Origin of the sequence: Achromobacter sp. K91 (genome assembly GCF_003576205.1) — a bacterium.
In the GTDB taxonomy this organism is placed as follows: Bacteria; Pseudomonadota; Gammaproteobacteria; order Burkholderiales; family Burkholderiaceae_B; genus Achromobacter; species Achromobacter aegrifaciens.
The window spans coordinates 54,586-144,647 of record NZ_QWFB01000034.1; the positions used below are offsets into that span (position 1 = coordinate 54,586).

77 protein-coding genes and 1 tRNA gene (1 of these 78 running past the window's edge) are annotated in these 90,062 nt (G+C 65.6%); 37 read left to right on the top strand and 41 right to left on the bottom strand.

Annotated features, from left to right (window positions below):
- Positions 1-663: the 5' portion of a LysR substrate-binding domain-containing protein gene (locus DXK93_RS17300; RefSeq protein WP_119450696.1), read on the bottom strand. The gene continues 243 nt to the left of window position 1, outside the view; only the first 663 of its 906 coding nucleotides appear in the window; it begins with the start codon at positions 661-663; the stop codon falls past the left edge of the window.
- 140 nt (positions 664-803) lie between these two features.
- On the opposite strand from DXK93_RS17300, the gene DXK93_RS17305 reads away from it, so the two are divergent.
- The 3 genes from DXK93_RS17305 to DXK93_RS17315 all read left to right on the top strand — a co-directional run bounded on the left by DXK93_RS17305 (position 804) and on the right by DXK93_RS17315 (position 5,191).
- Entirely contained in the window at positions 804-1,793 is a 990-nt protein-coding gene (locus DXK93_RS17305; protein WP_119450697.1) for a tripartite tricarboxylate transporter substrate binding protein, read from the top strand.
- Between the two features lie 63 nt (positions 1,794-1,856).
- Positions 1,857-3,137 (top strand): hypothetical protein, encoded by a 1,281-nt coding sequence (locus DXK93_RS17310; protein WP_119450698.1) that lies wholly within the window; start codon positions 1,857-1,859, stop codon positions 3,135-3,137.
- A 182-nt stretch (positions 3,138-3,319) separates the two neighbouring features.
- On the top strand, positions 3,320-5,191 hold the full coding sequence (locus DXK93_RS17315; RefSeq protein ID WP_119450699.1) for a PhoX family phosphatase: 1,872 nt from the start codon (positions 3,320-3,322) through the stop codon (positions 5,189-5,191).
- Positions 5,192-5,320: 129 nt separating this feature from the next.
- Here DXK93_RS17315 and DXK93_RS17320 read toward each other — a convergent pair.
- From DXK93_RS17320 to DXK93_RS31850, 5 genes are all read right to left on the bottom strand, one after another.
- Positions 5,321-5,411, bottom strand: a tRNA-Ser gene (locus DXK93_RS17320).
- 131 nt (positions 5,412-5,542) lie between these two features.
- Positions 5,543-7,099, bottom strand: a complete 1,557-nt coding sequence (locus tag DXK93_RS17325; RefSeq protein WP_082401331.1) for a SpoVR family protein — start codon at positions 7,097-7,099, stop codon at positions 5,543-5,545.
- A complete protein-coding gene (locus DXK93_RS17330) occupies positions 7,096-8,355 on the bottom strand; it encodes a YeaH/YhbH family protein (protein WP_054458415.1) in 1,260 nt (419 codons plus the stop codon). The genes DXK93_RS17325 and DXK93_RS17330 overlap by 4 nt, the downstream gene beginning before the upstream one ends.
- A gap of 12 nt (positions 8,356-8,367) precedes the next feature.
- A complete protein-coding gene (locus DXK93_RS17335; protein WP_370127010.1) occupies positions 8,368-10,284 on the bottom strand; it encodes a PrkA family serine protein kinase in 1,917 nt (638 codons plus the stop codon).
- 533 nt (positions 10,285-10,817) lie between these two features.
- Complete coding sequence (locus DXK93_RS31850) at positions 10,818-11,126, bottom strand: hypothetical protein (RefSeq protein WP_147400248.1); 309 nt, start codon at positions 11,124-11,126, stop codon at positions 10,818-10,820.
- 75 nt (positions 11,127-11,201) lie between these two features.
- On the opposite strand from DXK93_RS31850, the gene DXK93_RS17340 reads away from it, so the two are divergent.
- Positions 11,202-12,362: a DUF3142 domain-containing protein gene (locus DXK93_RS17340; RefSeq protein WP_233564560.1), complete on the top strand. Its 1,161-nt coding sequence runs from the start codon at positions 11,202-11,204 to the stop codon at positions 12,360-12,362.
- Positions 12,349-14,829, top strand: a complete 2,481-nt coding sequence (locus DXK93_RS17345; protein ID WP_119450701.1) for a hypothetical protein — start codon at positions 12,349-12,351, stop codon at positions 14,827-14,829. The genes DXK93_RS17340 and DXK93_RS17345 overlap by 14 nt, the downstream gene beginning before the upstream one ends.
- Here DXK93_RS17345 and ribD read toward each other — a convergent pair.
- On the bottom strand, positions 14,826-15,977 hold the full coding sequence (ribD, locus tag DXK93_RS17350) for a bifunctional diaminohydroxyphosphoribosylaminopyrimidine deaminase/5-amino-6-(5-phosphoribosylamino)uracil reductase RibD (RefSeq protein WP_370126984.1): 1,152 nt from the start codon (positions 15,975-15,977) through the stop codon (positions 14,826-14,828). The genes DXK93_RS17345 and ribD overlap by 4 nt on opposite strands.
- A 179-nt stretch (positions 15,978-16,156) precedes the next feature.
- Here ribD and DXK93_RS17355 point away from each other — a divergent pair, with 179 nt between their 5' ends.
- Positions 16,157-16,720 carry a cysteine hydrolase family protein gene (locus DXK93_RS17355; RefSeq protein ID WP_054458405.1) on the top strand — a complete coding sequence of 188 codons (564 nt, stop codon included), beginning with the start codon at positions 16,157-16,159 and terminating at the stop codon, positions 16,718-16,720.
- A gap of 17 nt (positions 16,721-16,737) precedes the next feature.
- Positions 16,738-17,703, top strand: coding sequence for a GlxA family transcriptional regulator (locus tag DXK93_RS17360; protein ID WP_119450702.1), 966 nt, complete (start codon positions 16,738-16,740; stop codon positions 17,701-17,703).
- A 73-nt stretch (positions 17,704-17,776) separates the two neighbouring features.
- On the opposite strand, the gene nrdR is transcribed toward DXK93_RS17360, so the two are convergent.
- Positions 17,777-18,256: a transcriptional regulator NrdR gene (gene nrdR, locus DXK93_RS17365; protein ID WP_013391422.1), complete on the bottom strand. Its 480-nt coding sequence runs from the start codon at positions 18,254-18,256 to the stop codon at positions 17,777-17,779.
- A gap of 205 nt (positions 18,257-18,461) precedes the next feature.
- Positions 18,462-19,712, bottom strand: coding sequence for a serine hydroxymethyltransferase (gene glyA / locus DXK93_RS17370; RefSeq protein ID WP_054458401.1), 1,251 nt, complete (start codon positions 19,710-19,712; stop codon positions 18,462-18,464).
- Between the two features lie 205 nt (positions 19,713-19,917).
- Between glyA and DXK93_RS17375 the strand changes: the two genes are divergently transcribed.
- Complete coding sequence (locus tag DXK93_RS17375) at positions 19,918-20,553, top strand: LysE family translocator (RefSeq protein ID WP_054458399.1); 636 nt, start codon at positions 19,918-19,920, stop codon at positions 20,551-20,553.
- Between the two features lie 63 nt (positions 20,554-20,616).
- On the opposite strand, the gene DXK93_RS17380 is transcribed toward DXK93_RS17375, so the two are convergent.
- Both DXK93_RS17380 and tyrS read right to left on the bottom strand, forming a co-directional pair.
- A complete protein-coding gene (locus DXK93_RS17380; protein WP_054458397.1) occupies positions 20,617-21,270 on the bottom strand; it encodes a YbhB/YbcL family Raf kinase inhibitor-like protein in 654 nt (217 codons plus the stop codon).
- Between the two features lie 72 nt (positions 21,271-21,342).
- Positions 21,343-22,572: a tyrosine--tRNA ligase gene (tyrS, locus tag DXK93_RS17385; RefSeq protein WP_119450703.1), complete on the bottom strand. Its 1,230-nt coding sequence runs from the start codon at positions 22,570-22,572 to the stop codon at positions 21,343-21,345.
- Between the two features lie 255 nt (positions 22,573-22,827).
- On the opposite strand from tyrS, the gene DXK93_RS17390 reads away from it, so the two are divergent.
- Positions 22,828-24,237: a M23 family metallopeptidase gene (locus tag DXK93_RS17390; protein ID WP_054458392.1), complete on the top strand. Its 1,410-nt coding sequence runs from the start codon at positions 22,828-22,830 to the stop codon at positions 24,235-24,237.
- Positions 24,238-24,313: 76 nt separating this feature from the next.
- The gene (locus DXK93_RS17395) at positions 24,314-25,435 is read left to right on the top strand and encodes an anhydro-N-acetylmuramic acid kinase (RefSeq protein WP_255423470.1); all 1,122 of its coding nucleotides are present in this window, start codon (positions 24,314-24,316) and stop codon (positions 25,433-25,435) included.
- 67 nt (positions 25,436-25,502) lie between these two features.
- Here DXK93_RS17395 and erpA read toward each other — a convergent pair whose 3' ends face one another.
- The 12 genes from erpA to pmbA all read right to left on the bottom strand — a co-directional run bounded on the left by erpA (position 25,503) and on the right by pmbA (position 36,671).
- Complete coding sequence (erpA, locus tag DXK93_RS17400; RefSeq protein WP_013391415.1) at positions 25,503-25,874, bottom strand: iron-sulfur cluster insertion protein ErpA; 372 nt, start codon at positions 25,872-25,874, stop codon at positions 25,503-25,505.
- An 86-nt stretch (positions 25,875-25,960) separates the two neighbouring features.
- Positions 25,961-26,707, bottom strand: a complete 747-nt coding sequence (locus DXK93_RS17405; RefSeq protein WP_119450705.1) for a DUF6776 family protein — start codon at positions 26,705-26,707, stop codon at positions 25,961-25,963.
- A 44-nt stretch (positions 26,708-26,751) separates the two neighbouring features.
- Complete coding sequence (gene argC, locus DXK93_RS17410; RefSeq protein ID WP_054458385.1) at positions 26,752-27,816, bottom strand: N-acetyl-gamma-glutamyl-phosphate reductase; 1,065 nt, start codon at positions 27,814-27,816, stop codon at positions 26,752-26,754.
- Between the two features lie 214 nt (positions 27,817-28,030).
- Entirely contained in the window at positions 28,031-28,423 is a 393-nt protein-coding gene (rpsI, locus tag DXK93_RS17415) for a 30S ribosomal protein S9 (protein WP_006217310.1), read from the bottom strand.
- A 9-nt stretch (positions 28,424-28,432) separates the two neighbouring features.
- A complete protein-coding gene (rplM, locus tag DXK93_RS17420; RefSeq protein ID WP_013391412.1) occupies positions 28,433-28,861 on the bottom strand; it encodes a 50S ribosomal protein L13 in 429 nt (142 codons plus the stop codon).
- Between the two features lie 298 nt (positions 28,862-29,159).
- Positions 29,160-29,870, bottom strand: a complete 711-nt coding sequence (locus tag DXK93_RS17425) for an ABC transporter ATP-binding protein (protein WP_054458384.1) — start codon at positions 29,868-29,870, stop codon at positions 29,160-29,162.
- Complete coding sequence (locus DXK93_RS17430) at positions 29,867-30,655, bottom strand: ABC transporter ATP-binding protein (RefSeq protein ID WP_054458382.1); 789 nt, start codon at positions 30,653-30,655, stop codon at positions 29,867-29,869. Before DXK93_RS17430 ends, DXK93_RS17425 begins: the two co-directional genes overlap by 4 nt.
- Complete coding sequence (locus DXK93_RS17435) at positions 30,648-31,523, bottom strand: branched-chain amino acid ABC transporter permease (RefSeq protein WP_054458380.1); 876 nt, start codon at positions 31,521-31,523, stop codon at positions 30,648-30,650. Before DXK93_RS17435 ends, DXK93_RS17430 begins: the two co-directional genes overlap by 8 nt.
- A gap of 3 nt (positions 31,524-31,526) precedes the next feature.
- On the bottom strand, positions 31,527-32,408 hold the full coding sequence (locus DXK93_RS17440) for a branched-chain amino acid ABC transporter permease (RefSeq protein ID WP_054458379.1): 882 nt from the start codon (positions 32,406-32,408) through the stop codon (positions 31,527-31,529).
- Positions 32,409-32,577: 169 nt separating this feature from the next.
- The gene (locus DXK93_RS17445; RefSeq protein ID WP_054458376.1) at positions 32,578-33,732 is read right to left on the bottom strand and encodes an ABC transporter substrate-binding protein; all 1,155 of its coding nucleotides are present in this window, start codon (positions 33,730-33,732) and stop codon (positions 32,578-32,580) included.
- Between the two features lie 256 nt (positions 33,733-33,988).
- Entirely contained in the window at positions 33,989-35,086 is a 1,098-nt protein-coding gene (locus DXK93_RS17450) for a TRAP transporter substrate-binding protein (protein WP_119450706.1), read from the bottom strand.
- A 220-nt stretch (positions 35,087-35,306) separates the two neighbouring features.
- Complete coding sequence (gene pmbA / locus DXK93_RS17455) at positions 35,307-36,671, bottom strand: metalloprotease PmbA (RefSeq protein ID WP_054458372.1); 1,365 nt, start codon at positions 36,669-36,671, stop codon at positions 35,307-35,309.
- A gap of 58 nt (positions 36,672-36,729) precedes the next feature.
- On the opposite strand from pmbA, the gene yjgA reads away from it, so the two are divergent.
- From yjgA to DXK93_RS17485, 6 genes are all read left to right on the top strand, one after another.
- Positions 36,730-37,281 (top strand): ribosome biogenesis factor YjgA, encoded by a 552-nt coding sequence (gene yjgA, locus DXK93_RS17460; RefSeq protein ID WP_054458370.1) that lies wholly within the window; start codon positions 36,730-36,732, stop codon positions 37,279-37,281.
- A 19-nt stretch (positions 37,282-37,300) separates the two neighbouring features.
- Positions 37,301-37,978, top strand: a complete 678-nt coding sequence (locus DXK93_RS17465; RefSeq protein ID WP_054458369.1) for an alpha/beta hydrolase — start codon at positions 37,301-37,303, stop codon at positions 37,976-37,978.
- 337 nt (positions 37,979-38,315) lie between these two features.
- Entirely contained in the window at positions 38,316-39,320 is a 1,005-nt protein-coding gene (locus tag DXK93_RS17470) for an ABC transporter substrate-binding protein (RefSeq protein ID WP_054458367.1), read from the top strand.
- Positions 39,320-40,135: an ABC transporter ATP-binding protein gene (locus DXK93_RS17475; RefSeq protein ID WP_042797538.1), complete on the top strand. Its 816-nt coding sequence runs from the start codon at positions 39,320-39,322 to the stop codon at positions 40,133-40,135. The genes DXK93_RS17470 and DXK93_RS17475 overlap by 1 nt, the downstream gene beginning before the upstream one ends.
- A gap of 3 nt (positions 40,136-40,138) precedes the next feature.
- Positions 40,139-40,975, top strand: a complete 837-nt coding sequence (locus DXK93_RS17480) for an ABC transporter permease (protein WP_054458365.1) — start codon at positions 40,139-40,141, stop codon at positions 40,973-40,975.
- A gap of 9 nt (positions 40,976-40,984) precedes the next feature.
- Positions 40,985-41,677: an isochorismatase family cysteine hydrolase gene (locus tag DXK93_RS17485; RefSeq protein WP_119450708.1), complete on the top strand. Its 693-nt coding sequence runs from the start codon at positions 40,985-40,987 to the stop codon at positions 41,675-41,677.
- Positions 41,678-41,689: 12 nt separating this feature from the next.
- On the opposite strand, the gene DXK93_RS17490 is transcribed toward DXK93_RS17485, so the two are convergent.
- Entirely contained in the window at positions 41,690-44,131 is a 2,442-nt protein-coding gene (locus DXK93_RS17490; RefSeq protein WP_119450709.1) for a GNAT family N-acetyltransferase, read from the bottom strand.
- 120 nt (positions 44,132-44,251) lie between these two features.
- Between DXK93_RS17490 and gltX the strand changes: the two genes are divergently transcribed.
- On the top strand, positions 44,252-45,658 hold the full coding sequence (gltX, locus tag DXK93_RS17495) for a glutamate--tRNA ligase (RefSeq protein WP_054458359.1): 1,407 nt from the start codon (positions 44,252-44,254) through the stop codon (positions 45,656-45,658).
- A 75-nt stretch (positions 45,659-45,733) separates the two neighbouring features.
- On the opposite strand, the gene DXK93_RS17500 is transcribed toward gltX, so the two are convergent.
- From DXK93_RS17500 to DXK93_RS17510, 3 genes are all read right to left on the bottom strand, one after another.
- Entirely contained in the window at positions 45,734-46,933 is a 1,200-nt protein-coding gene (locus DXK93_RS17500; protein ID WP_119450710.1) for an MFS transporter, read from the bottom strand.
- A gap of 97 nt (positions 46,934-47,030) precedes the next feature.
- Positions 47,031-47,537, bottom strand: coding sequence for a hypothetical protein (locus tag DXK93_RS17505; protein WP_054458355.1), 507 nt, complete (start codon positions 47,535-47,537; stop codon positions 47,031-47,033).
- 189 nt (positions 47,538-47,726) lie between these two features.
- Positions 47,727-48,626, bottom strand: coding sequence for a LysR family transcriptional regulator (locus DXK93_RS17510; RefSeq protein ID WP_054458353.1), 900 nt, complete (start codon positions 48,624-48,626; stop codon positions 47,727-47,729).
- A gap of 85 nt (positions 48,627-48,711) precedes the next feature.
- Here DXK93_RS17510 and DXK93_RS17515 point away from each other — a divergent pair, with 85 nt between their 5' ends.
- Together DXK93_RS17515 and DXK93_RS17520 are read left to right on the top strand one after the other, a co-directional pair.
- Positions 48,712-49,557 (top strand): alpha/beta hydrolase, encoded by an 846-nt coding sequence (locus tag DXK93_RS17515; RefSeq protein WP_119450711.1) that lies wholly within the window; start codon positions 48,712-48,714, stop codon positions 49,555-49,557.
- Positions 49,558-49,620: 63 nt separating this feature from the next.
- The gene (locus DXK93_RS17520) at positions 49,621-50,586 is read left to right on the top strand and encodes a tripartite tricarboxylate transporter substrate binding protein (protein WP_054458547.1); all 966 of its coding nucleotides are present in this window, start codon (positions 49,621-49,623) and stop codon (positions 50,584-50,586) included.
- Between the two features lie 44 nt (positions 50,587-50,630).
- Here DXK93_RS17520 and DXK93_RS17525 read toward each other — a convergent pair whose 3' ends face one another.
- Positions 50,631-51,080, bottom strand: coding sequence for an Lrp/AsnC family transcriptional regulator (locus tag DXK93_RS17525; protein WP_008159001.1), 450 nt, complete (start codon positions 51,078-51,080; stop codon positions 50,631-50,633).
- Between the two features lie 129 nt (positions 51,081-51,209).
- Between DXK93_RS17525 and DXK93_RS17530 the strand changes: the two genes are divergently transcribed.
- The 5 genes from DXK93_RS17530 (at position 51,210) to DXK93_RS17550 (ending at position 61,007) form a co-directional block, all read left to right on the top strand.
- A complete protein-coding gene (locus DXK93_RS17530) occupies positions 51,210-54,716 on the top strand; it encodes an indolepyruvate ferredoxin oxidoreductase family protein (protein WP_119450712.1) in 3,507 nt (1,168 codons plus the stop codon).
- 302 nt (positions 54,717-55,018) lie between these two features.
- Complete coding sequence (locus DXK93_RS17535) at positions 55,019-57,952, top strand: ribonucleoside-diphosphate reductase subunit alpha (RefSeq protein ID WP_054458348.1); 2,934 nt, start codon at positions 55,019-55,021, stop codon at positions 57,950-57,952.
- 20 nt (positions 57,953-57,972) lie between these two features.
- Complete coding sequence (locus DXK93_RS17540) at positions 57,973-59,172, top strand: ribonucleotide-diphosphate reductase subunit beta (protein WP_054458346.1); 1,200 nt, start codon at positions 57,973-57,975, stop codon at positions 59,170-59,172.
- A 424-nt stretch (positions 59,173-59,596) separates the two neighbouring features.
- On the top strand, positions 59,597-60,265 hold the full coding sequence (locus DXK93_RS17545) for a histone H1-like DNA-binding protein (protein WP_054458344.1): 669 nt from the start codon (positions 59,597-59,599) through the stop codon (positions 60,263-60,265).
- Positions 60,266-60,446: 181 nt separating this feature from the next.
- A complete protein-coding gene (locus tag DXK93_RS17550) occupies positions 60,447-61,007 on the top strand; it encodes a YggT family protein (RefSeq protein ID WP_054458342.1) in 561 nt (186 codons plus the stop codon).
- Between the two features lie 27 nt (positions 61,008-61,034).
- On the opposite strand, the gene DXK93_RS17555 is transcribed toward DXK93_RS17550, so the two are convergent.
- The 13 genes from DXK93_RS17555 to DXK93_RS17615 all read right to left on the bottom strand — a co-directional run bounded on the left by DXK93_RS17555 (position 61,035) and on the right by DXK93_RS17615 (position 72,686).
- Positions 61,035-62,477 carry a D-alanine--poly(phosphoribitol) ligase gene (locus tag DXK93_RS17555; RefSeq protein WP_054458340.1) on the bottom strand — a complete coding sequence of 481 codons (1,443 nt, stop codon included), beginning with the start codon at positions 62,475-62,477 and terminating at the stop codon, positions 61,035-61,037.
- A 16-nt stretch (positions 62,478-62,493) separates the two neighbouring features.
- The gene (locus DXK93_RS17560) at positions 62,494-63,621 is read right to left on the bottom strand and encodes an MBOAT family O-acyltransferase (protein ID WP_119450713.1); all 1,128 of its coding nucleotides are present in this window, start codon (positions 63,619-63,621) and stop codon (positions 62,494-62,496) included.
- 7 nt (positions 63,622-63,628) lie between these two features.
- Positions 63,629-63,838 (bottom strand): hypothetical protein, encoded by a 210-nt coding sequence (locus DXK93_RS32150; RefSeq protein ID WP_054458336.1) that lies wholly within the window; start codon positions 63,836-63,838, stop codon positions 63,629-63,631.
- A complete protein-coding gene (locus DXK93_RS17570) occupies positions 63,835-65,022 on the bottom strand; it encodes a D-alanyl-lipoteichoic acid biosynthesis protein DltD (RefSeq protein WP_054458333.1) in 1,188 nt (395 codons plus the stop codon). The genes DXK93_RS32150 and DXK93_RS17570 overlap by 4 nt, the downstream gene beginning before the upstream one ends.
- Positions 65,000-65,239 (bottom strand): acyl carrier protein, encoded by a 240-nt coding sequence (locus tag DXK93_RS17575; RefSeq protein ID WP_006226661.1) that lies wholly within the window; start codon positions 65,237-65,239, stop codon positions 65,000-65,002. Before DXK93_RS17575 ends, DXK93_RS17570 begins: the two co-directional genes overlap by 23 nt.
- Before the next feature lie 415 nt (positions 65,240-65,654).
- Positions 65,655-66,158: a glycine zipper 2TM domain-containing protein gene (locus DXK93_RS17580; RefSeq protein WP_013391382.1), complete on the bottom strand. Its 504-nt coding sequence runs from the start codon at positions 66,156-66,158 to the stop codon at positions 65,655-65,657.
- Between the two features lie 195 nt (positions 66,159-66,353).
- Positions 66,354-67,295: a carbohydrate kinase family protein gene (locus DXK93_RS17585; RefSeq protein ID WP_054458332.1), complete on the bottom strand. Its 942-nt coding sequence runs from the start codon at positions 67,293-67,295 to the stop codon at positions 66,354-66,356.
- Positions 67,296-67,307: 12 nt separating this feature from the next.
- Entirely contained in the window at positions 67,308-68,669 is a 1,362-nt protein-coding gene (locus DXK93_RS17590) for a DUF3426 domain-containing protein (protein ID WP_119450714.1), read from the bottom strand.
- Between the two features lie 24 nt (positions 68,670-68,693).
- Entirely contained in the window at positions 68,694-69,623 is a 930-nt protein-coding gene (gene prmA / locus DXK93_RS17595; protein ID WP_119450715.1) for a 50S ribosomal protein L11 methyltransferase, read from the bottom strand.
- Positions 69,624-69,726: 103 nt separating this feature from the next.
- Positions 69,727-71,073 (bottom strand): acetyl-CoA carboxylase biotin carboxylase subunit, encoded by a 1,347-nt coding sequence (gene accC, locus DXK93_RS17600; RefSeq protein ID WP_054458326.1) that lies wholly within the window; start codon positions 71,071-71,073, stop codon positions 69,727-69,729.
- 9 nt (positions 71,074-71,082) lie between these two features.
- The gene (accB, locus tag DXK93_RS17605) at positions 71,083-71,541 is read right to left on the bottom strand and encodes an acetyl-CoA carboxylase biotin carboxyl carrier protein (RefSeq protein WP_054458324.1); all 459 of its coding nucleotides are present in this window, start codon (positions 71,539-71,541) and stop codon (positions 71,083-71,085) included.
- 87 nt (positions 71,542-71,628) lie between these two features.
- Positions 71,629-72,063 (bottom strand): type II 3-dehydroquinate dehydratase, encoded by a 435-nt coding sequence (aroQ, locus tag DXK93_RS17610; protein ID WP_013391376.1) that lies wholly within the window; start codon positions 72,061-72,063, stop codon positions 71,629-71,631.
- Between the two features lie 89 nt (positions 72,064-72,152).
- Entirely contained in the window at positions 72,153-72,686 is a 534-nt protein-coding gene (locus tag DXK93_RS17615; RefSeq protein ID WP_054458322.1) for a TlpA disulfide reductase family protein, read from the bottom strand.
- Between the two features lie 94 nt (positions 72,687-72,780).
- Here DXK93_RS17615 and mpl point away from each other — a divergent pair, with 94 nt between their 5' ends.
- The 13 genes from mpl (at position 72,781) to DXK93_RS17680 (ending at position 89,894) form a co-directional block, all read left to right on the top strand.
- Complete coding sequence (mpl, locus tag DXK93_RS17620) at positions 72,781-74,151, top strand: UDP-N-acetylmuramate:L-alanyl-gamma-D-glutamyl-meso-diaminopimelate ligase (RefSeq protein WP_119450716.1); 1,371 nt, start codon at positions 72,781-72,783, stop codon at positions 74,149-74,151.
- A 29-nt stretch (positions 74,152-74,180) separates the two neighbouring features.
- A complete protein-coding gene (locus tag DXK93_RS17625; protein ID WP_054458319.1) occupies positions 74,181-74,783 on the top strand; it encodes a YqiA/YcfP family alpha/beta fold hydrolase in 603 nt (200 codons plus the stop codon).
- Positions 74,784-74,855: 72 nt separating this feature from the next.
- Positions 74,856-76,760 (top strand): ribonuclease catalytic domain-containing protein, encoded by a 1,905-nt coding sequence (locus tag DXK93_RS17630; RefSeq protein ID WP_054458317.1) that lies wholly within the window; start codon positions 74,856-74,858, stop codon positions 76,758-76,760.
- 1,036 nt (positions 76,761-77,796) lie between these two features.
- Complete coding sequence (locus DXK93_RS17635) at positions 77,797-78,468, top strand: response regulator transcription factor (protein ID WP_059374017.1); 672 nt, start codon at positions 77,797-77,799, stop codon at positions 78,466-78,468.
- Positions 78,455-80,941: an extracellular solute-binding protein gene (locus tag DXK93_RS17640; protein WP_119450717.1), complete on the top strand. Its 2,487-nt coding sequence runs from the start codon at positions 78,455-78,457 to the stop codon at positions 80,939-80,941. The genes DXK93_RS17635 and DXK93_RS17640 overlap by 14 nt, the downstream gene beginning before the upstream one ends.
- 152 nt (positions 80,942-81,093) lie before the next feature.
- Positions 81,094-82,191, top strand: a complete 1,098-nt coding sequence (locus tag DXK93_RS17645) for an ABC transporter substrate-binding protein (protein ID WP_054459002.1) — start codon at positions 81,094-81,096, stop codon at positions 82,189-82,191.
- 144 nt (positions 82,192-82,335) lie between these two features.
- The gene (locus DXK93_RS17650; protein WP_054459000.1) at positions 82,336-84,108 is read left to right on the top strand and encodes an iron ABC transporter permease; all 1,773 of its coding nucleotides are present in this window, start codon (positions 82,336-82,338) and stop codon (positions 84,106-84,108) included.
- Positions 84,101-85,189, top strand: coding sequence for an ABC transporter ATP-binding protein (locus DXK93_RS17655; RefSeq protein ID WP_119450718.1), 1,089 nt, complete (start codon positions 84,101-84,103; stop codon positions 85,187-85,189). Before DXK93_RS17650 ends, DXK93_RS17655 begins: the two co-directional genes overlap by 8 nt.
- Before the next feature lie 129 nt (positions 85,190-85,318).
- Positions 85,319-86,218 (top strand): TonB family protein, encoded by a 900-nt coding sequence (locus DXK93_RS17660; protein WP_119450721.1) that lies wholly within the window; start codon positions 85,319-85,321, stop codon positions 86,216-86,218.
- Positions 86,215-87,078 carry a shikimate dehydrogenase gene (gene aroE, locus DXK93_RS17665; RefSeq protein ID WP_054458996.1) on the top strand — a complete coding sequence of 288 codons (864 nt, stop codon included), beginning with the start codon at positions 86,215-86,217 and terminating at the stop codon, positions 87,076-87,078. Before DXK93_RS17660 ends, aroE begins: the two co-directional genes overlap by 4 nt.
- Positions 87,079-87,083: 5 nt before the next feature.
- Positions 87,084-87,806 carry a monofunctional biosynthetic peptidoglycan transglycosylase gene (gene mtgA / locus DXK93_RS17670; protein ID WP_054458994.1) on the top strand — a complete coding sequence of 241 codons (723 nt, stop codon included), beginning with the start codon at positions 87,084-87,086 and terminating at the stop codon, positions 87,804-87,806.
- Between the two features lie 79 nt (positions 87,807-87,885).
- Positions 87,886-89,064, top strand: coding sequence for an LPS export ABC transporter permease LptG (gene lptG / locus DXK93_RS17675; RefSeq protein WP_054458992.1), 1,179 nt, complete (start codon positions 87,886-87,888; stop codon positions 89,062-89,064).
- Positions 89,061-89,894, top strand: coding sequence for a symmetrical bis(5'-nucleosyl)-tetraphosphatase (locus tag DXK93_RS17680; RefSeq protein ID WP_054458990.1), 834 nt, complete (start codon positions 89,061-89,063; stop codon positions 89,892-89,894). Before lptG ends, DXK93_RS17680 begins: the two co-directional genes overlap by 4 nt.
- Positions 89,895-90,062: the final 168 nt, after the last annotated feature.

Consider the following 90,062-nt stretch of genomic DNA (forward strand, 5'->3'; position numbering starts at 1 on the left):
CGAGGCGGGCTGCACCTGATGTTCCTGCATCGCGCCGCGCAGCTGCAGATAGACGTCGTCATCCGCGTTCAGCACCAGCAGGCGGCGCCCGTCCAGGTCCATGATGTCGACGGACGGCTGCGCGGCCAGCGGATAGTCGGGCCGCATCACGCAAACCGCCGCGCTTTCGTGCAAGGCCTGCATTTCCAGCTGTGCGCCGTCCATGGGCGCCGTAGTCACCACCAGGTCGTAGGTGCCGTGCAGCAACCCTTCCCGCAGATACTGGCTGCCCACGGTCTGCATGTTGATGTGGACCTCGGGATAGCGCTGCGCGAAGGTCTCGATCGCGCCGGGCAGCACGCCCAGGCCCAGCGCCGGGGTGCAGGCCAGCCGCAGCACGCCGCTGCCGCTGCGCCGCATCGCAGCAACGCGGTCCTCGATGCGCTCCAGCCCCACGAAGTGCCGCTGCACGGTATCGAACAGATCCTTGGCCTCGCGCGTGGGTCGCAAGCGGCCGCGCTCCATGTCGAACAGCTTCAGGCCGCTGGCCTGCTGCACCTGCGCCAGCAGCCGGCTGACCGAAGGCTGGGTGGTGCGCAGCATCTGCGCCGCGCCGGTAGTGGTGCCGGCCAGCATGACCGCATGGAAGGCTTCGATCTGGCGGAAATTCAGGGGTCGGCTCATGGCGGGCAATGTATAGCAAACTTGCATAGCCTATGTTGAAAAAAGAATTTTTTCAAATACATGATGACTCCTACACTGGTTTTCCCAAGGGCGCCGCCAGATGCGCCCCCCGCACTACCCAACCTTCCAGGGGAAACCACATGAACCTCCGCCGCTCCTGGCGCCAACTCCTGCAAACGCTGTGCCTGGGCCTGACGACAGCCGCCCTGCCGCTGGCCGCGCACGCGCAAGCCAACTATCCCGACCGCCCGGTGCGCATCATCGTGCCCTTCACCGCGGGCGGCAGCTCCGATATCCAGGGACGGCTGTTGGCCGAACACCTGGGCAAGCTCTACGGCCAGTCGGTAGTGGTGGAAAACCGCCCCGGCGCGGGCGGGCACATCGGCGGCAAGTTCGTCGCCGACTCGGGGCCGGACGGCTATACGCTGCTGCTGGGCTCCATCGGCCTGCATGCCACCTACGGGGTCTACAAGAACCTCAACTACCAACCCGCCCGCGATCTGAAGCTGATCACCATCGTGGCCGAGATGCCGCACGTGGTGGTGGCCAACCCCGCGCTGGAAGCCAACACCCTGGCCGAACTCACCGCGCTGGCAAAGGCCAAGCCGGAAACGCTGCACTTCGGCTCGGCCGGCGTGGGCTCGTCCGTGCACATGGTGGGCGAGCTCTACAAGATGGCCGCGCAGGCGCCCATCGTGCACATCCCGTACCGCGGTAGCTCGGCCGCCACCAACGACCTGCTGGGCGGCCAGATCCAGTTGCTGTTCGAGAACGTGCCCACCACCATCGGCTACATCCAGGCCAAGAAGCTGAAGGCGCTGGCCATCACCGGCGCCACGCGTTCGCCAGCCCTGCCCGACGTCCCCACCGTCGCCGAAGCAGGCCTGCCCGGCCTGACCGTGACGTCCTGGACCACGCTGGCCGCCAGCAAGGACGTACCGGACGCTCTGATCGAAAAGATCAGCGCCGACCTGCGCCGCGTCTACGCCGACCCGGCATTCCGCGAAGGCCTGGAGCGCCTGGGCATGACTCCTGTGGGCAACAACCCCGCCGACGCGCGCGCCTTCGTCGAACGCGAACGCGCCCGCTGGAACAAGGTCATCGAAACCGAACACATCACTGCGGGCTGAACGCCCGGGGCGGCGCCTGCGCCGCCCTTTTTTCTTTCCGACTTCCTCTTTGCCCTGCCATCCATGAACCGCATGCTCGCCACGCCCATCGCCTGCCGCCGCCTGGGCGCCACGCCGCACCATCATTTCTTCGGCTACTACAACAAGACCGTCTGGCATCGCGACGGCCGCTATCTGCTGGCCAACCGCACGCCGTTCAAGGACGCGCGGCTCACGCCCGAGTTGAGCGCCGAGGTGGGTTACTTCGATCTCCAGGACGGCGACCGCTACCACGTCGTGGGCAGCACCACGGCCTGGAACTGGCAGATGGGCTGCCAACTGCAATGGCTGGACGGCGAGTCCGAGCCGCAGATGATCTACAACTGCCGCCGCGACGACGACGGCGGCTTCTATCCGGGCTTCCGCTCCGCGATCCACAACGTCGCCACCGGCCAGACGCGCCACCTGCCGCTGCCCATCTACGTGGCCGCGCCCAACAGCCGCTACGCGCTCTGCGTGGATTACCGCCGCCTCTACATCACGCACGAGACCATCGGCTACAGCGAACACGCGCCCGGCCCCGTGGACTACGCCCCAGCCGACGACGGCATCCACAGCATGGACCTGGAAAGCGGCGCGCACCGCCTGCTGGTCAGCTACGCCGACCTGCGCAACTTCCATCCGCGCGACTCGATGGAGCGCGCCATCCACTGGGTCAGCCATATCGAGATCAATCCTTCGTCCTCCCGCATCCTGTTCCTGCACCGCTGGACCGAACGCGTCAAGGACGAGACCTGCTTCCTGCACCGGCTGATCACCATGAACGCCGACGGCAGCGACATGCGCCTGCTGGAATGCTCCGACCATCCGCTGCCGCAACTGGCCGACGACTTCGATCCCGGCGCGGTCGGCACGTTCGACTACGAGAAATCCGAATACCAGATCTCGCACCCGCTGTGGCGCGACGACCAGACCATCATCGTGTGGGGCCCGCATGACGGCAGCATCCACTACCACCTCTACCGCGATGCGCCCGGCGGCGCGGTCCAGGTCGTGGGCGACGGCGTGCTGACGGAGAACGGCCACATGACCTACTCTCCCGTGAACACGCGCTGGCTGCTCAGTGACACCTATCCGGACTCGACCACGCACGAGCGCATCCTGTTCCTCTACGACATGCAGACCGGCCTGCGCCATTCGCTGGGCAGCTTCTACGCCGATCCCAATCTGTCCAAGGAAAACCGCTGCGACCTGCATCCGCGCTGGAGCCGCGACGGCACGCAGGTCTGCATCGACTCCGTGCACGAAGGCGAGCGGCAGATGTATGTGCTGGACGTCACGCCCATCGTCGGGCCGCAAGACTGACAATCGCAACGCCGCCGCCTCAACCGGAATTCCGATCACGGACTCGGTCAGGCGGCGGACTACCCACTTAACCATAAGGACTTCACACTATCGTCACCCCGTTGTAACGACCGATCTTTAACCTCGCTTTCGTTTTGCTTACAAACAATTGAGCGACTCGATCGCGACACTATGAGGTTGGAATGTCTTACTTGACTGATAAATTGCGCGCCCCCTATCGCGAAGCCCAAGACGAAGTCACCGTTCCCGGGCAGATGTTCGACGAAATCGTCGCCGCGAATCCCCAGCGCCGCACTTTGCTGAAGAACAGCTTCGGCCTGTCAATGCTGTCCGTGTTCGGCGCATCGACCCTGCTGACCGCCTGTGGCGGCAGCGACGATGACGACGACGACACCTCCGGCAACGAGCCGGGCGAAGGCGGCACCAAGCCGCCCCCCGGCCCCGACTATTCCGTCACGTTCACCCCGCTGGCCGACAAGATCGTCGCCGACACCGTCACGGTTCCCGCAGGTTACGTGGCCGAAGTGCTCTACTCCGCCGGCGACAAGTGCATGATCGGCTCGGCTGGCTACGCCGGCGTGCCGCAGTCCTATCCCGCCACGGAAACCCAATCCGGCGGCCAGCACGATGGCATGCACTTCTATGCCCTGCCCGGCGTGGACCCCAACCAGGGCGGCCTGCTGGTGCTGAACCATGAAGCGCTGGACGACGAGACCCTGGACCAGAGCGTCGAGGGCGTGAAGACCCGCCTGTCCAACGTCGGCGTGTCCGTCATCGAAATCGCGCGCAGCGCCAATGGCGCATGGGCCGTCAAGACCGACTCGCGCTACAACAAGCGCTACACCGGCAACACCGTCTACAACGTCAGCGGTCCGGCCAAGTCCGTCGTGGGCGACACCGTCGTCGGCACGCTGAACAACTGTTCCAGCGGCGACACGCCCTGGGGCACCTATCTGACCTGCGAAGAAACGCTCAACAACTACCACTACAAGACCGGCGACGCCGGCAAGCCGGCCGACGAAGGCTATGGCTGGGTGGTGGAAATCGATCCCCAGAACCCGGATTCGACCGCCGTCAAGCGCACCGCGATGGGCCGCTTCAGCCATGAAAACACGGCCTTCATGCTGGACGAGAACAACCGTGTTGCTTTCTACATGGGCGACGACACCACGCCTGGCTGCATCTACAAGTTCGTGCCGAGCAAGCCGTACGATCCCGCCAACCGCGCCGCCAACATGGGCCTGCTGGACGAAGGCACTCTGTACGCCGCGCGCTTCAATGACGACGGCAGCGGCAACTGGGTCGAACTGACCGTGGGCAAGAACAACCTGACCGCCGGCGCCACCGATCCCGGCAACTTCACGCAGGTCGCCAGCGGCACCGTGATCACCGGCAAGCTCGTCAACTTCAATACGCAGGCCGACGTGCTGGTCAACACCGGCGCCGCCGCCCGCGTCGCCGGCGCCACGCTGATGGACCGCCCGGAATGGATCACGGTGGGCGTGGACAAGACCGTGTACTGCACGCTGACCAACAACGGCAGCCGCAAGCGCACCAGCGCCGCCAACCCGCGCGTCAACAACTCGCACGGCCACATCATCCGCTGGCACGAGCGCGGCGACTCGCCCCTGGCCACCACCTTCGAGTGGGACCTGCTGCTGCTGGCCGGCCGCGACAAGGCCGACGGCGTGGCCGCCAACCTGACGGGCAACGTCAACGGCGACACCTTCTCCAGCCCCGACGGCATCCGCGTCGACCCCAAGGGCCGCCTGTGGGTCCAGACCGACGCCGGCACCAGCGCCTCGACCACGGACTTCTTCGGCAACAACTCGATGTACTACATCGACCAGAAGACCGGCGAATCCAAGCGCTTCCTGGTCGGCCCGCTGGGCTGCGAAATCACCGGCATCGCCTACACGCCGGACCTGACCACGTTCTTCATCAACATCCAGCACCCGGATCAAACGTGGAACACGTTGCGCGCAGGCGGCGGCGATGCGCGCTCGGCTACGGTGGTGGTGCGGCGCACTGATGGGAAACCGGTGGGCGCGTAAGCGTTCCGGTCCAAGACGCCGCCCGGCAAATTACGCCGGGCGGCGTTTTTTTATGCCGCGAAAATGCAAAAAACCCGCAAGGCTTGAGCGCTTGCGGGTTTTTTGTGTACTGCTTTGCAGTGCGAATCCTGGCGGACAGAGGGGGATTCGAACCCCCGATACGCTTTTGACGTATACACGCTTTCCAGGCGTGCGCCTTCAACCACTCGGCCACCTGTCCTATCTGCGATTTTCGCTGCGGGCAAGCCGCTGCAGAAAATGCGAATCCGCGATTCTAGCAGATTTCGCACAACGCCGACAAGCGGACAAAGAAAAGGGGACGCCAACGGCGTCCCCTGCTTTGACCGACCACTAGGAGGCTGATGCCGGCGGGTCCTGTTCCCGGTAGGAGCTGACGGTGCCGTCCGGCTCGGTCTCTTCCAGCCGCACCCTGAAACCCCACAGTCGGGCCAGGTGCTTCATCACCTGTTCGGCGTCCTCGCCCGCCAGCGGGCGGCCGCGGCTCTTCAGGTGGCGCAACACCAGCGAACGATCCGAGTCGCGGTTGAAGCGGACCACCTGGATGTCCGGCACCATGTTGTCGCGGTTGTGTTGCGCAGCCAGCAGGCGGCGGATGTCGCGGTAGCCTTCGTCGTCGTGGATGGCGGCGACTTCGAGCTTGGGGTTGGCCTGGTGGTCGGAGATCGCGAAGAAACGGAACTCGCGGATCAGGCGGGGCGACAGGTACTGCGAGATGAAGGATTCGTCCTTGAAGTTGCGCATGGCGAAGTCCAGCGTCTTCAGCCAGTCGCCGCCGGCGATGTCGGGGAACCAGCGCCGGTCCTCGGCCGTCGGCGCCTCGCAGATGCGGCGGATGTCGGACATCATCGCGAAGCCCAGCGCATAGGGGTTGATGCCGCCATAGCCGCGTTCGTCGAAGCCGCGCTGGCTGACCACGTTGGTGTGGCTTTGCAGGAACTCCATCATGAAGCCGTCGTTGACCAGGCCTTTTTCATGCAGCCGGTTCAGGATGGTGTAGTGCCAGAACGTGGCCCAGCCTTCGTTCATGACCTTGGTCTGGGTCTGCGGATAGAAGTATTGCGCGACCTTGCGGACGATGCGCACCAGTTCCTTCTGCCACGGCGCGAGCTTGGGCGAATACTTCTCGATGAAGTACAGCAGGTTCTCTTCGGGCTCCGGCGGAAACACCGAGGCCTCGACGTGGGTGTCCTTGTCGGCCTCCAGGCGCGGCAGGGTACGCCACAGGTCGTTGTACTGCAGCCGGGCATGCTCCTGGCGTTCAGCCTGGCGCGCGGCCTCTTCCTTGTAGGAAATGGGCGTGGGGCGCTTGTAGCGGTCCACGCCGTGGTGCGAGAGCGCGTGGCAGGAATCGAGCAAGGATTCCACCGCGTCGATGCCATAGCGGTCCTCGCAGGACATGACGTATTTGCGCGCGAAGACCAGGTAGTCCAGCACACCGTCGGCATCGGTCCATTGCCGGAACAGGTAATTGCCCTTGAAGAACGAGTTGTGGCCGTAACAGGCGTGGGCGATCACCAGCGCCTGCATCGTCATGGAGTTCTCTTCCATGAGATAGGAGATGCAAGGGTTGGAGTTGATGACGATCTCGTACGCCAGCCCCTGCATGCCGCGGCGGTAGAACTGCTCGTTGCGGATGAATTCCTTGCCGTACGACCAGTGCGGATAGCCGATAGGCAGACCGGCCGACGCATAGGCATCCAGCATCTGTTCCGAGGTGATTACCTCGATCTGGTTCGGGTACGTGTCCAGTCCGTATTCGGCGGCGACCTTGGAGATCGCGTCGTCATAGGACTGGATCAGTTCGAAGGTCCATTCGGAACCCTGGGAGATGGGCCGGGCGCTGCCGGCGGCCTCCGGTTCCACGAGCGCTCCCACGATGGCATTCATGCGGTTTCCTTTTTGAACAGGTCATGGAACACGGGGAAGATCTCGCCGCGTTCGCAGATGCGCCGCATGACGAAATGCGGCTCCAGTTTCTGTTCATATTCCGCCCACAGGCTGCTCTTGCGCGCCTCCTGCGAGTCGGGCACTTCGATGTAGGCAAAGTAGCGCGTGGCCGGCAGCAGATGTTCGGCCAGGAAGCGCGCGCTCTTGCCCGCGTCGGCGCCGAACGAGTCGCCGTCGCTGGCCTGCGCCGCGTACACGTTCCAGGCGGTCGGCGGATAGCGCTTCTCCAGGATCTCGCGCATCAGTTCCAGCGCCGACAGCACGATGGTGCCGCCGCTCTTGGGATCGTAGAAGAAGGTATGTTCGTCGACTTCCTCGGCGTTGTCGGTGTGGCGGATGAAGACCAGGTCCACGTGTTCGTACTTGCGCGACAGGAACAGGTAAAGCAGCGAAAAGAAGCGCTTGGCCAGGTCCTTCTTGTTTTCGTCCATGGAGCCCGACACGTCCATCAGGCAGAACATGACGGCGCGCGCCATCGGGATGGCCACCGACACCCGGTTGCGGTAGCGCAGGTCCAGGTCGTCCAGGAAAGGCACGCGGGCCAGGCGTTCGCGGCAACCTTCGACGTCCTGCTCCAGCGCCTTGATCTCGTCGGCGGGAGCGCCCGCTTCCAGCGCCTTGGCCAGGCGCTCCTCGGCATCCTCCAGATCGGCGCGCGCCTTCACGCCGAGCGACACGCGGCGCGCCAGCGAGGACTTGAGCGTGCGGCTGATGCTCAGCATGCTGGGCGAGCCCGTGGTCGTGTAGCCGGCGCGCTGCCATTTCTTCTGGCTGACCTCGCCCAGCTGCGTGCGCGCCATGTGCGGCAGTTCCAGGTCCTCGAAGAACAGGTTCAGGAATTCCGCCCGCGACAGGCTGAAGGTGAACTGGTCGACCGATTCGCCTTCGCCCGGCTCGGAGCCGCCTTCCCCCTGCCCGCCTTGCGGCCGGTCGAACGTGTCTCCCTTGGCAAACTCGCGGTTGCCGGGGTGCACGATCTCGCGGTCGCCGCCCTGGCCGTGATGGAAGGTCGGCTCAGAGATGTCGCGGGCGGGCAGGTTGATCTCGCCGCCCTGATCCATGTCCTGGATGGAGCGGTCGCGGATCATCCCATGTACCGCCTTGCGGATCTGGTTCTTATAACGCCGGAGAAAACGCTCCCGGTTGACGGCGCTTTTATTGCGCCCGTTAAGACGGCGATCGATGAGTGAATTCATGATTCACCTCGCTCAGGAAGACTTCCTCACACGGAGATACCACTCGCACAGCAGTCTCACCTGCTTTTCCGTGTAGCCCTTTTCAACCATGCGATCCACGAAGCTCTGGTGCTTGGACTTGTCCTCGGCCGACGCCTTGGCGTTGAACGAGATCACCGGCAACAGGTCTTCGGTGTTCGAGAACATCTTCTTCTCGATCACTTCGCGCAGCTTTTCATAGCTGGTCCAGGTCGGGTTGCGGCCGTTGTTGTTGGCGCGCGCCCGCAGCACGAAGTTGACGATCTCGTTGCGGAAGTCCTTCGGGTTGGCGATGCCGGCCGGCTTCTCGATCTTTTCCAGTTCGTCGTTGAGCGCGCTGCGGTCGAAGCTTTCGCCGGTTTCCGGGTCGCGGAATTCCTCGTCCTGGATCCAGCAGTCGGCAAAGGTCACGTAGCGGTCGAAGATGTTCTGGCCGTATTCCGAGTAGGACTCGAGGTAGGCGGTCTGGATTTCCTTGCCGATGAATTCCGCGTAGCGCGGCGCCAGGTAGCCCTTGATGAATTCAAGATAGCGCCGGCGGATTTCCTCGGGATAATCTTCGCGGCCGATCCGCTGCTCGAGCACGTACATCAGGTGCACCGGGTTGGCGGCGACTTCGGTCTGGTCGTAGTTGAAGACGCTGGACAGGATCTTGTACGCGAAACGCGTCGACACCCCGGTCATGCCTTCATCTGTGCCGGCATAGTCCTTGTATTCCTGCAGGGCCTTGGCCTTGGGATCCACGTCCTTCAGGCTTTCGCCGTCGTAGACGCGCAGCTTCGAATAGATGCTGGAATTTTCGGGTTCCTTCAGGCGCGTCAGGACCGAGAACTGCGCCATCATGTCCAACGTTCCCGGGGCGCATGGCGCCGCCGACAGCGAACTGTGGTGCAGCAGCTTTTCGTAGATGCGGACCTCTTCCGACACCTGCAGGCAGTAAGGCACCTTGACGATGTAGATACGGTCGAGGAACGCCTCGTTGTGCTTGTTGTTGCGGAAGGTCTGCCATTCCGATTCGTTCGAGTGGGCCAGAATGGCGCCGTTGAACGGGATCGCGGAAAAGCCTTCGGTGCCCTTGAAGTTGCCTTCCTGGGTTGCCGTCAGCAAGGGGTGCAGCATCTTGATCGGGGCCTTGAACATCTCGACGAATTCAAGCAGCCCCTGGTTGGCCAGGCACAGCCCGCCAGAGTAGCTGTAGGCATCCGGATCGTCCTGCGAGTGGCGGTCGAGCATGCGGATGTCGACCTTGCCCACCAGCGACGAAATGTCCTGGTTGTTCTCGTCGCCAGGTTCAGTCTTGGCGATGGCGATCTGGCGCAGCACCGACGGGTTCAGGCGCACGACGCGGAACTTCGAGATGTCGCCGTCGAACTCCTTCAGGCGCTTCACGGCCCAGGGGGACATGATGCCGCTCAGGTAGCGCCGCGGGATGCCGTATTCCTTTTCAAGCGTGTCGCCGAAACGTTCCGGGTGGAACAGTCCGAGCGGCGATTCGTTGACCGGCGACCCCTTCAGGGCGTAGATGGGATAGGCCTCCATCAGCGACTTGAGCCGCTCCGCGATGGACGACTTGCCGCCGCCCACCGGGCCCAGCAGATAGAGGATTTGCTTGCGCTCTTCCAGTCCCTGCGCGGCGTGCTTGAAGAACGCGACGATCTGTCCGATCACGTCCTCCATGCCGTAGAACTCCTGGAACGCCGGATAGCGTCGGATGGTCCGGTTGGAAAACAAACGGGAAAGACGTGGGTCGTTGCGCGTATCCACGACTTCGGGTTCGCCTATTGCCGCCAGCATGCGTTCTGCGGGGCTGGCGTACGCCATGGGATCGCTTTTGGCGAGGTTGAGGTACTCCTCGAGAGAGAGTTCCGATTCCTGCTCTCTTGCATACTGCGACTTGAAGCCTTCGACGATGTTTTGCACGGAAACCTCCTACAACACGCGAAAAATCCAATACGTCCCTACCTGCCCCCATTGTGCCTCAGCGCTCGCGCATTACTAGACAATCTCGCGATAAGCACTGTCGGCCGGATGGTATGTTGCTTTCGCCACACATCAACCAAAGGCATGATCAGGCCCTTTCCAGTTAGGCTGCACTCTTCGGATGCAAGTTCCGTCAGGGAATGCAACTTAAGTGAATAAGTTCACTCGTTCGACTTCAGCATATCGCTGTATGCGTGCGTGCATGATGCATCCGCACATGAAATGCTCAGCAATGATTTGAAGGGAAGAGCGATGTCCCAGGGATTTTTATGATGCGGGCATAAACCCGATGCGCCCGCTGTGCGATGGCAGCGGACGGTCTGAACGGCGCGTAGCGTCTTCGTTCAGCAGCGTGCAGGTCCGGTTGTGAAAAGCACCGATGACGCTGCACGAGGATCCGTGGTGACGAGGGCGCGTGGCATTGCACGGTGTAGTCCATCAGTGCGTGGCGCCAAGTCATGTGCCTATGCTAAAGCCAATTGACGTTTTTGTGGCAATTCATTTAACGCAAGGCCAAAAATAGTCGTGTCGCGCGCTTTCAAATTCATGCAATAGACACGCGCTGCAACCACGCAAACCTGCGCAAACTTGATGGCATATCGATAGCGCTGGCGCATCGCGAATCGCCTGCAAGCCCGGATTACGGAGGTCTGCGCGATTGGCAGCCGCGAACGCAGAGTGCTAATACCCCTTGCGGCGGCGATAGAATCACGCATTCGAAACGCGCCGCGCATTTGGTTCGCTTCCTGTCGTCCGCCCATCGCCATCGCCACATCATAATTTTCCGATTTTTGACCCGCCGCATGAAGGTCCTCGTCAAACGCTGTCGCGCAGTGCTTTGCAGCGTCTTGCTGCTGCTTCTGGCCGCTTGCGGCAAGCAGGCGGATCTGCCGGCCGACGCCTATGTCTGGCAACGCGTCTGGACGCCGCCGGTCAGCCAGGCGCTGGCCGACAGTGCCGACGTGGTGCGGGCATGGCGCGTGCTGATAGCGGAAATGAACCCGGATGGCAGGAGGTTCACTGCTGCGCCCGATCTGGCCGCACTGGCCGCGGCCAAACGTCCCGTCATCATGGTTTTCCGCCTGGACGGTCGCGCCGATGCGCTGCCCGCCGCGGAAGTGCTTGCGCGGATCAACGCCGCGCGCGGCGCATGGGAAAGCGCGGGTATCGGCTTGGCCGGCATCGAAATCGACTACGACTGCCCAACCTCCAAGTTGCCCGCCTATGCGACGTTCCTGGAGACCTTGAAGCAGGGCCTGGGACCGGATCTGCCTTTGTCGATAACCGCGCTGCCGACATGGCTGGGCGGCGCCGGGCTCGACGCGCTGTTGCGGATTCCCGATGAAGCCGTGTTGCAGGTCCACGCCGTGCTGAGTCCCGAACAGGGGCTGTTCAATGCCAGGCGCGCAAGCGCCTGGCTGGCGGCGTTCGCGGACCGCACCCAGCGGCCATGGCGCGTGGCGCTGGCCACCTATGGCAGCCGCGTAAGCTGGAACGACGACGGCAGCATCGCCGCGGTCGAAAGCGAACGCCCCGCCCTGCTGCCGGGCGGCCGCGCCAGCGAACTGGTGGCCACCCCGGCAGCCATGGCGGCTTTCATCGATGAGATCCACCGCGCCCGTCCGCGCGGACTGGCGGGCATCGTCTGGTTCCGCCTGCCCACCGCGCGCGACGAACGCGCCTGGAGCCTGGCCACCTGGCGCGCCGTACTGACGCGCCAGCCCCTGTCGCCGGCGCTGTCCGTCACGGCGCGCGCAGCAGGCGGCAGCGGCGCGCAAGACCTGATTCTGGCCAACGGCGGCAATGCCGACGCAGCCCTGCCCTTCGCGATCCGCTGGCAAGGCGCTTGCCGCGCGGCCGACGGCATCAATGGCTATACCCTCGAACATGATTCCAGCGGCGCCTTCCTGCGCCGCTCCCAGAATGGCCTGCTGCATGCCGGCGGCCAACGCAACATAGGCTGGATACGCTGTGAAAACGGGCCCACGAGCTTCCATGTACAACCGTAAATCGCTTGCGGCGCTGCTGCTCCTGACGGGAGCCGGTATCGTCATCGCCTGCGGGCCGGAGTTCCCCGCCCAGCTGCTCGACGACCGCGCGGCTACGCTGCGTGCGACGCCGGCCAACGCTTTCAGCTATGAAACCGCGCGCCTCGTGGACGCCAGCGATGCGCTGCGAGCCCGCGAAGCCTATGAATTGCCGGACGGCAGCTACCTGCAAAACGCCCTGCCGGAAGACCGCGATCCCGCGCTCACGCCGGCGCAGCGGACCACGGCTCGCGCCATGCGCGCGCAAGCCGATGGCGACCGGGCCTATGCGCTGGGCGCCGATTTGCCGGAAGCGGTGCGTCTTTACGCCGCGGCCGCGGTCGACACCCATGCCGCCCGCGAAGCGCCGGATACCGACCGCCTGTTGGGGCAGGCGCGCGCCCGCTACCGCGCCATTCTCCAGTTGCCGGCGCAGCAGGCCGCGCCACGCAGCGTCTGGGCCGCCTATATGCTGGCAGAAATCGGGGACGAGACAGAGTTAGCCACTGACGACGCCGAGGCGCAGCGGCAGGCCGCAGCACAAGCCTATGGCCGCGTGCGGCAACTGGCGCGCGACGGTGCGCCGGACCCGCTGGGCCTGGCCGTTGCCAGCTACGGCCAGGAGGCGCGCCTGTTCCTCGCCGGGCCGCAGGGGCAATGCAGCTATATGGAGCTGGTCAATGCCGAGCCCTGCATGGACGCCATTCCCGCGGCCTCGCTAAAGCATGCGCTGCGCCTCTATGCCGAACAGGCCGCGCGCGACTCCGTGAGCGGCAATGCATCGCTGCGCATGCTGGCCGAATGGGCCTTGGAAGATCCGGCGCGCACGCGCCGCCTGATCGACGATCCAGTCGCGCAACGCCTGCTGGTGGCCTACGCGCTGGCCAGGGTCGGCGACATCGTGGACGGCAGGCCGGACAGCGCCAGCGATCCGCACGCCGCCTACGATACGACTGGCCAGGTGGGGTTGGCCGATGCGGCGCAAGGGCATGACGTCACACCCAATCCGGCGCTGCAATCGCTGGTTGCGGCATTGGAAACCCAGGACCTGAAGCAGGTGCCGGACGCCGACCGCGTGGCCGCGCTGGCCTACCGCATCGGCCGCTACGAGCTGGCGCAGACGTTGGCCGCGCGGCTGGACACGGCCTTGGCCTGGTGGGTCCGCGCCAAGCTGGCGCTGCGGCAAGGCGATACGCAGGCGGCGGCCCAGGCCTATGCCCAGGCTGCACGCGCGTTTCCGCGCGCCGACGGCAGCCTGGAGGCTGTCGGCGCGGCGCGCCTGCTGGGCGAACAAGGCGTGTTGACGCTGTCGCGCGGCCAGTATGTCGAGGCGCTGGATCAACTACTGCACGCCACCGTGAAGGACGATCCGGCCAATCCGGCCGGAGGCTTCTGGTTATCCACCCCGTACTGGAATGACGCTGCCTACGTCGCTGAGCGCGTGCTGACCACCGCCGAACTCAAGTCCTATGTGGACCGGCATGCGCCCGCCACTCCGGCGCCGGCAAGGTCCGTGCCGCGCGATCCGCAGAATTTCTACGACTGGGTAAGGCAGCATCCCATCACCGCATCCGATCGCCTGCGCCTGCTGCTGGCGCGCCGGATGGTGCGCGAAGGTTCGATCGAGCTGGCGCTGCCCTATTTCCCCGCCGATTCGGACGCCCGCTACGCCACGCTGGAAAGCGTCGACGGCAAGTGGGAAGTGCGTCTGCAGGAAACCCGCCGGCTCGCCGCGGAGTATGGCGCGGCCTTGCGCCGTGCCGGGAGCGCCTGGGGCCGCACATCACGGGCGCAAGCCTGGTACGAAGCTTCGCGGCTGGCGCGGCGCGACGGGATGGAGATCATGGGCTACGAACAGGAGCCGGATTTTGCGGTCTATGGCGGCAACACCAGTTATGGCGCGGGACGCAGCGCGGTCCCAGGCTGGAAGGCAGAGGATGACGATGCCGGAACGCCCGACACGCCGGCCTTGCGTGCCGCCGCCGCGCTGCCGGGCCCGTTTGTCACCGAAGAGGAACGCCGTCGCTATGCCGCCAGCGAAGCGCAGCCCTACACCCGCTTCCACTACCGCGAGATCGCGGCCAATCATGCGCTGCGCGCGTCCGACGAGCTGCCACGCCGCTCGCAAGCCTACGCCGCCGTGCTGTGCCAGGGCGCCCGCTACATCATCGACGACTCCCCGGAACTGGCCGCCACGATCTACCGCCGCTATATAGAACACGGCGCGCAGGTGCCGTTCAGCGGCTCTTTCGGCCGCGAATGCGCCGCGCCCGATTTCCAGGCGGCTGCCTGGTTCCATTACACGCAGGCCGGAAAATCGTGGGAACGTCTGCGCCGCGACCATCCCGGCCTGCTGCTGGCGGCCGCGTTGTTGGCCCTGGCCGGCGGCGCTGCCACGATCCTGGCCTGGCGCTACACCGCGGCGCGCACGGGCCGGCGCCGCGCCTAAGACAGCTCAGGCAGCTCCACCCGCCGCGTCAGCTGATTCCAGGTGTCGGCCACCCGGGCGCGCACGCGCAGATCTGCGCCCACCGGCGCGGTCTCGATGAATTCATAGCGGCGGGCGCCGTCCAGGTGCTCCAGCATGGGCAGGCGGACCATGCCGGCGGCGTCGCCCAGCAGCACCGGCGCCAGGTACAGCAGCAGTTCATCCACGCAGCCCGCGGCGACCAGCGCGCCGCTCAGGCCCGCGCCGGCTTCGACGTGGACCTCATTGAACTGTTCCTGCGCCAGCCAGCGCATCATCGCCGGCAGATCGACCCGGCCCGGCGCCTCGCCCGGCAGCAGCACCACGCGGGCGTTCCTGGCCTGCAGGCGCGCGGCCTTGGCGGCATCTTCGCGAGCCGTGAAGATGATGACCTCGGCGCCATCGAACAACCGCGCGTCCTCGGGGATTTCAAAACGGCCGTCCACTACCGCCTTGCGCGGCTGACGGGGCGTGTCCACGCCTCTGACATTGAGCTGCGGATCGTCTTTCAGCACGGTGCCCATGCCGGTCAGCACCACGCAGGCGCGGGCGCGCCAGCGGTGTCCGTCGGCGCGAGCCTCGGGTCCGGTGATCCATTGCGAGACGCCGTTATGCAGCGCGCTGCGCCCGTCCAGCGAGGCCGCCATCTTCATCCACACCCACGGCAGGCCGCGGCTCATGCGCGAGATGAAACCCGCGTTGATGGCCAGCGCCTCCGCGCGGCAGACGCCCGTGGTCACCGCGATCCCGGCATCGCGCAGACGCGCCAGTCCTTGCCCATTGACCAGCGGATTGGGGTCGCCGATGGCCACCACGACCCGCGCCGGCCGGGCCGCAAGCACAGCGTCCACGCAGGGCGGCGTGCGGCCGAAATGGCTGCAGGGTTCCAGGGTGACGTAAAGCGTGGCGCCTTCCACGGATTCGCCGCGCGCCTGGACGTCGCGCAAGGCGCAGACTTCCGCGTGCGGGCCGCCCGGCGGCTGCGTGGCGCCTTCGCCCAGCACCCGGCCGTCGCGCACGATCACGCAGCCGACCCGGGGGTTGGGCGCGGTGGTGTACATGACGGCCTGCGCCAACGCCAGGGCGCGGCGCATCCAGAAAATGTCGTCGTTGTCGCTGGGAATCATCATGTCCAGGATTGTATGTCCGCCGCAGGGCGGGCAGGCGGTCCGGCAGCGGGTCCACCGGGGCAGCGGCGGCCAATGTCCGTTTTAGGCCGATGGCCGTCTTTCGCCGCACTCGCCGCCACGCCGGATTGCAGTAAAAATAGCTGCACACCCCTAAAATTCGCCCTCCAGGAGCGCGATCCATGAAACAAGCACTGATCGTCATCGACGTACAAGACTCTTTCCGGCAACGTCCGTTTTGGGATGAAGCCGAGTACCCTGCGTTCGTGGAACAGATCCAATCCCTGATCGACGCCGCCCAGGCCCGCGACATTCCGGTGCTGCAGGTGTTCCACACCAGCGTGTCGAACGACCCCGCCAACCCCTTCTCGATGGCCTCCGGCCACGTCAAGACGCTCAAGGAACTGCGCATCGAGCCCACCGCCGTGTTCCACAAGACCGTGCATTCCTCGCTCTACGCCAAAGACGCGGACGGCGCCAGCCTGCAGGACTGGCTGGTGAAGCACGGCATCGAAGGCATCATCGTCAGCGGCATCCGCACCGAACAGTGCTGCGAAACCACCTCGCGCCACGCCAGCGACGCCGGCTACAAGGTGGTGTTCCCCACGGACGCCACCCTGACCTTTGCCATGCAGAGCCCGTCCGGCCAGCATTACACGCCGGCCGAGATCCGCGACCGGACCGAGCTGGTGCTGCAAGGGCGTTTTGCCCGCATCGCACGCGCGGCCGACGCGCTGGCGGCCTGACACTGGCGGAGGGCCGCATGGTTCCAGTGTATTTCGTGCTGACGCGGGGCGTCGTGCTGCTGGACGTGGCAGGCCCCGCGGAGGCCTTCCGCGTCGCCAACAAGCTGGTTCCCGGGGCCTTCGAACAGCATTTCTGCGGCCCGTCCCGGGAAGTCGAAAGCGGCCTGCCGGGCCTGCACCTGGCTCATATCCAAGCCTTGCCGGCCAGCCTGCCCCCCGAAGCCCTGGTCATCATTTCCGGCGTGGTGGGCAAGCCCACGCGCCTGGACGACCCCGACTCGCGCGCCATCATCGACTGGCTCGCGGCCCGCCATCCGGTGGACGGCTTCACGCTGATGACGGTGTGCGCAGGCGCCCTGTTCGCCGCCGCCGCCGGCCTGACGCGGCAGCGCGACTGCACCACACACCACACTTGCCTGGAACAGCTGGCCAGCATTGACCCGAGCGCGCGGCTGCATGACAACCGCATCTTCGTCGAAGACGGCAAACTGGTCAGCAGCGCCGGCATCACGGCCGGCATCGATTTGGCTCTGCACATGGTGTCGCGCCATTGCGGCCCGCGCGTGGCCAGCGAAACGGCGCGCGACATGGTGGTCTACCAACGGCGCGCCGGCACGGATTCCACGCTGTCGCCCTGGCTGGACCATCGCAGCCACCTGCATCCAGGCGTGCACCGGGTGCAGGACGCGGTCATCCGTGATCCGGCGGCGCCCTGGTCGGCGCAATCGCTGGCGGACCAGGCGCACACCAGCGCGCGCCATCTGACGCGGCTGTTCCGCGAACACGCGGGCTGCACGCCAATGGACTACCTGTATCAGATACGCGTGGCGCTGGCGCGCGACCTGCTGCGCGATACCCGGCTGGACCTGGAGCGCGTGGCCGAAAAGTCGGGATTCGGCTCGGCGCAGCACATGCGCCGCGTCTGGCGCAAGTTCCAGCCGCTGACGCCCAGCCTGGCGCGTACGGCTCCCACCATGCAATGACGGCGCCGCAGCGCCGTCATTTTCCAGCTTCCATGCGGCCAGCCGACCGCGGATCGGTTGAACCTGAGCCCTGCTAGTCCTTGCGCAGCTTGCCCGGCAACAGCGGCCCTTGCATCTCGCGGATGGCTTCGACGAATTCGCCGATGTCCTCGAAGCTCTTGTAGACCGAAGCGAAGCGCACGTATGCCACCTTGTCGAGCTTGCGCAGTTCGTTCATCACGAGCTCGCCTATATGTTCGCTGGGCACTTCACGCAGCCCGCTGGCCAGCAACTGCTCTTCGATGCGCGCGACCGCGGCGTCCACGTCTTCCGTGCTGACGGGACGCTTGCGCAGCGCCAGGCTCAGGCTGGCGCGCAGCTTGCCGGGGTCGTAGTCGCTGCGGCTGCCATTGCGCTTGACGATGGAGGGCATGGCCAGCTCCACCCGTTCATAGGTGGTGAAACGTTTGTCACAGGACAGGCAGCGACGGCGACGGCGTATGGCGTCGCCTTCTTCGGAGACCCGGCTGTCTACGACCTGCGTTTCGGCATTGCCGCAAAATGGACACCGCATGTGTGATCCCTAAAGGCACTGAAGGGGCAATAGTTGAGCATATTGTAACGAGGCGTCCGGCCGCCAGCGCCAATACGGGCTAATCCGCCCCCGTATTTTTTACCAGGCGGCGCCAGCCGCCCGAAAACAAAGGGACGGCGCCTTGCGGGGCCGTCCCTGGTAGACCGCCGCGGCCGGGCCACAGCCCGCCGCAGGGATTGCTCGCTTACTTCTTGCCGTAGACCGGCAGGCGCGAGGTCAGTTCGTTGACCTTTGCACGCACAGCGGCGATGTTGGCTTCGTCGCGCGGATTGTCCAGCACGTCGGCGATCAGGTTGGCGGTCAGCTCGGCTTCGGCTTCGGTGAAGCCGCGCGTGGTCATGGCCGGCGTGCCCAGGCGGATGCCGCTGGTCACGAAGGGCTTTTCCGGGTCGTTCGGGATGGCGTTCTTGTTGACCGTGATGTGGGCCTGGCCCAGCACGGCTTCCGCTTCCTTGCCCGTGATGCCCTTGGAACGCAGGTCCACCAGCATGACGTGGCTTTCGGTGCGGCCGGAGACAATGCGCAGGCCGCGCTTGACCAGCGTGTCGGCCAGCACCTTGGCGTTCTTGACCACTTGCTGCGCGTAGTCCTTGAAGGCAGGTTCCAGCGCTTCCTTGAAGGCCACCGCCTTGCCGGCGATGACGTGCATCAGCGGACCGCCCTGAATGCCGGGGAAGATCGCCGAGTTGATGATCTTCTCGTGCTCGGCCTTCATCATGATGACGCCGCCGCGCGGGCCGCGCAGCGACTTGTGCGTGGTCGAGGTGACGAAGTCGGCGTGCGGAACCGGGTTGGGATAGGCGCCGCCAGCGACCAGGCCGGCGTAGTGGGCGATGTCGACCATGAACAGCGCGCCGTTTTCACGGGCGATGCGGGCCATGCGCTCGAAGTCGATGTGCAGGGCGTAGGCGGAGGCGCCAGCCACGATCAGCTTGGGCTTGTGCTCCTTGGCCAGTTGCTCGACCTGGTCATAGTTCAGGACTTCGTTTTCGTCCAGGCCGTAGGAGATGAAGTTGTACAGCTTGCCCGAGGCGTTGACCGACGCGCCGTGCGTCAGGTGGCCGCCTTCGGCCAGGCTCATGCCCAGCACGGTGTCGCCCGGCTTCAGGACGGCCATGTACACGCCCTGGTTGGCCTGCGAACCCGAGTTGGGCTGCACGTTGGCGGCTTCGGCGCCGAAGATCTGCTTCAGGCGGTCGATGGCCAACTGCTCGACCACGTCCACGTATTCGCAACCGCCGTAGTAGCGCTTGCCCGGATAGCCTTCGGCGTACTTGTTGGTGAGCTGCGTGCCCTGGGCTTCCATGACGGCCGGGCTGGCGTAGTTCTCCGAGGCGATCAGCTCGATGTGCTGTTCCTGGCGGACGTCTTCCTTCTGGATGGCGGCCCAAACGTCCGGGTCAGCCTTGGACAAGGTGAGGTTGCGGTCAAACATGACGGGGGGTTCCTGAGGCGGTAAGAGAGGAGAAAACTGCGCCCGGGTGGGTAAACCCGGAGAATGACGGATAGTTTACCCCGTCGGACAGGATCAAATGCTCCCAAAATGCAGGGAACCCGGGCAAAATTCCCGGCATGGGCGCGAAAACCACGCCATCCTCCGCGGCCGGAAAAGCCGTCTCAATCCGACTTGAGAAACTTTCATGCAAAGCGCCACGCTCATAACCTACTCATTAGTAGCTGCGGTCAGCGTCGTCAGCCCCGGCCCGGCCACCATGCTGGCCATCCGTAACGGCGCGGCGGGTGGATGGCGGGCCGTGCTGCCCTCCACCCTGGGTAATGTCACCGGGCTGTTCCTGCTGTCGGCCGCCGCCATGCTGGGACTGGGCGTGGTGCTGCAATCGTCCGCCATGCTGTTCATGCTGCTCAAGCTGGCCGGCGCGGCGTACCTGCTCTACATCGGCCTGCGCCACCTGCTGGGCCGCTCGAACATTGCGCCGCCCGCAGACGCCGCCGCGCTGGCGCCGCGCAGCGCCGGGCGGCTCTATTCGGAAGCCGCGCTGGTTGCAACGCTGAACCCCAAGCCCATCCTGTTCTTCACGGCGCTGTTTCCTCAGTTCCTGAACGCGGCCGAGCCCTTGCTGCCGCAGTTCTTCATCCTGACGGGCATCTTCACGGGCATGTCGCTGGTGTCGCTGCTGGCCTATGGCGCCTTGGCCCACCGCGCCCGGCGCCTGCTGCGCCAACCCCGCATCGTGACCTGGATCAACCGCCTGGTCGGCGCCATCTTCATCACTTTTGGATTGGCGCTGCTGCGGCTCAAGCGCGCCACGGGCTGAATCTTTTCGGCGATGAAAAAAGGCCGCAGTCGCAAGACTGCGGCCTTTCTGTGGCGCGGCGAATCAGGCCGAGGTGGCGCCGATCTGCTTGGGAGCCAGTTTCGGATTGAGCGTATAGGTGCCGGTCAACGACGCCTGCGCCAACACGTGCTTCTGGATCGCGCGCAGCGCGTCTTCGCCGGTGAACGAACCCTGCAGGTTCAGCGTGGGCACGTCCAGCGCATACAGGGTGAAGACGTAGCGATGCGGGATGGCGTCGTTCCAGGGCGGGCACGGGCCGTCATAGCCGAAGTAGTCGCCGCTCATGTCGTGATCGTTGGCGAACCATGACGAGTACGAGTTGATGCCCTGGCGCGCATCCATCGGCGCCAGCGGGCCGCCCTTGCCGCGCGGCGTGATGCCGCTGGAGAAGGCGCCTTCCTCGATGTCGCGCAGGTCGGCCGGCAGATCGACCAGCACCCAGTGGAAGAAGTCCACGCGGGGCAGGCTGGCCGGCACCTCGCGGCCTTCCTGGTTGACGTCGTCGGGTTCGGAGGGCACATCGGGATCATGGCAGATCAAGGCAAACGACTGCGTGCCCGCCGGAACTTCGTCCCAGGAGAACTGCGGGTTGAAGTTGTCTGCCAGCGCGACGTGCGATTGCGCATCGATCCTGCCGAAGGCGTAGCGTTCGGGAATCGACTCGTTATCGGAAAAGGACAAACTCGAAAGTTTCATGTCGTGCTCCTTGATGTGCCGCAAAGGCCCCACTGCCCCTGTCTGTACCCTCAGCGTATCAAAACTTCGCAATCATGGGTTCAAGTTAACACGCGCAAATTTGCGCTTGCCCACCTGAACGACGTAAGTCCCCGCCGGCAATTGCAACGATTTGTCTTCCACGCGGTCGCCATTGACGCGCACGCCGCCTTGCTCCACGTTGCGCTGCGCTTCCGAACCGGAGGCCACCAGGCCGGCTTCGCGCAGCAGCTTGAGGATGCCCACCGGCGCGCCGCCGATGTTCACTTCGGGGATGTCGTCGGGGATCGCGCCGTCGCGGAAACGGGCTTCGAACGAGGCCAGCGCGTCATCGGCAGCCTTGACGGAATGGAAGCGCGCAATGATTTCCTGGGCCAGCATGACCTTGGCGTCGCGCGGGTTGCGGCCGCCATCGATCTCCTGCTTGAGCGCCGCGATCTCTTCCAGAGAGCGGAACGACAGCAGCTCGAAGTAGCGCCACATCAGCGTGTCGGAAATCGACATGAGCTTGCCGAACATCGAATCGGGCGACTCCGAAATGCCGATGTAGTTGCCCTTGGACTTGGACATCTTCTCTACGCCATCCGTCCCGACCAGCAGCGGCATCGTCAAGATGCACTGCGGCTCCTGTCCATACTCTTTTTGCAGCTCGCGCCCGACCAGCAGGTTGAACTTCTGATCGGTGCCCCCCAGCTCCAGATCGGACTTCAGCGCCACCGAGTCATAGCCCTGCATCAGCGGATACAGGAATTCATGGACCGAGATCGGGATGCCGCCCTTGAAGCGCTTGGTGAAGTCCTCGCGCTCCATCATGCGCGCGACCGTGTAGCGCGACGCGAGCTGGATCATGCCGCGCGCGCCCAGCGGATCGCACCACTCGGAGTTGTAGCGGATCTCGGTGCGCGCCGGATCCAGCACCAGGCTGGCCTGGGCGTAATAGGTCTTGGCGTTGGCCTCGATCTGTTCACGCGTCAGCGGCGGGCGCGTGTTGTTGCGGCCGCTGGGATCGCCGATGGTGGACGTGAAATCGCCGATCAGGAAGATGACGTTGTGGCCCATGTCCTGCAGCTGGCGCATCTTGTTCAGCACCACCGTGTGACCCAGGTGGATGTCCGGCGCGGTCGGATCCAACCCCAATTTGATGCGCAGAGGCACGCCCGTGGCGCGGCTCCTGGCCAGCTTGCGGGCGAATTCGGACTCGACCAGCAACTCATCGCAACCGCGCTTCGCTATACGCAGGTCTGCTTCGACTTCAGGGGTAATCGGGGCTTCTGAGGGTGACATGGCAGGGGGACCAACTCGGCTTCAGCCGATAAAAAGGTGTAAAAAGTGACGAAAACTATCGAAAATTCTAGCCGAATCAGCTAGGATACCGCCCTAATCATACGCAATTGCCATCTATACGCAGTTGTGGTCCGGTTTACACCCCGTTGTTCACAAGATGCGCCCCGCGCCAGCCCTTGCCCCGAAATGTGCGCGCGAGGGCCGTTCGTGTCACGCACCCTGCGAGCTCTAGCCACCTGAGAGGGTATCTTCACGATGAATCGTGGCCTCCACGAAATGGCGAGTAGCATCAAACGCAAAGTTGCTGCCGTGTTTGCGCCCGGCGAGCCCAAGCCCCAGCGCTCGGGACTTTTCCGCCGCACTCTCCTCGTCACCGCAATTGGTCTGTTCGCTGGCGCCGCCGCCCTCGGCATGGTGCAGCAACCCGACCGCACTGAACTCCCCCCTTCGCGCATCATCAGCAGCGTCCTGCCGCTAAGCGCCGAGCAAGTCGAAGTCAGCACTCCCAGTGCCGCTCCCTATATCAGCGAAACCCGGATCCGCGCCGGCGACACGCTGGCCGCGGTGCTGCAACGCCTGGAACTCGACGCGCCCAGCCTGCAGACCTTCCTGACGCACGAAGCCAGCGCCCGCAGCATCTACAAGCTGTACCCGGGCCGCTCGGTGCAGGCCGCGACGGACGAAGCCGGCAACCTGATCTGGCTGCGTTACATCCACACCCCCGGCAACGAGACGGACGGCCAGGTCGTGACGCGCATGCTGCACGTCGCGCCGGCAGGCGACAGCTACAAGGCCGAGGAAATCACCGAAAGCACCGAACGCCAGACCCGCGTCGCCGTGGGCACGATCCGTTCGTCGCTGTTCGGCGCCACCGACGCCGCCGGCATCCCGGACTCGGTCACCATGCAGATGGCCGACATCCTCAGCGCCAAGATCGACTTCTTGCGCGACCTGCGCCAGGGCGACAAATTCCGCGTGGTCTACGAAGTGCGTTCGCACGACGGCCGCTACGCCGGCGCCGGCCGAGTGCTGGCGCTGGAATTCATCAACGGCGACAAGACCTACAACGCCGTCTGGTTCAGCCCCGACGAAAAGAGCGGTTCGTACTACGACTTCGACGGCACCAGCCTGCGCGGCGCGTTCCTGCGCACCGCCCTGAAATTCAGCCGCATCAGCTCCACCTTTGGCATGCGCATGCACCCCATCCACAAGACCTGGACGGGACACAAGGGCGTGGACTACGCGGCGCCTTCCGGCACGCCGATCCACTCCACCGCTGACGGCACGGTGGAATTCTCCGGCTGGCAGAACGGCTACGGCAACGTCGTCATCGTCAAGCACCACGGCAAGTATTCGACGCTGTACGCCCACCAGAGCCGCATCGCCGAAGGCATCACCAAGGGTTCGAAGATCTCGCAAGGCCAGTTGCTGGGCTATGTCGGCGCCACCGGCTGGGCCACCGGCCCGCACCTGCACTATGAATTCCGCGTGGACAACCAGCCGATCGATCCGCTGTCGGTGGACCTGCCGGTCGCCCGCAGCCTGGAACCCGCCGAAGTCCGCGCCTTCAACCAGGCCGTGGCTCCGTACAAGGCGCAGATCCAGCTGCTGACCGAGTTCCAGCAGACCCTGCCCGACGCGCTGACCAACGTGGCCAGCCGCTAAAGCCGGCCTAACGTCCCCGTCAAAGGCGGCCCCGCACTCTCAGTTGCGCGGCCGCTTTTTCTTTTTCGAGGCTCTCGTGAATCCTTCCACAACTAACGCTCAGCTCTATATCGGACTGATGTCAGGCACCAGCGTGGACGGCGTGGACGGCGTGCTGGTGCGCCTGGACGACGGCGCGGCGCCAGCCGTGCTCGCCAGCGCCAGCCTGCCCATGCCTGCGGACCTGCGGCGCGAACTGCTGGCCCTGAATCAATCCGGCGACGACGAGCTGGCCCGCGCCGCGCTGGCCGCCAACGCCCTCGCCCGCCTGTATGCCCAGGCCGTGGCGGCCCTGTTGCAGCAGGCCGGCGTCGCGGCCGGCGACGTGACCGCCATCGGCGCCCACGGCCAGACGGTCCGGCACCGGCCCGACCTGGGCTACACCGTGCAACTCAATGCCCCCGCCGTGCTGGCGGAACTGGCCGGCATCGACGTGGTGGCGGATTTCCGCAGCCGCGACGTGGCCGCGGGCGGCCAGGGTGCGCCGCTGGTGCCGCCCTTCCACGCTGCCATCTTCGGCGCGCCGCAAGGCCGCGCCGTCCTCAACCTGGGCGGCATCGCCAACGTGACGCTGCTGGAGCCGGGGCATGCGCCCCGCGGCTTCGACACGGGACCCGCCAACGTCCTGCTGGATGGCTGGTGCCAGCGTCACCTGGGCCGGCCTTATGACGCGGATGGCCGCTGGGCCGCGACCGGCCAGGTGCTGGCGCCGTTGCTGGAACAAATGCTGGCCAGCGAACCCTGGTTCGCCCTGCCCCCGCCCAAGTCCACCGGGCGCGACCTGTTCAACATGCAATGGCTGGACGACCGCCTGGCCGCGTTCGACGGCCCCAAGCCTGCGCCGCAAGACGTGCAGGCCACGCTGCAACGCCTGACCGCGCGCACGGTCGCCAATGCCGTCGATGCGGCCGCGGCGGGCACGCAGGAAGTCTTCGTCTGTGGCGGCGGCGCGCGCAATCCGGGCCTGATGCGTGAGCTGGCCTACTGCCTGCAGCGGCCCGTGCACGCCACCGATGCGCTGGGCGTGCCGGCGCAGGAAGTCGAGGCCCTGGCGTTCGCCTGGCTGGCGCAGGCCTTCGTGCAGCGTAGGCCGGCGGGCCTGCCCGCCGTCACCGGCGCGCGTGGCCCGCGTATCCTGGGCGCGCTCTATCCCGCCTGAAAACCGCACGCCCATGCAAAAAGCCCTTCGGCGCGCCGAAGGGCTTTTACTTTTCCTGCCTGGGTGATTACACCGAGAACGAGGAACCGCAGCCGCAGGTGGTGCTGGCGTTGGGATTGCGGATGACGAACTGCGCGCCTTCCAGGTCTTCCTTGTAGTCGATCTCTGCGCCGACCAGGTACTGGAAGCTCATCGGATCCACCAACAGTTGCACGCCAGCCTTGTCCAGCACGGTGTCGTCATCGTTCACGACTTCGTCGAAGGTGAAGCCGTACTGGAAACCCGAACAGCCTCCGCCCTGCACGAAAACGCGCAGCTTCAGCTCAGGATTGCCTTCTTCGGCCAACAGATCCTTCACTTTGGCCGCGGCCGAGTCGGTAAACACCAGGGGAGCAGGCGGGGCGGCCTGCAGGTCGACGGTTTCGGTCACTGCATTCATGGTTCACTCCTGGCCGGTTCGGCCATATTTCGGTGAGCGGCAACGGCGCTCGCATAGTGTCACTATAGCGCAGGGCTTGCGCAGACTCAAAGTTCGAGCTTGACGCTTCTTGACGCCCGGACCGTGTCGCCCTCCAGGACGCTGACGGTCACGCTTTCGGGGACAAATCCGTCGGGCAGCGCCAGGATGCCCTGGCTGCGCTGATACTGGTCGAACTGCAGGGCCAGCGGCGAGGTCGGCGTGCTGTCTCCAGGAATGGCGACGGAGCCGGATTCGGCCTTGACCTGCATGGGCGCCAGATCCACCTTCACGGTCTCGCCCTTCAGGATGCCGGTGGCCTGGAAACGCAAAGCGCCCGAAAACGGAGACCCGCCATTGCGGCCGCTGCGCATCAGCAGGACCTTGTAGCGCAGGCCGCCGCCGCTGCGGTCGATCTCGACGCCGCGGATGTCCACCGAACCCTCGGGGCCCGGCGGCAACAGCTGCTCATAGAACGCCAGTTGATCGCGGACCCGGCCGACCTCGGCCTGGACCGTGCGCAGCTGCGTTTCCAGTTCCTGGCGCGCGGCGCGTTCGATGACCAGTTCGCCGTCGGCGGTGTCCAGTTGGCCCTGCGTGTAACGCAGCTGGGTCGACTGCTGACGCATGGCCTCTTCCTGGACCTCGGCCTGCCGGGCGCTGATCACCACGGCATCCTGCGGCCGGTAGAGCTTGCGAGTGTAGAAAAAACTGGCGGAACCGCCCAGCAGCACGCCGATCAGCAGGCCCACGAATACGCGCGCCAATCCGCCGGCGGAGCGAGGCTGGGGCGTGGTAGAGGAATCGGCGGACATAAAGAGCGGCGGCTTGCGGCCTTACGGCCGCAAGCCTGCGTACATCAAGGCAGGATCGCGACCTGGTCCAGGCCGGTCGATTCAGGGATGCCGAACATCAGGTTCATGTTCTGCACGGCCTGACCAGCGGCGCCCTTGACCAGGTTGTCCTGGATCACCAGGACGATCAGTTGGTCGCCATTGCCGGGGCGGCTGAGCGCGATGCGCAGGTTGTTGGAAGCGCGCACCGAACGGGTTTCCGGCAGGCTGCCGGCGGGCATCACGTCGACGAAGGGTTCGTCAGCGTAGCGCTGTTCAAACAGGGCCTGGAAGTCGGTATCGCGGGCCTCGGGCAGGATGCGCGCGTAGATGGTGGAGAACATGCCACGGATCATCGGCACCAGATGCGGCACGAAGGTCAGGCCGACCTTGCCGCCAGCGATCTTTTCCAGCTGCGCGACGATTTCCGGGTGATGGCGGTGGCCAGCCACGCCGTAGGCCTTGAAGTTGTCGGAGGCTTCGGAGAAGAGCGAGCCCACTTCCGCCTTGCGGCCAGCGCCCGAGACGCCCGACTTGCAGTCGGCGATCAGGGTTTGCGCATCGATCAGCTTCTTGCCGCCTTCGAGCAGCGGGGCCAGGCCCAGCAGCACGGTGGTGGGATAGCAGCCGGGGTTGCCGATGACGCGGGCCTTGGAGATGGCCTCGCGGTTCAACTCCACCAGGCCATACTGGGACTCGGCCAGGATGTCCGGGCAGGTATGGGGAATCTTGTACCAGCGTTCGAACGTGGGGATGTCCTGCAGGCGGAAGTCCGCGGCCAGGTCGATGACCTTGGTGCCGGCATTGATGAGTTCCTGGGCCTGGGCCATGGCAACGCCGTGGGGCGTCGCGAAGAACACGACGTCGCAATCCGTCAGCGTGGCCTTTTCCGGCGCGGAGAAAGCGATATTCACGCGGCCGCGCAGGTTCGGATACATGTCAGCCACCGGCAGCCCGTCTTCCTTGCGGGACGTGATGGCGGTCAATTCCACATTGGGATGCTGCGACAGCAAGCGCAGCAGCTCGACGCCGGTGTAACCGGTGCCGCCGACGATACCAACCTTGATGCGGGTGTTCGATGCTTGGGCCATGATGTGTGCTCTTCGTAGAACGAGGATCGATTGTATCGCTCGGGAAAGCGGGTGTTGCGGCTAAGAGCCCGAAATGGCACCGCAGTCCTTCTTTCCGACCGGAGGGAATGCGCGGAGTTCCGCGCGGGACGTACAACGGCCGGACCGCATCCGGCGCTGGAACAAACAGTGCGAAAAAAAGCCCGCCGAAGCGGGCTTTTCTTGCAGCAGCGTATTAACGCTTGCTGAACTGCTTGCGCCGACGTGCCTTGCGGAAGCCGACCTTCTTGCGTTCGACTTCGCGGGCATCGCGGGTGACAAAGCCAGCTTGCGACAGTGCGGGCTTCAGGGTCGCGTCGTAGTCGATCAGGGCACGCGTGATGCCGTGACGGACTGCGCCGGCCTGGCCGGTTTCACCGCCGCCGTGCACGTTGACCTTGATGTCGAACGATTCCAGGTGGCCGGTCAGTTCCAGCGGCTGGCGCACGATCATGCGGCCGGTTTCGCGGGCGAAAAAGTCGTCGACGGGCTTGCCGTTGACAACGATCTTACCCGTGCCCTTCTTGATGAAAACGCGAGCCACCGAGGTTTTGCGACGGCCGGTTCCGTAATTCCAGTTACCGATCATGGCGTTTCCTTAGATATCCAGCGTCTTGGGCTGCTGGGCGGTGTGCGGGTGCTCGGCACCGGCGTACACCTTCAGTTTCTTGATCATGGCGTAGCCCAGAGGACCCTTGGGCAGCATGCCCTTGACAGCCTTCTGGATGGCGCGGCCGGGAAAACGCTCTTGCATCTTCTCGAAGTTCGTTTCACGGATACCGCCCGGGTACGTCGTGTGGCGGAAGTACTTCTTGTCCTTCGCCTTGGCGCCCGTAACAACGATATCGGCAGCGTTGACGATGACGATGTAGTCACCGGTATCAACGTGCGGCGTGAATTCAGGTTTGTGCTTGCCACGCAGACGACGTGCGACTTCGCTGGCCACACGACCGAGGACTTTGCCCTTGGCGTCGATCACAAACCAGTCACGTTGGACTTCATGCGGCTTGGCCACAAAGGTCTTCATGATGGTTCCTAAGAATAAAAATTTTCCTGGCTGGACCATCCAGCCAGTTTTTTTCCCCGAACTAGACCGAAATCCAAGAAAGAACCCATCGGGTTTTCCAAATATTCAGTCGATATCAGCGTCTTGCCTAAGCGTTATTACCCGCCCGTGCATTAGCCAAAATGAGGGAAAGCCTGCGATTCTAACACAGCTGCTCAAAAAATGGGCAACTTAATCCGCGTTGGAAATACGCCGACGGCGCCCTGAGGCGCCGCCGGCACATCCAAACAATCAGGGACGCACGCCCTGGAGCGCCGGTTCAGGCGCCCAGGTAGGCTTCCAGCACGCGCGGATGGCCCAGCAGTTCGCGGCCGGTGCCGGTCAGCGCCATGGCGCCGTTCTCCAGCACGTAGCCGTGCTGGGCGATCTTCAGCGCCTGGCGCACGTTCTGCTCGACCAGGAACAGGGTCAGGCCGTCGGCGTTGATCGCGCGCAGGGAGCGGAAGATTTCCTGCACCACGATGGGCGCCAGGCCCATCGAGGGTTCGTCCAGCAGCAGCAGGCGCGGCTTGGCCATCAGGGCCCGGCCGATGGCCAGCATCTGCTGTTCGCCGCCGGACAGGTTGCCGGCGATGCCGGTGATCCGTTCCTTCAGGCGCGGGAACAGGTTGAACACGTATTCCAGGTCCGAGTCGACGTTCTTCAGGCCGCGGCGGTAGGCGCCCAGCTCCAGGTTTTCGAGCACAGTCATGGTGGTGAGGATGGCCCGCCCTTCCGGCACCTGGACGATACCGCGCGCCACCAACTGGTGCGGCGGCAGGTTGGTGATGTCCTCGCCTTCGAAAGTGATCTTGCCGCGCGCCTTGGGCAGCAGGCCCGACAGCGCCAGCAGCGTGGTCGACTTGCCGGCGCCGTTGGCGCCGACCAGGGCGGTGATTTCCTTGGCATTCAGGTCCAGGTCGATGCCGCGGACGGCTTCGATGTGGCCGTAATTGACCTCGAGTCCGCGGACTTCCAGCATGGCGCTCATTTGGCGGCCTCCGCTTGTTCGGTGTCTTCGTCGTCTTCGCGGCCCAGATAGGCTTCGATGACCTGTTCGTTGTTGCGGATCTCGTCGGGTCCGCCGCAAGCGATGATCTTGCCGAAGTTCAGCACCGCGATGCGTTCGCACAAGCCCATGACGAAGCGCATGTCGTGCTCGATCATGAGGATGGTGTAGCCGCGGTCGCGGATCGCCAGAATCTCGCGCATGAGTTCGGCGCGCTCGCCGGTGTTCATGCCGGCGACCGGCTCGTCCAGCAGCAGCAGCTTGGGCTCGGTGGCCAGCGCGCGCGCCAGCTCCAGGCGGCGCTGTTCGCCGTAGGACAGGTTATCCGCCAGGTCGTTGGCCTTGTGGTCCAGGCGCATCCAGGTGAGCAGTTCGTGCGCGCGCTCGCGGGCGCGCTTTTCGTGCTCGCGGTAACCCGGCAGGCCCAGCAGCAGGCTGGGGAAGCCGTAGTTCATGTGGCGATAAGCGCCCACCACCACGTTCTCCAGCAGCGTCATCTCTTTGAAGAGACGGATGTTCTGGAAGGTGCGGGCGATGCCCATGCGCGTGATGCGGTGCGGCTTCTTGTCCAGCACGCTCTGGCCGTTGAACGTGATGGTGCCGCCGCTGGGCGGCAACAGGCCGGTGATGAGGTTGAAGACCGTGGTCTTGCCGGCGCCGTTGGGGCCGATCAGGCCGAAGATGGCGCCTTCGGGAACCGACAGGCTGACGTCATGCAGCACATGCAGGCCGCCGAAGCTCTTGGAGACGGAAGAAAGCTCAAGCATGGCGCTTGCCTCCCTGGCGTCCTTGGCGCATCCAGCGCTTGAAGCGCGCCGGATCCCAGATGCCTTGCGGCAGGAACAACACAATCACCACCAGAATCACTCCATTCGCGACCAGGCGCAGATCGGCAAAACCGCGCAGCATTTCGGGCAGCACGGTAATGATGAAGCTGCCCAGCACGGGACCGGCCAGGCCGCCGATGCCGCCCAGGATCGCCATGGTCAGGATTTCCACGCCACGGTCGAAACCGTATTCGTTGGGGCCGATGAAGAAGGTCAGGTGCGCGTTCAGGGCGCCGGCCAGACCCGCGATCATCGCGCCGGCCACGAAGGCCAGCATCTTGTTGGCGCGCACGTCGATGCCCATCAGGCCGGCCGCGGTTTCGTCGCCGCGGATGGCGTCGAACGAGCGTCCGATCTTGGAGGCGCGCACGCGCCACAGCACGAACAGCACGATGACGACCGACAGCACCACATGCCACCACTGTGTCAGCTGCGGGATGCCGTTAAGGCCCAGCGCGCCGCCGGTGATGGACTCGGTGTTGAGGATGGTCACGCGAACCACTTCGCCAAAGCCCAGCGTGGCCATGGCGAGATAGACCCCGGACAGCCGCAAGGTCGGCAAGCCGATCAGCGCCGCCACCAGCGCGGGCGCGGCCATGCCGCCGGCCAGCGCGACCGAGAACGGCGCGTCGTAGTTCATGGTGAGCAGCGCGGCGGTGTACGCCCCGATGCCCATGAAGGCTGCGTTGGCCATGGCCAGCATGCCGCAAGCCAGGGTCAGCCAGATGGAGAGGGCCAGCAAGGCGTTGGTGCCCAGCGTGAGCACCAGGTTGCCGTAAATGGCCCAGAAGTTTTCGAATCCGCTCATTCTTTAAGCCTTGCGTTGAACCACTTTGCCGAACAGACCTTGCGGGCGCACCAGCAGGATCAGGAACAGCAGGCCGAAAGCCACCGCATCGCGCATGGTGGAGCCGATGTAGGCCACCGACAGCACCTCGGCAAAGCCCAGGAACAGGCCGCCCAGCATGGCGCCGCGGATGTCGCCCATGCCGCCCAGGATGATGACCGCGATGCCCTTGTGCAGCATCGGCTGGCCCATCAGGGGGAACAGCGCGTTGGAGTACAGGCCGATCAGCACGCCGGCCACGCCGCCCAGGGCAGCCGCGGCGAACGAGGTGGTGACGAACAGTTTTTCGACGTTGATGCCCAGCAGCCAAGCGGCCTTGGGCGATTCGGCGATGGCGCGCAGGGCGCGGCCGAATTGCGTGCGGCGCATGACGTACATCAGCACGGCCATCAGCGCGAAGGACAGGAAGATGATGCCCAGTTCAATGACGGTCAGGTGCAGGCCGGCGACCTCGATCACTTCCTCGGGCACGGTGCCGTGCGGGAAACGCAGGTTGCTTGCGCCGAAGATGCCCTGGGCGGTGTTGTTCAGGATGATGCCCACGCCGATGGTGGCGATCATGGGGATCAGGTGGGGCGCGTTGCGCTTGCGCAGCGGCTTGAGCACCAGGTAGTCGATGATGACTCCGGTGAAGCCGGCGACGAAGAACGCTGCCATCAGTCCCGCCCAAAGGGGCAGGCTGAATTGCTGCACGACGAACAGTGCCGCGTAGGCGCCAACCATGAAGACGGCGCCATGCGCCAGGTTGATCACCCCGAGCACGCCGAAGATCAGCGTGAAGCCCAGCGCGAACAGTGCATACACACAGCCCAGCGACAAGGCATTGACGAATTGTTGTTCGAACATGATGGGACTTTCCAAAGCTGTGAGGGCCCCATGCAGCGCCCACTGCATGGCCTTGAGCCTCCCGGCGGGGAGGCATTTCTTTTAGGGTGACGGCCCTGCGATAAAAAGCGCCTTGCGAGCGGCCGCGCCGCCCGCAAGGCGCATCCCCCCGCGCGGGGATGCGCAGCGCTTACTTTTCGATGACGTACTTGCCGTCCTTCGTCACGCTGACGATGGGAGCCTGGTCGGCATCGTAGCCGGCGGGCTTGCCGGCGCGGTCGTTGGCCTGACGGAACTTGAACGGGCCAGTGGCGCCGGTCCAGGTGACCGCGGGCAGCGCGTCGCGCAGGGCTGCGCGATCCTTGGGCAGGTCGCCCGAGATCTTGACGTTCTTCAGCGCCTGGGCGGCGATGTACATGGCGTCATACGACTGGGCCGCGAACTGGTCCGGCGCGCCATTGAACTTGGCCTTGTAAGCGTCGATGAACTTGACGTTCTCGGGAGCCTTGTTCTCGATCGACCAGGGGCTGCCGATCCACAGATTGTTCGACGCGCCGCCAGGGGCCAGGTCGAAAATCTTGACCGAGTTCATGCCGTTGCCGCCGATGACGGGCACGTTCAGGCCCAGTTGGCGGGCCTGCACCATGATCGGGGCGCCTTCGGCCAGCAGTGCGGACAGCACGATGGCGTCGGGGTTGGTGCCCTTGATCTTGGTCAGCTGGGCCTTGAAGTCCACGTCGCCCTTGGCGAACGTTTCGGTCGTCGTGACCGGGATCTTCTGGTCTTCCAGGGCCTTCTTGAAGTTGTCGTAGCCGCTCTTGGTGAAGACGTCGTCGTTGCCGTAGAGCACCGCCACGTTCTTCAGGCCGGTCTTGGCCTTGACGGTGGCGATGGTGGCCGGCAGCACGTCGGCTTCGGTGACCGAGTTGCGGAACACGTAGTTGCCGATGGAGGTGATGCCGTCAGCGGTATTGGAGGTGCCGAAGGCGACCGTCTTGGCGGCCTGGGCGATCGGGTCGGCGGCCTGGGCCGAGTTGGACAGCGTCGGGCCGAAGACCATCAGGACGTTGTCCTTGAAGATCAGCTTCTTGAAGACGTTGATCGCTTCTTCTTTCTTGCCTTGTTCGTCCTCGACCACGAGCACGATCTTGTTGCCGTTGATGCCGCCGGCGGCGTTGATTTCATCAGCGGCCAGCTGGAAACCGTTGCGGATCGACACGCCGTACTGGGCGGCGCCGCCCGACAGGGCTTCGGCCACGCCGATCTTGATGTCGGCTGCATGGGCAGCCGGGACGATACCGGCAGCGATCAGCGCGGCCAGCAGCTTCTTGGTCTTGGATTGCATGGTTGTTACCACCTTAAAGTCTGTCTCGGAATATTGGTAATCCGGGCTGATGTAATCCTGCCGGATTGACGTCGGATGCCGCCTAAAGGCGCCATGTTTGCGCGTCAAGACCCGGGATATTACTCCTTTGTATCAGGCGGCTACTCGAACGCCATTCAACAAAAGCCTACAAACCGCCCATTTTTTTGTAAAAAACGTGTGGTTACTAGCAAAAACCCTAACGCTGGCCGAATGTTATTCGGCAGGCGTAAGTGTCCTACGTTCTGGCCGATAACGCTACGCCCAGGTATTGGTCGTAGGCGCTTTCGGTCAGGCGGAACCATGGCATTTCGCTGTCGCGAAAACCCATGTAACTATCATGCATCGCCTTGAATCTGGGGTCTTTGGCGCCCAAGTCCTTGTAGAGTTGCTGCGTGGCCTCGAACGCCAGGTCCATGATGGACCGCGGGAATGTACGGATTTGCGCGCCGTTTGCCGTCAATTGGGCCAGAGCGGCCGCGTTGCGGGCATCGTAGCGGGCGATGGCGGCGGCATGCGCGGCCTGTGCGGCGGCATCCACCACGGCCTGGTAGTTCTTGGGCAGCGCGTTCCAGGCCTCGTCGTTGATATACAGCGACAGCTGCTCGCCAGGCGCCCACCAGCCGGGTGCGTAGTAATACTTAGCAACCTTATTAAGACCGAGCTTGTCGTCATCGTAGGGACCCGCGCCCGCCACCGCCTGCAGGCCGTCTTTCTCGAAGGCTTCGGCCAGCTTGGCGGGATCGGCCTGCTGCGGCGCCACGCCCAGCTTGGCCAGCACGTCGCCGGCCAGGCCGCCGACGCGCATTTTCAGGTCTTTCAGGTCGCCGGAGCGCTTGATTTCCTTGGTGTACCACCCGCCCATCTGGGCGCCGGTGTTGCCCAGCGGAAAGTTGATGATTTTTTCAGGCTTGAAGAGTTCGCGGGTCAGCCTCAGGCCGCCGCCTTCGCTCATCCAGGCGTTCATCTGCCTGGCGTTCAGGCCGAAGGGCACGCCAGCGTCGAAGCAGAAGACGGGGTTTTTGGCGTAGTAGGCGCGGGACGAGGCATGGCCGCATTCCACCTTCTTGGTGGAGACCGCTTCCATCAGGTCCGCGGCGGGCACGATCTCGCCCTCGGGGAAATGGCGGATGTTGAACTTTCCGCCCGTGGCTTCGGAGACGAACTTGCAGAAGCTTTCGCCGGCGCCGATGCGCAGATCCAGGGCGCTGGGGAAGCCGGAAGACAGGCGCCAGCTCAATGAGGGCATGTCCTGCGCGAACGCGGGCGCGCTGACGGCGGCTCCGGTGGCGACAGCGCCGAGACCGGCGTGCTTCAAGAACGAACGTCGTTGCATCTCTTTGCTCCTTTACCGCAACACCTGGGACATCACGCAATACCCGCTGGATATTACACGCCGATATGGGCCGACATTAACAGGACAGCGGGTAAAGGTTTGCAAATAGAGGGTGACGCGGGTCCGCGAATGGGCAGCGCGCAGGGGCTGCAAAGCAGTGCAAGGACCGGGGGCCGTGCAAGTCCGCGGCGGCCATGATGTGGCCGCCGCTCTAGCGACGTCAGATTCCGGCGATCGCCATCTGCTCGATCAGGATCGAGCCAGTGGTCTTGGTGCCGCGCGAAATCGTGTCGGCGCCGACCGCCACGATCTGCTTGAACATGTCGGCGAGATTGCCGGCGATGGTGATTTCCTGCACCGCGTGCTGGATCTGGCCGTTTTCCACCCAGTAGCCGAACGCGCCGCGCGAGTAGTCGCCGGTGACGTAGTTCACGCCCTGGCCGATCAGTTCGGTGACGAGAAAGCCCGTGCCCATCTTCTTGAGCATGGCTTCGAAGTCGTCGCCGCGGCGGGTCTGGGTGGAACTGAACACCAGGTTATGCGAACCGCCGGCGTTGCCGGTGGTCGTCATGCCCAGTTTGCGGGCGGTGTAGGACGACAGGAAATAGCCTTCCAGCACCCCGGCCGACACCACGCTGCGGCGGCGGGTGCGCACGCCTTCGTCGTCGAAGGGCGAGCTGCCCATGGCGCCGCGGATGTGCGGGTCTTCGGTCAGGTTGATGTGCTCGGGGAAGACGGGCTTGCCCAGCGCGTCCAGCAGGAAGCTGGCCTTGCGGTACAGCGCGCCGCCATTGGCAGCCTGGGTCAAGGCGCCCACCAGCCCCAGCGCCAGGGGCGCTTCGAACAGGACGGGGAACTTGCCGGTGCGGATGCGGCGGGCCGACAGGCGCGACAACGTGCGCTCGGCGGCGTAGCGGCCGATGGCCTCCGGCGAGGCCAGCTTGGCAGGATCGCGTTCGGAGCTGTACCAGTAGTCGCGCTGCATGCCATTGCCGCGTCCGGCGATGGGCGCGACCGACAGGCTGTGGCGCGAGTACGGATAGCCGCCCAGGAAGCCGCGCGTGTTGCCCATCACGAACTGGCCTTCGTAGGTGCCCACGGTGGCGCCATCGGTATTGGTGATGCGCGGATCGACCTCGCGGGCGGCGCGCTCGGCGCGCAGCGCCAGCTCGGCGGCCTCTTCGGTGGACACGCCCCAGGCGCGGTGCAGGTCCAGGTCGGGGAATTCGGTGGCCAGCTGATCGGCGTCGGGCAGGCCGGCGGCCGGATCGGCGGCGGTGTGGCGCGCAATGTGCCAGGCGGCTTCGACCGTCTGGCGCAGCGCCGCTTCGGAAAAGTCGGAGGTGGAGGCCGAACCGCGGCTCTGGCCGGCGTAGACCGTCAGGTCCAGCGAACGGTCGCGGGTCTGTTCGACGGTTTCGATGTCGTTCTTGCGTACGGAGACCGACAGGCCCAGGCTTTCCGAGACTTCCGCCGCTGCGTCGGAGGCGCCGATCTGGCGCGCATAGGCGAGGGTTTGTTCGACGAGTTCAGAAAAACGCGCGTGATTCGCCGCCAGCGGCAAGGATGAGGAGGTTTTAACCATTGCTGTCCAATTTGCAGAGACGGTTATCATAGCCAAGTCTGTCATTGCGCAGTTTTCCATGAATTCCCATATTGAAGAAGAATCCGTCGACGACGGTTACGACGAGAACGGCTACGACCGTCCCAGCAAGTCGCAGGTCAAGCGCGAAATGCACGCCTTGCTGGACCTGGGCAAGCAGCTGATCGAACTGTCCCCCGAACGCCTCAAGCAATTGCCGCTGGCGGAGCGCCTCTATGAAGCGATCCGCACCGCGCAGCGCACCACCGGGCGCGAGGGCAAGCGGCGCCAGGTTCACTTCGTGGGCAAGCTGATGCGCGACGCGCCCGCCGACGAGATCCGCGCCCAGCTCGACGTCTGGGAAAACGGCTCGCGCGAGGAAACCGCCGCCATGCACCGGCTGGAGACCTTGCGCGACCGCCTGCTGGACGACGACGAGGCCCTGACCCGGCTGCTCAATAACAATCCGCAGGCCGACGTGCAACAGCTGCGCGCGCTGATCCGCGCCGCCCGCAAGGAAAAGCTGGCCAACGCCGCCCTGCTGCAAGGCCAGGAGCCGCAGAAGAAGCACTACCGCGCGCTGTTCCAGGCCCTGAAGACCCTTACCCTCTGATTTTCACCGTCCGCCGTCCATGAACGCTCCGACCGACCTGCTCGATTGCATCGAGATCGAAACCGCCCCCAATCCCACGCACGCCGTGATCTGGCTGCACGGCCTGGGCGCCGACGGCAACGACTTCGCGCCCATCGTGCCGGAGCTGGACCTGCCGGCCGGCGCGTCGGTGCGCTTCGTATTCCCCAACGCGCCGGTGCAACGCGTGACGATCAATAACGGCATGGCGATGCGCTCCTGGTACGACATCCTGGTCATGGACCTGGTGCGCGTCGAGGACGCCAGCGGCATCCGCGCCTCCGAGGCTGCGATCCACAAGCTGATCGCGCGCGAAAACGCGCGCGGCATCCCGACCTCGAAGATCGTGCTGGCGGGCTTTTCGCAGGGCTGCGCCATGACCCTGCACACCGGCATCCGCCTGCCGGAAAAGCTGGCGGGCATGATGGGCCTGTCGGGCTATCTGCCGCTGCTGGACACGGCCGAGGCCGAACGCCACAGCGCCAATCACGACACGCCCATCTTCCTGGCCCACGGCCAGTACGACCCGGTGGTGTCGCTGCCGCGCGCCCAGGCCTCGCTGGCCGAACTGCAGCGCCTGGGTTACGACGTGCAATGGCACACCTACCCCATGCCGCACTCGGTCTGCGCCGAGGAAGTGGCGGATATCTCCAAGTTCCTGAATCAAGTCCTGGTCTGAGGACCATGCAGGGCCGCGCCCGGCGGCCCTGATCGCGGCAGATAGGCGCCCGGCGCCCCTGCCCGCCCACTTGCAGGCCCTGGCGGCCTGCGATTTCATTTTGTATACCAAATGGCATCCCAGCCTGGAATTTTCATAGGCTGGCTTTCTTGCGTCCATAGAGAAAAACGCCAACTGCAAAAAGCTTGTCGCCTATCTGTATTGAATATAGTATTCGATCCAAGCCTTACCGGCCCGAGCAAGCAGTTCGGGCTTCCCTGTTGTTGTTGTCGATCCATCCCATTGGCCGTGTCGCGCCGGGTTTCGGCGTGGCATTCAAGACGCAGGAGAAAGTCCCGTGAAATCCTTGCCATCGCCCCGTCTGGCGGTTGCGGCGCTGCTCGCGCTGTTCGCCCCCCTGGCCGCCCAGGCCGAAGCCCTCAATCCCCCCGTGAAGGTCCGCTACGAAGAAGTGGTGCGGTCCATTCTTTACGTGCCCAAGTACGTGGCCCTGTCGCAGGGCTACTTCAAGGACGCCGGCCTGGACGTGTCCATGAAGACTTCGCAAGGCACCGACAAGGGCATGACCGCCCTGCTGTCCGGCAGCGCCGACATCGTGCTGATCGGGCCCGAAGCGTCCATCTACGTCCACAACAGCGAATCCCCGGTCAAGCCCAAGATCTTCGCCGGTCTGACCGCCACCGACGGCTTCTTCCTCTTGGCGCGCAAGCCGGTGGAGAAGTTCGACTGGTCCATGCTCAAGGGCAAGGAAGTGATCGGCTTTCGCCCCGGCTCCAATCCCATCGTGTTCCTGGAAACGGCGCTGCGCAAGCATGGCGTGGATCCGCAAAAGGACGTGAAGCTGCTGAACAATATCGGCATTCCCGCGCGCGCGGGTGCCTGGATGGCCGGCCAGGGCGAATACGGCATCTTTCTTGAACCCGAGGCCGGCGAACTGGTGCGCAACGGCAAGGGCTACATCGTCGCCTCGGTGGGCCACGAAGTCGGCCAGGTGGACTACACCGTTTTCACCGCCACCGACAAGTACATCCGCGACAATCCCAAGGTCATCCAGGCCTGGACCGACGTGGTGGCGCGCGCCGAAAAATACGTGAAGGACACGCCCGCGGCCACGCTGACGCCGCAGATCATGACTTACTTCCCCGGCATGGACCAGGCCGCGGTGACCGAGGCCATCGAGCGCTACAAGAAGTACCAGATCTGGAAGACCACGCCGCTGGTGACGGCCGAAGCCATGAACCAGTTGCAGGACATGCTGATCGCCAGCGCGGTCATGAAGGATAACGCCCGCGTGAAGTACGAGGACGTGGTGGTGACCGACTTCGCGAAGAAGGCCCAATGATGGGCGCCGTTATCCACAACCTGAAGCCGGACACCGCCACGGCGAAGATCGAACTGCGCGAGGTCTGTCTTTCCTATTTCACCCAGGAAGGCGAGACGGAGGCGCTGTCGAATGTGTCGTTCACGCTGGCGGCGGGCGAATTCGTCAGCCTGATCGGGCAAAGCGGCTGCGGCAAGAGCACCCTGCTGTCGCTGATCGCCGGCCTGATTCCGCCGACCTCGGGCGCCGTGATGATAGACGGCCAGGCCGTGACCAAGCCCAATCCGCGCATCGGCTACATGCTGCAGCAGGACTACCTGTTCGAGTGGCGCACCATCCTGGACAACGTCATGCTGGGCGCGGAGATCCAGGGCCGGCGCGATGCGCGCAGCGAGGCGCGCGCCGTGCATCTGCTGGAGAAATGCGGACTGGGCGCGTTCCTGTCGCACACGCCGCGCCAGTTGTCGGGCGGCATGCGGCAGCGCGCCGCGCTGGCCCGCACCCTGGTCACCGAGCCGGACGTGATCCTGCTGGACGAGCCTTTCTCGGCGCTGGATTCGCAGACCCGGCTGGCAATCTCCGACGAGGTGGTGGACATCCTGAGGCGCGAAGGCAAGACCGTGGTGCTGGTCACCCACGACATCGGCGAAGCCATCGCCATGACCGACCGTGTGATCGTGCTGTCGCGCCGTCCCGGCCGCCTGAAGAGCCAGTACCGCATCCATTACGGCGACGGCCAGGCGCGGCCGACGCCATTCCAGGCGCGCTCGCGGCCGGAATTCAATACCTACTTCAAACAGCTGTGGGACGAGCTCGATGTCCACGTGGAGGGTTGACCCATGAACGCGCCCGTCGCCAACACCGTTCCGCTGCGCGCCGTGCGCGCGCCCAGCGAGAAGTACCTGAACTACCTCCGGCGCGACCGCGCCCGCCGCCGGCATATCCGCGTCGCGCAGGCGCTGCTCTTGGCCGTGTTCCTGTGCGCCTGGGAAATCCTGCCGCGCATGCACATTCTCAACCCGCTCCTGACCAGCTACCCCAGCGCGCTGTGGCCGACGTTCATCGAACTCTGGAACAACGGCAACCTGGGCAAGCACATCATGACCACGCTGAGCGCCACGCTGGTGGGCTTCGGCCTGAGCATGGCGATCGGCATCGTGGTGGCGGCGGCGCTGTGGTGGTCGGACTTCCTGTACAAGGTGCTGGACCCCTTCCTGGTGGTGGCCAATGCCATGCCCAAGATCGCCTTCGTGCCGATCTTCTACCTGTGGCTGGGGTCGGACTACGCGGTGTACGGCATGGCCGTGGCGATCGCGGTGTTCGTGACCATCATGGTGGTGTATGCGGGCTTTCGCGGCATCGACCTGAACAAGGTGAAGCTGGCCCACACCTTCGGCGCCAGCCGCTGGCAGGTGCTGACCAAGGTGGTGCTGCCGGGCAGCGTGCCCACGTTGATCGCGGCGGTGAAGATGAACATCGGCCTGGCGCTGGTTGGGGTGATCGTGGGCGAGTTCCAGTCGGCGGATTCCGGCCTGGGCTTTCTCATCATGAACGGCAGCCAGGTGTTCAAGCTGAACATCGTCATGACCGCCATCGCCATCCTGGCCGTGATCTCCAGCGTGATGTACCTGATCGTCTACCGCATCGAAGCCGCCATCGCGCGGCGCTACGGATAAGGAGCCGCCATGGAATTCCCAAAATGGGTGGAGGACCGCGTGATCGCCCGCCAGGGCCGCCTGCATCCCTATGACGAACTGCCCGCCGCGCGCCTCGCGGTGGTGGTGGTGGACATGCAGCAGTACTTCACGCTGCCCGGCTATCAGGGCGAATGCGCGCCGGCGCGCGAGATCATCGCCCCCATCAACCGCCTGTGCGACGCGGTGCGCGCCGCCGGCGGCACCATCGTGTGGGTGCAGACCGCTTCTGATAACGCCGACTCGTTCTGGTCGCACCATCACGGCGTGATGTTGACGCCGGAGCGCAGCGCCAGGCGCCTGGCAACACTGCGCCGCGATGCTCCCGGATATGCCTTGCATCAGGACCTGCATGCGCACGACGCCGACCTGCGCGTGACCAAGCGCTTCTACAGCGCCATGGCACCGGGCTCTTCCGAACTGGAGCCGCTGTTGCGCGGGCGCGGCGTGGACACGCTGCTGATCGCTGGCACGGTCACCAACGTGTGCTGCGAATCCACCGCCCGCGACGCGATGATGCGGGACTTCCGCACCATCATGGTGGACGACGCGCTGGCCGCCGTCACGCCCGCCGAGCACGAGCATGCGCTGCACGGCTGGATGCTGTTCTTCGGCGACGTGCTGTCGGTGGACGAATCGATCGCGCGGCTCAAGCCCGCCCAGGCGGCCAGAAAGACCGCCTGAACGGGCCTGGGATCAGGACAGGTTCAACCAGACCCGGCGCATCGTCGGGTCTTCCGGATCCGCGTCGTTGGTGAAGCCCAGGCTGGTCATCAGCGACAACATGGGCCGGTTGGTCGACAACACCAGGCCGTCGATGTATTCCAGCCCCTGTTCGCGCGCCGCGTCGATCAGCGCCGACATCAGCTGGCGACCCAGGCCGCGGCGTTGCCAGTCGTCACCGATCACCAGCGCGTACTCCGCCCCCCTGCCGTCCGGATTGCGCAGGTAGTGCGCGAAGCCCACGAGGACCTCGCGCGGATGCCCGCGGTTGGCCGGGTTGGGCACCTGCGTGGCGGCCACGAGCGCCAGCTCGCGGTGGTAGTCCACCTGCGTGTAGCGCGACACCATGCGCGGGGTCAGCTCGCGCATCATGGACACGAAGCGCATGTAGCGCGAACGCTCCGACAGGCCGCGGATGAATTCCTGCAGCGGCTCGCCGTCCTCGGGACGGATGGGACGCAGCACCCAGGGGATGCCGTCGGCGAAGCGGCGCACCTGGACCAGCCGGGCCGGATACGGGTGGATCGCCATATGCGGATAGCCTGCGGTCTGCGGCGTTTCGCAGCCGGGCTTCTCGGTCAGCGTCATGCGCAATCCGCCGGCGCGCAGATGGGTTTCTCCGGCGTATAGCGGATCGATGTCCAGGGACTCGATATCCGGCAATTCCGACACCAGCTCGGACACCAGCACCACCGCCTGTTGCAGCGCCTCGGCGGCCATGTGGCCGATGCGCGGCGCCAGCACCCGGCGCCACAGCCGGCTGCGTTCGATCAGCTGGCGGGCCAGGAAGCCGTTGAGCGGCGGCAGGTCGACGCCGCGGTCGGATTGCGACAGCACCGCGTCCGGACCGCCCGCGCCAAAGCGGATGACGGGGCCGAACTGCGGATCGCGCCGCACCCGGATCGCCATGGGGCGGGATTCCGGCTCGGCCGCCGCCACGTCCATCGGCGTGTCGCGCAGCGGCACGTAGAACAGGGCCAGCAGGCTGCGGATTTCAGAGGTATTCAGTTCGCGCCGGCATTCCGCGCGCACGCGCGCCAGGATCTCGCGCGCGGCGCCCAGGTCCGGCACATGGCTGGCCGGCTCCGGCGGCTGTGTCTGCAGCAGGAGTTGCTGGTTGTAGTGATGGGTCGCCAGCACGCCGAAGGCATCGGCGGCCGATTCCGGCGTGCGGAAAGCCGAGGTGCCCGCGTCGTCAAGCATGCGCCGCAGCGGCCGCATGCCGGCATCGCCCATGAAACAGGTGACGACCGGCTTTTTCGCCTTGGGTGCGATCTGCGCCAGCTCGCGCGCCACCGCCGGCATGTCGGCCAGCGCGTCGGGTGCCAGCAGCACCAGCACGCCGTCCACGCCGGCATCGTCGAGCACCGCGTCCAGCATGGCGCGGATGCGTTCGGGCGTCAGCGGCGTGAAGGTGATGACGGGATTGGCGGTGGCCGCGTCCGGCTCCAGCATGGCCGCCAGCGTCCGCTGGGTCGCGGGCGCGAGTTCGGCGCGCAGCACGGCGGCGTCCGGGCCGATCAGGTCCATGGCCAGCTGGGGCGGCCCGCTGCCGTTGGAGATCAGCGCCACGCGCCGGCCCTTGGGACGGCGCGTGTAGCCCAGCACCTTGACGGCCGAGAACAGCTGCACGAAATAGCGTACCCGCACCGCGCCCGCGCGGCGCAGCGCGGCGTCGAAGATGGCATCGGCGCTGTCGGTGTCCGCACGGCCGGCCTTCAGCACGATCACGGGCTTGATCGAAGCCGCGGCGCGCAAGGTGCTCATGAATTCGCGGGCCGGGCCCACGTCTTCCAGATAGAGCACGATGCTGTCCGTGCGCGGATCGCTGGCCAGGTAGTCCAGCACCTTGGACAGGCCCACCACCGCCTCGTCGCCCAGCGACACGGCGGTGGAAAAGCCGATGTGCACATCTTCGGCCCAGTCCATGACCGCGGCCATGATGGAGCGCGACTGCGCCAACAGCGCCACGCGGCCGGCGCGCGCCAGCACCGGGTGCTGGCTCAGGTTCAGCCCGGCGTGCGGCCGCTGGGCGCCGAAAGAGCGCGGACCCAGCAATTCGCAGCGGTTTTCCTCGGCCCAGGCGCGGCACAGCGCCAGCGTGCCGCGCGGATACGGGTCGGGCAGTTCATGCGGCAACAGGATCACCGAGCGCGGCGCCAGCGGCGACAGCCTGCGCAGCGTTTCCGGCAGGACGGCGGGAGAAACGCAAACCAGGGCCAGATCAGGCCGTTCGCCCTGAGCCAGGCCCTGCAACGTGTCCGGCAGGTCCGGCGCGGCGCCGACTTCGCAAGCCACCACTGTGGTCTTGCCCTTGAGCGCGGGCGGCAACGAGGCCGCCGCCGGCAGCGGCCGGTCGGCGACGATCACCAGCGAGGCGGGCTCGAACATCGGAGCGAGAGCATGTCGCAACATGGTGTTAGCAGGCCCTAATCTAAAATACCCCTCATCGTAACAAGACAACCCCGCCCTACGTTTGACATGGGCCCAGCCTGACGCCGATTTGTGGCGCCGCAGCCGCTATCATTGCCACCTATGACTTCCAACGCCTCTACCCCCATTCGTACCCGTTTCGCGCCCTCGCCCACGGGTTTCCTGCATCTGGGCGGCGCCCGCACGGCGCTGTTCTCCTGGGCCTTCGCGCGCCACCACCAAGGCACCTTCGTGCTGCGCATCGAAGACACGGACGTCGAACGCTCCACGCCGGAAGCGGTGCAGGCCATCCTGGACAGCATGGACTGGCTGGGCATGCAGCCCGATGAAGGCCCCTTCTACCAGATGCAGCGCATGGACCGCTACCGCGAGGTGGTCGCGCAGATGCTGGCCGCCGGCACCGCATACCACTGCTACAGCTCGCCCGAGGAAGTGGAAGCCATGCGCGAAGCCGCCCGCGCCCGCGGCGACAAGCCGCGCTACGACGGCACCTGGCGTCCCGAACCCGGCAAGACCCTGCCGGCCATCCCGGAAGGCCGCAAGCCCGTGGTGCGCTTCAAGAACCCGCAGGAAGGCGCGACCTCCTGGAACGACATGGTCAAGGGCACGATCAGCTTCGACAACACCGAACTCGACGACCTGATCATCGCGCGCCCGGACGGCACGCCCACCTACAACTTCTGCGTCGTGGTCGACGACTGGGACATGGGCATCACCCACGTGCTGCGCGGCGACGACCACGTCAATAACACCCCGCGCCAGATCAACATCCTGCGCGCGCTGGGCGCCACGCTGCCCGAATACGGCCACGTGCCCATGATCCTGGGTCCGGACGGCGAAAAGCTGTCCAAGCGCCACGGCGCCGTCAACGTCATGGAGTACGACAACGAAGGCTATCTGCCGGAAGCCATGGTCAACTACCTGGCGCGCCTGGGCTGGAGCCACGGCGACGACGAACTCTTCTCGCGCGACCAGCTGGTGTCGTGGTTCGACACCAAGCACCTGTCCAAGTCGGCCTCGCAGTGGGATCCGAAGAAGCTGAACTGGGTCAACGCCCACTACATCAAGCAGATGGACAACGCCGAACTGGCCGAGCGCGTGGCGCCGCGCGTGGCGAACCGCGGCGGCCATCCGGAAAAGATCGACCTGCCGGGCGTCATGGGCCTCTTGAAGGACCGCGCTGAAACGCTGGAGCAACTGGCCGACGGCGCCATGCTGTTCTGCGCCGAGTTCAAGGGCGCGCCCGCCGAGCTGGCCGAACAACACCTGACCGCGCCTGCGCGCGAAGCGCTGGCCGACTTCGCCCAGCGCGCCCAGGACGCGGACTGGACCCGCGAAGCCCTGTCCGCCCTGATCAAGGCCGTGCTGGCCGATCGCGGCATGAAGATGCCGCAACTGGCCATTCCCCTGCGCGTCGCCGTCACCGGTCAGACCCAGACCCCGGCCGTGGACGCCGTGCTGGCCCTGCTGGGCAAGCAGACGGTGCTCAAGCGCCTGGCTGCGATCTAAGCGCCTGTCCCAAAAACACCGCGGGCCTTGCTCATCCTGGAATGAGCAAGGCCCGCGGTGTTTTCAGCCGTTCCTTCAGGCTTGCTGGATGGCCGCGCGCGCCTTCAATGCGCGCGCGAAGAACGCGCCCAGCAAGGGCAACAGCGCCGCCGAGCCGCCAAACAACGCGGCAGGCCCGATCTCATCGACCACCGCGCCCGCCAAGGCCACGCCCGCCGCCTGGCCCATGAACAGGCAGGACGCGAACCACGCGACGGCCGTGCCGCGCGCCGACGGCACCATCTGCGTCGCATTCGTCTGCAACGTGGCATGCAGCAGGTAGTAGCCGAAACCCGCCAGCACGCTGGCCAGCAAGCTCCACATCCAAACCGGACCTAGCAAATACGACAGGAACGCCACGCCCAGCACCAGTCCGCCGGCGATCGCCAGCCCGCGTTCCCCCAGGCGTTTCAGGATGCGGCCGGCAACCACCGTATAAAGCAAGCCGCCGACGGCATACACGGCCACCAGCGCGCCCGCGGCGGTCAGAGAGATACCGAAGCGTTCATGCAGGTAGGAAGGCGCAAAGGCCAGGGCGCCGAACACCAGCAGGCCTTCGACGAATACCGTCGCCAGCACGATGCGCGCCCAGGGCGTACTCAACACCAGCCGCGCCTGCGCCACGAAGCCCTGGCGCGCCGCGCCGGGATCCACCTGGCCCTGGCCCGAGACCTGCTGGCGCCGCACTTCCAGCAACAGCAGCACGCCCACTATCAGATAGCCGCAGACCAGCGCGGCGAACGCCCAGCGCCAGCCCACGGTGTCGGCAAACAGGCCGCCAGCCAGTTGGCCGGCCGACATGCCGAGGATGGTGCCGGTCAGGAAACGCGCCAGGGTGGCCTGGCGGCGTTCGTAGGGCACGTTGTCGCCGATCCAGGCCATCGACAACGGCACGATGCCCGCCCCCGCGGCGCCGGAGAGGACGCGGCAGAACACCAGCACGTCCAGCGACCCGGCAACCACGGCGCCGGCGCTGCCCAGCGCGCAGGCAAAGGTCGCGATGCTGACGACGCGGTACTTGCCGTAGCGGTCGCCCAGGGGCCCGAAGAACATCTGCAACACGCCGTAGGCCACGGCGAACGCGGTCACGGCGCGCGCGGCCTGGCCTGTAGTGGTGCCGAATTCCGCCGCCAGCTGCGGCAACATGGGATCACAAATGCGGAAGGCGCTGGCGCTGACGAAAGCGGCCAGGGCAAGCAGCGCGATGGCGCGCGCTTCGGAGGACAAGGCAGGCATGGATGACCGGCTGCGGGCGATGGGTGAAGACCGCACCTTACCGCAGCCCGGCCATCTTGGCTTTGCCGCGGGGCGGAATGTCCGTCCCGCGCAACGCTCAATAAGGCAGGCGGTAGCCCGTGGGCATGCGGCGCGCGGTCATGACCTGGCCGCCGTTTTTCAGCTCGCGCATCGTCAGGCGGGTCTTCTCGACCTTTTCGACGCGGTAGCGGTTCAGGTAGATCGGATCGTTGGCGTCCACCAGTTCGCCAGCGGACTTGGTGGTCTGCATCGTGTAGATGCCGTCCGCCACGCTCCAGCAGCCGGTCTCGCGCAACGCGGGACGCGTCTTGCGGCCGATCTTCAGCAGGGATTCATAGGCCATGGTGCCATCGGCGGACAGCACGATCAGCGATTGCAGATCGCCGCTGACATCGCGCGGGCGGCTGTTCGACAGCCAGGTGCCTATCATGGGATCGCCGGCCTTGGCGGGCACGCAGGCCACCGGCTTGGGCGGTTCCGCGGGCTGGGCCTCGGTGATGGTGGCGGGCTTTCTGGCGGCGCAGCCGGCCAGGATCAGAACGGCGCAGGCGACGCCCGCCGTACGCAAATACACACTGCTCATGACTTCCTCAACACGTCTGTCGACGCGCCGCACCGAGCACCCCGGCGCGTCCCTCGCGCAGCAAACATCACGCACTCTAAAGAGCCGTTTGCGAAGAATCAACGGCGATCCGCGACCAGTGCAATTGCGCAACAGTAGGCCCCGGAATTGGCCTGTTTTATGGCCGCAAATCGCAAAAATGCGTTGGTTTCAAGCGACAGTGCGGCCGCGTTTCGCAGCCTTCGCGCGCAGCATTTCCTCCATGCGCGCGGCAGCCGGAGACAGGCTGCGGCCGGCCAGCCGGGTGATGCCCAGTTCACGCTCGATGCGCGGGGCGGATAGCGGCACGAAGGCGAGTCCGCGTGAGTCCGGCGGCACGCCCAGCCGCGCCAGCACCGTGACGCCGACGCCGCGTTCCAGCATGGCCAGAAGCGACATCATGTTGGACACGAAGACCTGCCGGTCCAGCATGAAGGCCGCCTGCGGATAGCCGGCAAGCTGGCGATGGGCGATGGTGCCGACCAGAGGCAGGTCCTCGATCTCGCGCCAGGTCACCGATTTGCGCCTGGCCAGCGGATGGCCGCGATGGCAGACCAGGCCGAAGGCGTCACGCAGCAAAGGCTCGAACGACAGTCGCCGGTCCTGCGACACCGGACTGCACACGCCCAGCTCCGCCTCCCCTGCCAGCACCATGCGCTCCACGCCTTCCGAGTTGTCGTCGAACAGGCGCAACGCCACCGCCGGATAGCGTTCGCGGTACGTCGCCACCAGTTCCGGCAACCAGTGCGTGGCCACGGTGGCGACGGACGCCATGGTCAAGGTGCCGGCCTCGTTGCTTGCCAGCCCCGACAGCGCGCCCGCCACGCGGTCGTGGTGCTGCACCAGTTCACGCGCCAGCGGCAGGCAATCCTGCCCGAATCGCGTAAGCGTGCCACGGTTGCCCGGCTCGAACAGCGGCTGCCCCAGGCGCTGCTCCATCTCGCGGATGGACAGCGACAACGCCGGCTGTGAGCGGAAGGCCCGCGCCGCGGCCGCGCGGAAGCTGCGCAGCTCGGCCACCAGCAGGAAGTGGCGGTAGTGCGTGATGGAAATCTCGGGCAAGGGGCGCATGGCTGGCCTCGATTAGTGAAACTTATCCAATCATATGAAAAATAAAGTTTTCTGATAGGTCGGCCGCACCTAAGATGGCCGCACCATGAATGCCGACTCGCTGCTCCCGCCTCTTTCCACCCGCGCCGACCCGCTGGATTTCAACCGCGTCGACCAATTGCCCGCGCATCCCGCCGGCCAGGGCCGCCTGATAGTCGGCGCCGATCCTCGGGACGACAGGCCAGGCCTGCTGTTCGTGCCCGGCGCTTACCACGGCGCCTGGTGCTATGCGCACTATCTGGATTTCTTCGCCCGCGCCGGCCTCGCCTGCGCGGCGCTGGATCTGCGCGGCCACGGCGCCCTGCCCCAGGACGCGGCGTTTGCGTCGGTTGGCATCGCCGACCTGGGCCAGGATGTCGTCAGCGCGCTGGACGCGCTGGCTCGTCCCACGGTCGTCATCGGCCACAGCATGGGCGCGCTGCCCGCGCTGCTGGGCGCCAGCCAGCGGACGGTGGCGGGCGTGGTCCTGCTGGCGCCGTCGCCGCCCGGCGACCTGCCCGGCGCGCAAGCGCTGCCCCCTGTCCCCGAAGGCCTGCCGCGCAGCGCGCCGAACGACGCCGAAATCCGCGCGCGCTTTCTGGCGACCTCGCCAGACCGCAACGTCGCCTCGGTATCGCGGCGCCTGTGCCCCGAAAGTCCGGAGGTGCTCAACGACCGTTATCTGCTGCGCGTGCCCGTCGACGCCGCCGCCATCCACGCTCCCGGCCTGTGCCTGGAAGCCGGCCTGGACACGCATGACCGCCATCCGCCAGGCCAGGATCTGGCGATCGCGCACCGCTTCGGTTTTTCACACGCCGTGCTTGCCGGCCAACCGCATTGCATGATGTACGCGGACCAATGGCAAGTCAGCGCCGCCGCCATCCTGGATTGGCACCGCAGCCAATTCGGCTGATCGCCCCCCAATACCAACGACAACAACGACAACGACGCGCAATCGCGCCATCAGGAGACAAGCATGTCCATTCCCCGTTCCCTCCGTCCGGCCCTGATCGGCGCCGGCCTGCTGCTGGCCGCGGCCTCGCACGCCGCCGGCTGGCCCGAGAAACCCGTGACCCTCATCGTGCCGTCCGCCGCCGGCGGCGCGGCCGACCTCACCGCGCGCACCCTGGCGCAATACCTGGGCGAAAAGACCGGCCAGACCGTGGTGGTCGAGGACCGTCCCGGCGCCGGCGGCATCGTCGGCACCAACGCCGCAAAGAACGCCGCGGCGGACGGCTATACCTTCCTGCTGTCCACCAACTCCACCCACTCGGCCAACCAGTTCCTCTACAAGAGCCTGCCCTACGACGCGCAGAAGGACTTCCGCCAGGTCGGCATGCTGGGCACCTTCGGCACGGTCGGCGTGGTGTCGCCCGACAGCCCGTACCGCACGGTGCCCGACCTGGTCGCCTATGCCAAGCAGCATCCCGGACAGGTCTTCTTCGGCTACTACAGCTCGTCCTCGCAAGTGCCGTCCGAACTGTTGAAGCAGCGCGCCGGCATCGAGATCACCGGCGCTGCCTACAAGAACATCACGCAGATCATCACCGACCTGCGCGGCAAGCAGATCAACTTCGCCTTCGTCGACTACCTGACCGCAATGGGCCAGATCGACGGCAAGGGGCTCATCCCCATTGCCGTCACCGGCGCCCAGCCGCATGCGGCCTGGCCCAGCGTGCCGACCATGGCCACCTACTATCCGGATTTCGTCGTTGCCGGCTGGCTCGGCCTGTCGGCCCCGGCAGGCACGCCGCAGGACATCGTGGAAAAGATGAACGCCCACATGCAGGCGGCGGTGAAGGACGAAGCGACTGCGAAGAAGCTGCGCGCCCTGGGCCTGACGCCGGAATCGATGGACGTGGCGCGCTTCGATGCCTTTGTGAAGGAAGACACCGCGCGCTGGAAGGAATGGATCCGGATCTCGGGCATCCAACCCCAATAAATTCGCGGCCCTCCCTATATCTATATAGAGAGGGCCCGTTTTATCTACAGCGGCAGGCGCTGCTCGTGCTTGATTTCGCGCAGCGCGACGATGGTGCGCGTCTGCCGTATGCCCGGCATGTTGAACAGGAAGCGGTGCAGGAAACGGTCATAGGCCTCCGGGCTTTCGACCAGGATCTTCAGCAGGAAGTCCGAATCCCCCGTCACCGCGTAGCACTCCAGGATTTCGGGCGCGTCGCGCACCGAGCGCTCGAAGTTTTCGACCGTATTGGCGGAGTGCCGTTCCAGGCTGATCTGCGCGAACATGCAGCCCAGCCCCACCTTGCTGCGGTCCACCTGGGCGCTATAGCCCTGGATCACCCCGCTGGCCTCCATCGCCTTCACCCGCCGCCACACCGGCGCGGCCGACAGCCCCACCTTCTCTGAAAGCTGCTGCGCCGAGGCCCGGCCGTCCTCCTGCAAGGCCTTGAGGATGCCGATATCGGTCTTGTCCATCGCTTAGTCTCCTGGTTTTTATCGAACACGAAACGTTCATTGCGAATTATAGGGATAGCACGATCCAAAAACGCAATAAACCTGATGGCTCGCGAACCTATCATGGTGCCGAAACCAGGAGTATTCACCATGGACGGTACCCCCGCCGCCGAACCCCAGCTGGACCTCGAGTACCAGCTCGCCGACAACCTCACCCGCAGCTCCGGCCGCATCTTCATGACCGGCACCCAGGCGCTGGTGCGCATCATGCTCACCCAAGCCCGGATGGACCGCGAACGCGGCCTGAACACGGCCGGCTTCGTCTCGGGCTACCGCGGCTCGCCGCTGGGCGGCGTGGACATGGCCATGTGGAAGGCGCAAAAGGCGCTGGACGCCAACCAGATCACCTTCCTGCCCGCCATCAACGAAGACATGGCGGCCACCGCGGTCATGGGCACCCAGCAGGCCGGCGTGCGCGCCGACCGCAACGTCGATGGCGTCTATGCCATGTGGTACGGCAAGGGCCCCGGCGTGGATCGCGCCGGCGACGCGCTGCATCATGGCAACGCGGCGGGCGCATCGCGCAACGGCGGCGTGCTGGTGGTGGTGGGCGACGACCACACCGCCGTCTCGTCCTCCATCCCGCACTCCAGCGAGGCCTCGCTGATCGGCTGGCAGATGCCCATCGTGCATCCCGCCTCCATCGACGAATACGAAACCTTCGCGCTGTGGGGCTGGGCCCTGTCGCGCTACTCGGGCACCTGGGTCGCCTTCAAGGCCGTGTCCGAAACCATCGAATGCGGGCATTCCTTTGTTCCCGCCCCTGCCCAGCGCTACGACATGCCGGCGGATCCGGACATGCCGCCCGAATCGCTGGAATATTCCGCGCGCGACTTCCTGTCGCTGGCGATCGAAACGCGCATGAACCTGCGCATGAAGGCCGTGGCCGCATTCGCGCGCCGCCACAGCATCGACCGCCTGACCTGTCCGGCGCCCAAGGCCACTGTCGGCATCGTCACGGTGGGCAAGGCGCACCTGGACACCATGGAAGCGCTGTCGCGCCTGGGCGTGGACACCGTCACCGCCAACGCGCCGGTGCGCATCTACAAGCCCGGCCTGACCTGGCCGCTGGATAGCGAACGTCTGCTGGAATTCGCGCGCGGCCTCTCGCACATCCTGGTGATCGAGGAAAAGGGCGCCGTGGTCGAAAGCCAGATCAAGGACCTGCTGTTCAACCTGCCGGACCGCCCCACCGTCATCGGCAAGAAAGGCTTCGACGGCGAAGCGCTGGTGCCCTCGGCCGGCCAGCTGCGCCCTTCCCTGCTGGCGCAGCCGCTGGCCAGCTGGCTCAGCCGCGCCGCCGGCCTGCCGCTGGCGGCGGACCTGTCCGCATTCGCGTGCCAGGCGCCGTTGTCCAACGATGCCGACGGCATGCGCCGCCGCCCCTATTTCTGTTCGGGCTGCCCGCACAGCACCTCGACCAAGGTGCCCGAAGGCAGCCAGGCCCTGTCGGGCGTGGGCTGCCACTACATGGCCGCCTGGATGGACCGCGACACCGGCGGCCTGACGCAGATGGGCGGCGAAGGCGTGGACTGGATCGGCCTGTCGCGCTACACCAAGATGCCGCACATCTTCCAGAACATGGGAGAAGGCACCTATTACCACTCCGGCTATCTCGCCATCCGCCAGGCCGTGGCCGCCAAGGCCAACATCACCTACAAGATCCTGTTCAACGACGCCACGGCCATGACGGGCGGCCAACCCATCGACGGCCCGATCTCGGTGCCCAGCATCTGCCAGCAACTGCGCGGCGAGAACGTGGCCCGCATCGTCGTCACCACCGACGAACCCGAAAAGTACCAAGGCGTGGACCTGGGCGCCGGCATCAAGGTGCACCACCGCCGCGAACTGGACGCGCTGCAGCGCGAGCTGCGCGAGATCCCCGGCGTGACCGTGCTGATCCATGACCAGACCTGCGCCGCTGAAAAGCGCCGCCGCCGCAAGAAGAACCAATTTCCCGACCCGGCGCGCCGCATGCTGATCAACAGCGCCGTCTGCGAAGGCTGCGGCGACTGCGGCGTGCAATCGAACTGCCTGTCGGTGGTGCCGCTGGAAACGCCCTATGGCCGCAAGCGCGCCATCGACCAGTCCAGCTGCAACAAGGACTATTCCTGCGCCGAAGGCTTCTGCCCCAGCTTCGTCTCCGTGATGGGCGGCAAGCCCAAGAAGAGCGCGGCGCCCAAGGCCGACCAGGAACGCCTGCAGAAATTGATCGCGCAATTGCCCCTGCCGGCCATGCCCGCGCTGGACCATCCCTATCGCCTGCTGGTCGCCGGCATGGGCGGCACCGGCGTCATCACCATCGGCGCCATCGTGTCGATGGCGGCGCATCTGGAAGGCCTGTCCGCCGCGGTGCTGGACCTGACCGGCCTGGCGCAGAAAGGCGGCACGGTCGTCAGCCACATCCGCCTGGCGCCTGCCGGCGCGCCTGCCGGCCCGGTACGCCTGGACTGGCAGCAGGCCGACGCCGCGATCCTGTGCGACCCGGTCGCCTCCGTGGCGCCGGACTCGCTGGGCGCGCTGCGCCGCGGCCACACCCAGGTCACGGTCAACAGCTACGTGGCCCCGGTCTCCGACTTCACCCGCAACCCGGACGCGGCCATGCGGCCCGAAGCGCTGCTGGCCAAGATCCGCCACGCCGCGGGCGAATCCAACACCGTCGCGATCGACGCGCACGAGGCCGCGCTGGCGCTATTCGGCGACAGCATCCTGTCCAATATGTTCATGCTGGGCTATGCCTGGCAGCGCGGCGGCGTGCCGCTGTCGCAGGCCGCAATCAACCGCGCCATCGAACTCAACGGCGTGGCCGTGGCCGCCAACCGGGCTGCCTTCGACAGCGGCCGTCTGGCAGCGCACCAGCCCGACGCGCTGGAAGGCGCGCTGCGCCCGCGCGCCCAGGTCGTGCAACTGCACGTGCCCGAATCGTTCGAACGCGCCGTCGCCCGCCGCATCGAAGACCTGACCGCCTATCAAAACGCCGACTACGCCCGCCAGTTCCAGGACGTGGTCGAGGCCGTCGCGGCGCGCGAACGCGAATTGGCGCCCGACGCCAAGACGCCGCGCCTGGCGCTCGCTGTCGCGCGCGGCCTCTTCAAGCTCATGGCCTACAAGGACGAGTACGAAGTCGCGCGGCTCTACACGGGCGCCTCCTTCCAGGCGCAGTTGCAGGGCCAGTTCGAAGGCGACTACAGCCTGCGCTTTCACATGGCCCCGCCCATCTTCGCCCGCAAGGACCCGCGCACCGGCGTGCCGCGCAAGATGACGCTGGGCCCGCGCACCATGACCGCGCTGAAAATGCTGACGCGCCTGAAGGGCCTGCGCGGCACCTGGTTCGATCCCTTCGGCCACACCGCCGAACGCAAGATGGAACGGGCGCTGGTGCGCGAGTACCGCCAGACCATAGACCAGTTGCTCGCAGGGTTGACCCGCGACAAGCTGGCTCAAGCGGCTACAATCGCCGGCCTTGCAGAAACCATCCGCGGCTTCGGTCACGTGAAGGCTGCAAACGTCGAGAAGTATCGGACGGAGTTGGGCCGCTTGATGCAAACCTATACGGCGCCTGCCCCGCGCGATATGCCCCTGCGGAAGACCGCATAAACATTCGCTCCGAGCGGCACCTTCCTGGGCGCGCCTTGCTGGGCGCGCCTAGTGCATTTGGTAACAACCTTTTGTGAACTTCGTCTTATTTTTTTCTTGTCCCTGTCGTACTCGATCACTAGAATTAGTGTCCAACGAGGGGTGCTACACTATATGTTGTGGTCGCTTAAGAGCTGATTCCCGTCGGCCACGCCTTTTGGACTAAGCCGTCCTAGCGTTACGACCCCCTCAAAAGATCCGATTTTGTACCTGACATGACGCCGTCATGTCGCTATCTACGCGCTTTTCGCACAGGAGCTTCCATGCAGACTACGATCGCCTCTGTGACCCGGCCCTCGGCCGTGCCGCCCTCCCAAACCGATTCCCCTGCCGACCCCAATGGCGGGCAATGGGCCAGCTACAACATCATTCGCCGCAATGGCTCGGTGGTCGGGTTCGAACCCAACAAGATCGCCATCGCCATGACCAAGGCCTTCCTGGCCGTCAACGGCGGCCAGGGCGCGGCCTCCGCGCGCGTGCGTGAGCTGGTCGAGAACCTGACCGGCCAGGCCGTCAACGCGCTGGTGCGCAACCGCCCCAACGGCGGCACCTTCCATATTGAAGACATCCAGGACCAGGTCGAACTGGCCCTGATGCGCTCGGGCGAACACGACGTCGCCCGCGCCTACGTGCTGTACCGCGAAAAGCGCACGCAGGAACGCGCTGCCGCCGCTGCCGCCGCCGCCGACAACCAGGAAAAGGCCGCCGCCCCGCAGGAACACGTGTTGAACGTGACCGACGCCGGCGTGCGCCGCCCGCTGGATCTGGCTGAGCTGCGCGCCACCATCGAAGCCGCCGGCGAAGGCCTGGCCGAATTCATCGACACGGAAGCGATCCTGAAGGAAACGGTCAAGAACCTCTACGACGGCATCCCCGTCGACGAAGTGTTCAAGTCCGCCATCCTGTCCGCGCGCGCGCTGGTCGAAAAGGACCCGGCCTACAGCCAGGTCACCGCCCGTCTGCTGCTGCACACGATCCGCAAGGAAGTGCTGGGCGAAGAAGTCTCGCAGGACGGCATGGCCGCCCGCTACGCCGAGTACTTCCCCACCTTCATCGCCCGCGGCATCGAAGGCGGCCTGCTGTCGCCCGATCTGGCCAGCTATGACCTAACCAAGCTGGGCCACGCCCTGAACGCCAAGCGCGACCTGCAATTCGGCTACCTCGGCCTGCAGACCCTGTACGACCGCTACTTCCTGCACATCCGCGGCACGCGCATCGAACTGCCGCAGGTGTTCTTCATGCGCGTGGCCATGGGCCTGGCGCTGCGCGAGACCGACCGCGAAGCCCGCGCCATCGAGTTCTACGAGATCCTGTCCTCGTTCGACTTCATGAGCTCGACGCCGACGCTGTTCAACTCGGGCACGCTGCACTCGCAGCTGTCGTCATGCTACCTGACCACCGTCTCCGACGACCTGGAAGGCATCTACGACGCCATCAAGGAAAACGCACTGCTGGCCAAGTACGCCGGCGGCCTGGGCAACGACTGGACCCCGGTGCGCGCGCTGCGCAGCCACATCAAGGGCACCAACGGCGAAAGCCAGGGCGTCGTGCCGTTCCTGAAGGTCGTCAACGACACCGCCGTCGCGGTCAACCAGGGCGGCAAGCGCAAGGGCGCTGTCTGCACGTACCTGGAATCGTGGCACCTGGACATCGAAGAATTCCTGGAACTGCGCAAGAACACCGGCGACGAGCGCCGCCGCACGCACGACATGAACACGGCGAACTGGATTCCCGACTTGTTCATGAAGCGCGTCATGGAAGGCGGCGAGTGGACGCTGTTCTCGCCGTCCGACTGCCCCGACCTGCACGACAAGTACGGCCGCGCCTTTGAAGAAGCCTACGTGGGCTACGAAGCGCGCGTCGCCAGCGGCGAGCTCAAGCTCTTCAAGAAGATGCCGGCGCTGAACCTGTGGCGCAAGATGCTGTCGATGCTGTTCGAAACCGGCCACCCCTGGATCACGTTCAAGGATCCTTGCAACATCCGTTCGCCGCAGCAGCACGTCGGCGTCGTGCACAGCTCGAACCTGTGCACCGAGATCACGCTGAACACCAACGAATCCGAAATCGCGGTGTGCAACCTGGGTTCCGTGAACCTGGTCGCGCACATGAAGCCGGCTGCCGGCGGCGGTTTCGAACTCGACCACGACAAGATCAAGCGCACGGTCAGCATCGCCATGCGCATGCTCGACAACGTGATCGACATCAACTACTACGCCGTCGACAAGGCCCGCAATTCCAACGCGCGCCATCGTCCGGTGGGCATGGGCATCATGGGCTTCCAGGACTGCCTGCAGATGATGCGCGTGCCTTACGCATCGCAGTCCGCTGTCGAATTCGCCGACCGTTCGATGGAAGCCGTGTGCTATCACGCGTACTGGGCCTCGAGCCTGCTCGCTGAAGAGCGCGGCCGTTATCAATCGTATGAAGGCTCGTTGTGGTCGCGTGGCATCTTGCCGCAAGACACGTTGAAGATGCTGCGCGATGAACGCGGTGGTCACGTTGAAGTTGATGAGTCGAGCACGCTCGATTGGGATACGTTGCGCGCGCGCATCAAACAACATGGCATGCGCAACTCCAATTGCATCGCAATCGCCCCAACCGCGACTATTTCCAATATCATTGGTGTATCTGCGTGCATCGAACCCACTTTCCAGAACTTGTACGTCAAATCGAATCTCTCCGGCGAGTTCACGGTCGTTAACGATTACCTCGTGCGTGACCTGAAGAAACTCGGTCTCTGGGACGAAGTCATGGTCGCCGACCTCAAGTACTTCGACGGCAGCCTGTCCCGCATCGATCGCGTACCTTCCGAACTCCGCGACCTCTACGCCACCGCGTTCGAAGTCGAACCGAGCTGGCTGGTTGAATGCGCGTCGCGCCGCCAGAAGTGGATCGATCAAGCACAGTCGCTGAACATCTACATGTCGGGCGCGTCGGGCAAGAAGCTGGACGACACCTACAAGCTGGCCTGGAAGCGCGGCCTGAAGACGACCTACTACCTGCGTACGCTTGGCGCCACCAGCGCCGAGAAGTCCACGGGACGCGGCGGCGAATTGAACGCCGTCTCGGCGGGCGCACCGTCCGCTGGTCCTGCTGTCGCTGCTGCACCTGTTTTGCCGGAACCCGAAGTTCTCGGGGCGGTTTGCACCATGCGGCCGGGCGACCCCGGCTTCGAAGAGTGCGAAGCCTGCCAATAACCGCCTCCGGAGAATGAATCATGATTAATTGGGAAGACGACACCATCGCCACGCAACCTGCACAATCGCCCGCACCCGCGGCGGGCGGGCAGGCTGCGCCCGCAGTCCGGGCGGCGACCGGTGTTTTCGGCGACACCGCCATGCCGACGCCTGCCGCGCCTGAACACGCGGCTGGCCTGGCCGCCAGCGGCTCCGCCACCTCGCAACGCGTGAAGGTTGCCGACAAGCGCATCATCAACGGCCAGACCGACGTCAATCAGCTCGTGCCCTTCAAGTACAAGTGGGCATGGGAGAAGTACCTGGCGACTTGCGCCAACCACTGGATGCCGCAAGAGATCAACATGTCGCGCGACATCGCCCTCTGGAAGAACCCGAACGGGCTCACCGAGGACGAGCGCCGCATCGTCAAGCGCAACCTGGGTTTCTTCGTCACCGCCGACTCGCTGGCCGCGAACAACATCGTGCTGGGCACCTACCGCCACATCACGGCGCCCGAGTGCCGCCAGTTCCTGCTGCGCCAGGCGTTTGAAGAAGCGATCCACACGCACGCCTATCAATACATCGTCGAAAGCCTGGACCTGGACGAAGCGGAGATCTTCAACGCTTACAACGAAGTGCCGTCCATCCGCGCCAAGGACGAGTTCCTGATCCCGTTCATCGACGCGATCGCGGACCCCAACTTCAAGACGGGCACCCCCGAAGCCGACCAGACGCTGCTGAAGTCGCTGATCGTCTTCGCTTGCCTGATGGAAGGCCTGTTCTTCTACGTTGGCTTCACGCAGATCCTGGCGCTGGGCCGCCAGAACAAGATGACCGGCGCCGCCGAGCAGTACATGTACATCCTGCGCGATGAATCCATGCACTGCAATTTCGGCATCGACCTGATCAACACCGTCAAACTGGAAAATCCGCATCTGTGGACGCCGGAATTCCGCGAAGAAATTCGAGAACTCTTCCGCAAAGCGGTCGAACTCGAATACGCTTACGCCGAAGACACGATGCCGCGCGGCGTGTTGGGCTTGAACGCACCTATGTTCAAATCCTACCTGCGCTTCATCGCCAACCGTCGTTGCCAGCAAATCGGTATCGAACCGCTGTACCCGCAGGAAGAAAATCCCTTCCCGTGGATGGCGGAAATGATCGATCTTAAGAAGGAACGCAACTTTTTTGAAACTCGCGTGATCGAATACCAAACCGGTGGCACGCTGAGCTGGGAGTAAAAGCAGTACGTCATCAGGCCCGGCGCGGGCACGCTCCAGATGCAAGGAGCGTCGCGTTCGCGACAGGCTTGATGATGTTCTCCCTGGTCAGGGTGTTTTGCCGCCGGGCCGCCCCAAGGCAAAACGCGCCCCCTCGGGGGGCAGCAAGCCGAAGGCGCGGCGTGGGGGCAATCGAACACACGTAGAACAAGCGGTCGGCGGCCTGTGATCAGGTCGTCTACCGGCGCCATTTGAAATGGCTCGCGCCAAAGGAGCGGGGGCCATATCAAATGGCTGTGCCGAATTCATTAGCGCAAACCGTAGTAGCTGTTGCTCGCACAGAACAGCGGCTTGCGCCGATGAATAGCCCGGGCACGATGCGCCTTGTTGGCGGATCGGGGCACGGGTTTAAGTTCTGGGACCCCTGAACCTAAGGAGCATGACCATGGCAACAGCCAAGAAAGCCGTAAAGAAAGCGGTGAAGAAGCCCGCCGCCAAGAAGGCAGTAGCGAAGAAGGCCGCACCGGCCAAGAAAGCTGCCGTCAAGAAGGTAGCCGTCAAGAAAGTCGCTGCCAAGAAGCCGGCAGTGAAGAAGGTTGCCGCCAAGAAGCCGGCAGTCAAGAAGGTCGCCGCCAAGAAAGCGGTAGCCAAGAAGGCCGTCGCCAAGAAAGCGGTAGCCAAGAAAGCGGTAGCCAAGAAGGTTGTCGCCAAGAAGGCCGTGGCCAAGAAAGCTGTCGCCAAGAAGGCGGTTGCCAAGAAAGCCGTAGCCAAGAAGGTCGTCGCCAAGAAGGCCGTCGCCAAGAAAGCGGTAGCCAAGAAGGCCGTCGCCAAAAAGGCTCCTGCTGCCAAGAAGGCGGTTGCCAAGAAGGCCGTAGCCAAGAAGGCGCCTGCCGCCAAGAAGGCTGTTGCCAAGAAGGCCCCCGCTGCCAAGAAGGCTCCTGCTGCAGCCAAGCCTGCTGCTGCCAAGAAGCCTGCTGCCGCCAAGAAGCCCGCTGCGAAGAAAGCCGCTCCGAAGAAGCCCGCAACGCCGCCGTCCACGGCTGCTGCTCCGGGCGCGAAGACCGCGCTGAACCCCGCCGCGTCGTGGCCGTTCCCGACGGGTGGCCGTCCTTAATCCGGACGGTTCGAAGCACTAGCTTCGCAGAGCCGCCTGGCTTAAGCCGGGCGGCTTTTTCGTGTCCGCGCGGCCCGGCATCGGCCAGCATCCTCCAGAACGGCGAGCGCGCGCGGCCTGCAGGCGATTTTTCGCCTGGGCATGCGACAATTGACTCCTCTTTTTCAGGGTGACCGTGTCCATGCTCGATGAAATCTTGCGTTTCCTTCTCGAAATCGTGTTCACGCTGTTTGGCGCGGCGCTGATTGCGCGCGCCTGGATGCACGCGATACGGCTGCACCCCTTCAACCCGTTGTCGCGCTTCATCTACCAAGTCACCAACTGGCTGGTGATGCCGCTGCGCAAGATCATTCCCGCCGGCAACAAGATCGACTGGACCAGCCTCGTCGCCGTGTGGTTGTCCGCGTTGGTCTATCTGGTGCTGATCTGGCTGGTGGTGATCGGTGCGCTGATTCCGCTGGATTACCTGCCCAGGGTCATGGGCTCGGCGCTGATCATGGCCGTCAAATGGGCGCTGAACCTGGTGGTATGGCTGACGCTGATCCAGGCCGTGCTGTCGTGGGTGAATCCGATGGCGCCCATGATGCCGCTGCTGCAGGCGCTGACCGCGCCCATGCTGGACCCCATCCGCCGCCTGCTGCCGCGCACCGCGATCGACTTTTCGCCGCTGGTGCTGCTGATCGTCGCACAGGTGCTGTTGATGGTGCTGTCCAACATCAGCCAGCGCATGGTGGGTCTGTAAAGCGGCGGGGCCACGCCCCGCCGGCCCTTACGCCGGAATGCCGGCGTAGATCTCGACCAGCTTCTTGCGGTCGATCTTATGATTGTTCGACATCGGTAGCGCCGCGCAGGCCACCAGCTCGGACGGCACCATATAAGGCGGCAGGCGCTGCGCCAGCCGCTCTTTCCAGCCCGCCAGCGCCTCAGGCGCCAAAATGCGCGGCGCCTGCTCCTCCACCCCCGCCACGAATCCGATCAAGCGCACCGCCGTGCCGTCGGGCCTGCGCAGCACTGCGCAGGCGCCGCCCTCCACGCCCGGCAGGCCATGCAGCGCCTCGTCGATCTCGGCAAGCTCGATGCGATAGCCGTTCAACTTGATCTGGTCGTCCATGCGGCCGCGGCAGAACAGCAGGCCGTCGCTCTCCATCTGGCCCAGGTCGCCCGTGCGGAAGGCGCGGCGGCCGTCAGCGTAGGTGTAGAGCTTGGCTTCGTTCAGGTCCGGGCGATTCAGATAACCGCGCATGACGTGGTCGCCCACGATGCAGATCTCGCCTTCGTCCACGATCAGCACGCTATCCGGCTTGGCATGCCCCACGGGCAGCGGGTCGTGCGCGGCCAGGACGGCGTCCGTGACTTCGATCCAGGTGGTCGCCACGGTGGCTTCCGTGGGGCCGTAGGTATTGAGGATGACGGCATCCGGGAAACGCTGGCGCAGCTTCTTGGCCAGCGCCGCGGGCAGCGGCTCGCCGCAAAACAGGAAGGTGCGCAACCCAGGCAATGCGGCCGGCGAGAAATCGCGGTTGGCCAGTTGCTGATGCGCGAACGACGGCGTGGACACCCAGACCGTCACACCGTGCTCCGCCAGGCGGGCCATCCAGGCAGCAGGCGCGGCGATCTGCTCCCGCGCGTTCAGCACGCAACAGCCGCCTGCGGCCAGCGTCGCGAATACCTCGTACATGGACAGGTCAAAGCTGAAGGGCGCCTGGTTCATGAACACGGGCGCTTCGCCCAGACCGAAGCTGCCCAGCATCCAGTCGCCCAGCAGGCCCACGCTTTCGCGGCCGATCTGCACGCCCTTCGGGTCACCCGTGCTGCCGGACGTGAACATGACGTAGGCCAGGCCGCGCTCGGCCAGCATGGCGCCCTCGCCCGACGTGAAGCTGCCGCTGGCGGCATCGAACACGGCGGCGGCGCGCACGATCTCGACGATGCGGCGCAAACGCTCTTGCGGATAGATGGTATCCACCGGCACGAACGGCGCCCCGATCAGCAAGGCGCCGACCATGGCGACGAAGAATGCAGCTTCCTTGTGACCATAGATGGCCACCGGCACGTCCGGCGCCACGCCATGCCTGCGCGCCTCGTCGGCCCAGGCACCTGCCTCGGCGCGCAATTGCGACCAGCTCAGGCTGCGGTCGGCGGCGACGACCGCAGGCGCGTCGGGCGCATATCCGGTATCTGTGAACTGGAAAGACTTCAGATCGAAACGCATGCCGAAACTCCCGGCGTCAGATGGGACTGCGGCCGCTGAACACGTACAGCGCCAGCGCAGCAAGAATCAGGGTGAGCACGCGCCCGAGAAAGCGCATGACGGGCTGCGCCAGCGCAGCCTGCAAGGCCGGGCGGGTGCGCGCCGCGTTGATCAGCAGGTTGTGGCCCACCGAGTACGCACCGAACATCAGGCCGCTGACGATGTAGTGCAGCGACAGGCCATTCCAGACGCCCATGGCCAGCAAGGTCGCGAAGATGCCGATGCTCTGCGCCGCCATGCGGTGGCGTCCAAAGAACTTGGTCTTGCTCAGCGCCTTGTAGATGGGCATGAACACCACGTCGCGCAACCACTCCGACAGGCTGATGTGCCAGCGGCGCCAGAAATCCTGCGGGTTCAGTGTGGCCAGCGGATTGCGGAAGTTGATCGGCAACGTGAATCCGAACAGCATGCCGATACCGATCGCCATGGTGGAATAGCCGGCGAAGTCGAAGAACAGATAGGCGCTGTAGAGCGTAGCGTTGAGCGCCACGCCAGTGAACGAATAGTCATGCGCGTCCAGCGTCGCAAGGCCGTAGCGCCAGATCAGTTCGGCCACGCCGAACTTCTGGATTACGCCCAGCATGATGAGCTCCAGGCCGCTGAGCCAGGTGTTCAGGTTCACGCCTTCGTAGCCGCGCTTCAGGTCCGCCTGGAAATTACGCCAGCGGTACATGGGACCGGCCAGCAACGTCAGCGGGAAAAACAGGTAGATGAAGTAGTCCAGCGGCGACACGCGTTCGTTGCGCTGCGCGAACAGCAGCACGTCGATGGCGCGGAACGTGGCGAAGGACAGCCCCAGCATGGCACCCAGGTGCGACACGCCCGTCTTCACCAGCAGCAGCGGCGTCATGGTGATGATCACGGCCAGCCAGGTGGGGATGTAGTTGCGCCGCACCGCCCACAGCGCGGTGCCGGAAATGGCCAGCAAGGCGATGGGTTGATACGGGCGCGCCCAGAACACCGCCATCCACACGCCCAGGCAGATCACGCCGATGATGTGGCGGTAGCCGATACGGAACGGCATGCCGAAGGAACGGTAGGCCAACAGGCCCAGGCCGCCGCACAAGGCGCCGCCGAAAAAGCTCAAGCTTGCGAACAATTCCATGGCGGGCTCAGAACTGTTGGTATTGGAATTCGACCTTGATCGGCCCGCCGCTGCCCGTGGTGGGCTGCGCCTGCAGCACGAACACCAGGATCACGCCGATATACAGGCATAGGTGCCAGAGAAATCGGCGGCCCCAGGCGACGGCCGCCTTGCGGGTTTCCTGCCCTTCAACAGCGCGGCCGGCCTCGGGCGCGGCCGCGGGAAGAATCTTGCTCATCGGGAAAAGTACTCCGCAATGCCTTGATCGGCCATGGCCCAGCCAAGTTCGGCGAGGTGCATGTCGTCGCGCAGCATGCCCGGTTCAAAGGGGATGCTGTAGAGATCCAGGCAGCCCATCTGGTAGCGCTCGCACATACCCGTGATGGCGGCCACCACCGGGTCGAAGCGTTCCACGTCCAGGATGAGCTTGGGATTGAAGGGCTGGATGACGAAGTAGGCGTGGACCTTGCGCTTCTGCAGCAAGGCCATCACGCGCGACAGGTCGCCGAGTTCCGTGCGGGTGATCGGATCGATGTCGGCGAACTCGTTGCGGGCTGGCGAATACAGCGCCGCCAGGTACTGCTTGTAGTAATCGTCGCGCACGTCGTAGGGGTTATGGCCGCCCAGGTCCTGTTCGACCACGCGCGCCTGATGCGTCAGCCGGCCCCACTGGCCCTGGTCCAGGCGTGCGGCCGACGGCCACGACACGTAGCGGTGCGCCGGCACGGATAGCTTGGTGCGCGGACGATCGGGTGCAGGTTCCTTGCGCGCATGCCACCACAGCGCCAGCTTGTCCTTCAGCTCGGCAACCTGGCCATTGGCGATGAGCCACAGCAGGCCCCAGTTGGCGTTGTCGCTGATCCAGTTCTGCATCTGTTCGCGCGTGTTGGGCTGGTCCCAGAGCCGGTCCCAGACCGGTCCCGTGACGTGCTCCGCGAACGCGCTGCGCGGCAACTGCCCGCCCGAGGCAAACCAGGCCGGCGACAGCATGATCACCAACCGTGTATTGGGCGTGAGCGAATCCGCCACCGACTCCAGCACGCTGACGATGCCATAGGACTGGAACATGGCGTGGCCATAGGCCAGCGTCGGCACTTTCAGCTCTTCGGGGAAGAAGCGGTAAGGCACGAAGCGCAAGTCGTGGCTGGACAGTTCGGACGAGCCGAGCACGACCAGCGTGCCATCGCTCAGGGCGTTGCCCAGGCGGTTCAGGTTGACGTGCTGCGTACCCCAGTCCGGCCCCAGGTTGGGCAGGTAGTTGCTCTTGGCGGAGCCCGCGGCCGAGGGCGCCGACATGGGATTCACGACGCGGCTGAGCAGATCGTCCGCGCCGCAATACGTACCCACCGCCAGAGCCACCGCCGTCGCGGCTGCCGCGACGTGAGACAACAGCCGGGTATTACGAAGTATGGGCAGCGACATAGCCGGCAAGCGTGCGGACCGACTGTAGGTGCTCCGCGATCTCGGGAGCCGGAATGCTGCAGCCGTACTCCGACTCGACCGCCAGCGTGATGTCCACGGCGGCGAGCGAATCGACCAGGCCTGTGGCAATCAACTGCGTATCGGGGGTGACTTTCTTCATGACGATCGACTCGACGATCTCGCCGATCTTGGTGTGGAGTTCTTGCTCGGTATGCATAGATAGTGCGGCGTTACAGGCCTGATCGGCCAACAATCCCCCGCCCCGGGATTCAGGACGACGAGATTACAGAGAAACTGCTGAAACCAGGCTGAATATCCAGCCCCCCGGCAATCGACGTTCCGATGCACTCAGTTACATGATTTTCGCAATGCGACGTCGATCGCAGGCGCAATCATGGCACCACGTTCGTCAAATCGCCATGACGCTTTTGGAGGAAATCGCGAGAAAACGCTGGCAAACGTAACGTTCGCGGGTAAGTCCCTGGGCGCCGCGTTGCGGCCGAGCGACAGATTTTTACGCTTATCCAGCTTTTGCCGCCTTGCCCCCCTTTTCGCCCCATGCGCCGGCAATAAAAAAGCCCCCTGACGGGGGCTTTTGCGTGGCCGCGCCGCAAGCGGCGCTGGACTGGTCATTACATCGGCGTAACGCGGGTCGGGCCGGAGCCGCTGATCACCTGCACGCGCTGTCCCACGCTGATGGGCACATCGGCTTCCTGCGCGACCACGCGGGTTTCGCCGTTGTCCAGGCGCACGGTGATTTCGTAGCCGGAATTCTTGCCGGTCTGGTTCTCGATGGCGTTACCCGCCAGCGCGCCCAGGATGACACCGCCCACAGTGGCGATGGTGCGGCCGGTGCCGCCGCCGATGGCGTTACCCGCCACGCCGCCCAGCGCGCCGCCGGCCACCATGCCGACGCCGCTGGACTTGTCGTTCTGGATCACGATAGGACGCACGCCGGTGACCGTGCCGGTACGGACGATCTGCTCGCGCTGCGCCTGGTCATAGCTGTAGACGCCGCTGGACGCGCTGCGGTTGGCGCAGCCGCCCAGGACCGCCATCGAGGTCACGACGGCGGCGATCGCCAGCCAGCGCCCCGCGCGCGGCGTCACCAGGGAAAAAGTTTTGCTTTGATTCATTTGGACTCCTCGATCGGCCGTTGCCGACGATGTACTCATCATACCCTGGCCCCGAATTGGGGCCAGCGATGCTGCAACACACTGAAACGCACCGCCAGAAGCTGAAAAACACAGCCGCAAAAGACGCCGGAACACGGCGTCTTCAACCCTCGCCAACGCTTCGACCGCAGCGCAACTGCAGGGTTCCCGAGGGGTTTAGAGCGGCAGATGAATACCGTAGGTCGCGTGCAGCACGGCGTCGATCTCGGCGCGCGATGGCGCATGGTTTTGCGGGCCGCGCGAAGCGATCTTGATGGCGCCCATGACGTTGCCCAGACGGCAGCTGTCTTCCCAGTTCCAGCCGCTGGTCAGGCCGTAAAGCAGGCCGCCGCGCTGCGCGTCGCCGCAGCCGGTCGGGTCGACCACCTGGGCCGCGCGCACCGGCGGAATCTGGATGGTCTTGCCTTCGGTCAGCAACGTGGCGCCTTCCGCGCCGCGCGTCACCACCACGGCCTGCAAGCTGCGGGCGATGTCGTCCATGCTGCGGCCCGTGCGCTGTTCCACCACGCCGGCTTCATAGTCGTTCACCGTCAGCGCCTGCGCCAGCTTGAGCATGCGCTCCAGGTCCGCCCCGTCGAACAGCGGCATGGCCTGGCCCAGGTCGAAAATGAACGGAATGCCGCGCTTATGCAGGCGCTCGGCATGGGCGAACATGCCTTCCTTGGCGTCGGGCGCAACGATGGCCCAGGCCGCGTCGGCGTCGCTCAGATCATTTTCCGCCGCGTGCGACATGGCGCCCGGGTGGAAGGCAGTGATCTGGTTGTCGTCCAGATCGGTGGTGATGAAGCACTGCGCGGTGAACGTTTCCGGAATCACCTTCACGCGGCTGACGTCGATGCCCAGGCCAGCCATGCGCTCCATGTACTCGCCCGCGTCTTCACCCACGGTCGCGACAGGCACTGGCTTGCCGCCCAGGAGGTTCATGTTGTAGGCGATGTTGCCCGAGCAGCCGCCGTATTCCTTGCGCATGCTGGGCACCAGGAACGACACGCTCAGCGACTGGATGCGGTCGGCCAGAATGTGTTCCTTGAAACGTCCTTCAAACACCGCGATGGTGTCGAACGCCATCGAACCGCAAACCAGAACTGGGGTAGCCATGCGAGTCATCCCTTAAGGAAAGAATTTATTGATTTGAAAGCCATTGACCTGGACGCCAGTCACTTCAATCGGCACGGAAATCTTCAATTCGCCCTGAGGCGCGAAAGGACCGCGCAGTTGCTCAGGCGTCAGATAATCTTCGGGCTTGAGCGCGCGGCGCACCACCACCGTGTCCGACAGGTCGTTCAGGTCCAGCATCAGGGCGGGCCAGTGCTGCGGCTTGTCGTGACGGTTGCGCATCACCACCGTCAGCACCAGGCGGCTGCGGCCGTCATCGATCGCTGCCGCGCCGGTCGGCGGCTGCAGCGACGAGGAAGTGATGTGTATGAGTTCCAGGCGACGCGCGTACCCCACGGTGCAGCCCAGCGGCTGGCACGCCATCTCCAGCGCCGGCCGCAGAATGGGCACGGAATTGGCGATATCGGTGCGGTACACGTATGCCAGTTGCAGGCCCAGCGCGATCAGGCCGATCAGGCAGGCGTAGCCCCATAGCTTGCGCAGCAGGCCTTGCCGCTTCTCGCGGTCCTGGTCGAGGAATTCGGGCGGCGCGCGGCCCACGTCGGTGGCGCTGGAATAACGCGTGCGGGTGTCGCCCAGCACGGGCTCGCCAGCGTCTTCGCGATCGGGGCCGTGATCGTCGCGGTAGTGTTCCCGGTAATCGTCGGGGTCGTCGTCGCGATGCTCGTCGGCGTACTCGTTGTCGTATTCGTCGTCGCGCGCTTCGTCACGCACGTCGGCGCGAGCGCGGCCTATGGTGAAGGACGGCTCCGCATGCTGGCCGCGCACGGCCGTGTCGGCATGATGCCCCGCCCTCGAAGCCGCGGGCGCAGTCCAGCGCAGCGGATCCTCGTCATCGCCTACGTCGTCGTCGGCCAGGTCGTCCGATTCATGACGCCTTGCATCTTCCTCGCCTGGGGTCGGTTCGGCTCGCCGGCGGATATCGTCGCGGCCGCGCAGCACGGCAGGCGGCACCGCGGGCGGACTGTAGGGCGCCGCCACGGGTGCGCGCGGCGGTTCGGGCTCGTCGTCCCAGGGCGCGATCTGTGAAAAATCCACCGCGTGCGCGGGACGCTCCGGCGGCGGTGCGGCGGGAGGCAGAGGCGCAATGGGGGCAACCGGCACCTGCGGCGCAACGGGCGTCGCCGGCGTCGCCAGGACTGGTGCGGCCTGGCTGGCGGCGGGCGTCACCGGCATCGGCGGTGCGGCCGGCGGCACGGATTGCGGCGCCGCGCCCGCGGCCGGCAGCAGGCAGGCGCGCCCGTCAAACACGGTCGAGCAGGCGCCGCAGCGCACCAGGCCATTACGGACCCGCAGCTGGTCAGGCACCACCTTGAAGGTGGTGCCGCACTGCGGGCAACGGGTGGTCAGGGCCATGGCGCGATCCAGCGGTGGCAGCGCTCAGGCCTTCTGGCCGTGCAAGCACACCCAGCCGTCGCGCGCGCGCCAGACCGACATGGCGATCCAGGGCGCGTAGGCGGCGGCCACTTCCTCGGCCTGCCGTTCCAGCACGCCGGACAAGACCAGATGGCCGCCCGCGGCAACGCGTCCGGCCAGCATGGGCGCCAGCACCTTCAGGGGGTTGGACAGGATGTTGGCGACCACCACTTCGAACGTGCCATCCGCCAGCCCGTCAGGCAGCATGGCCCGCAGCTCGACGTGGTTGACCTCGGCATTGAAGATGGTGCTCTGCACTGCCTGGGCGTCGATATCCACCGCCTGAGTCGGACCCGCGCCCAGCTTGCGCGCGGCGATCGCCAGGATGCCCGAGCCGCAGCCGTAGTCCAGCAGCGTGGCGCCGGCCGGCAACTCGGCTTCCAGCCAGGCCAGGCACAGATGCGTCGTGGGATGGCTGCCGGTGCCGAAGGCCAGGCCCGGATCCAGCTCGATGTGGATTGCGCCTTCCTGGGTGGCGGCGTCCGGCTTGAAGGCCGGCACATCGGGATTGTCGCGGTGCCAGCTGGGCACGATCCACAGGCGTTCGGCGATATGGATGGGGCCGAACTGCGACTGTGTCAGGCGCACCCAGTCGGCGTCGGGCACGTCACGCAGGCTCCAGCCCTCGAACACGGCGGGATCGAGTTCGCCCGCGGCGGCGGCTTCTTCCATGATCTGCGCGGGATCGGCTCCGTCGGGCAGCAGGGCGACGACGCGGTTGCGGTCCCAGGCCTGCACGTCGGGCTCGGTGCCCGGTTCGCCGAACAAGGGACGCTCGTCGTCGGTGCCCAGGTCGGCATCTTCGACGGATACCGACAGCACGCCTGCTTCCAGCAGGGCATCCGAGAGGGCTTCGGCCTGCGCCTCCAGGCAATGGAGCACGAGTTCACGCATGATGATTCTTCCATCTGGTCAACGGGCCGCGGCTTGCGCCGCGGCCCGTTGACCGTAAAACAAAACAGGAGCGGCCCGGGAGCGGAAAGCCCCCGGATCGCGGTCAGGGACGCTGAGCCAACTTGTGTTCCAGGTAATGGATGCTGGTGCCGCCTTCGATGAAGCGGGCGTCCTGCAGCATTTCGCGATGCAGCGGGATGTTGGTGGAAATGCCTTCCACCACCATTTCCGACAGCGCGGTGCGCATGCGGGCCAGTGCCTGGTCGCGCGTGTCGCCGTAGGTGATGACCTTGGCGATCATCGAGTCGTAGTTCGGCGGCACGAAATAACCGTTGAACGCATGCGAATCGATACGCACGCCCGGGCCGCCCGGCGTGTGCCAGTTGGTGATGCGGCCGGGGCTGGGCACGAAGCGGAACGGATCTTCCGCGTTGATGCGGCATTCGATCGCGTGGCCCTTGAAGGTGATGTCGCGCTGGCGCAGCGTGAACTTTTCGCCGGCGGCGATCAGGATCTGCTGCTGGACCAGGTCCACGCCGGTGATCAGCTCGGTAACCGGGTGTTCGACCTGGATGCGGGTGTTCATTTCAATGAAATAGAACTCGCCGTTTTCATACAGGAACTCGAACGTGCCCGCGCCGCGGTAGCCCATCTTGCGGCAGGCATCGGCGCAACGGTCGCCGATGCGCTCGATCAGGCGGCGCGCGATGCCGGGCGCCGGCGCTTCCTCGATGACCTTCTGGTGACGGCGCTGCATGGAGCAGTCGCGCTCGCCCAGCCAGACCGCGTTGCGGCCGCCGTCGGCAAGCACCTGGATTTCCACGTGGCGCGGATTCTCCAGGAACTTCTCCATATAGACTTCGGGGTTGTTGAACGCGGCGCCCGCTTCGGAACGCGTCATGGTGACGGCGTTCAGCAGCGCAGCCTCGGTATACACCACGCGCATGCCGCGGCCACCGCCGCCGCCTGCCGCCTTGATGATGACCGGATACCCGACTTCGCGCGCAATGCGGACGATTTCCTGCGGATCGTCGGGCAAAGCGCCTTCCGAACCCGGCACCACCGGCACGCCGGCTTCGATCATGGCGCGCTTGGCGCTGACCTTGTCGCCCATCAGGCGGATGGTGTCGGGACGCGGACCGATGAAGACGAAGCCACTCTTTTCGACGCGATCGGCGAAGTCGGCATTTTCGGACAAGAACCCGTAACCCGGGTGGATTGCCTCGGAATCCGTGACTTCGGCCGCCGAAATGATGGCCGGCATGTTCAGGTAGCTTTCACGCGACGGCGCGGGCCCGATGCACACCGATTCATCGGCCAGGCGCACGTACTTGGCTTCGCGGTCGGCTTCGGAGTGCACCACCACGGTCTTGATGCCCAGCTCGCGGCAAGCGCGCTGAATGCGCAGGGCGATTTCGCCCCGATTGGCGATCAGGATTTTTTCGAACATTTTCAGCTATCAGCCAATGACGAACAGGGGTTGACCGTACTCGACGGGCTCGCCGTTTTCGACCAGGATTTCTTTGATGACGCCGGACTTGTCGGCTTCGATTTCATTGAGCAGCTTCATGGCTTCAATGATGCACAGCGGATCGCCTTCCTTCACCGTGGCGCCGACGTCGATGAACGGCGCGGCGCCCGGGTTCGGCGCGCGATAGAACGTGCCGACCATCGGAGCCTTCACGACATGGCCCTGGATCACCGGCGCAGCTTCGGCGGCGGCGGGCGCGGCCGGAGCGACGGCCTGGGCCACCGGCGCCGCCGGCACGCCGGCTTCGGGGTGGTGGTAGGCGACCGGTTGCAAGGTCTGCGAGAACTTGACGATCCTCACCTTGCCTTCGCCTTCGGTGATTTCCAGCTCGGCGATGCCCGATTCAGCCACCAGGTCGATCAGGGTTTTGAGTTTTCGGAGGTCCATAGAAGCTGCTTCCCGAGATAGTGTCGGCGACGTCCCAGCGTCGGGTCCGCGCCGTATAAGATGTAAATGCTGTGGTTTGGTGCGAGATCAGTGCCGCACTGCGTAACGCAGAGCCGCCTCGTAGCCATCCGCGCCCAGGCCGCTGATGAGGCCTACCGCCAAGTCGGACAGATAAGAGTGATGCCTGAAGGGCTCTCGCTTATACAGATTGGACAAATGTACTTCAATAAATGGGATCGCGACCCCAGCCAGCGCATCGCGAATTGCGACGCTGGTGTGCGTATATGCCGCCGCGTTGATGATGATGAAGTCGGTGCCGTCTTGCCGGGCCGCCTGGATGCGGTCAACCAGCGCGCCTTCGTGATTGCCTTGCCACGCTGTCAGCGTGGCGCCCAGTTCGCCTGCGAGCAGCTCAAGTCCCTCGTTGATCTGTTGCAGCGTAAGGCTGCCGTAGATGTGAGGTTCTCGGGTGCCGAGCAGGTTCAGGTTCGGGCCATGCAATACCAGTATGTTTTGCGCCATGCGCTTGCCAATGAGTGGTTTGCCAATTGTTGGCAAAACAGCCGATAAACCAGCTTTTTACGCCAATTCCTACTATTTGTCCAACAGACTTACGCCTTTAAACCAGATAAGGTGCGATCCAGGTCGTCGGGCTGAATTTCACCCAATATCTTCCGGTTAATTCCGCCATCTGCATTGAAAACAATAGTAAAAGGCAGGCCACCGCTGGGGTTTCCCAGCTTACGCAATGTATCGATGGCGCCGGCCCCTATCACCCACAAGGGGTAGGAAACCTGTACTTTCTCGACAAATTTTTGCATATTCGCAGCCGAATCGACACCAATGCCGACAAATCGTACATGCGGGTACTTTTTCTGCAAAACGTCGAGCTCGGGCATTTCTCGGACGCACGGCGCGCACCAGGTTGCCCAGAAATTGACCACGATGGGCTGGCCTTTCCAGCCCGCCAGCGTATGGGACGCCCCGTTCAGGTCGGGCAGCGGCATCTGCATCAGGGCGGCGACGGGATCGCCGGCATCGGCTGCGGCCGAGGGCGTCGAGGTCTTGCGGCCCATCAGGGTGTAGCCGCCCGCAACCGTGGCGGCTATGGCCACGCCGGCGGAAAGAAGTAGGCGTCGATTCATGGCGCGATCATAACCGCTGCCGCAGGTTTGCGCCGCGCGGGCCGCGGCTGGCCGCCACTCTATATATATACAATGCAGGACAGGAGAGTTTTCAATGCACCTGCATATTCTTGGCATCTGCGGTACGTTCATGGGCGGTCTGGCGCTGATCGCGCGCGCCGCCGGCCACAAGGTCACTGGTTGCGATGCGGGCGTGTACCCGCCCATGAGCACGCAACTGTCCGAACAAGGCATCGAGCTGATCGAAGGCTTCGGCGCCGAACAGCTGGCGCTCAAGCCCGATCTCTTCGTGATCGGCAACGTGGTCAGCCGCGGCAATCCTTTGATGGAGGCCATCCTGGATTCGGGCGCGCGCTACGTGTCCGGCCCGCAATGGCTGGGCGACAACATCCTGCCCGGCCAGCACGTGCTGGCGGTGGCGGGCACCCACGGCAAGACCACCACCAGCTCGATGCTGGCCTGGGTGCTGGAAGCTGCGGGGCTCGCGCCCAATTTCCTGATCGGCGGCGTAGCACAGGACCTGCACGTGTCCGCGCGCTTCGATCCGTCGCGCCGCCCCTTCGTGATCGAGGCGGACGAGTACGACACCGCCTTCTTCGACAAGCGCTCGAAGTTCGTGCACTACCGTCCGCGCACGGCCATCCTGAACAATCTTGAATACGATCACGCCGACATCTTCCCCGATCTGGCAGCGATCGAGACCCAGTTCCATCATCTGGTGCGCACCATCCCTGGATCGGGTCGCATCGTGCGCCCGGCCCACTGCGCGGCGCTGGACCGCGTGATTGCGCGCGGATGCTGGTCCGAAACCGTCACGTTCGGCGCCGATGGCGCCTGGCAGGCGACGGCTCCGGATGCCGAGGGCGCATTCAGCGTGCTGCGCGGCGGCGTGACTGCCGGCACCGTGCGCTGGAACCTGACGGGCGAGCACAACCGCATGAACGCGCTGGCGGCTCTGGCCGCCGCCGAACACGTGGGCGTGCCGGCAGCCCAGGGCATCGAGGCCCTGAGTCGCTTCGCGGGGGTGAAGCGCCGCATGGAACTGCGCGGCACGGTCAACGGCATCAAGGTCTACGACGATTTCGCGCATCATCCCACCGCCATCGCCACCACCCTGGAAGGCCTGCGCCGCCAGGTCGGGCCGGCCCGTATCCTGGCCGTGCTGGAACCGCGCTCCAACACCATGAAACTGGGCACCATGGCCGCCCGCCTGCCCGAGGCCCTGGCCGACGCCGATCTGGTGTTCTGCTTCGGCGCCCATTCCGGCAAGCACGCCCTGGGCTGGAATCCGGCCGAAGTGCTGGCGCCCCTGGGCGACCGCGCTTCCAGCTACGATGACATCGGCGCGCTGGTCGCCGCCGTGGCGGGCGCGGCGCGTCCGGGCGACCAGGTGCTGGTCATGAGCAACGGCGGCTTCGGCGGCGTGCACGGCAAGCTGCTGGACGCCTTGCAGGCGCGCGGCTGATTCCGGCAAAGACACCGCAAAGGCGAGCCATGATTCTTTATCTGCACGGTTTCCGTTCCTCGCCGACCTCCTTCAAGGCCCGGATGATGGCCGACGCCATGGCCGAACGCGGCCTGTCGGCGGCCTGGGCCTGCCCGCAACTGCCCGCCAGCCCGCGCGAAGCCGTCGCGCAGGCGTTGGACATCGCCCGGCGCCAGTTGGCAGGCGCGGACTCGCCTCGTGCGCTGACCATCATCGGCTCGTCGCTGGGCGGCTTCTATGCCACCTGGCTGGCCGAACAGCTGGGCTGCAAGGCGGTGCTGCTGAATCCGGCGGTCGAGGCCGCCCGCGACCTCGCCACCCAGATCGGCGAGCACCGCATGTATCATTCCGACGCGCCGTTCGTCTTCCTGCCCGAATACGTGGACGAACTGGCCGCCATCCATGTCCCCCGCATCTCCCAGCCCGACCGCTACCTCCTGGTGGCGGCCACCGGCGACGAGGTGCTGGATTGGCGCGAGATGCGCGACCGCTACGCGGGCTGCCGCCAGCGCATCGTGCAAGGCAGCGACCACGGTTTGTCCGATTTTGCGGACTGGATGCCCGAAGTGCTTGAATTCGCCCTTGGCGACAAGCAGGTTCGCCCCCAATAATCAGTATCAGACTTCTACACTCTATAAGCAGCGCAAGGCGGCGCGTGCGCGCCGCCCAGGACGATCCCCACCATGTATGTGTTTTACGAAGACGACGGCAGCTTCAAGGCCGGCAATATCCTGTCCGAGACCGACGCCAGCCTGCAGGTGGAATCGGAATCCGGCAAGCGCAGCAAGATCAAGCGCGCCAACACCTTGTTCAACTTCGCCGCGCCCGAACCGGCCGCGCTGATGAGCCAGGCGGCCGCGACCGCCGAAACGCTGGACCTGCAATTCCTGTGGGAATGCGCGCCGCAGGATGAATTCGACTCCCCCGCGCTGGCCGCCGACTACTTCGGCCACGCGCCCACGCCGGTGGAACAGGCCGCGCTGCTGATGCGCCTGCACGGCGCGCCGGCGTACTTCCACCGTCGCGGCAAGGGCCGCTACCGCCCCGCCCCGCCGGACATTCTGGCCGCCGCCCTGGCCGCGCTGGAGAAAAAGCAGCGCCAGGCCGAGCAGCAGCAGGAATGGGTGGATGAAATGGCTGCCGGACGCCTGCCCGAGCCCATCGCCCAGGCCGCGGAGTCGCTGCTGATCCGCCCGGACAAGAATTCGCAGCAATGGAAGGCGCTGGACGCCGCCTGCGCCAAGCTGGGCAAGAGCCCCGACCGCCTGCTGCTGGAACTGGGCGCCTGGCCGCATGCGCTGGCGCTGCACAAGCGCCGCTTCCTGGCGGTGAATTTCCCGCGCGGACTGGCGTTCCCGGACCTGGAACTGCCTGCCATCGACCGCGAGCTGCCGTTGTCCGACGCCGAAATCTATTCGGTGGACGACGTCACGACCACGGAAATCGACGATGCGCTGTCCGTCTCCACCTTGCCCGACGGCCGCCTGCGCGTCGGCGTGCACGTGGCGGCCCCGGGCATTACCGTGACCCGCGACAGCGATTTCGACAAGCTGGCGCGCGCGCGCCTGTCCACCGTCTACATGCCGGGCGACAAGATCCCCATGCAGCCGGACAGCATCATCCAGGCGTTTTCGCTGGACGCCGGCCGCGAAGTGCCGGCGCTGTCCCTGTACGTGGTGGCCGATCCGGAAACCGGCGAAATCATCGAATCGGAAACCCGCCTGGAACGTATCGTGGTGCGCGAGAACCTGCGCCACAACATGCTGGACGCCCAGGTCACGGAAGCCAGCCTGTCCGATCCGTCGGCCGACCTGCCCTACGGCCACTGGCTGCGTCCGCTCTGGAAGCTGGCCCAGGCCCTGTCGGCGCAGCGCGAGAACGTGCGCGGCAAGCCGGAAAACAATTCGCGGGTGGAGTACAGCTTCTACCTGGACGGCAACCCCGACGATCCCGACACGCCGGTACGCCTGGTGCCGCGCCAGCGCAACGCGCCGCTGGACCGCATGGTGGCGGAATACATGATCCTGGCGAACAACCTCTGGGGCGGCCTGCTGCACCAGCATGGCGTGCCGGGCATCTACCGCTCGCAACAGGCGGGCCGCGTGCGCATGAGCACCCAGGCCCTGCCGCACGAGGCCATCGGCGTGCCGCAGTACGCCTGGAGCACTTCACCGCTGCGCCGCTATGTGGACCTGGTGAACCAGTGGCAGTTGATCGCTGCGGTCGAGCACGGCGTGTCCGCCCGCCTGGTCGCCCCTTTCAAGCCGCGCGACGCGGACCTGTTCGCCATCATCGGCGCCTTCGATGCGCAATACGCAGCCTGGGCGGAGTTCCAGAGCGCGATGGAACGCTACTGGTGCCTGCGCTGGCTGAAGCAGCACAACGTGACCCGCACGGTGGCGCACGTGCTGCGCGAGGATCTGGTGCGGTTCGCGAATGCGCCGCTGGTGACTCGGGTGGGGGGAATGCCGGAGCTGGAGCGCGGGACTGCGGTGGAGATTGATATTCTGGGGATGGATGAGTTGTCTCTGGAGCTGGATTGCCGGTATATCGGAGAGATCAGTCCGGCTGTGGGTGGGCAGGAGTAGGTTTCTTTTGCTCCGGGGTCTTTGGGCGATGCGCTGCGATTTCTTCGTAGGCCGCCCGTCGGCGCGGGCGCCTGAGGGGTGGGCGCCCACGATTGCGGTCCGGAGCCTTCGCTCCGGACTGCCCCTTCGTCATCTTCGTCCAGGCCTTCGGCCTTCCCTTCAGATTCCCTCGGGCGCATCGAGGTTGCCCACCCCTCAGGCGCCCGCGCCGACGGGCTACGTGCGTCTTGGACTCATGCGCTGCTAGAGCCGTGGTCAGGGGTGATTCTTGTGCTGCCCGTCATTCTCGGCCGCGCGGGCGGCCGTGAATGACATACGTGATTTTCTGAATTTCGATTGTGTTCGCTTGCGCGTATGCGACGAATGGTTTGCTATTGGTCTCCAGCTCTTGGGGGATGGCGGTGATGGGTGGCGCGCGACGGACAGCCGCTTGCGCATGCAGATCCGGACGCGCGCCACCCATCCGGCATCCGCGTTGAGTGACGATTGCTGGCCGCCCCGTGCACTTGGCCATCGCCCCCACCGCAGCGCCCTACCAAACCCAGACCCGGTTCTCATTTGCCATACGCGTCACTACGAGGACGCCCCACCACCAGCGCGCAGCGCCATCGCGCGACGCAAGACGCCGCGTAAGCCCCAAAAGGCCGCCCGCGCGGCCGGCCTGGGGCGGGCCCCGCAAGACACGCCCCAACCCACTAGCCGTGGCAAGGACGCCAAGCACACCGACCGCCCCAAGCGCCCGTGAAGATTCAACTGACAGAGCCTGTCGCGTCGGCGGCCTGCGGGGCGCGGGGCGTCGATAAGCCCGAGGGAATCTGAAGGGAAGGCCGAAGGCCTGGACGAAGATGACGAAGGGGCAGTCCGGAGCGAACGCTCCGGACCGCAATCGTTGCCCCGCGCCCCGCAGGCCGCCGACGCGACAGGCGCCTTAAGAACCTACCACCACCGCAAGCACCAAACCCCAAACCCCAAACCCACAGAACCATCCCAGCCCTTTACACTCCCCCGAAAGCCACAAAAGACACGGAGACAACACATGCGCATTTTGCTGGTCGAGGACAATCTCGATCTCGGCGATGCCGTGGAAAGCAAGCTGCGTTTCGCCGGCCATAGCGTGCAATGGGTACGCGACGGCGTGGCGGCGTTGCGTTGGGGCCTGGACGAGACCTGGGATGCCCTGGTGCTGGACATCAACCTGCCCGGCAAAGATGGTTTCACCGTCATCCGGGAACTGCGCGCCGCCGGTCTGGAAGCCCCTGTGCTGGTCATGACCGCGCGCGCCGAAATCGAAGACAAGATCGACATGCTGGACCTGGGCGCCGACGACTATCTGGTCAAGCCCTTCGACCTGCGCGAACTCGAAGCCCGGCTGCGCGCGCTGATGCGCCGCCCCGCCGGCCAGACCAGCAGCGTCACCGTCTATGGCAATCTCAGCCTGGACCTTGCCAACCGCAATGTCAGCGTGGCCGGCGCGCCGCTGGAGCTGGGCCGGCGCGAATTTCGTCTGCTGGAGATCCTGCTTGGCAAGCTGGGCCAGACCGTCGCCAAGGAACGGCTGATGAACCAGCTCTTCGACCTGGACGACGGCACGCTCAATGCGCTGGAGCTGCTGATATCGCGGCTGCGCAAGAAGCTGACGGGCGCCTCGATCGATATCGTCACCGTGCGCGGCGTCGGCTATCAGGCCCGCAGCCATGAAGAACCCTGAAAACTTTTCCATCCGCCGCCGTGTCTTCGCGCTGGGCGTGCTGCTGCTGGCCTGCGCGCTGATCGGGCTGGTGTTCTTCCTGCGCGGCTACGCGCAGCGCGCGGCGGAACAGGCGTTTGACCGGCTGCTGGCGGCGTCGGCGCTGACCATCGCCGGCTCGGTGCAGATCGAAGACAACAACGTCACCGTCGAACCGCCGGTGTCCTCATTGGCCATGCTGTCCGGCGGCGAGCGCGTGTTCTACGAGGCCCGCACCTCGAACGGCCGCCTCATCACGGGCTACGACGACCTGGCGCCCGGCATGCCGCTGGCGCAGTCGGCCACGCCGGTATTCGCCTATCTGCGCTATCACGACGAACCCGTGCGCGTCGCCACCGTAGGCCGGCTGGTGTCCGCCAGCCAGCATGCGGGTTGGGTGACGGTGCGAGTGGCCGAGACGCTGGGCTCGCGCGAGGCGTTGGCCGACGAGATCCTGGGGCGCACCGCACTGCCGCTGGTAGTGGTGTCCCTGGTGGCGCTGGGCCTGCTGTGGTTCGGCGTGCAGCGGGCCTTCGCGCCGCTGGCCGTGGTGGAGCGCGAATTGCGCAGCCGCGCGCCCGACGACCTGGCGCCGCTGGTGACGCCTGTGCCGCAAGAAGTGCGACGGCTGGTCGAAGCGCTGAACGCCTTCATGCAGCGCCTGTCCGGCGTCATGGGCACGCTCAACACCCTGGTGGCGGATGCCGCCCACCAGGTCCGTACGCCGCTGGCCTCGCTGCGCGCCCAAGCCGAAGTCGCCCTGGAAGAAACCGATCAGCAAAGGCTGCACGCGCGCCTCGAACGCATCCATCTGAACGCCACCCATGCCAGCCAGTTGATCAATCAGCTGCTGATGGATGCCACCATCACGCACCGCCTGGGCAAGGGATCGCGCACGCTGGTGGGCGTAGCCGAGACCGTCAACGAAACGCGCCGTCGCATCGGCCCGCTGGAAGCGCAGCGCCTGCGCATCGAGATCGCGCCCGAGGTCCGCCGCGCCCGCATCGCCGGCGACCGGGTCGCCTTGCGCGAAATGCTGCGCAACCTGGTGGACAACGCCCTGCGCTATGCGCCCGACGGCCCCGTGGACATCCAGGCCACGCCCGTGGCGGGTTTTCGCGTGGCGCTCACCGTGTCGGACCGCGGGCCGGGCGTGGCCGACGACGAAAAGGACGCCGTGCAGCAGCGCTTCACCCGCGGCCGCGCCGGCGAAACGCAGCCCGGGTCGGGACTGGGGCTTTCCATCGTGCGCTCGGTGGCGGCCGCCCACGGCGGTTCGCTCTGGCTGCAGGACCGTCCGGGCGGCGGCCTGACGGCGCGCGTGATCCTGCCGCTGGCGCGTTCCGCGCCGGGGCGCGCAGCAGCCGCCTGCCTGGGCGCGCTGTGCATGGCGGGCCTGCTGCTGGGCTCGGCCCCCGCCGAGGTACGTGCCGCCGACATCGCGGAAGTCGTCACCCGCTACCCCGCGCCGCAGCCCACGTCCCGGGTCCTGACCATCGCCGGACCCACGGACACGCCGGTGGTCGCGCCGCTGATCCAGGGCTTCCAGTCGCAACGGCCGGACGTCACCGTGGTGTACCGCGAGATGGGCAGCCGCGAGCTCTACGAAGCGGCCGTCGCCGGGCAGTTGAAGGACGTGGACGTGCTGATGAGTTCGGCCTCCGACCTGCAGATCCGGCTGGCCAACGACGGCTATGCGCTGAGCTATTCCTCGCCCTACGCCGCCAAGCTGCCCTCCTGGGCCATCTGGCGCCACGAGGTCTATGGCTTCACCTTCGAGCCGGCCGTCATCGTCTACAACCCCAAGCGCTATACCGAAGCCACCGTGCCGCGCTCGCGCCAGGACCTGTTGCGCCTGCTGGAACGCGACGCCGCGAAGCTGCGCGGCCGCATCGGCACCTATGACATCGCAGCCAGCAGCGTGGGCTATCTGCTGGCCGAGCAGGACGAGCTGGTGTCGTCGAACTTCTGGGGACTGGCCAACGCCATGGGCCAGGCCGGCGTGCGCCTGTCGGCCACCAGCGCCGAGATCCTGGACGCCATCGAGAACGACCAGATCGACATCGGCTACAACATCCTCGGCTCCTACGCGCTGTCGCGGCAGGCCGCGGGCGCGCCCATCGGCGTGGTCTTTCCGCAGGATTACGTGCTGGTGCTGGCGCGCTCGGTGCTGATCGCGCGCACTGCGCCCAGCCCGGAGCTGGGCCGGGCGCTGGTGGACTGGCTGCTGTCGCCGGCCGGACAACAGGTGGCGTCCAGCCATGCGGCGCTGGGCTCCATCATGGAAGACACGCCTGGCCGCTGGACCTCCGAAGCGGTGCTGGCGCGTTCCCAGGGCATCGTGCAGCCGGTGGTGCTGAGCCCGGCCCTGCTGGTCGGCCTGGACCAGCGCCGCCATTCGCGCTTCGTGCAGAACTGGATCCGGCTGGTGACGGACACGCCCGCGCGGCCGTAAGGATCGAACGCGCTCGCGCCCACGCCGCCCAGGGATTTCCCCTAGACGCATCCTGCCGCCATGACAGGACGACGACAGACGCCGGCTCCTAAGATGCCCGCAAGCTGGACACGGATCCCGCTCCAACCACAAGACTCATCGGAGACACACCCATGCTTGCCAAGTCCCAACTGGCGGCCGCCTGCGCCGCTGCATTCGCCCTTGCCGCCGGCAGCGCCTTTGCGCAGCAAGTGCCGGCCGGCTACCCGGCCGACTACCAGAAGATCCTGGACGGCGCCAAGAAGGAAGGCAAGGTCGTCATCTATTCGACCACCGATACCAAGGCCGCTGGCCCCGTCATCAAGGGCTTCGAAGCGCTGTATCCGGGCATCAAGGTCGAATACAACGACATGAACAGCACCGAGCTCTACAACCGCTACATCAGCGAGCAGGCGGCGGGCGGCACCAGCGGCGACGTCGTCTGGAGCTCGTCGATGGACTCAGCCCTGAAACTGGCCAGCGACTACGCGCTGCAGTACAAGTCGCCGGAAGTCAGCAAGCTGCCGGCCTGGGCGGTGTGGAAGGATTCCGCCTACGGCACGACCTACGAACCGGCCGTGTTCATCTACAACAAGCGCCTGATCCCCGCCGCCGAAGTGCCCACCACGCACGGCGCCCTGGCCAAGCTGATCGCCAGCCAGCCGGACAAGTTCAAGAACAAGGTCACCACCTACGACATCGAGAAGTCGGCCGTGGGCTTCATGCTGGCGGTGCAGGACAAGGTCAACGACCCCAAGTACTTTGAAACGCTCAAGGGCATCGCCGCGGGCGGCCTGATCGTGCAGTCGTCCACCGGCACCATGATGGAACGCGTGTCCTCCGGCGAAAACCTGATCGGCTACAACATCCTGGGCTCCTACGCCGAAACGCGCGCCAAGAGCGACCCGTCGCTGGGCGTGGCCTACCCGACCGACTACGCGCTGGTCCTGTCGCGCGTGGCCTTCATCAGCAAGAAGGCCAAGAACCGCAACGCCGCCAAGCTGTGGATGGACTACATGCTGTCGCAGAAAGGCCAGACCATCCTGGCGAACCAGGCCGACCTGGCCTCCGTGCGCGACGACATCGAAGGCGACAACGATGTGGACGGCATGACCAAGAAGCTGGGCGCCTCGCTCAAGCCGATTCCGGTCAACGAAACGCTGCTGGACTACCTGGAACAGAACAAGCGCCTGCAGTTCATCAAGGACTGGCGCGCCGCGGCTGGCAAGTAATGCCGCGCAGCCCGGAGCCACGGTTCCGGGCCGCCTCGCGCGTAGGGGACGGCGGCGCGCCGCCGTCCGCCTGACCGCCGCCGGGGCGGTCGCCCCCGACCCGGCCGCGCGACCTTCGCGCCATTCAAGAACACAGGATTCCCCATGCAGTCATTGCGCTCGAAATGGCAGTCCCTGCCCCGCGGCGTGGTGGTGCTGATCACGGCGTTGGCCATCTACGTGCCACTGTCGTTCATCATCATCCAGAGCTTTCTGTCCGCGCCCTTTTTCACGCCGTCCAAGACCTTCAGCCTGGACGCGTTCCGCTTCATCTTCGCGGACCCCGATTTCTACAAGGCCCTGAAAAGCGGCTTCATCCTGGCCTTCGGCCTGGCCGTCATCGCCATCCCGCTGGGCGGCATGCTGGCCTTCCTGATGATACGCACGGACCTGCCCGGCCGCCGCTGGATCGAGCCGCTGATCCTGGTGCCGGTGTTCGTGTCTCCCATGGTGCTGGGCTTCGGCTATGTGGTGGCCGCGGGCCCGGTGGGCTTTTTCTCGACCTGGGCGCAAAACATCCTGGGCTTCGTGCCCTGGAACGTCTATTCGCTGACCAGCATCGTCATCATCGCCGGCCTGACTCACGTGCCGCACGCCTACCTGTATATCTCGTCGGCGCTGCGCAGCATGGGTTCCGATGTCGAGGAAGCCGCGCGCGTGTCCGGCGCCTCGCCGCTGCGCGTGATGGTGTCGGTCAGCCTGCCCATGGTGCGTCCGGCCATGCTGTACGCCACCGTGCTGCTGTTCTTCCTGGGGCTGGAGGTGTTCGGCCTGGTGCTGGTGCTGGGCGATCCCGAAGGCAACCTGGTGCTGGCGACCTATCTGTACAAGCTCACCAACAAGCTGGGCATCCCGTCCTATCACCTGATGGCCGCCGTGGCCGTGGTGCTGATCTGCATGACGATCCCGCTGGTGATGCTGCAGCGCCGCCTGATGCGCACCGCCAACCGCTTTGTCACGGTCAAGGGCAAGGCCTCGCGCGCCCGTGCCCTGCCGCTGGGCAAGTGGCGCTGGGTGGCCGGCGGCGTGGTGGCGTTCTGGCTGCTGGTGACCATCGTGGTGCCGCTGTTGGGCGTGCTGCTGCGCGCCTTCGTGTCCAACTGGGGCATGGGTGTGTCGTTGTTCGACGTGCTGTCGCTGGACGCGTTCCGCACCGTGTTCTCGCAGCCCAATCTGATGCGCGCCATCGTCAACTCGGTGGCCATCGGTGTGTTCGGCGGCGCGCTGGCCGTGTTCTGCTACATGTTCGTGGGCCTGGCCATGCACCGCAAGCCGGACAACGTCACGCGCTTCATGGACTACAGCGTGCTGGTGCCGCGCGCGGTGCCGGGCCTCTTGGCCGGCCTGGCGTTCCTGTGGGTGTTCCTGTTCGTGCCGATGTGGCTGGACAACGCCCTGGACGAAGGCGGCTGGCTGTCGGCCCTGCCCTTCGCGGAATGGCTGCGCGAGAACTTCATCGAATGGCTGCGCGCCATGCGCAGCACCATCTTCAGCGTGTGGCTGGCCTACACGGTGGTGTGGATGGCCTATGGCCTGCGGCTGATCTCCTCGACCCTGCTGCAAGTGGGCCCCGAGCTGGAAGAAGCCGCCCGCAGCGCCGGCGCGCGCCGCGGCCAGGTCACCCGCCACGTCACGGTGCCGCTGGCCAAGTACGGCCTGATCGGTTCCTGGCTGCTGATGTTCCTGATCTTCGAGCGCGAATATTCCACCGGTGTCTACCTGCTGTCGCCCGGCACCGAAACCATCGGCTCCATGCTGGTGTCGCTGTGGGCCTCGGGCGCCATCGACATCGTGGCCGCGCTTTCCTTCATCAATATCGTTCTGGTCGTGATCGGCCTGGGCGTCGCCCTGCGATTCGGAGTCAAACTTCATGATTGAGCTTTCTGTAGAAGACCTGCACCTGGATTACGGCGACAACCCGGTGCTCAAGGGCGTGTCGATGCAGCTGCGCCAAGGCGAAGTGGTGTCGCTGCTGGGCCCTTCGGGCAGCGGCAAGACCACGCTGCTGCGCGCCGTGGCCGGCCTGGAAGGCCCCAAGCGCGGCCGCATCACCATCGGCGAGCGCGTCGTCTATGACGGCGCGGCCAGGAAGGAGGTCCCGGCCGAAGAGCGCAACCTGGGCCTGGTGTTCCAGTCCTACGCGCTGTGGCCGCACAAGACCGTGTTCGAGAACGTGGCCTACCCGCTCAAGCTGCGCAAGGTGCCCGGCGCCGAGGTGCGCGAACGCGTGCAGGCCGTGCTGGACCAACTGGGCCTGGGCAAGCTGGGCCAGCGCCATCCGCACGCCCTGTCCGGCGGCCAGCAGCAGCGCGTGGCCATCGGCCGGGCGCTGGTGTACAGCCCGCCCGTCATCCTGCTGGACGAACCGCTGTCCAACCTGGACGCCAAACTGCGCGAGGAGGCCCGCGCCTTCCTGCGCGAGCTGATCATCCGACTCGGCCTGTCGGCCTTGATGGTGACCCACGACCAGAGCGAAGCGATGGCGATTTCGGACCGCATCCTGCTGCTGAACAACGGCAAGATCGAACAGCAGGGTACGCCGCAGGAAATGTACGGCTCCCCGTCCACCCTGTTCACCGCCGAATTCATGGGCAGCAACAACCGGCTGGACGGCAAGGTCACCGAGGTGCGCGACGGCCAGGCCCGCATCGAAGGGCGCGGCTGGTCGCTGTGGGGCAAGGCCAGCCCGGGGGTGGCCCAAGGCCAGGACGGCACCGCCGTGATTCGGGTGGAGCAGGTACGGCTGGCGGACGACCCCGACGGCAACCACGTCGACATGCCGCTCCTGACCAGCATGTATCTGGGCGACCGCTGGGAGTACCTGTTCCGCACCCCCGACGCCGACCCGGCCCATACCCTGGCCCTGCGCGCCTACGGTCCCGAAGGGCGCGAGCCCGGCCCTTGCCGGCTGTCGCTGCCCGCCAGCAAAGTCTGGGTCTTTCCCCGCACGGTCGGCTGAGGCGCCTGCTGGCTTGCGCCCCGGTCTGTTACAGACCCGGGGCCCAGGGCTTACGCGCGCCAGGCCTAGGCTTTCCGTGTGAGCCGCTACTGGCGCCCGGCAGACCTGGACTCGCTCTACAATGCGCAGGTGCAACGCCTCGCTGATTCCCCCTCCTCGCTGAGCCGTTACCTGCGGTGGCTGGGCGCACCCGCCCAGCATTACCTGCGCATCGGCATCGCGATATCGCTGTTGGTGCACGCCGGCGCCCTGGCGTGGCGCTTCGGCGCGCCCGCGCTCTCGCGCCCGCCGGCCACCAGCCTGGAAGTCGTGCTGCTCAATGCCCGCAGCGAGACGCCCCCGGAAACCCCGCGCGCGCAGGCCCAGAACCAGATGACCGGCGGCGGCAACGCCGAACGCGGCATGTCCACCACCCCGCTGCCCCGCACCGGCGAATCGGCCGAAACCATCGTGCTGGAGGCCATGCGGCGCCGCCAGGTGCAGCTGGAAGCCGAACAGACCCGCCTGATGACCCAGCTGCGCGCCGCTGACAAGGCTGGCGCCGAGCGCCAGGCCGTCAACCCCTGGCCCGACGGCGCCGACCTCGGCCGCGACGCCGAGGACCAGGCCAGCATCATCCAGAGCGCCCAGGTGGCCGCCCTGGCGGCGCGGGTCCAGCAATACAGCGCCGAACCGCGCAAGCAATTCGTCGCGCCTTCCGCCGAGGCCTCGCGCTACGCCGCCTACCTCGACGCCTGGCGCACCCGCATCGAAACGGTCGGCACCCAGCATTACCCGGACGAGGCCCGCGGCCGCATCTACGGATCCCTGCGCATCACGGTGTCGGTGCGCGCCGACGGCAGCATCGCCAACGTCGAGATCGACCAGCCTTCGCCGCATGCCGTGCTGAACCAGGCGGCCCGCCGCATCGTCCAGCTGGCCGCCCCCTTCCCGCCGTTCCCGCCCGATATCGCGCGCGACACGGACGTGCTGGTCATCACCCGCACCTGGCATTTCGTCAACGACACCCTGGAAACACAAGCCCCATGACCGAGGCGCCCCCTCTCGCCAGATACGCCGTCATCGGCAACCCCATCGCGCACAGCCGCTCGCCCCAGATCCACGCCATGTTTGCCGAACAGACCGGCAAGCCGCTGCGCTACGAGCGCCTGCTGGCTCCGGTGGACGGCTTCGCCCAGGCGGTCGCCGCCTTCGTCGCCGAAGGCGGGCTGGGCCTGAACGTAACCGTGCCCTTCAAGCTGGACGCCTATGCCCTGGCTGCCGGCCGCCTGTCCAGCCGCGCCCGCCTCGCCGGCGCGGTCAACACCCTGTCCTGGCGCGACGGCGCCTGGCATGGCTGCAATACCGATGGCGTGGGCCTGGTGTCCGACCTGCTGCGCCTGGGCGTGCGCCTGACCGGGGCGTCCGTGCTGCTGGTCGGCGCGGGCGGCGCCGCCCGCGGCGTGCTGCAGCCGCTGGCCGAAGCCGGCTGCGCCCGCATCCATATCGTCAACCGCACCGCATCCAAGGCGGAAGAACTGGCCGCTTCCTGGCGCGAGAGCGGCGTGTCGCCGCAGACCGCGGTCACGGGCGGCAGCCTGGCGGACGCCGCCCTTGCCGGCGGCTGGAACCTGGTCATCAACGCCACCGCCAGCGGCCTGCAGAACGCCGCCCCGGACCTGCCCCCGGGCCTCTATGCGCCCGGCGCGGCCGCCTACGACATGATGTACGGCGCCCAGCCCACCGCCTTCATGCAACAGGCCCAAGCCGACGGCGCCGCACTTGCGGCCGACGGCCTGGGCATGCTGGTGGGTCAGGCGGCCGAAAGCTTCTACATCTGGCATGGCGTACGTCCTGACCCCGCCCCCGTGCTGGCCGCGCTGCGCGAGGCGCTCAAGGCCGGGCAATAAACGGCATGGCGACGCGCAAGGGCCGCTCCTGGTTCCGGATCATCAGCGGCGCGCTGATGGCGCTGGTGTGCCTGGTGCTGCTCTATCAGTTCTGGCTGTTCGCCCAGGTGGTCTGGTACAACTACCGCCCCCCGGGCAGCAGCGCCATCATGCGCGAGGAACGATCCCGCCTGAGCGACGGCAACCCCGATTTCGAACTGAAGTACGAATGGGTGCCCTACGACAAGATCAACCGCAACCTCAAGCGCGCGGTCGTGGCGTCCGAGGACTCCAACTTCACTGAACATGACGGCGTCGAATGGGACGCCATCCGCAAGGCCTGGGAATACAACCAGAAGCAACAGGAAGCCGGCCGCAGCAAGATGCGCGGCGGCTCCACCATCACCCAGCAGCTGGCCAAGAACCTGTTCCTGTCCAGCTCCCGCAGCTACATCCGCAAGGGCCAGGAACTCGTACTCACCTACATGATCGAACACGTCATGAGCAAGGAACGGATCCTGGAGCTGTATCTGAACGTGGCGGAATGGGGCGAAGGCGTGTTCGGCGCCCAGGCCGCCGCCAAGCACTATTTCAATACCTCCGCCGCCAACCTCGGGGCCAGCCAGTCGGCCCGGCTGGCGGCCATGCTGCCCAACCCGCGCTTCTATGACGCCCACCGCAATACCCGGTACCTGAACTCCCGGGTGGGTGTCCTGACGCGGCGGATGCAGATGGTCGACATCCCCTGATACGGATCCGGCCCTCCGGCCCCACCCTGAGCGGCGGGATTTGTTAAGCTTTCGGGTTTAGGCGTTCCTCCTTTTCTTCATGCGTACCGCACGTCGCTACCTGGCCCGCGAGATCTATCGCTCTTGCGCAGTGGTCCTCATGGCCCTGCTGGGCCTTTTCACGTTCTTCGCGCTGGTGGACGATCTGGACAACGTCGGCGACAAGTTCTCCATGATGGCCCTGCTGTACATGCAGGCCCTGGCGATCCCGACCCGTCTCTACGACCTGTTGCCCATCGGCCTGCTGATCGGCGCCATCCTGGCGCTGGCGGGGCTGGCCCAGCGCAACGAACTGGTCATCCTGCGGGTATCCGGCGTCAGCGGCATGAAGCTGCTGCGCATGCTCTGGATCGTCACGATCCCGCTGATGATAGGAGCGGGCCTGCTGTCCGAGTACGTCACGCCCTGGGCCGAAATCAAATCCGGCGAGGCCAACCTGCTGTTCCGCGGCAAGGCCGGCGGCGACCGCCTCAAGAGCGGTTACTGGTTCAAGGAACCCACCGCCAACGGCGGCACCCGCATCATCAACATCGGCGAACTCAAGGGCGACGGGCAGGTCAACTCCGTGATCCTCTACGAATTCAAGAAAGACCAGACGCTGTCCGCCCTGTCAACCGCGCCGACCGGCCTGTTCACGCAGGGCGACCTGCTGCTCAAGGACGTCACCGAAACCCGGCTGGACGACGACGCCGCCGAGGCGCTGGCCAACGCACGTCCGCCCAAGAACCCGCCCGCCACCGTGGTCAAGGTGCCCGAGCGCAATATCGACACCACGCTCAGCGCCGAGCGCCTGCTGGCCCGCGTGCTGACCCCTGAACGCATGTCCATCGCCACGCTGCTGGACTATGTGGACTATTTGCGCAACAACCAGCTGCAATATGGTCGACAGGTCGTCGCCTTGTGGCGCAAACTGGCGTATCCGTTCACCCTGCTGGTCATGATCACCATTGCCGCTCCCATCGGCTTGATGCAGACACGCCGCGGCGGCGTAGGCGCCAAGGTTTTCATCGGCATCCTGTTGGGCGTAGGCTTCTTCATGCTGAACCAGTTGGCCCTGAACGTGGGCATGCTGGGCAAATGGCCGGCCTGGCTGACCGCCCTGGGTCCGAACATCGGCGCCATGATCGTGGCGTTGGGCGCCATGGGCTACATGGAGTACCGCCACACCATCACGCGGATCGCGCAACAACGTTGGCCTTGGAGCAAAAGTCCCGCATGAACGGCAGTATCTGGATGATCGGCGACGTGCAGGGCTGCTGCTCGCCGCTGGATCGCTTGCTGTCCCACCCCGAACTGGTCGGCGACCCCCAGTCGCGCTTCTGGTTCGCCGGAGACCTGGTCAACCGCGGTCCCGAATCGCTGGAAACCCTGCGCCGCATCATCGACCTGGGCGACCGCGCGACCTCGGTGCTGGGCAACCATGACCTGCACCTGCTGGCCACCGCCGCGGGGGTACGCAAGCCGTCCAAATCGGACACGCTCGAGGACGTCCTGCGCGCGCCGGACGCGGCCGACCTGATCAACTGGCTGCGCTTTCGCCCGCTGGCCCACTTCGAACAGAACCACCTGCTGGTCCATGCCGGCACGCTGGCCAAATGGGACGTGGCCAAGACGCTGGCGCTGGCCGGCGAAGTCCAGGACGCCCTGCGCGGGCCGAACTGGCAGAAGGCGCTGCAAAAGATGTACGGTAACGAGCCGGCCACGTGGAAGGAAGACCACAAGGGCGGCAAGCGCATGCGGGTCATCATCAACGCGCTGACACGCATCCGCCTGTGCACGCCCAATGGCCACATGGAATTCGCCACCAAGGTGACGCCGGGCGCCTGGCCGACCGGCCTGGTACCTTGGTTCGACGTACCCAACCGCGCCACGCGGAACGTCACGACGGTGTTCGGGCACTGGTCTACGCTGGGGTTGCTGCAGCGGCCGGACGTGATCTGCCTGGATACGGGGTGCGTTTGGGGTGGGTCGCTGACGGCTTTGCGGTTGCAGGATCGGAGGCTGGTGCAGGTGAAGTGTTCGCAGTTTCAGGATCCGTTGTCGGAGTAGGGTTGAGGCTTGCTCCGTCGCACCGGATGCTTCGTAGGCCGCCCATCGGCGCGGGCGCCTGAGTGGCGGGCGCCCACGATTGCGGTCCGGAGCCTTCGCTCCGGACTGCCCCGTCGTCATCTTCGTCCAGGCCTTCGGCCTTCCCTTCAGATTCCCTCGGGCGCATCG

Bases quoted from the DNA above. Each gene is read 5' to 3' on its own strand.
- DXK93_RS17305 (WP_119450697.1), top strand. From the start codon at position 804: ATGAACCTCCGCCGCTCCTGGCGCCAACTCCTGCAAACGCTGTGCCTG.
- DXK93_RS17310 (WP_119450698.1), top strand. From the start codon at position 1,857: ATGAACCGCATGCTCGCCACGCCCATCGCCTGCCGCCGCCTGGGCGCC.
- DXK93_RS17315 (WP_119450699.1), top strand. From the start codon at position 3,320: ATGTCTTACTTGACTGATAAATTGCGCGCCCCCTATCGCGAAGCCCAA.
- DXK93_RS17325 (WP_082401331.1), bottom strand. From the start codon at position 7,099: ATGAATGCCATCGTGGGAGCGCTCGTGGAACCGGAGGCCGCCGGCAGC.
- DXK93_RS17330 (WP_054458415.1), bottom strand. From the start codon at position 8,355: ATGAATTCACTCATCGATCGCCGTCTTAACGGGCGCAATAAAAGCGCC.
- DXK93_RS17345 (WP_119450701.1), top strand. From the start codon at position 12,349: ATGTACAACCGTAAATCGCTTGCGGCGCTGCTGCTCCTGACGGGAGCC.
- ribD (WP_370126984.1), bottom strand. From the start codon at position 15,977: ATGATGATTCCCAGCGACAACGACGACATTTTCTGGATGCGCCGCGCC.
- DXK93_RS17355 (WP_054458405.1), top strand. From the start codon at position 16,157: ATGAAACAAGCACTGATCGTCATCGACGTACAAGACTCTTTCCGGCAA.
- DXK93_RS17360 (WP_119450702.1), top strand. From the start codon at position 16,738: ATGGTTCCAGTGTATTTCGTGCTGACGCGGGGCGTCGTGCTGCTGGAC.
- nrdR (WP_013391422.1), bottom strand. From the start codon at position 18,256: ATGCGGTGTCCATTTTGCGGCAATGCCGAAACGCAGGTCGTAGACAGC.
- glyA (WP_054458401.1), bottom strand. From the start codon at position 19,712: ATGTTTGACCGCAACCTCACCTTGTCCAAGGCTGACCCGGACGTTTGG.
- DXK93_RS17375 (WP_054458399.1), top strand. From the start codon at position 19,918: ATGCAAAGCGCCACGCTCATAACCTACTCATTAGTAGCTGCGGTCAGC.
- DXK93_RS17380 (WP_054458397.1), bottom strand. From the start codon at position 21,270: ATGAAACTTTCGAGTTTGTCCTTTTCCGATAACGAGTCGATTCCCGAA.
- tyrS (WP_119450703.1), bottom strand. From the start codon at position 22,572: ATGTCACCCTCAGAAGCCCCGATTACCCCTGAAGTCGAAGCAGACCTG.
- DXK93_RS17390 (WP_054458392.1), top strand. From the start codon at position 22,828: ATGAATCGTGGCCTCCACGAAATGGCGAGTAGCATCAAACGCAAAGTT.
- erpA (WP_013391415.1), bottom strand. From the start codon at position 25,874: ATGAATGCAGTGACCGAAACCGTCGACCTGCAGGCCGCCCCGCCTGCT.
- DXK93_RS17405 (WP_119450705.1), bottom strand. From the start codon at position 26,707: ATGTCCGCCGATTCCTCTACCACGCCCCAGCCTCGCTCCGCCGGCGGA.
- argC (WP_054458385.1), bottom strand. From the start codon at position 27,816: ATGGCCCAAGCATCGAACACCCGCATCAAGGTTGGTATCGTCGGCGGC.
- rpsI (WP_006217310.1), bottom strand. From the start codon at position 28,423: ATGATCGGTAACTGGAATTACGGAACCGGCCGTCGCAAAACCTCGGTG.
- rplM (WP_013391412.1), bottom strand. From the start codon at position 28,861: ATGAAGACCTTTGTGGCCAAGCCGCATGAAGTCCAACGTGACTGGTTT.
- DXK93_RS17425 (WP_054458384.1), bottom strand. From the start codon at position 29,870: ATGAGCGCCATGCTGGAAGTCCGCGGACTCGAGGTCAATTACGGCCAC.
- DXK93_RS17430 (WP_054458382.1), bottom strand. From the start codon at position 30,655: ATGCTTGAGCTTTCTTCCGTCTCCAAGAGCTTCGGCGGCCTGCATGTG.
- DXK93_RS17435 (WP_054458380.1), bottom strand. From the start codon at position 31,523: ATGAGCGGATTCGAAAACTTCTGGGCCATTTACGGCAACCTGGTGCTC.
- DXK93_RS17440 (WP_054458379.1), bottom strand. From the start codon at position 32,408: ATGTTCGAACAACAATTCGTCAATGCCTTGTCGCTGGGCTGTGTGTAT.
- DXK93_RS17445 (WP_054458376.1), bottom strand. From the start codon at position 33,732: ATGCAATCCAAGACCAAGAAGCTGCTGGCCGCGCTGATCGCTGCCGGT.
- DXK93_RS17450 (WP_119450706.1), bottom strand. From the start codon at position 35,086: ATGCAACGACGTTCGTTCTTGAAGCACGCCGGTCTCGGCGCTGTCGCC.
- pmbA (WP_054458372.1), bottom strand. From the start codon at position 36,671: ATGGTTAAAACCTCCTCATCCTTGCCGCTGGCGGCGAATCACGCGCGT.
- yjgA (WP_054458370.1), top strand. From the start codon at position 36,730: ATGAATTCCCATATTGAAGAAGAATCCGTCGACGACGGTTACGACGAG.
- DXK93_RS17465 (WP_054458369.1), top strand. From the start codon at position 37,301: ATGAACGCTCCGACCGACCTGCTCGATTGCATCGAGATCGAAACCGCC.
- DXK93_RS17475 (WP_042797538.1), top strand. From the start codon at position 39,320: ATGGGCGCCGTTATCCACAACCTGAAGCCGGACACCGCCACGGCGAAG.
- DXK93_RS17480 (WP_054458365.1), top strand. From the start codon at position 40,139: ATGAACGCGCCCGTCGCCAACACCGTTCCGCTGCGCGCCGTGCGCGCG.
- DXK93_RS17485 (WP_119450708.1), top strand. From the start codon at position 40,985: ATGGAATTCCCAAAATGGGTGGAGGACCGCGTGATCGCCCGCCAGGGC.
- DXK93_RS17490 (WP_119450709.1), bottom strand. From the start codon at position 44,131: ATGTTGCGACATGCTCTCGCTCCGATGTTCGAGCCCGCCTCGCTGGTG.
- gltX (WP_054458359.1), top strand. From the start codon at position 44,252: ATGACTTCCAACGCCTCTACCCCCATTCGTACCCGTTTCGCGCCCTCG.
- DXK93_RS17500 (WP_119450710.1), bottom strand. From the start codon at position 46,933: ATGCCTGCCTTGTCCTCCGAAGCGCGCGCCATCGCGCTGCTTGCCCTG.
- DXK93_RS17505 (WP_054458355.1), bottom strand. From the start codon at position 47,537: ATGAGCAGTGTGTATTTGCGTACGGCGGGCGTCGCCTGCGCCGTTCTG.
- DXK93_RS17510 (WP_054458353.1), bottom strand. From the start codon at position 48,626: ATGCGCCCCTTGCCCGAGATTTCCATCACGCACTACCGCCACTTCCTG.
- DXK93_RS17515 (WP_119450711.1), top strand. From the start codon at position 48,712: ATGAATGCCGACTCGCTGCTCCCGCCTCTTTCCACCCGCGCCGACCCG.
- DXK93_RS17520 (WP_054458547.1), top strand. From the start codon at position 49,621: ATGTCCATTCCCCGTTCCCTCCGTCCGGCCCTGATCGGCGCCGGCCTG.
- DXK93_RS17525 (WP_008159001.1), bottom strand. From the start codon at position 51,080: ATGGACAAGACCGATATCGGCATCCTCAAGGCCTTGCAGGAGGACGGC.
- DXK93_RS17530 (WP_119450712.1), top strand. From the start codon at position 51,210: ATGGACGGTACCCCCGCCGCCGAACCCCAGCTGGACCTCGAGTACCAG.
- DXK93_RS17535 (WP_054458348.1), top strand. From the start codon at position 55,019: ATGCAGACTACGATCGCCTCTGTGACCCGGCCCTCGGCCGTGCCGCCC.
- DXK93_RS17540 (WP_054458346.1), top strand. From the start codon at position 57,973: ATGATTAATTGGGAAGACGACACCATCGCCACGCAACCTGCACAATCG.
- DXK93_RS17545 (WP_054458344.1), top strand. From the start codon at position 59,597: ATGGCAACAGCCAAGAAAGCCGTAAAGAAAGCGGTGAAGAAGCCCGCC.
- DXK93_RS17550 (WP_054458342.1), top strand. From the start codon at position 60,447: ATGCTCGATGAAATCTTGCGTTTCCTTCTCGAAATCGTGTTCACGCTG.
- DXK93_RS17555 (WP_054458340.1), bottom strand. From the start codon at position 62,477: ATGCGTTTCGATCTGAAGTCTTTCCAGTTCACAGATACCGGATATGCG.
- DXK93_RS17560 (WP_119450713.1), bottom strand. From the start codon at position 63,621: ATGGAATTGTTCGCAAGCTTGAGCTTTTTCGGCGGCGCCTTGTGCGGC.
- DXK93_RS32150 (WP_054458336.1), bottom strand. From the start codon at position 63,838: ATGAGCAAGATTCTTCCCGCGGCCGCGCCCGAGGCCGGCCGCGCTGTT.
- DXK93_RS17570 (WP_054458333.1), bottom strand. From the start codon at position 65,022: ATGTCGCTGCCCATACTTCGTAATACCCGGCTGTTGTCTCACGTCGCG.
- DXK93_RS17575 (WP_006226661.1), bottom strand. From the start codon at position 65,239: ATGCATACCGAGCAAGAACTCCACACCAAGATCGGCGAGATCGTCGAG.
- DXK93_RS17580 (WP_013391382.1), bottom strand. From the start codon at position 66,158: ATGAATCAAAGCAAAACTTTTTCCCTGGTGACGCCGCGCGCGGGGCGC.
- DXK93_RS17585 (WP_054458332.1), bottom strand. From the start codon at position 67,295: ATGGCTACCCCAGTTCTGGTTTGCGGTTCGATGGCGTTCGACACCATC.
- DXK93_RS17590 (WP_119450714.1), bottom strand. From the start codon at position 68,669: ATGGCCCTGACCACCCGTTGCCCGCAGTGCGGCACCACCTTCAAGGTG.
- prmA (WP_119450715.1), bottom strand. From the start codon at position 69,623: ATGCGTGAACTCGTGCTCCATTGCCTGGAGGCGCAGGCCGAAGCCCTC.
- accC (WP_054458326.1), bottom strand. From the start codon at position 71,073: ATGTTCGAAAAAATCCTGATCGCCAATCGGGGCGAAATCGCCCTGCGC.
- accB (WP_054458324.1), bottom strand. From the start codon at position 71,541: ATGGACCTCCGAAAACTCAAAACCCTGATCGACCTGGTGGCTGAATCG.
- aroQ (WP_013391376.1), bottom strand. From the start codon at position 72,063: ATGGCGCAAAACATACTGGTATTGCATGGCCCGAACCTGAACCTGCTC.
- DXK93_RS17615 (WP_054458322.1), bottom strand. From the start codon at position 72,686: ATGAATCGACGCCTACTTCTTTCCGCCGGCGTGGCCATAGCCGCCACG.
- mpl (WP_119450716.1), top strand. From the start codon at position 72,781: ATGCACCTGCATATTCTTGGCATCTGCGGTACGTTCATGGGCGGTCTG.
- DXK93_RS17625 (WP_054458319.1), top strand. From the start codon at position 74,181: ATGATTCTTTATCTGCACGGTTTCCGTTCCTCGCCGACCTCCTTCAAG.
- DXK93_RS17630 (WP_054458317.1), top strand. From the start codon at position 74,856: ATGTATGTGTTTTACGAAGACGACGGCAGCTTCAAGGCCGGCAATATC.
- DXK93_RS17635 (WP_059374017.1), top strand. From the start codon at position 77,797: ATGCGCATTTTGCTGGTCGAGGACAATCTCGATCTCGGCGATGCCGTG.
- DXK93_RS17640 (WP_119450717.1), top strand. From the start codon at position 78,455: ATGAAGAACCCTGAAAACTTTTCCATCCGCCGCCGTGTCTTCGCGCTG.
- DXK93_RS17645 (WP_054459002.1), top strand. From the start codon at position 81,094: ATGCTTGCCAAGTCCCAACTGGCGGCCGCCTGCGCCGCTGCATTCGCC.
- DXK93_RS17650 (WP_054459000.1), top strand. From the start codon at position 82,336: ATGCAGTCATTGCGCTCGAAATGGCAGTCCCTGCCCCGCGGCGTGGTG.
- DXK93_RS17655 (WP_119450718.1), top strand. From the start codon at position 84,101: ATGATTGAGCTTTCTGTAGAAGACCTGCACCTGGATTACGGCGACAAC.
- aroE (WP_054458996.1), top strand. From the start codon at position 86,215: ATGACCGAGGCGCCCCCTCTCGCCAGATACGCCGTCATCGGCAACCCC.
- mtgA (WP_054458994.1), top strand. From the start codon at position 87,084: ATGGCGACGCGCAAGGGCCGCTCCTGGTTCCGGATCATCAGCGGCGCG.
- lptG (WP_054458992.1), top strand. From the start codon at position 87,886: ATGCGTACCGCACGTCGCTACCTGGCCCGCGAGATCTATCGCTCTTGC.
- DXK93_RS17680 (WP_054458990.1), top strand. From the start codon at position 89,061: ATGAACGGCAGTATCTGGATGATCGGCGACGTGCAGGGCTGCTGCTCG.